Source organism: Gordonia oryzae, assembly GCF_003797185.1.
Taxonomy (GTDB): domain Bacteria; phylum Actinomycetota; class Actinomycetes; order Mycobacteriales; family Mycobacteriaceae; genus Gordonia; species Gordonia oryzae.
On sequence record NZ_RKMH01000011.1, the window covers coordinates 1 to 115,343 of the forward strand.

Below are 115,343 nucleotides of genomic sequence, written 5' to 3' on the forward strand. Positions count from 1 at the left end.
CCCGACGGACCCAGCAGGGCCGACACCTCGCCCTCCGGCAAAGTCAGCGACACATCACGCCAAATATTCTGCGAACCAAACGATTTGGTGAGGTTGGCGACGCTCACTTCGACACCCATTGGTGTGTCCTCTCACTGATCCCGCGGTTACTTGGGCGCGACCGCGCCGTCCAAACCACCGACATCGGTGATCAGCCAATTCTTCGAGCTGTCCATCGTGACGGTGTAACTCGCTGTGGACTGTACGCCGTGGGGAGCCTGCGCATTCTTCGTCATCACGCTCACGAACGCCGTGACGACGTAGGTGTTGCCGTCATGGGATTTCAGCTGGGCCGCAATGGGCGACGCTGTCGAATTCCACTGCAGCGGAACGATCACCTGCTGCATCGCCGTCGAGGCATTCGTCAGCTTCGAGGCCAGCTCGGGTGATGTACCCGCAGTGAGACGCTTGTTCCAGGCATCAAGGTCCTGATATCCCATTTGTGCAGCGCCAGTGGCGTAGTCGAGCGCGATCTTCTCGGCGTGTGCGGTGTCTGCCGCCGACGACTGCACGGCATCGAACTGGTTGCTCTTGTCGTGATACAGGTAGGCGAAGATGCCGGTTGCGATTGCCAGCGCCACGACGACCACCGCGACAGCCGACACAACGAGCGCCCGCCGACCCCGCAACACGCGCGTCCCTACCGGGGTCCAACCTTTCGTGCTCCGTTGCGCGGTTGATGTTCCTTCGTTGGTATCCGTCTCGGCAGTGTCGTCGTTGGACTCCTCCGGTGTCGCGGCGGAGGCGTCCTCGGTGGCGGAAGCGGTATCACGCGTATCGTCGGTCAATTCTCGGGTTTCGGGATGCGTATCGGTGTCGATGATCTTGGTGCTCATGTCGAGTCTCCTTGTCTCACAAATGTTATGCCGGTCCGGTCGTCGCGGGGATGGATGTCACCGACCACCGACCCGGACCACGAGGCCGTCTCCGGCTCCCGCAGTCGCCAGCGCCGTGCGCATGAGATTGCTCAGGTCGGCGGTCCGCAAGGTCGCCGACGCCGAACTCACTGCCGGGAAGGCCGCATCACCGAGCACTTTCAGGTCCGGACCGCTCCGGTCGAGGAATCGCTGCACGCTTTCCAGCAACGGCTTTGCTTGGTTGTTCAACGAGTCCGGCGAGTGCGTCGAGACGATGAAACCGTCTTTCCCGTCCGGACTTCCGCTGCCTGCCTTCTTGCCGCCCTCGGTGAGGAACAGCGCGAGACCATCGGCGAACCGTGCGACCGGATCACCCGAGGCCGCCATCGAATCGCTCACCTCCGACCCGCGTTGCAGGAGTGGCTGGAATCTGTTGAGCAGGTCGGTGAGTGAGCCGCGAGTGGTCAGGATCGTCGTCTCCAGCAGTGCACTGGCGTTCGCGATGTTGTTCAGTACCTGCTGATCTGCAACCAATCCGGTGTTGATCTCGCCGATGATGCCTCGCACCTTCTTGGCGTTCACCTGCTCGAGTAGACGGGTGAATCGTGCGGAGAGTTCATCGATGGTCGTCGGTACCTCGACCTTCGTCGCCGTGAGCGTCGCACCATCGCCGAGAGTCGGGCCGCTGCTGACGTTGGGAGTGATACCGAGGTACGTCTCTCCCAGGGCCGACAGGTTATCCACCCGATAGGTGGAATTGACCGGAATCTCGTACTGGTCCTTGTAATTCCAGTCGACTGTGACACCCGACACCGAGGGCTGTACGGAGGTGATCTTTCCGATCGCGACCCCCCGGAACAGCACTCTCGATCCCACGACGAGACCGTTCGTCTCCGGAACGGTCATCGACGCGGTACGGACGCCGCAATTGTCGGTCACGCTCAGACCCACCGAACCCAGGTAGATGAGTGAGGCAGCCACCAGTGCGAGCAGCGCCACTATCGACGCCATGGTTCGGGCGCCGGCTGCAGTGAATCGTCGGATCATCGGATCGCTCCCATCATGCGCAGCAGCCGCGTCATGTCGCCGATCATCTCCTCGCCCTGCGGCGAGGTGGCCGAGACGATGTTCAGACTGGGTTTCTGCAGAAATGGGAAGAGATGGTCGGACAGGAACGAACGGATTGCCTGATCATTCTGGCCGACAGCGTCGATCCCATCGCGAACGGTGTGGATCGATCCGTCCACCGACGTAAGCAAGGGCATCAGCCAGAACCCGCCGGCGAACACGCTACCGATACTGGGAAGCACGATGCCGATCCCGGAGAAGAGCGCCGAGAGTTGGCTCCAATAGTGCATCCCCGGCGCCGATAGCTCCTCGGTCAACAGCGGGAGGTGCGGGATCACGGCCTCGCTCGTGGTGTTGAGACCGTCCAGCATCGTGTCGATCCGCCCCGTGTCGGTGGCCAGGCTCCGGAAGTCTCGCGCAGCGATGTTGGCGACCCGCTGGGTTTGGGCGTGTTGAGGCAGTGCACTGTTGACCGAGCGGATGACGTCCTGCATGTTCTGGATGCTCCCGCCGTTCACGAAGTTCGAGAGCACGGCCAACGTGTCCTCGAGCGGCGGCGGTGATGTCGTGCGGGACAACGGGATCACGTCGCCGGCGGCGAGCGTTTGTCCGCTGTCGTGGGATTCGATCGCGAGATACGGATCGCCGAGGACCGTGTTCTGGCGGATCGACGCGGTGGCGTCGGCACTGACGTGCGAGTCGCTCTGCACCCGCGCCCCCACGTCGACGTGATCACCCGTGAGTGCAACGGTGGTCACCGATCCGACTCGCAAACCGTTCAGTGTGACGTCGGCTCCTTCTGGGAGGTTCAGTGCGTTGTCGAATTGGACGGTGATCGGCGTTCCCGATCCGGCCGACCGCACCGCCGACGCCATGTCACCCGGGTTCAACGAGCACCCGGCCACCACCATCATGAACACCACGAGCACCGCCGGTAACGTGATCCGACCAACAGTTCGCGCCGTGCGCGGATTCGCGATCATCGCGCCACCCCCATGAGGAGATCGAGTGCCCCGATGCGGGCGGTACGAGCCTGGCCGTCGTCGACCACGCAGCTGCCCTTCTGTTGAGCGTTGAGGTTGCGGCAGAGCAGGTTTGCGTCCGCGCTGCGGACTCGCACCCACGGCGCGGCCACCTGCACTCCGGCGCCCTGGTCACGTCGGGAGACGAGTGTCGCGGTTGAGGCGAGGACCGGCAGCGCGGTCAACGCCTTCTGGATGCTGCCGACACTGGTTGCCGCGATGTGGATCGGACCGGGCAGGAAGTCGAGAAGTGCGAAGAACTCCGGGCCGTACTTCGGGACGAAGTCATAGATGGCTTGCAGCACCGGCGTCATCCCGTAGATCATGTGGACCGCGCCGGGCCACAGCACTCGTGCACCGGTGTCGGTCGCCGCCGGCAACTTGTTGATGATGGAGGCGACGTCCGACCACCGCGCCAACGCATCACCGGTGAGTGGTGCGGTGGAGGTGATGATGGAGCCGATATCGGAGATCATCCGTTCCGGCGACTGCACGGCGGCCGCAGCCGTCGTCATCAACGATGCGACGTCGGGTCCGGTGCCGGCGACCGCAGTGGACATCTGATCGATCGATCCCTCGACGGCTCGAGTGTTTCCGTTCGGTGCGATCTGGTCGATCAGGTCGGCCGCCGAACCGCTGATCTGCGAGATACTCTTCGGCGTATAGGCATTCGAGATCGAAATGCATTGTCCCGGCGACAGAGCGGGTCCGTTGCCGTCCCCGATCAGTTCGAGGGATCGATCGGCGAGAATCGACTTCGACCGGGTGACCGCCTTGGCGTCCGCGGGGACCGAATGGGACCCGTCGAGGGAGAATTCCACGCGCACCCCACTGTCCGACGGTGTGATCGAGGTGATCTTGCCGATGGGATAGCCCATCGTCGTCACGAGATTCCCGGCATAGAGTCCGATTGTGTCGGGGAGGATCGCACAATAACCCGACTGAGCTGTGGAGCTCTTGGCGTCACCGCGGCCGATCGTCACGCCACCGACGACCACCAGAGCGACACATACCAGAACGATCAATGACCACAACACTTTTCGCTTCATCAGCATGCCCTTCCCGGAACCGGTAGACACATCGATGTGGCGTCGAGGACGAACCCGGCATTCTGGTCGGCCGCATTTGCAGGCCCGATCAGCCGCATCAACTGATCACGCAGCGGTACCAATTGATTGATGAACCCGGAAGTGGTGTCGTTGAGGCGTCTCAGCGTGTCACGGGCGGCCACGACCGCCGGATACACCTGATCGGTGTGATTGAGGTAGAACTGCGCCAGCACGCCGACACGTTCGAGTACGCCACCAAGCCCTTTGTACGCCTGGGAGAACCCGGCTCGATAGGTGTAGTACTGCGACAGAGCGATATTCACCTTCCGGACGAGCTCGAAGACGAAGTCGCGACTGTTGTCGAAGGTCGTCAGGTATTCGTTCGCCATGTCCAGGATGGACCTCACCTGGACCTTCTGATCGTCCATGACGGTCGACAAGGTCTGAAGTCCGTCGATCGCGTTGCGAATCGACGGGTTGGCCTGACTCAGACCGTCCGCCACCTGTTGCAGGGACTGATCGATCGGCTTTCCGTTCACGTTATCGGTGATGCGTGGCAGTTCCTGGAGGGTGTCGGCGATGGTGTACGGCACCGAGACCCGATCGGCCGCGATGGTGCTGGAGTCGTCGGTCACCTTTCCGCCGGGGACCAGACTGACGAAGTAGCCTCCGACTGCGGTCAGCAACTGCACCTTGACCCGCGTGGCGTCTCCGATGTGCACCTTGCTGTCGACGTCGAGGGTGACCTGGACGTTCGTGTCGCCGAGTGAGACTCGTTCGACCTTGCCCACCGACACGCCCGCGACGCGGACGTCTTCGCCGCCGGCGACCGACGACGCATCGCGGGTCGTGAAGCTGATCTCTTGTCGTCCGGGAGGCGACAGGTAGTAGTACGCCACACCGGCCACGACCGCTGCGATCACCAGCACCGCGATAAGGCCTGCCAGCAGGTCGTTCTCGGCCAGTCGTTCGCGGAACCTCCTCAGCTGCGACATACGATCACCCCACTTCCGTTGATCAGGACCTTGCCGAGGGCGGGCAGCGGCAACTCGCCGTGCGAACAGGTGTTGGTCGGGCTCGACGCGGGCACCTGAAGGCCCTCGAAGACCGTGGGCAGCATCTGCAGGGACTGCCACAAGCTGTCCACCGTCGGAAAGGCCTTGGACAGTTCACCGTCGATGTTGGTGGTCGGTTCTATTCCCAGCCCGGACAAGATCGAGTTCACAGTGCCGGTGAACGCCGGTCCGTACAGACTGGCCTTCCGGAACTCGTCGAGGACCGTCAAGGTGGAATCCACCGGCCGCTCGATGTCGTGGAGGAATTCGATGATCTGGGGCGCTTTTCCACCGAGCGTCTCCGAGATCCGCGACATATTGGTCACGAGCGAGGAGATGATCTTGCTGCGATCCGCCGTGTAGCGGCTCAAGGTGTTGATGCTCTCGAGCATCGGGCCCAACCCACTGCCATCACCCTGCATCAACGTGACCGCGTTGTTGGAGAATTCGTTGATCTCCTGGGGACTCAGGGTCTGCAATACCGGCTGCAACCCGTTGAACAACTCGGTGATGTCGAATGAGGGAATGGTGTTGTCCACCCGCAGGTCTCGCACCTGCGCGCCGGATTCATCGGCGCCGGAAACGTCGAGATAACGCACGCCGGAAAGGTTGGAGTACTTGACCGCGGCCTTGGACTTGTCGGTCAGGTGATGGTCAGCGGCCAGGGTGAAGCTCACCGTGGCCACCGCGACGTTGTCGCTGTTCTGTGACAAGTCGATCGCCGTCACCTTGCCCACCTTGACACCCCGGATGCGTACATCGGCGTTGGGGCGCAAGCCGGAGGCGTCGGTGAACTCGGCGGTGTACGCACTCGTCGGTGTCTCGACGGGACTCTTGATCCCGTTGATGATCACGACGAACAGGACCAGTGCCACCGCTGCCGCCGCAACCAATTTCCAGAGCGGCTTAATGATTCGGGAGGCGCTCATCAGTCGATGTCTCATCGCTCAACGCCCTCCTGTCGGCAGGCCGGCGATCGGGCCGGCCATGGCGGGCAGGCTCTGCAACGCGAGCTTGATCTTGAGTACCTGCTGCCCGTCTGCGCCCTGGGTGAAGGCACCGTCGAGCCGGGCGACCAGGTCACTGACCGTTACCGGAGTGACCACGCCCTCGCCCACTGCCGGAAGCAAACTCGCCGCCGAGGTGATCGTGTCGACCAGCGGGGTGAGGTTGCCCTGGTTGGACTTCAACAGCCGACCGACCATCGAGAAGAAGTTGTCGGAGATGGCCTTAAGCGTGATGGTGAAGTTGTTCTGTACCTCGTCGCCTGCGGGACGCAGCGCACTGTTGTAGAAGCTGTCGATCGCCGACAAGGCACCGTCGGCGAAAGGTGGTAGCGCAGTCACGATGTCGTTGTAGCGGTCGAGGAGATATGCCGGAGTCTGTTGCTGGGTACGGGCGACCACATCGGCGAACACGACCCCCGTGTGGATCAGCGGTTGGAACGCAGCGGTGTAGACCAATACCCTCTTGATCGCATTCATGGTGTCGGGCATCAGGGTTCCGTTGGCGACGTCGGATCCCTGCTCGATCATCGTCGACATCGTGTAGTCACCGATGTCGCGTCGGGTAACATGGGCGCCGTCGGTCAGTTCACCGGAGGCCGGGTAACCGGGATTCACCACACTGATACACGTGATGCCGAAGTAATTCTTCGGCCGGAAGTCAACGACGAAGTCCTGGCCCATACCCCGTGCAAGCGAGCGCTCGAGATCCACTGTGATCGAGGATGTTCCGTCGCTGTTCACGTGCAACCCAGTGACCTTGCCAATCGGGGCGCCCCGGAGCACGACCTCGGTGCCATCCTCGACGCCCGGGCCCACCGCAGGAGCATCGATGGTGACACTCATGAGGCTGTGGTCACGCGGGGTCAGGGCAGGCACGATATATCCGAAAATCACCCCGACAATCACCACGGCGATGACCACGAACAGACCCGTCTTGCGAAGCACGTGCTTCCGATGTTGCTCGGAGCCGATGAGAAATCCTGAGACCATCGATCATCACCCCTTGAACACCAGGTCGGGATGAAGACCCCACAGCACGATCGTCATTACCAGATTCATCACGATGATCAACACCAGGCTGGCTCGGATCGCACGCCCGGACGCACGCCCGACCCCTTCCGGTCCACCGGAGGCGAAGAATCCGTAGTAGCAGTGGATGATCGTCACCACCGCACAGAACGTCACGGCCTTGACCAGTGAGTAAAACACCTCGACCGGATCGAGGAACTGGCTGAAGTAGTGGTCGTAGGTTCCAGCCGGCGCGCCCTGGACCACCTTGACGAACGTTCCCGCGGTGAGGAATCCGATGGCAAGGCTGAGCAGGTATCCCGGGATCACGCAGAGCATGCCGCCGATCAGACGGGTGCCGACGACGAAGGGGATCGACCGGATGCCGAGTGTCTCGGTGGCGTCGATCTCCTCGGCAATACGCATCGACCCGATCTCGGCGGTCATGCGGCACCCCACCTGTGCGGCAAAACCGATACCGGTCATGATCGGGCCCATCTCGCGGATGTTGAGGAAGGCGCCGATCACGCCGGTCAACGGTCCGAAGCCGATGAGGTTCAGGGTGTTGTAGGCCTCGATGGCAACGGCGATCCCGATGGCCACACCCAGGACGACGAGCAGGGAGATGACCCCGCCGTCGACGATGATCGATCCGCGTCCCCAGGCCATGCTGTTCATCGTGCGGACGGTTTGCTTGCGATAGTGCTTGAGGGTGAATGGGATCGAGATGATCGTCTGTACGGTGAACAGGGTCCACCGACCGATTCCCTCACCGACGTTGAAGACGCTCGTGCTCAGCAGGCGTCCACCGCGGGCGAGCAGGCGCTGAGTCGAATACGAACTCGGAGCGGTCACCTCGCCTCACCCGACCTGACTCGGAAAGAACATGGACTGGATCTGGGTGGTCATCAGGTTGGTGATGAACACCGCGACGAACCCCAGGACCACCGAGGCGTTCACACCGTCGGCGACGCCGCGCGGCCCGCCTTTCGCCTCGAGCCCGCGGAGACTGGCAATGATGACGACCTCCATCCCGAAGAGCATCGTCTTGATGATCGCGAAGAAGAAGTCGGTCTGTGTCGCGAAGGCGCCGAACGATTGCCAGAAGCTGCCCGGGATCACCCCGTTGATCGTGATCGCCAGGGAGAAGCCCGCTGCCACAGCCGAGGCGACGATGATGACGCAGAGAATCGGGGAGATGATGAGAATTGCCAGGAAGCGCGGAAGAACAAGCCGCTGAACCGGATCGACGCCCATCACCCGCATCGCGTCGATCTCTTCCCGAATCGAACGCGCGCCGAGGTCGGCGGCGATTGCCGAGGCAGCAGCTCCGCCCATCAGGAGTCCGGCGGCGATGGGAGCACCCTGCGAGATCACGCCGATTCCGCTGGCCGCACCGGCCAGGGACTTGGCGCCCACCTGGTTCACCACCGCGCCGACCTGGATCGAGATCTCGGTCCCGAACGGCAGCGCGATGAGTACTGCGGGCAGGGCGGTCACGGTGAGGAGGAACCACGCCTGTTCGAGTGTTTCCACCATCGGGATGCGTGCACGGAACACGCCGGTGATCGCGTACCACACCACTTCGACCGCCAGCCGAGCCGCGCGGCCGATGGTCGCCAACGACTTGGCCGGTACGGTCTTGACATAGCGGACAATGCTTCTGCCGGCGCGTGCCACCACGTCACCGGCACCCGTCAGCACCGGTGGCGGGGCCACCGCTTCTGACGCGCCCAAGCTGAGGCCTTGCATCCTCACCTCTTCCCCTGAGCCGGCCATTCGTGGACGTCTGGCCGGTTAATTGACTTTCAATTAAATTTCGTAGATATCAATCCCCTGTGTGTCCCGGGTCACATGGGACCTTAGCATAAGTCCACATATGGTCAACCCGGTTCAACGACATCTCTTTCGCGACCATCACTCGGACCCGTTGGCGGACACACCAAGACGGCGGCGCCCACCTGGGGACACCACCGTCTCGGCACTTGCGTGTCTACCTACTGGCTTGCGACAGAAGCCTTTTCATAACGCGCAGCGAGCGTGTTCTCGCGGAGCGCGGCCGACCGCACGCGGTCACCGAGGCTTCCGTTGTCTTCGTTACGGAAGTCCTTGAGCATCGTGTGCGCGGCATTCTGGCCGGGCATACCGGAGATTCCCGCCACCGGGTGTGTGCCTGCGCCCGTGAGGTAGAGCCCCGGAATCGGCGTGCGATACCCCGCGAACTTGTCTGCCGGCTTGAGCGGCCCGAATCGCGAGATCACCGGATCGACGTGATACACACTGCCGTCGATCGCCCAGAACCTCTCCTCGATGTCGGGGAGCGCGAGATCTCGGCGCGCCACCTCCAGCGATTCGATTCCCTGATAGTAGTGGGACGCATCGTTGATGACGCGTTCGGTGATCTGCTTCTTCGCCTCATCCCAGCCGATCCGCGGGTCCGTAGGGGTCAGTCCGGTCCAGAACCAGAAGATGTCACAGCCATCCGGGGCGAAGCCCTTGTCGAAAGCCGTTGTCGCGTGACCGAGCCCGGGAATGTGGTCCGGTACGTCGCCCCGCACGCACGCCTTGGCCGCATCGAGGCTCTCCTGATAGGTGTTGAATGAGTTGCATCCGAGTCGGAGATCGATCCCGTCACCGCGCCACTTCTCGTGCTTCTCCATCGAGATCGTGCCGCTCAGAGCGACATTGAGCTTGTAGTCGGCGATACCGCGCCTGCGGGTCGGGATCTTCTCGGCCTTGTTCTTGAGCACCCGGGGCAGCACACCGTCGGGCAGCAACCGGGTCAGCGTCGTCTTCGGGCTGCACGCGGTGAGGACGGCACGTCGTGCCAGGAGTTCTTCACCACCCCGGAGTCGCACCCCGGTCACCTTTCCGTTGTGCACGAGTAGCTGCTCGACCGGCGCGTTGGTGCGGATGCGGCCTCCGTGGGACTTCACGCTCTTGGCCAGTGCCGCCGGGAATGCGCCGGTTCCGCCGTGGAACATCGAGACCCCGTACTTGCTGAGCACCCCGAGGTAGATAAGTGACCATCCCGAAAGATCGGCGTCGAACGGCATGAACGGTAGGGCGATGGTCAACGGCGCCCGGATGGCGTCACTTTCGAAGCTGTCCTCGATGGCCTCGACCTGCGAGGATGCCATCCACCGGCCGATCGCGGCGAGTTCCTTGCGGTTCTTCGCCATGCCCTTGGCCGCCTGCAACACCTTCTTGATGTCGGGCGTCACCGGGCTGGTCTGCATCAACGGCAGCCCGATCTCGACGGCCGCGTCGATCACGCGATAGAGGTCGATGAGCGCCTCAGCGTCCGACGGAGAAAAGTACCGCAACTCGTCGGCGGTACGGCGGGGATCACGCCACAACGCCAATGATGTTCCATCGTAATTGAGTTGGACGTGCGCGGGATCGATGACGGTCTGCCGCAGGCCGAACTTCGAAGAGAGACCCAGGTCCTTGTCGATGGTCGTCGTACGGAATAGCGACGCCTGCATCGACGCCTCGTTGATGGTGTATCCCGGAGCCTCCGGCTCGAAGGGGTTGGTCGAGGTCATGCCACCGATCGTCGGTGAGGCCTCCACCACGAGCACGTCGAGTCCCGCCTGAGCCAGGTATGCCGCGGACACCATGCCGTTGTGCCCGGCGCCGACGACGATGACGTCGGCCGTGTTCTTTACTGCTGTTGTCACTGATCTTCCTTCTCGATTGGCGGGCAAACCTCACCCGAGCGGATTGGTTCCCGGGACTGCTTCGGTCATGTCCGTAATCTCGTCCCACCTCGCGACGACCTCGTCGACGGTCGGGGGTTCGTCGAAGGTGACGCCCCTGTTCGCAAAGAGTTCCACTCGTTGAACCAGACCTCCCCCGACGACCAACACCTCTCCCGAGTCGGTGCACGCATCTCCGAGCAGGTGCACCACCACCGGTGCGACGTGCGCCGGCGGGAGCTTGTCGAGCACCTCGGCAGGTGCGATGTCGGCCGTCATGCGGGTCGCGGCCAGCGGTGCCACGGCATTCGCGGTGATGCCAGACTTGGCACCCTCGATCGAGAGGGTGTTGACGAGCCCGAACAGCCCGGCTTTGGCTGCTCCGTAATTGGCCTGCCCGAAATTCCCGTACAGCCCGCTCGTCGACGTCGCGACCACGATCCGGCCGTGCTTCTGACTCCGGAAGTGCGGCCACGCCGCACTGATCACGTGAAAGCCGCCGTACAGGTGCACCTTGAGTACCGCGTCCCAGTTCTCCTCCGTCATCTTCGCGAAGCTGCTGTCACGCAGAATGCCGGCGTTGTGGACGAGGCCGTCGATGCTGCCGAAGGAATCGAGAGCGGTACCGATCAAGGCGAGGCCACCTTCATGGGTGGCGATGTTGTCGTAGTTGGCAACCGCCGTCCCGCCGCGGGAGCGGATCTCCTCGACCACGGTATCCGCCATCGACGAGCCGGAGCCGGATCCGTCCCGCGCGCCACCGAGGTCGTTCACCACCACGCGAGCACCATGCGCTGCCGCGGTCAGCGCATATTCCCGGCCCAGGCCGCCGCCGGCCCCGGTAATTGCGACGACGCGCCCATCAAGACTCAGCATCTCTCAGTCCTTGTCAATCCGGAGGGCTTCGGTGGGGCAGCCGGCCACGGCTTCGTCGACTGCCTGTAGCTCGTCATCGGAGATCTCCTCCTTGAGTATCAACAGCGTTCCGTCATCACCGATTTCGAAGAATTCGGGTGCCAAAGACTCACAGATTCCTAGGCCCGTGCACTTGGTTCTGTCGAGATGTACTTTCATTGATTCCTCCTTGGACGCAGGCTGAGTGGACGGCGTCTGAGCGGCCGGCGCTGGGTTCAGAACAGCTTGCGCATGAGCTTGAGGTCACGCGCCGAGTAGGGCGGATAGACCAGGCGCGGATCGGGTTTGGCCGACTTCGAGAGCACCGCCTTGCGGTGGCTCAGTCGCTCGAATCCCCAACTGCCGTGATAGTCACCGATTCCCGAGGCACCGACCCCACCGAACGGCAACGCTGGCACCAGACAGTGCATGGCGATGTGATTGATGACCGCACCGCCGGAGGAGATCGACTCCGTCAGTTGTGACGCAGTCCGCTTCGACGACGTGAACGCGTACATCGCCAACGGTTTGGGCCTGGCGTTCACGAATTCAATTGCGGCATCCACGGAGTCGACGGTCAGAACGGGCAGGATCGGTCCGAAAATCTCGTCGGTCATCAGTGGTTCTTGCGGATCGGGATCGACGACCACCGTGGGTTGGAGTCGGCGTCGGGATTCGTCAGCGGCACCGCCGAGGATCCGACCGCTGGTCTGCGAGAGATAGCCAGCCAGACGCGCATACTGTCGCTCGTTGACGATAGGCAAAGTGTCATCCGATGCGTCCGAGCGGAATTCTGCGATCGTTGCGGTGATCTTCGCGATCAGTTGCTCGGCGATCGACCGATGCGCAAGAACGTAGTCCGGTGCGATACAGGTCTGCCCGGAGTTGAGCAGTTTCACCCATGCGATGCGTCGTGCCGCGACGTCCAGATCGGCGTCCTCGGCCACGATCACCGGACTCTTCCCTCCGAGTTCGAGGGTTACCGGTGTCAATGTGGGCGCTGCCGCGGCCATGATCTTCTTGCCGATATCGGTACCACCGGTGAAGACGGCGTGGTCGAAGCCGAGTAAGAGCAGATCCTGGGTGACCTCGGCGTCACCCTCGATGACACTCACCGCGGACGAGTCGAGATACTGGGGAACCAGCGCAGTCAGCAAAGCCGATGTCGCCGGAGCCAGCTCCGACGGCTTCAGCACCGCGCAGTTGCCTGCCGCGACTGCCGCGATCAAGGGACCTAGGGTGAGATACACCGGGTAGTTCCACGGGCCGATCACCAGAACGACGCCTAGTGGTTCGTACTGCACCCATCCGCGCCCCGGCAACTGGTTGAGCGGCAAGCGCACTCGCCGCTTCCTCATCCACTTCTTGAGGTGCTTGCGTGCGTAGGACGCCTCTCCGGCCGTGGAGGCGATGTCGCCGAGCCATGCCTCCTCGGCGCTGCGTCCGAGGTCGGCGGCCAGCGCTGCGGCGATGTCGGACTCACGTTCGGCGAGCAACCGCTCGATGCTTTCGAGCTGCCGGATACGCCAAGCATAAGGACGGGTGGTGCCGGACGCGAACGTCGAACGCAAGGCGTCGACCTGTTCGACAACCGGGGATGCGGTGGACTGTCGGGCGGTGAGAGGAGTGGCCATGTCGCGTCTCAGATCTCGGGCGCCGGAACCACGCCGGAGAGCACGGCACCTGTCACACCGCCGTCGACGGCGATCGCCTGTCCGTTGATCCATCGGGCATCGTCTGACGCCAGGAACACCAGTACGTCGGCGATGTCACCCGGTTCTGCGTGTCGTCCCAACAGGTTTCGCAAGCCGTCGAGGGTGTCCTTGCCCATCGACTCCTCGAAGTCGACGAGGATCGGTGTCTCCACGGGGCCGGGAAGCACGGCATTGATGCGGAATCCCATCTCCGCGAAGGCCAATCCCATCGACATGGTGTAGACGGTCGTGACCTCCTTCGAGAAGTTGTAGGTGTTGCCCTGCTGGGGGTGTTCCTTGAACCAGGCGACGCCGTCCTCGAAGGTGTCGGTGGCCAGCAGATCTCGGATCTGCTCGAGACGATCGGCCCAGCCGAAGCCGGCGGTGGAGCTCACGATGGTCACCGATCCACCGGGGTTGAGGCGTTCGAAGAAGGCCTCACTCAGGTGGCGAACAGCGAGCGAGTTCACGGCGAGAACCAGATCCGACGGGGCGGTTCCCGGGATACCGGCGATGTTCAACAGACCGTCGAAGGAGCCGTCCAGCTTTTCCAGAGCGGCATCGATGCTGTTGGGATTGGCGAGATCCACCTCGGTGTGGCTGGTGACCGCGACCGCCGGGGTGTTGCGATCGAGACTGTGCACTTCGGCGCCGGCACCCAGAAGTCGCTCGGCGGTGGCGGCACCGATTCCGGATGCCGCTCCGGTGACCACGATTCGTTTGTTGGAGAGATCGGTCATGAGAGGAACTCCTGTCAGAGGGTGTAGGGCATGGACTTGACCGCGCGGACGAAGTTGCCGGTGAGGTACTCCGGCTCGCCGACGCGCAAGGTGGGCGCACGGTGCAGCAGTTGATCGAAGAGCTCGGTCAACTGCATCTTCGCGACGAAGCTGCCCATGCAGAAATGTGGTCCTCCGCCACCGAACCCGACGTGCGGGTTGGGCCAGCGCGTGATGTCGAACCGGTTTGGGTTCTCGAATACCGCTTCGTCACGGTTGCCGGAGGAGTACACCATCGCCACCCACTCGCCCGCCTTGATCTCCTGACCGCCGAGCACCGTGTCTTCAGTGGCCGTGCGACGGAAGGTCATCACCGGCGAAGCCCACCGCACGAACTCCTCGACCGCCGGCTTGATGCGTCCTGCGAAATCGTCGAGCAAGTACGTACGTTGATCGGGGAAGTCCTGGAAGGCCTTGGTGGTGAGGCTGATCGTGTTGCGTGTGGTGTCGTTGCCTGCCACCGACAACAGCACGAAGAACGAGGCGATCTCCTCGTCGGTGAGTGCTTCGCCGTCGACCTCGGCCTGCACGAGCCCGGTCATGAGGTCGGCCTTCGGATGCGTGCGGCGCTCTTCGGCGAATTCGAACCCCATCGACAGCAGCCCGACCAGGGATTCGTTGAGAACCTCTCCCGGTTCCCGTCCGGCGGCGACGTCCTCGTCGGCCCACGACACCATGCCATCGGCATGATGAGCGGCCTCTTCACGCTTGTCGAGGTCTTCCAGACCCATCATTTCGTAGATGGTCCACATGGGTAGACGCTTGGACACGACGTCGACGAAGTCGCCCTCGCCCTTCTCGATCAACTGGTCCACGATGATTCGCGACTGGTTCTTGATCTGCTCGTGAATCTTCTTGACCTGTTTGGGCGTGAACGCCGAGCTGACCAGCTTGCGCAGAGCCGCATGCCGCGGGTCGTCCATACCCAGGAACGAACCCGCAGCCGACAGCACGTCGTCGGGTATCTCCTCGAACTGGAAACCCTGTCCAGAACAATACAATTCCGGATGCTTGCTCACCTCGGAGATGAGTTCGTGGGAAGTAACCACCCAGACGCCGTCGTTCTCCGGGGGCATGATGGCCCCCTCGAGCGGTGCATGCCAACTGATCGGGCGCTGCGCCCGCAAGAGGGCGAACGTCTTCTCTCGTTCCTCGGCGGTCTGCGCCCAGAAGTCGAGACCCGAGATACTCAGTTCGTCATAGGGCCGAGCCGGGCTGTGCAGAGTACTGGTCATGTCACGCACCACTTTCCACGAGGTAGTTCTTTTCGATATCCCGCTTGATCAATTTTCCGGTGGCGGTTCGCGGCAGCTCGTCGACGAAATCGACCGATCGGGGAGCCTTGAAATGTGCGATCCGTTCTCGCGTGTACTCGATGATCTCGGCGGCGAGATCGTCGGAAGGAACTTCACCGTCGCGCAGTGCGACCACCGCCTTGACCTGTTGGCCCATCTCGGCGTCGGGCACACCGATCACTGCGACGTCGAAGACCTTCGGGTGCAGGGTCAGGACATTCTCGATCTCCTGCGGGTAGATGTTCACGCCGCCGGAGATGATCATGAACGCCTTGCGATCGGTCAGGAACAGATATCCGTCCTCGTCGACATATCCGAGATCGCCGACGGTGGTCCAGTTCTCGTGTTCCGGATGCTGCGCATCTCTGGTCTTCTCGGGATCATTGTGATACGTGAACGGCCGCGTCTCCCGTTCGAAATACACCTGGCCGACTTCTCCGGTCGCCAGCTCGTTGCCGCCGTCGTCGCAGATGTGCACCGGGCCGAGCGCCGACTTGCCCACCGAACCCCGCTTGGTCAGCCACTCCTGAGTGGTGATGATCGTGGTGCCGTGTTGCTCTGTGGCGCTGTAGTACTCGACCAGGATGGGACCCCACCAGTCGATCATCGACTGCTTCACCTCGGGCGGACACGGTGCAGCGGCGTGGACGGCGACCCGCATACTCGAGATGTCATAGGCATCACGCGTTCTCGCCGGTAGTTGTAGCATCCGAACGAACATCGTCGGCACCATCTGGGTGATGGTGATCCGGTACTTCTCGATGGCCGCCAACGCCTTTTCCGCATCGAACTTCTCCATCACCACCACGGTTCCACCCAGCGCATGCACCGCTCCGCACCACTTCAGGGGGGCAGCGTGATACATCGGGGCCGGCGAGAGGTACACGTCGGCGTCGGTGACCTTGAAGACGTGTTGAACGAGGCCGGTGATCGGGTCGCCGGGTTGGTCAACCTGGATGGGAAGCAAGGTGGGCTTGATCCCCTTGGGTCGGCCGGTCGTTCCGGACGAATACAGCATCTCCGAGCCTCTGGGCTGATCGACCAACGGGTTCACGTCGGCGACGAGCAGGTCGTCGTACCGTCCGAAACCGTCGATCTGCCCACCGAAGGCGAACGTCGCCAGATCTGTCTCGCCGACCTCGGCCACAGCCTTGGTCGCCAGTTCACCCAGCCTCGCCGATGCGAACAGCACTTTCGCACCACTGTCGCTGATGATGTAGGCAACCTCGCCGGGTGCAAGGTGCCGATTCACCGCGGTGATATAGAGCCCTGACCTGATCGCTGCCCAGTAAAGCTCCAGTACCTCGGCGGTGTTCTCCGAGAGCACGGCGATGACGTCGCCCTTGGCAAGTCCATTGTCGCGCAGTGCTGCCGCGAGTGCCGCCGACCGTTGTTCCAGCTCGCCGTAGGTGACGGTGTGTCCACTACCCGCCATGATGATCGCCGGCTTGTCGGGATTCACCGCAGCATGAGTGCCGGGATACATTCAGATTCCTCCTTGTTGCAACTCGACCGTTTCGCCACCGATGACCTCGGGTGGGCGCTCTCAGACCAGAAGGTCTTTGCGGCCGTCGGTCGTGAGGTTGTCGATGTAGACCGGAAACAGCTTCTTGCCGAGCGGAGCCAGCTTGAGCAGACTCGCGACGTTGCCACTGACCGAGATCTTCTTCTTGGCCATGGCCAGCGGGAGATTCACCTTGCCCTGCCAGTAGGCGTTCCCCGTGTCAGCAGGCATCGCCATGGTGGCGTGTGGCTCAGGGCTTCCTTCGAAACCGTCATAGACCTTCTTGTTCACCGCGTCGACGACGACCACCGCCTCAGGTGCGGTGAAGTCGAAGGCGAAGACCAGCCCGCTGTCGACGAGCTTTGGCCCAATCTCCGCATCGTCGAATGCCGTCTCGAAGATCCCGCCGATGTACTTCCTGACCTCTGCCGCGTCTGCGAACGCCATGACTCTGTCCTCCTGATTAAAATATAACTTTGATTCAAAACAGTCCACAGACGGTCCCTGTGCTGCGAAAATCGTCAGGACTTGACTATGAGCTGAGTCACATAGACCTTAGCATAAGTTCACTTATGGACAAGCCCCGATCTCGGCCGGACACACGAGGAGCCACGGTGTCGACACATCACTCCCCCGACGCGTACTACGAAACTGGACTCGCGATCCTCTCCGACCGGGGCTTCGGCGGCCTGAAGCTCGCAGAAGTATGCCGGAGATCCGGCGTCACCTCCGGGTCGTTCTACCACCACTTTCCGAAGTGGTCGGCCTATACAACCGGCCTCATCGAGTATTGGCGGGAGGAGCGGACGGTGCGGTTGATCGCCAGCTTGGACAGCGAACCCGATCCGTGGGCGCGGCTGCGACACATCATCGAGATCGGGGTCTCACTTCCCCATGGCGCCGAGGCCGCCATTCGCACGTGGAGTCACCTCGATACCGCCGTCCGCGGAGTACAGGCAGACGTGGACCGACAACGGTTTGACGCGGTGGCATCCGCGGTCGCCGAGATCACCGGCGATCGCGACGCCGGTGATCTGTTCGCACACTGGGCCGTCTATCTGCTCGTAGGCTTCGAGCAGATAGACCTCGGATCCGACACCACGGCGCTGGAGCAGGCAATTAATCGGCTTGCTGGAGAGATTGAATCACTGATTCCGGCCGCCGAGTAGGGGACGGTGTGCAGTCTCTCAGAGCTGATGCCGCGCCAGGAACTCCTCGATCGCCCCGGCGAACACCTGATTGTCGTCACCGGCCACCATGTGTCCGGCCGCACTGACGTCGGCGATCTCAGCTTGTGGGACAAGGGCTTTCATCGAAGCGATTCCGGAATCACTGACCACGTCCGACTTTCCGCCGCGCACGATCAACGTAGGGATCGTGACCTGGCGTGCCGCCGCGGTCAGTCGAGCAGGATCGGTGTGCCGGCGCGGCTCATCGTCATCGGAGGCGATGAACGCCGGGTCCCAATGCCAGTACCAGCGGCCGTCCTCACGCAGCCGGACGTTCTTGCGCAGCCCGTCGAGATTCTTGGGGCGTCGACGTGTCGGGTTGTAGGCGGCGATAGCGTCGGCGACCTCCTCCAGCGACGCGAAGCCGTCGAAGTGGCCGGTCATGAACGTCTTGATCCGGTCGATCCCCTCGGGTTCGACATCGACGACCACATCCACCATCACCAGTGCCGAGGCGAGGTCGGGATGCTCGCCGGCGACGCACAGGCTGGTGATCCCGCCCAGCGACGCGCCGATCAGCACTGGCTTGGCCGGCAGAGTGGCGAGTATCGCGACAAGATCGTCGACAAAGCCGTCGAGCGCATAGTTGCCATCGGGCGCCCACGCACTGTCACCATGCCCCCGGGAATCGAAGGTGTACACCTCGCGCCCCTGCTCAGCCAGCGCTTTCGCGCTCCGATCCCACGAGTGTCTAGTCTGACCACCACCATGGAGCATGACGATCGGTGCCGACTCGCCCGGCACACCCCAGCGGTCACCGATGATCGTCACGGGACATGTATTGACGGAGATCTGTACTGCTTCTGCATCATGCGCGGGAGTCATAGCGAGTCCTTTCCTCTAGGTCATGTCGCATGCACATCCGCCATCGACATAACCAGACTCACGGCTGGAGATGCACCTCGGCCACCGAAACCCGACTCGAAAACGTCCGGTCCCCCGGTAGTCGAGGTGCGAGGCGCACGTGCCGAAACTTGAGATCGGTTGCACTGATGACATTTTCACGCCCGACGCTCCGTAATCCGATCAGCACCAGATTTTCGAACTTTCTCTCCCCCGGGCTCGTCGCAGCTCGACCATCGGGAGGTGGCCACTACCGTGCGGCGGTGAAGTACGGCCGGTACTTCCACTTGCTCACGACGATCTCGATCACCATCGGCAGAGCGACGCTCGCACTGTCGGTATCGATCGAGGCTGCGCGAGAGGGTAGGTCGCGGGCGGTGACGGCGATCGCGTCAACGTCGCAGAGTCGAGATCGCCGGCGGGTGATACCGATCTCGTCCGCGGTGCCGCGTTCATGCGGTGGATCGATGTCGGGGCCGAACACCTTGGTCCCGGCGCCTGCCAGCGTGCACGCGGCGGACCCGCTGCACTGCGACACCCATGCCACGGAATCGGGCGGTCGTGGGCACCACCAACACGTCCGGAAACCCGGCGTGTATCAGCATCATCGTGCTAGTGGCCGTCGCCGTGATCGCTACAGCGCTCCCACCGAACCCCTGGAGCAGATGGTCAACATCGGCACCCTATTCGCCTCCGTCCTGGTGTGCGCCGGCGTCCGCGTCCTGCGCAAGACCCGCGTCGATCTCAGGCCCGGATTCCGGGTGCCCGGCAGCCCGTTCGTGCCGATCGTCGCGATCGTCTTGGGGGTTGCGCACACGCGCGGCGCGTGATGCCGACGCCGGGCCATTGAAATTCGCCGTCGCGCAGACCGAGATCGTACAGACCGAGCCAGTGATCGATGAGGCGGCCGAGAACCGCGTTCCAGCCCGCGTCTGAGCTTCCGATACTGGGCGCTGTCGGCGACAAGGCGCGCGCTGTCGGCGTGATCAGCGGAACCCGATCAGAGAGCGCCCTTGTCCGGATCCCCCGCGAGCACCGCGGTGAAGGTCTTGACCTCGAGCGGGCCTGCCAGCAATCCGCCGATCGCGCCTGCGAGTTCGGTCAATGCGGGGGCGCCGCCGTGGACCTTGAGGGCATCGGCAGATTCCCACTTCTCGATCATCACGAACTCGTTACCGGTCGCCGACTTGTGCAGTGCATAGAGTTCGCAGCCCGGCTCCTTGTGCACCTTGTCGATGGCGGTCAGGATGGCCGCGCGGACCTCCTCTTCCGTACCGGGCTGCGGGGCAATCGTTGCCACCACGATCACTGCGGACATCGTCGTCACTCACCTTCTTCTCGTCGAACACCATCGAACGATGACGCTACGCCGGATCGCGGCGTTGCGGAGCAAACTAGTGTGAAAGAGACTGCTGCAAAACGTGCTCAGGCGAACAGTCGCCACAGCCCGACCAACCCGACCACGGCGATAAGAAGCCAAAGCGCAGTCGGCGGGAGCCGGCGCACGTATCGTGCGCCGAGCACGCCACCCCACCAGCGACCCGACCGCGATCAACCGGGCCGCACTCCAGTCGATGCGATCGACGACTACGATCGTGTAGATCACCGCCGCAACCGCATTCACGATCAGCGGGAGCAGATTCCCTGGCAGCGTTGATGAGCTGGAGGTCGTCGGCAGCGTTGAGGAGCGCGAGGTCGTCGGGGGCAATCATGCCGAGCGGCCCGATCAGCAAGATGCCCTGCGCGGCGGTGAAGTACCCGCTCAAGATGCCGGCAAAGACTGTCGCCGTGGTCATCGCTGCGATCCTGGTGGGGCTCAGCCAAAAAGCCTCAGGTCACGGCTCGAACATGGCTGAGGATCGCGCAGCCCGATTCACATTTCTCCACTACGCCAAGGGAAAGACCAGCGGGGTCGAGTTCAACTCCGACGACCCGCCGGCGTTTCGCGACGTCCTCTCCTTCAGCTACCACAACCTCGGTATGACCTATCAGGGGTCAAATACCTCGGTCTCCGATCGCGAGATCCGCTCAGTGGCCCTGCGACACTGCCTGCTGTTCTACGTCTTCGGAGCAATCTCTACCTACAGGCCCATATCCCGCCCGATGAGGTCCTTCATGATTTCGGTGGTGCCACCGAAGATCGTCTGGATGCGCGAGTCGGTGTAGGCGCGAGAGACCTTGTACTCGTTCATGTATCCGTACCCGCCGTGCAGCTGCACGCAGCGGTCAATGACCTTCTTGGCCAGTTCGGTGCACCACCACTTGTTCTTGGCGGCGTCGACGGCGGTCAGGTCACCGTCGAGGACGGCGCGCAGGCAGCGGTCGATGTACTGCTCGGCGATGTCGAGTTCGGTCGACATCTCGGCGAGGTAGAACCGATTCGCCTGGAACGCACCGATGGGTTGCCCGAAAGCCTTGCGGTCCTTGGTGTATTGCAGGGTCTCCTCGAAGACGGCGCGAGCGCCGGCGATGGCTCCGATACCGATCGACAGCCGCTCCGACGGCAGGTTCTGCATGAGGTGGTAGAAGCCCTTGTTCTCCTCGCCGAGGAGGTTTTCCCGGGGCACCCGGACGTCGGTGAAGTGCAGTTCGGCGGTGTCGGCCGCCTTGAGACCCATCTTGTCGAGCTTGCGACCCCGCTCGAAGCCCTCCATGTCGCGTTCGACGACGAGCAGCGAGAATGCCTTGTGCCCGGCGCCCGGGTCGGGATTGGTGCGGCACACGACCACCACCAGATCGGAGTTGATGCCGGCCGAGATGAAGGTCTTGGAGCCGTTGAGGATGTAGTGGTCGCCGTCGAGGCGGGCCGAGGTCTTGATCCCGGCGAGGTCGCTACCGGCGCCGGGCTCGGTCATGGCGACCGCGAGAATCGTTTCGCCCGTGGCCATCCCGGGCATCCAGCGAGCGCGCTGTTCCTCGTTCGCCAGATGCAGGAAGTAGGGGACGAGAACGTCGTTCTGCAGGCTCAAACCGGGTGCTGCGCTACCGAAGCGGGCGAATTCCTCGACGATGACCGCATTGAAGCGGAAGTCGTCGGTGACCCCGCCGCCGCCGTACTCCTCGGGAATGTTGAAGCCGAGAAGTCCGGCGTCGCCGGCCTTCTTGTAGACCTCGCGATCGACCTGCCCTGCAGCCTCCCATTTCTCGACGTTGGGTGCGCATTCACGGGCGAGGAATTCGCGGGCGGATGCACGCAACTGCTCGTGCTCGGCCTCGAAGACTGTACGTTTCATGGATTCAGATCCGTTCGATGATGGTGGCGTTGGCCATGCCGGCGCCTTCGCACATGGTCTGCAGACCATAGCGTCCGCCGGTGGCCTCGAGGTGATTGACGAGGGTCGAGAGCAGTCGGGTTCCCGAGGACCCGAGTGCGTGGCCGAGGGCGATCGCCCCGCCGCGCGGGTTGAGCTTGGCGGGGTCGGCACCGAATTCGTGCGCCCACGCCATCGGCACCGGCGCGAAAGCCTCGTTGACCTCGTAGGCGTCGATGTCGCCGATCGACAACCCCGAGCGCTTGAGCACCTTGTGGGTTGCCGGAATCGGCGCGGTCAGCATGAAGATCGGGTCGTCGCCGGCCAGCGAGAAGGCATGGAATCGGGCACGCGGAGTCAGGCCGAGCTTGGCGGCCATGGTGTCGCTCATGATCAGCGCGCCGGAGGCACCGTCGGTCAGCGGCGAGGAGTTGCCGGGGGTGATGTGCCAGTTGATCTCGGGGAAGCGCTCGGCGTATTCGGGACTGTAGAACGACGACTTCAGCCCGGACAGACCTTCCTGGGTGGTCTGTGCGCGTACCGTCTCGTCGACGGTGTGGGTGACCGGGTTGCCGTCGGTATCGGCGACCTCGATCGGCAGGATCTCGTTGGCGAAGAAGCCATCTGCGGCAGCCTGAGCGGCACGTCGATGAGACTCGGCGGCGAAGGCATCCACCGCATCCCTGTCGAACTTCCACTTCGCCGCGACAAGTTCCGCCGAGATACCCTGGCCGACAAGACCTTCGGGGTAACGAGCGGCAATGCTCGGCCCGTACGGACTCTGGCCGACGGTGGTGAAGCCCATCGGTACCCGGCTCATGGACTCGACGCCCGCGGCGATCACGATGTCGTACGCGCCCGCGATGACGCCCTGTGCGGCGAAGTGCGCCGCCTGCTGACTCGACCCGCACTGCCGATCGACGGTGGTCGCAGGCACCGACTCGGGGAATCCGGCCGACAACAGCGCGGTGCGCGAGATGTTGAGCGCCTGTTCCCCGGCCTGGCCGACGCAGCCACCGATGACGTCGTCGACGAGCGCCGGGTCGAGGTCGTTGCGCTCAACCAGGGCACGCAGCACGTGCGCGAGCAGTTCGACGGGTTTGGTCTGCGAGAGCGCGCCACCGGGCTTGCCCTTGCCGGAGGCAAGGCGGACGACATCGACGATGACGGCTTCGGGCATGGGGAGAACCTCCGGAGGATTCACGGCGCCCGGGTCGCGGCGGGACGAACGTCACCCACACAAGAACCCGAACTACCGACTGATCGTTCGCTAAGTTTGTAACACGGCCCTGTGATGCAGATCAACCAGATCGCAGGTCGGGAACCCCGCGAGTTGGCCGACGCCGACCGCCCATCACCGACGTCTCTACGTTCGTGCGGCGTAGATGATCGGCGCTACTAGGATCGGACCCTATGGCTCGCGAGAGGAGATCGACGCCGTCGCGATATGCGCGCGTGCGGTTCCTCGAGGCGGGTCTCACCGTCCTGGCCGAGGACGGATTCGGCGCGCTCAAACTCGCAGCGGTCTGCGCCCGCGCCGACGCCACCACCGGTAGCTTCTATCACGCCTTCGACAACTGGGCCGAGTTCACCTCGGCGCTGATCGCCTATTGGCGCGAGGAGAAGAGCCAGCGGCCGATCGCGCAAGCGCGCAAGGTCACCGATCCTGCCGAACGTCTTACGGCACTGATGGACGTCGGGCTGACCCTGCCCCACGATTCCGAACGGGCCATCCGTGTCTGGGCCGCCCAGGATCCGGAGGTCCGCAAGCATCAGGAGGAAGTCGACCTCGAACGGCGCGACTTCATCGCCGAGACCTACCGTGAGGCCCTCGGCGACGACTTTGCCGCCGAGGAGTACGCCACCATTTCGATGTATCTGCTCGTCGGATACGAAAGCGGGACACTGCGCTCCTACGAGGCCCTCGATCTGGGATTTCGAATGTTCCTCCAGAGCGCGATCGGCCCGATCGGCAAGCCCGGCAAGCTCGGCGACGTTGTCGCGAGCCCGCCCACGGCCCCTGACCACTGACGCCTGTCCGTCCGGTCGAATAGCCCAGACTGCGCCACACCTCAATGCGAGTGTGACTCCTTGCACAAAAGTATAAGTCGCCTTATAGTCGCACTCACGACGCAGAGGAGGCAGCCATGCTCAGGATCGACCGCAACCAGGGCCTCGACCCCGACGCCGACTTCGGCGAGATCTACCGCAACATCGTGACCTACGAGTTTCCCTGGGACATGAACCAGGCACTGAGCTTTGCCCTCTTCCGCACCTACGCCGTGCCGAGCATCGGCCGGCTGCTCGACGAAACCGGCGAATTCACCACCCGTGTGCAGAAGCGCTACGACGACACCGGACTGCTTTTGGAAGTCCCCCTCGTAGAAGGGATCTCCAGCCCGGAAGGTAAAGCGGCCATCCGTCGCATCAATCAGATGCACAGGATGTACGACATCAGCAATGACGACATGCGCTACGTCCTGGCGACATTCGTCGTCGTCCCCAAGCGCTGGCTTGACGATTACGGCTGGCGGCGGATGACCTATGAGGAAGTGCGCGCGTCGGTGCTCTACTACAGATCACTCGGGAAGCACATGGGGATCACCGGCATCCCGGAAACCTACGAGGATTTCGCGCGATTGCTCGACGACTACGAGGCAGCCCACTTCGCCTTCGATCCCGGCGCTCGTCGAGTCGCGGACTCGACCATGCAGCTGATGACAACGTTCTACCCCAAGCCGGCGGCCCCCCTGATCGACCTCTTCAGCCGATCGGTGATGGACGACCCACTGTTGCAGGCGTTCCACTACCGCAAGCCGAACAGATTGGCGCGCACCCTCTCCGCGGCCGGTCTGCGGATGCGAGCCCGTGTCGTTGCGCTGCTGCCCTCGCGGCGCAAGCCCCGCCTGGTACAGGACACGCCCCGGATCCGCAGCTATCCCAACGGCTTCGAGGTCGAGAAACTCGGAACCTTCACTCCCGGGTGTCCGGTCCATCGAACAGCCGACATCGCCGAGTCGGTGTCGACGGGCTGATCCAAACGGATCTCAGCCGTCCCGGGTAAGAACACTCGCGTCGTATCCGACCTCGTCGAACTCCATCGCGGTGCATTCGACTGCGGCAAGCGCAATACGCACGTATTCGGCCGCGACCTCCGCGGGCGTCTTCGGGCCGTCCACGCGATACCAGCTCGCTATCCCCTGGCACATGGACAAGATCGCGAGGCGTGCCGAATCGGGAACCGGCGTCGCAAAGACCCCGGCACTGCAACCGTCGTCGATGGCATCTCGCAGCTGGACGTCAATGGCGTCCCGATGCTCGCGATACCAGGCACCGTTCTCGGGTGTCAGTGACCGTCGTTCTGAGTCGAGGAAGGCGAGGTCGGGGTGATTGGCCATGTACAACGCGGTGGCCTCGACCACACCAGAGAGCCGACGGACCGGATCGTCACCGGCCTCGACGAGCGCGGCGTCGATGTGCGAGCTCACGGTCCTCATCGCATGATCGAGCAGCGCAACCAGGATCGACTGCTTGTTGTCGTAGTGGTAATAGAGGGCTGGCACCGTGACCCCGACTTCGCCGGCAATCGTGCGCACGCTGGTGGCGTCGTAGCCGTGCTCGACGATCTGAGAGAGGGCTGCGTCGAGGATCCTCGGCAGTTCCAGGGGCGGATAGTGCCGCCAATCTCCGACAGGTGCGCTAGCAGCAGCGCGAGCTCGCACCGGTGGGGACTCAACCATTGCGGCTCCATCTACGAGGTCGGCGATCGGTGTCAATGCTAGGCGGCCATGCGCACGTCACCATCACCGCGCTCGCCGAGTGGGCCACCTCGGATCCGGGCCAATGTGTCGGCTGCTACCGCGGCGCTACGCGCCCGCGTTCACCGCAATGGTGCGACACGACCGGTTACGCAGGCTCTCGCTGATGGCTGTCACCGGTAAACCTCAGTAGCAGTTCATGTGTCATACATTCATGTGCGAGCGCGGTCTGCCGCTTGTACGACAATGGGCTATTGACACGCGCCTGAAAGTCGCGTTCGCCGTGGATGCGCGAACCCGACACGCGTGGACAACATCGACGAGGTCGCCCCAGAGAAGACCAGCGAATTCACCAGTGATGTCGACACTGACAGTCAGGTCAGTCTCATACCCTCCGATTCGCCGAGGTGACTGCGCACGGCGTAACGGCGGCGCGCCACGCGCGCCGCGAGCGGAGACGACGGCCACAAGCGGCATGTCCGACAGATCGCCGAGTTCGGCGATCACACTCTCCGCCGGCGGACCTGCACGGTCGCACGGTAGGGGATCGCAGCGCGCAAGGTAATGCTGTGCAATCGCGGCGGCCTCGGCGCGACCTCGCCAGACGGTGTGCGAGGATCGATCGTGCGGTTGGCGGTGATTCTGTCGCTCGCCGCGACGACGATCCCGATGGCCACGCCGCAGTGACACCTCCGAAACGTCACCCGCCACGTACCCGCCGCAAGACCCCATGGAGAGAGTCCGTTACACAGACATCGTGGCGCTGGCATGAGGCCGGCGGGTGCGGGTTCGATCCCGTAGCCAGGCGAGCGCGCATTAGCCGCAGCGGAAGTCGATGCACGAGGGAGTTGCCGGTGCAACCCCTTGCGCCACCTCACGATCCGCCTTATTGTTTTCTGTACAAACATCAGGAGGCTCCGTGACCGCCACCCGCCGAGCCAGCCGCGAAGCCGGCAAAGCCACTCGCCGCACCCTGCTACGGGCGGCCGGTGAGGTGTTCACCGAGTTCGGTGAGACCGCGTCGGTGGCGCAGATCTGCGCCCGTGCCAATGCCTTTCCCAATCAGGTCACCTATTACTTCGGTTCCAAGGAGCAATTGTTCGTCGAGGTGGCGTGTGCGGCGGTGCTGCGAGCCGGTTGGCATGCCGAGCAAGCAGCCGCGTCGGCGACAACGGTCCGCGGCTACACCCGAACACTCGTCGAGACGCTCCTCGGTCCACAGTCGCGCAACGTCGAGCTGTTCACCACAGCCATGCTGTTGGTGTCACGACGCACCGATCTGCGCCCCCACATCACCGAGACGTTGTCCACCCTGCATGACCGCGGCGAGGCCGCGCTCCTCGACACCCTGGTCCGCACCGGATGGCAACTGCGCGCCGAGAACGGCGTCGAGGCCCGGGCCTTCTGGTCGGCGATTTTCGGTCTGACCGTCCAACATGCGGCCACCGGAGACGAATTGGGGACATCTGTCGCCGAGGCCGTCACCATTCTGTTCACCAACATGGGTATCCCCGACAGCGTGCTCGACCGGCCGCTGACCCCCACCGGAAGGGCATCGCCGTGACCCCAACCCACCCGACCACCACCGACCCGAGCACCACCACCACCGAAACCGCGCACCCCCGGCCGCATCTGACCCACACGGTCTTCAATCAGTCCACCCCGCGCGTCGACGTCAACGAGTACGAGCTGAATACCGTTCTGCAAGAGGCTGTTGTGCGTCACGACGCAGAATGGGCCGAGGCAGAGCTGCGTGCGGTCGGCGCGCTGGTCGGCAGCGCGGAATTCCAGCACGACGCTCACTTGGCCAACACCATCACCCCTGAACTGCGCACCTTCGACCGGTGGGGACACCGCATCGACGAGGTCGAATACCATCCGTCGTATCACCGCATCATCTCCGCATCGATTTCCCATGGCGCCCATACCCGTTGCTGGTCCGACCCGCAACCGGGCTCACACGTCGCCCGGGCGGCGGTGTTCATGCTGTTCGGACAGATCGAGCCCGGCCATGCGTGTCCGGTGTCGATGACCCACGCCGCGATCCCGTCCCTGCAACTACAACCCGACATCGCTGCCGCCTGGGTACCGAAAGCACTGTCACGCAACTACTCTCCCCAATTATCCGCCGACAAGGCATCGGCGATCTTCGGAATGTCGATGACCGAGAAGCAGGGCGGGTCTGATGTCCGCGCCAATACCACCGTCGCCCGCCCGGTCGGCGCGGGCGGCCCGGGCGCGGAATACCTGCTGACCGGACACAAGTGGTTCTGCTCGGCGCCGATGTCGGATGCGTTCCTGGTGCTCGCGCAAGCGCAGGGCCCCGGCGGGGAGGGACTGTCATGCTTCCTGCTCCCCCGCGTTCTGCCCGACGGAACCCGCAACGTCTTCCGCATCCAGCGGCTGAAGAACAAGCTGGGCAACAAGTCCAACGCGTCCAGTGAGATCGAACTCGACGGCACCGTTGCGCTGATGGTCGGCGAGCCGGGCCGCGGCGTGCGCACCATCATCGAGATGGTCGCCCAGACCCGACTGGACTGCGTGCTGGGCAGTGCCGCCGGGATGCGGCAATCCGTCGCCGAGGCGGTGTGGCATGCCCGCCATCGCTCGGCATTCGGTGCGACGCTGGCCGACCAGCCGGCCATGAAGGCTGTATTGGCCGATCTCGCACTGGAATCCGAGGCGGCCACCCTTACCGCGATGCGCCTGGCGCGCGCCCATGACGAGGACGCCTCGGATACCGAGCGCGCCTTCCGCCGCCTGGCGACCGCGGTGGCCAAGTACTGGATCTGTAAGCGGGGGCCGCATCACGCCTACGAGTCCCTGGAATGCCTGGGCGGCAACGGATACACCGAAGACTTCCCGCTCGCCATGCGCTATCGCGAACAACCGGTGATGGCCGTGTGGGAGGGTTCGGGCAATGTCATCGCTCTGGACGTGTTACGCGCCATGACCCGTGAACCGGAATCGGTCAGCGCCTTCGACGCCGAGGTCAATCGTGCGCGTGGTGCGCATGCCGGCCTCGACGCCCACCTCTACCGGTTACGCAGGCAGCTCGGCGAACTCGCCGAACTCGATGCAGCAGCCGCTCAGCGCAACGCGCGACGGGTCGTCGAATCCATGGCGCTGGCGCTGGAAGCATCTCTGCTCGTGCGGTTCTCACCGACCGAAGTCGCCGAGGCCTTCATCGCCGCGCGACTCGGCAACGAGCGCGGACTCGAGTACGGCGCCCTACCCACCGGCACCGACCTGGAGCTCATTCTGTCTCGTCACTGATCCCGACCGCGTCAAGAACGGCGTTACGGATCCTCGACGCTGTGTTCGGCAGCCACACGGCCATCACCGGGGTCATCGGCGGATCGTCGAACGACACGACGCGAATCTGGTTCTGGTACAACCATCCCGGCTGGTTGGTGACGAACGCACAGGCATCCGGATGGGTGATCACCGACATGTGCGGCGGGGTGCCGCGCAGATTCGACACGACGATCTCCGGCTCGAAACCCGCTCGGCGACAATACGACACGATCATGTTCTTGTAGTCGTCCTCGAGTTCGGACACCACGATCGGATGGTCGGCGAGATCGCGCATCGCACACGTCGGATTTTCCGACAGCGGATTGTCGGCGTTGACCGCCAGCCGCAACTCATGGCGAGTGGCAATGGCACCGGCGAGATCGGTCGGCGCGGTGTGCGAGCGGGCGAGCACCATGTCGACGTCGCCGGACATGATGGCGTCGCGGATGTCGCCCGGCCAGAGCGGCTTGACCGTGATCAGCAACGACGGATCGGCCAACACAGCACCCTCGATGACCTGGAACACCTCCGAAGGCGCCAACCCCGGCGTGTGCCCGATGGAGAACGGGTCGGGCTTGTCGTCGTCGATCATCTTGACCTCGGCCGCGAGATTCGCCCCGCCCGCCAGCAACGGGATCGCCCCTTCGTAAAGCGCAACCCCGGCCGGTGTGGGCGTCAGGGTTCGTCGCGATCTGGAGAACAACTCGACGTCGAGTTGCCGCTCGAGTTCGCGAATTGCAACAGACAGGGCCTGCTGTGAGATATAGAGCCGCTCGGCCGCCACACGCAACGACGGGGCATCGACCACCGCCATGAACATCCGCAGCCGCCGAAGATCGAGATCGCGCATTTCCGGCCTACCGCCCTTCCCGCTCCACCCTTAAGGTCGCCTTATCGGAAAACAACATATCCGATATCTATTTGCGCCGTTTGTCATTCTATTGTTGTCAATGTCTCGATGGTTGACCGCGTTGGGTGGACACTGAGACAGAGCACTCGGTTCTCGCGCGCGATCGACGTGGCATCGGGGTGTGTCATGTCGCCGGCCGGCAGCTCAAACAACAGCCGCACTCTGGCGTTTTACCGCGCGGCGATCCACATCGCGGCCCCACACACCGCGGCGCAGAGGGTCACCGTCGCCGACGGTCACGTTCGTTTCCGCACTCGTCGATCGCGCATTCTCACAGGCGCATCGGAAGCGCTGCCTGGTCACATGAAACGATGGTGAGCACCTGTCTCATGTTGTCGGGAGGACACCGTATGACCCACCACGCCCTGCGCGACGACCTCGATCCGCGCACCCCCGTCATCGTCGGCGTCGGACAGGCATCCGAACGCATCTCCGACCCCGACTACGAGGGTCTGGGTGAGGCCGATCTGGCTGCACGCGCGCTCCATGCGGCACTGACCGACACCGGCGTCGCATCCACCGACGTGGCACGGGCCGTCGACACCGTCGTGGCGGTGCGATCCTTCGAGGTGTCGAGTCCGCTCTCATCGTCGCCACTGGGCCGTCCGGACAATATGCCGCGCGCGGTCGCCGGCCGGATCGGGGTCACGCCGCGGCGCGCGGTCACCGAGGTGGTCGGCGGACAGAGCCCGCAGAAACTGGTCGACGAGTTCGCGCAGGTCATCTCCGACGGCGATGTAGACGCTGTGCTGATCTTCGGGTCGGAGGTGATGTCGACGGTTCGGCACGCGCTCAAGTCTCTCCCCGCCGAAGCGCGCCCTGACTTCTCCGAGACGGTGCCCGGCGATCACGAGGACCGCGGATTCGGCCTCAAGGGCCTCACCTCGGTGCAGGAGGCACGGCACGGACTCCTCAAGCCGATCACCCAGTACCCGCTGCTGGAGAACGCCCGGCGGCACCGTCAGGGACTGTCCCGCGCCGACTACGCGCGGGCGATGGCCGAACTGTTCGCCCCGATGTCGGCGATCGCGGCCGCCAATCCGCATGCGGCGTCGCCGGAAGCGCGATCAGTCGAGGCGATAGCGACGGCCTCGGACTCCAATCGCGCGCTGGCCGAACCGTATACGCGCCTGCTGGTCGCGCGAGACCAGGTGAATCAGGCCGCCGGAGTGGTCGTGATGTCGGTGGCCAAGGCCACCGAACTCGGAATCGATCCCGCGAAATGGGTATTCGTGCACGGACACAGTGATCTGCGGGAGCAGCCGTTGATGGAACGCGTCGACCTGTCGACGAGTCCCGCGTCGATCGCCGCGATGCACGCCGCCCTCGATATGGCCGGCCTGACCCTCGACGACATCGTCTTCCTCGACTTGTACAGCTGTTTCCCGATCGCGGTGTTCAACATCTGCGATGCCTTCGGTCTGCGCGCCGACGATCCGCGTGGGTTGACCGTCACCGGCGGACTGCCCTACTTCGGTGGGCCCGGCAACAACTATTCGATGCACGCCATCGCCGAGGTCGTCGATCGAGTGCGCGCGCGCCCTGGCACTTTCGGCCTCGTTGCCGCCAACGGCGGGCTGATGAGCAAGTATTCGGTCGGCATTTACGGCACCACACCGACTGCGTGGCAAGCCGGCAAAGATGACCTCATCCAGCGAGAGCTCGACAGCCGTCCGTCCGTCGCCGAACGACGCAATGCCGACGGCGCCGCGACCATCGAGAGTTTCACCGTATTGCCCGCCGACAAGAACGGGCGCGCTAAGTCCATCGTCATCGGCCGGCTCGGCGACGGCGCGCGCTTCGTTGCCAACGGCGCCGAAGGCGACGACGAACTCCTCGAATTGCTCGCCCGGAGCGATGATCCCATCGGCTCAGCGATCTACGTCCGGTCCTTCGCCCGCGGCAACCGCGTAACCGTTTCCGAGGAGCGTATGTCCGAGTTGTTCCCGGTCAGACCGCCCGGCTTTCGGGAGCTGTACGAGAACGTCGTCATTCGTCGGGAAGGCCATGTCCTCGAGGTGACGATCAACCGGCCCGCGGCGCGTAATGCGCTCGACCCGGCGGCCAACGCTGAACTCGACGAGATCTTCGACGCCTACCTCGCCGACCCCGACCTCTGGGTCGCAATCCTCACCGGTGCGGGCGACAAAGCCTTCTCCGCCGGAAACGACCTGGCTCACATGGCCGGTCACGCGATGCTCGCGGTCCCGAAGAACGGCTTCGGCGGACTCACCTCGCGCCGGGAACTAACCAAGCCGGTGATCGCCGCCGTCAACGGCGTGGCCCTCGGCGGTGGTCTCGAGATCGCCCTGGCGTGCCACATCATCGTCGCCGACGAAAAGGCGAGTTTCGGTCTGCCCGAGGTGAAGGTGGGCCTGGCCGCCGCCGCGGGCGGACTCGTGCGGTTGCCGCGAGCGATCGGCCCGGCGCTGGCCCGCGACATGATCCTCACCGGCCGCCGCATCGACACTGCCGAGGCCTACCGCATTGGCCTGGTCAGCCGCGTCGCCGCTCACGGCCAGGTACTCGTGGCCGCACGTCAAGTGGCACAGGAGATCCTGGCCGGTTCGCCGACATCAGTCCGGGCATCGTTACAGGCAATGACCGACGCTGAGGCCATCGACGATCCGGTCGAGGCGATCGAGGCGACCTCGTCGGTCCTCGACTCGCTGCTGATCAGCCAGGACACCATCGAAGGGATCGGCGCGTTCGTCAGCAAACGTCCGCCGCGGTGGACAGGGCGGTAGGGTCGCCGGTGTGCGGTTGCGGCGCGGAAGACATTGTTCCTCACCGGGTCTCGAGGCTCGTCGCTAACGCTCCGCACTCCTCGACCAGCGGGAGAAGCGGTCGCGACCGGGTCGGCGAGTCAGAGGATCACACCAGGATTGAGCAGGCCGTCGGGATCGAGGGTGGCCTTGATGGCGGCGGTCAGTTGCATGACGTCGGGGCCGACCTGATCGGGTAGCCATCCCTTCTTCAGTCGGCCGACGCCGTGCTCACCGGTGATGGTGCCGCCCAACGAGATCGCCAGGTCCATCACCTGGCCGAACGCTGTCTGGGCGCGGTCGTGCTCGTCGGCGTCATCGGGATCGAACACAATGAGCGGATGGGTGTTGCCGTCACCGGCATGGGCGATCACCGAGATCATCACCGCGTTGTCGTTCGCGATCTTGCCGACCCCGTCGATCAGTGCGGGCAGCGCCGGTAGCGGCACGCCGACGTCTTCGAGCAGAAGTGAACCGAGTTTCTCGACCGCGGGAATGGCGGCGCGCCGGGCGGCGGTGAACGCCTCCCCTTCGGCGGCGTCGGCGGTGTCGAAGACCTCGGACGCACCGCAGGACTCAAAGGCCGCGCGGATGATCTCGACCTCGGCCACTCCGGCCGGGCCCGGCGCGTCGGACTGCGCGACGAGCAGTGCTCCCGCATCCCGGTCGAGGCCCATCCGCAGCATGTCCTCGACGGCGTTGATCGAGACCTTGTCCATGAACTCGAGCATCGCCGGCCGGATCCTGGCAGTGATCGCGAGAACCGCCTCACTCGCCGAATGTACCGACGCGAAGGAACCGACCACGGTGCACGCGGCCGCCTGCGGGGGCAATAGCCGCAGGGTGACCTCGGTGATGATCCCGAGCATTCCCTCGCTGCCGACGAACAGTTTGGTCAGCGATAACCCGGCCGAATCCTTGAGTTGCTTGCCGCCGAGGCGAATCGCGCGGCCGTCGGCGAGCACCACCTGCATACCGAGCACGTAGTCGGTGGTGACGCCGTACTTCACGCAGCACAGTCCGCCGGCGTTGGTGGCCACGTTGCCGCCGATCGAGCAGATCTCGAATGATGACGGGTCCGGCGGATACCAGAGATCGTGTGCCGCGGCAGCGGCCTTCACCTCGGCGTTGAACAGCCCGGGCTGCACCACCGCGGTTCGGGTGGCGGTGTCGATGCTCATCGCACGCATCTTCTCCGTCGAGAGCATCACCGCGCCGTCGACGGCCGTCGAACCTCCCGAGAGGCTGGTACCCGCGCCTCGCGTGATGATCGGGACGCGATGAGCGGCACACCAGCGGACCACCGTCTGGACGTGCTCGGTGGTCGTTGGGCGGATGAGCGCGAGCGGTGTGCCGGCCGTCGGGTCAAACGCTCTGTCCTGCCGATACCCGGCAAGAATGTCGGGGTCGGTGACGATGATCTGGTCGGGGAGGTCGGCGCGCAGATCGGCGAGGTCCACGCCACCGATGTCGGTACTCGTGTGCACACTGCTCATGGGTTCAGCGTAGGCGTGACCGCCGGGTGCCTGTGTCCCTTCCTGAGACCCGCACCGGCACGCCCCTGCGGTGAACGTTTGGCCAACGTCCACACTCCACCGCCGACCTCACGCATTATGGGGTGATGACAGACTTCAACAAGACCATCATCGACGAGTTCCACGCCAACGACGGCACCGTCACCACTATGGGCTTCGGCCGTAACCTCGTAATCGTCCACAGCATCGGAGCCACATCGGGAGCCCAGCGGGTGACGCCGCTGATGTCGCTGCCCGATGGCGCCGGAGGCCGCTTCATCATCGGCAGCGCGGGCGGCTCTCCGAAGGATCCCGCGTGGGTGCACAATCTGCGCAAGAATCCGGAGATCACCATCGAATACGCTGGCGAGAAATCGGGGATCGAACAGCATCCGGCGACGGCCACCGAACTCGATCCGGCGCAGCGTGAGCAAGCGTGGCAGGGTTTCGTCTCGGCGTCCGAGCAATTCCTGAGATATACCGAAACCGCCGAGGGCCGTGTCTTCCCGATCTTCCGTCTGACGCCCAAGAAGTGATTTCGGCACAAGCCGATATCCTGACGAGATGTTCGGGGTTGGCGAGACGATCGCAGGCTTTGTGGTCGACGCCGTCGTGGGTCACGGCAGCAGCGCCGACGTCTACCGGGTGCACCGCAGCGGCGAATCGACGTCGCTCGCGCTGAAGGTTCTCCACGCCGACGACGGCGATACCGGCCGGGCACGAGAACGCTTGGAGCGAGAGTTCGCGATCGCGTCGCTCCTGGACCATCCGCGCATCGTGGGCATGGTCTCGCGTGGTGAGATTCTCGTCGATTCGCCGCCGCGGACGCAGCTCTGGCTGGCGATGCACTACGTCGCCGGGCCGTCGGCGATGTCGCTGATCCCGCGTGAGGATCAACAGCCGCGGGTGTCCGCGGTACTACGCGTGGCAGAGCAGATCGGCGACGCCCTGGACTACGCACACTCCCGCGAGATCCTGCATCGGGACGTCAAACCCGCGAACATCCTGCTGACGTCCACCTCCGACGACACCGATGCCGTGCTCAGCGACTTCGGTATCGCGCGACTCCTCGACGACACGCGACCCCTGGCCCGCAACGGACGGGTCCAGGGGTCCATCGCCTACGCCGCCCCCGAACTACTTCAAGCACAACAACTCTCCCCCGCCACCGACGTGTATTCGTTCGCGTGCTCGCTGGTGGAGTTGTTCACCGGGCTGCCGCCGTTCCCACGGTCCACGCCGTTCGCCATCACCTATGCCCACCTGCGTGACGAGCCGCCGAAGCTTACCCAGCGCCGCGGTTGGCTTCCGTCGGCGCTAAATTCGGTGTTCGCCAAGGCGCTCGCCAAAAAGCCCGAGGAGCGCTACCAGACGTGTACCGAGTTCGTCGAGATCATCACGCGCGCCCTGCGCGACGTACCGGTACCGGCGCACACTTCGCGACGGCGGCGCAGGGTGCGCGGATATCCGGGCTGATCGACGATCCTCGGTCCTGTGACGCCAACCACACCCAGCCGTACTGTTGAGTCGGACATCGCGCCCACATCCATTTCGGAGCAGTTCCTTTCCTACTCTGTTCCTCGCTGCCGCCGTGGTGTTGATGTGCTGGGACAACTACTGCAATCTCGTCGCCATCATCGTCGGCATCCCCTTGCTGCGGCATCACCGGGTACTCGCCGGTGTAGCCCTGGCATTGCCGGGAGATCGCCAACACCGTACCGCGGCAGGCGAACCAACCGACGGTCGCAACCGCCGATACCTTAGGGCCCCGACGAGACCACGGCGAAGGATCGGGACTGACCGCCGCGGGGTGAGACGTACCGGAGCAGCACACCTCACCCCGCGCGCGCGTGTTCCGGCGCGGTGATGCCGTACACGCGGCGCGCGGTGTTACGAAAAACATTGCCCAGCATGTTCTCTCCCCAGGGTTCGAGAATCTCGGCCAGGCTCGCGACGACGGTGTCGATCGATGTATTCGGTTTGTCGATCGGGAAGTTGGAGCCGAACATGACCCGGCTCGCACCGAAGTGACCGACGACGTGCTGGACCAGCGGACCGATCATCTGTGTCAGCGTCTCGCGGGCACCGATGTTGCCCCACGGCTCACGGCCATAGCCGAGGACCGGCATGGCCAGCCCGGAAAGTTTGACCACCACATTCTCTTCGGCGGCAATCGAGGTCATGCGCTCACGCCACAGGCGCAGGATGTCGGCGCGGGCTGCCGCGGTCGTCCCGGTGCGCAGTCCTACGGGCCCGAAAGCACCCACCGGACAACCGAAATGGTCGACGATGACGGTGGTGTCGGGGAACTCGCGGGCGAGGGTGATCACGTCGTAGAGCTGATGGGAGTAGACGAAGACCTCCACGGCGAGCCCGCGGGCGGCGACCTTCTCGACGCCGGAGAGGAACTCGGCCGATGCGAGCATACCGTCGACCGGCCCGGCCGATCGGACCTTCGGGTCTGGATGGCGGGTCGCTGTGACCTGAATGCCGCGCACCCGATCGCTGAGCGTGCGTTGCACATCTAGACGCGTCTCGAAGCCCTCGGCCCGCGGGTCGGCACGCATCATCACCGCACCGAGCGTCGGGGCCACACCGACTCCGAACGGCAGTCCCTGAAGGTAGTTGATCTCGCCGACGGCCAGCCGACTCGCGTCGGGCTCCTCGACATCGCCGAGGCGCCAGTAGGATTCGGACACCACCACCGACTCGATACCCACGCCGACCACTTGCGCCACCGGCGCGATGTCGGCGCCGTAGTGCCGCGGCTCGTAGGCACGGCCGATGATGTGCGGGGTCAACACATAATCGCGCTCGGCTTGGGGAACGGCAACAGAAAATAGCCGGTCCCCCACTTTGGGGACAAATCGGTAGCCACGCGCGACGGGATTGCGCGACCGCGGTATCCGGCGCGGATTCCATTGTTGGACGTGGGCGTCGACGATCCCCGATATCGTTCCGGCCAGCATTGTCACCATTCGAGATTGCCATAGTTGTTGACGCGTTTCATGCGTTCGACGGACGAAACGAATTGCCGGTCGTCGCCATCGGTGGGTCGGCTGCGCCACGGCGACGGCCGGCGGATGAACCGAACTGTCGGTGACGCAGGGCAGAATGGAGATGTTGTCGGTTGACCGGTGATCGGTGATCTGTGGGAGGTGTGCGCAATGGCGAGTCATTCCCGCCATGTGCTGCATCAACTCCGCGACCTGATCGCCCGCGATCCCGACCGCTTCGCCCGCGACCTCTACACGCGACTGTTCGCCATTGATCCCGACCTGCGCGAACTGTTCGGCGCGATGATGTCGCAGCAGCGCGAGGCGTTTTACCACGTCATCGACCACGTCCTCGACGTCATTCCGAACCCCGACGGCCAGGCCGAACTCGTGGAGTTCCTGGCGCAACTCGGGCGCGACCACCGCAAGTACGGGGTACAGCCCGAGCACTATCAGGCGATCTTCCGGGCGTTGATGGGTGAGTTCGCGGTCACGCTCGCCGATCAGTGGGACGACGAGGCCCAGCGAACCGTCGGGCAGGCGATGATGCTCGTCACCGGTGTGATGCGCGGAGCGGCGCAGACCGCGTCGGGGCCGGCCACCTGGACCGCCCGCGTGGTGGAGAAATTCCGCATCAGCCGCGGCCTGGCGGTGGTACGACTCGTCACCGACACACCACTGCGATTCAACACGGGGCAATATCTGGAGGCCCAGATCCCCCAATGGCCGAAGCTGTGGCGCAACCTCTCCCCGGCGATTCCGCCCAACCCGCACGGCGAGTTGGAGTTCCACGTGCGCGCGGTACCCGGTGGCACGGTCAGTCCGGCGATCGTCGGTCAGACCCAGCCCGGCGACGTGTGGACGTTCGGTCAGTCACACGGCACACTGCACATCGACGGCGACCGGGAGGTACTCATGGTCGCCGGCGGCACCGGCCTGGCGCCCCTGCGCGCCCTGCTCATTCAGATGTCGGCGCTGGCGACCTCCCCGCCGACTCACGTCTACTACGGGGCACGGTATCCCGGTGAGCTATACGACCTACCGGTATTGCGTCGGATCGCGGCGACCAATCCGTGGCTCACGATCACCGCGGTGTCGGAGGAACAGACCAATCCGTGGTGGCTCGACAACCCGGTCCGACCCGCCGAACTCGGCATCGAGCATCGCTTCGGTCGACTGGTCGACGTCGTCGGCGCCGCGGACGGCCGGGACGACCGGCAAACCCTCATCACCGGCTCACCGATGATGGTGGAGAACACCCGCCGCGGGCTGATCATCGCCGGGGTGCGGGCCAGCCTCATCCAGCACGACCCGATGTTCTAGGGCGTGCCTCGGCGCTGCCGCGGCAGTTATCCGCCCGCACCCGGGTTGCCGGGGCCCAGTTGTGGCGCGGACACGGTCGTCGTCACCACCGAGGTGACGGTCTCCTGCTCGGTTACCGTGGCCGTCGCTGTCGCCGTTGCCGTCGAGGTGACGGTTAGGGTGGCCGTACTGGTGACCGGTGGCTGGGTGACGGTACTGGTGACGGTCTGCTGGTCGACGACTGTCTGGGTGTCGTCGGGCTGACCACTGCGGGTGACGGTGGCCACGCTGTTCGGTCCGGGCACCGTGACGGTCGAGGTGACCGCGGCGGGCGTGTCCGCGCCATCCTTGCCGCTGAACAGCGCCACGAGCGCAACCACACACAGCAACGCGGCAAGCCCGGCGGCGCCGCCGATGATCCACCAGCGCAAGCCCACCCCGCCCGTCGCCGCCGTGGTCGGTGCCGCGGCGGCTGTCCCGACCGATGCCGTTGCAGCCGGTCCGACGGCGGCCGCGGCGACCGGGATGGCGCGAGTGTCGGCGGCGATCACCTCGGTGACGCTCTGGGCCACTGCGAACACGGGGGCGGCGGCCACGGCCACCGATGCGCCGGTCGCCGTCTCGATGACACGGACGGCGTCGGGCAGTTGTGCACCGGAACCGGCCGCGACCACGCGAGTCGCACCCGCCCCGCGCGTCAGAGAGTTCAGATGTGCCACGAGGCCGCCGGCGCCTTGCGGATCGGTCAGCGGCACCGACTGGGGCGCGGCGACGGCGGCGGAGGCGAGGACCGACGAATGCTCGGCGTTGACGAGGGCGATCGAGGCGCCGGAGGCCAGAGCACCGGATCTGTCGAGGACGACCGCGGCGACATCGCCGGTGGCGTCGCGGTGCGCAACCTGAGCCAGGGCGTGCGGGAGGTCGACGAAGCTCACCGCCGATGCCCACTCGGGTGCGCCGGGTGCGTTCATCGAGAACTCGAGGTGTGCTCGTACGTCGGGGCGTGCGCAGGTCAGCGCGATGTGGTCGATCGCGAACGGAGCGGAGTCCACGAGTTCACGCAGCGCGTCGAGCGCCGCATTCGGTGACTCGTCGGCGAGCTCGACGTAATTGCTGGCGACAATCTCACCGGTGGCGTCGCGAACGACGGTCGCGATGTCGTCGCCCACCACCGAGACCCCGAGCACTGCGGGTTCGGCAATCGAGATCTCGGGTGCCTCGCTCACCATTCGCCTCCCTTGTCAGTTCACCGAACTCGGATGACGCGCCGCGACAAACCGGAGCCCGATCGGTGCGCGGCCCGCAGGCCGCCTACCGATCGGTGTCGTCGGCGATCGGTAAATCGTTACTCGGTGGTCACTACCGCGGGTCACACTGCAGCGGGTCACACTGCAGCGGGATCACTCTTCGGTGCGTCGGCGCCGGGGCTGCCAAACGACAAGCGCACTTGTCCGCGGGACGGGGACCAGTTCGCCGCCGCGGCGGGCGCGATGTGCGTCGACCTCGCGTTGGAGCTCATGCACCCGCTGTTGGAGCGCGTCGACCTGGTTGGTGAGTTCGATGATGCGTTTGATGCCCGCGAGGTTCACGCCCTCGTCGTGCGACAGCCGCTGGATCTCACGCAGTACCTCGACGTCGTGCGAGGAGTAACGGCGCCCACCACCGCTGGTGCGTTGTGGGGTCACCAGCCCGAGGCGGTCGTAGGTACGCAAGGTCTGCGCGTGCATCCCGGCGAGTTCGGCGGCCACCGAGATCATGAAGGTAGCGGTTGCACTCACGTCGCCCTCGAACCCGCCACCAAGCCCGGTGCCCTCAGCGCCGGTCCGCCCACGATTCTTGCGTTCTGCCATGACTCATCGCCCCCAACCCGCCCGAGCATCGAACCCGCTGGACTTCTCGGCCTCGGCGTAGGCACGCATTGCCTCCACCGCGGCGTCGTCGAGTTTCCGGGGCACCTCGACCTTGACCGTGACGAGCAGGTCGCCGGCACCACCGGCGCGCTTGGGCACGCCGCGACCACGGACCCGCAGGGTACGGCCATCGCTGGTGTTCGGCGGGATCTTCACCCCGACCGAACCATCGAGGGTCGGCACCGACACCGTCGACCCGAGTACCAATTCGGAGATACTCACCGGAAGTTGGACGCGCAGGTCGTGGCCGCTGCGGGTGAACACCTTGTCGGGCGTCACATGGACCACCACGTACAGGTCACCCGACGGCGCGCCCCGACGTCCGGCCTCGCCTTGCCCCGCCAGCCGGATGCGCTGGCCGTCCTCGACGCCGGAGGGGATGCGGACATTAATGGTGCGCGAGCGCACCTTGACGCCGCTTCCGTCGCAGTCGGAGCATGGGTCGTCGATACGGGAACCGGTGCCCTGGCAGTCCTGGCAGGGCTCACTGAATCCGAACGCGCCCTGGTTGCGGCTGACGAAGCCGGAACCGTTGCAGTTCGGGCAGACTCGCGGACTGGTGCCCGGTTTGGCGCCACTGCCGTGGCAGGTGGTGCACGGCGCCGGGCTGGTTACCCGAAGTGGGACGGTCGTACCCAACGCCGCGTCCTTGAACGACAACGTGGTCTCGGTCTCGAGGTCGTTGCCACGACGCGGCCGGGTCGCGGTCGAGGTACGCGCACCGCCCGAACCGCCGCGGTTGAACAGGCCGTCGAAGAGGTCGCCGAAACCGCCGGCTCCCTCGCCCGCGCCGCCACCGCCGAACAAGTCGCCGATGGTGAAATCGGCACCGGTCTCCGTGGAGTAGCGAGTGCCGCCGGCGGCGCCGGGGAAGCCGCCGGGAAAACCGTTGCCGCCGCCACGGAATCGTCCGCCGGCGAACATCGCCCGCGTCTCGTCGTACTCTTTGCGCTTGTCCGGGTCGGCGAGCACGCTGTGGGCTTCGGACACCCGCTTGAAGCGTTCTTCGGCTTGCGTGTCACCCGGATTGGCATCGGGGTGCAGCTCACGGGCGAGCTTGCGGTAAGCCTTCTTGACCTCTTCAGACGAAGCATCAGAAGCAACGCCCAGATCCTTGTAGAAGTCACGCTCGAGCCATTCTCGTTGCGGAGCCACCAGACGTCACCTCCTTCTCAATGAACATGTCTGGATGAAGTATGTTCCGACATCCGGCGATGCGCGAAGCCGCGTGGCTGTCCGCGCATCGCCGGATGGTTGTGCAGGTGATTATTGTGCACCGGTAGGAGCGTCCTGCGGGCCGCTCTCCTGCGCTGCGGGCGCCGGATCGGTAACGATCACCATCGCGGTGCGGATCACCTTTTCGCCCAGGCGGTAACCGCTGCGGTACACCGCGCCGAGGACCGGCTCGGCACCACTGCCGTCGTTCTGGACGGCCTCGTGCAGTTCCGGGTCGAACACGTCGCCGGGTTCACCGAACTTGACGACACCCTCGCCGGTCAACGTGGCGGCAAGCTTATCGGCGACCGCACGCAGCGGACCGGACTCGAGATCGCCGTGCTCGCGGGCACGGTCGAGGTCGTCGAGGACCGGCAGCAGCTTCTCGATGAGAACCTGCTTGCCGTAGGCCACCCGGCCCTGCTTCTCCTCCTCGGTACGCCGCTTGTAGTTGGCGAACTGTGCGCGTTCTCGCTGCAGTGCCGCCGTGAGGTCGGCGACCTCGTCGGAGTGCGGGGTGCTCGGCTCGGGATCGGGGATGGCCGCGGCGGGCTCGGCCTCAGCCAGACCCGGCCCGGCGGCCGAATCCTCGCGCACCTCACCCGTTTCCGGGTCGATGCGACGACGATCGGTCACCGTCACCGGCTCCTCGGAACCAGCTCCGCTCCCGGCGCCCGGAGCATTTGGCCCGCTCGCTCCGCTCCCGGCGCCCGCGACATTTGGCCCGCTCGCTCCGCTCCCGGCGCCCGCGACATTTGGCCCGCTCGCTCCGCTCCCGGCGCCCGGAGCGGTCACTTCTTCTCCTCAGGCTCGTCCACGACCTCGGCATCGACGACATCGCTGTCGCCTGCGCTCGCGCTGCCACCGTCGGCGGCGTCAGCGGCCTGGCCCTCGGCGGCCGATGCCGCGTAGATGGCCTGACCCATCTCCTGCGACTCGGTCGAGAGCTTCTCGATCGCACTCTTGATCGAGGCGATGTCGTTGCCCTTGAGCGCCTCGTTGGCCTCGGCGATCGACGCGTTGACCTTGTCCTTGACGTCGGCGGGCACCTTGTCCTCGTTGTCCTTGAGGAACTTCTCGGTGTGGTTCACCAACGACTCGGCCTGGTTGCGCGTCTCGGCCTCTTCACGACGCTTGCGATCCTCGTCGGCGTGGGCCTCGGCGTCCTTGATCATCCGGTCGATCTCGTCCTTGCTCAGGCCCGAGCCCTCCTGGATGCGGATGGAGTTCTCCTTGCCGGTGCCCTTGTCCTTCGCGGTGACGTGCACGATGCCGTTGGCGTCGATGTCGAAGGTCACCTCGATCTGCGGAACACCTTGCGGCGCAGGAGCGATGCCACCGAGCTCGAAGGAGCCGAGCAGCTTGTTGTGCGAGGCGATCTCACGCTCACCCTGATACACCTGGATCTGCACCGACGGCTGGTTGTCCTCGGCGGTGGTGTAGGTCTCCGACCGCTTGGTCGGGATGGTGGTGTTGCGCTCGATCAGCTTGTGCATCACGCCGCCCTTGGTCTCGATGCCCAGGCTCAGCGGGGTCACGTCGAGCAGCAGCACGTCCTTGACCTCGCCGCGCAGCACACCGGCCTGCAGGGCAGCGCCGACCGCGACAACCTCGTCGGGGTTCACGCCCTTGTTGGGCTCACGGCCGCCGGTCAGTTCCTTCACCAGATCGGTGACGGCGGGCATACGGGTCGAACCACCAACGAGCACAACGTGATCGATGTCGCCGACGGAGATGCCCGCGTCGGCGATGACCGCCTGGAACGGAGCACGAGTGCGCTCGAGCAGGTCCGAGGTGATCTTCTGGAACTCGCTGCGCGAGAGCTGCTCGTCGAGGAACAACGGGTTCTTGTCGGCGTCGACGGTGATGTAGGGCAGGTTGATCGAGGTCGACTGCGACGCCGACAGTTCGATCTTGGCCTTCTCGGCAGCCTCACGCAGACGCTGCATGGCCATCTTGTCCTTGGTCAGGTCGATACCCGAGGAGCTCTTGAACTTCTCCACGAGCCAGTCGACGATGCGCTGATCCCAGTCGTCACCGCCGAGATTGTTGTCGCCGGAGGTCGCCCGGACCTCGACCACTCCGTCGCCGATCTCGAGCAGCGAGACGTCGAAGGTGCCACCACCGAGGTCGAAGACCAGGATGGTTTGTTCCTTCTCACCCTTGTCCAGGCCATAGGCCAGAGCCGCGGCGGTCGGCTCGTTGACGATGCGCAGCACGTTGAGGCCGGCGATCTGGCCGGCCTCCTTGGTGGCCTGCCGCTGAGAGTCGTTGAAGTAGGCGGGCACGGTGATGACCGCTTCAGTAACGTCCTCACCGAGGTAGGACTCCGCGTCGCGCTTGAGCTTCATCAGCGTGCGGGCGCTGATCTCTTGAGGGGTGTACTTTTTGTCGTCGATCGCGACATTCCAGTCACCCTCGCCCATGTGGCGCTTGACCGAGCGGATGGTGCGGTCGACGTTGGTGACCGCCTGGTTCTTGGCGGGCTGCCCGACGAGCACCTCGCCGTTGCGCGCGAACGCGACAACGGACGGTGTGGTGCGGGCGCCCTCGGCGTTGGCGATGACGGTCGGTTCGCCGCCTTCGAGTACCGACACCACGGAGTTGGTGGTGCCGAGGTCGATTCCGACAGCACGAGACATCTTTGCTAATCCTCCTGGTTTCTGGGTGTGCACCCAAGTCCTGCTCCCCCGCAGCGGGCTTGGCGCCCACCACGAGAGTGTGGTGTGTGGCAAACCTGCGCTAGGGGTCAGACTTCAGTGCCTTGGACTCATGTCTTACCGGGTTGAGCCGGTCCAGGTCAACTTAAGTTGAGCCAGCATCGCTCAGGTTTCTCGATCGGTCCAACGGGTGGGGTGCCACAGATGTTCCCGATTCGACCAAAAAAGTTGAGCGAAGTTCGCTCAGTTTTGGCGCACGTGACCGCAGATCACACGTTTCGTTCGTGAGATCCGCTCACGACCAGGCGTGATTGGGCCGATAATCCCCTCGGGGGTCGCGCTGCGTGGGTCCACCAAAAAGGTGGCCGCCGAGTTCGAGGAGTAGAGATCATGAATCGTCGTGTCCTGTCCTTCGTGGCCCTGGCCATCACGATGCTCTACGGCGTCGGCTTCGCGGTCATCGACACGAACACGCCATATACCGTCGTCGGTGGCGTGGTGGTGGCGCTGAGTTGGGTCGCGGTCGGGATGCTCGGGCGTGAGGAAAACGACGCCGAGTGAGCCGGGCCGGCCCCTCACGCCGGTCACCACCGCAAGGGCGCAGTCCCCAGGAGTGTCGGCGCGCGGTGTGTCGGGGTCGACAGACCCTCGAACACCATCGGCACCGAAGGTTCGACGAGGCGCCCGAGCGGACCGTCGCAGCCGTCGACGGACGCGACCGGCGGCCCGATCGGTAGTCCCGGGAGGGCGTCGACGATTCCCAATGAGCGAACCCAGGTGCACACCCGCGCCAATTCGACTCGCACGCGCCATGTCCCGCCCTCGGTGGACCGTCGGCGCAATGCCGCCACGGCCCCGGCGGCCCCCACATAGGCGGCGAGATAGTCGTTGAGCAGTTGCGTCGGCGGCAGGGCAGGCACCCCTCCACCCTCCTCGAGAGCAAAACCCGTTGCCGCGCAAGCGAGCTGATCGAAGCCGCCGCGGTCGCGCCAGGCCGACCCAGATCCCCAGCAGTGGTAGTCGACGACGACGGTGCCCGGATGTTCGAGCGCGAGATCGTCGGCCGCGAGGCCCCGGTTGCCCAGTCCCAGATAGGAGTTGACGAAGACGTCGCCGGCGTCGATCAGCGTGTGCAACGCCGCGGCCTGATCCGGCTGTCGCACATCGCAGTACGCGTTGCGCTTACCACCGCCGGTGAGGGCGACCATCGCCAGGGGATCGGGAAGGTCCGGGCGGCTGACGTGACACACATCGGCACCGAAGGTCGCGAGCAGCTTGGTCGACACCGGCCCGGCGATCACGTGGGTCATGTCGACCACCCGTATCCCGTGGAGCGGCGGCCACATCGACGTGTGGGGAAGGGGCCGGGGCGGGGCGTCACCGATGCGCTCGAGTCGGATCACCGGATGCGTGGCGCTCTCCCGGCCCACGGGGTGCTCGGCCCATTCGTCGGCCGTGCGCACCGCGGCCGCCACGCCCCCCGCGGCGTACACGGCGTCCTCGAGATCGACCGCGCCCCATTCTGCGGCCGCGGCCGCGATCTTCGACTTGACCGGCGGACAGTTCAGGACCACACACACCGCGTCGCGTTGATGAGGATAGGTGGTGATCAGAAAGATCCCCCGGCCGTCACTCGTACGGTAGAAGTCGTTGTTACCCAAAGCCGAGGGGTCCTCGACGACGGTGTGGACATGCCGACCGTTGAGGGTGGTGAGAAATGCCGCCCGGAGTTGATCGAGCGCCGTGGCGAGGTCGACGGTCACGCGCGGACCGCCGGCGAGTGCGGCGAGTTGGACCCCGAGGGCTCCGATCCCTGCGGCAGACGCCTCCGCGATCCGATGTGGCGACGAAGTCGTCGGCGCTTCTCCGCTGATCACGCATTCCCCGGTGTCGGTACCGAGCAGGGCGGTGAGGTCGGAGACCGTCGCGGGTACCGAGGTGAACGAGTCCGGGGTGGACGAGTCAGGGGACGAAGGTGTCGGGGCCATGTCCCTACTGTGGCCATCGCCGACAGCGCACCGACCAGGCTTTCGTATTTACGTAAGGTGGTGGACATGCGCCGACATCGCGCCATTCCGCGCGCGGACCACATCCTCGAGTGTGTCGCCCGCGCCGGAAAACCCTTGTCGCTGAGCGATATCGCGCGCGAGATCGAAGCGCCGGTCTCCTCGACCCACGACCTCGTCGACGACCTTCGGGCATGCGGTTATCTGACCCGCGTCGGCGCGGGCTATCGACTCGGCCAACGCCTACGCACGCTGCGGCTCATTGCCGGCCACGCCGATCAGCCACCTTTGACGCCAGACGAACTCACCGAGTTGAACGCCGTCATCGAGGCCCCGGTGGCGCTGGCGGTGTTGGTGGGATCCGACCTGGTGTACCTGCATGGGGTGGGCGAGGTTCCCGCGGAGATCGGCGCCGTGGTGCGCGATCACGTGCCTCGACCGTTGCTCGCCACGGCCGGTGGTCGGGCCATGCTGGCGTTCCTACCGGCGAACGAGCGCGCAGCGCTGCTCGCCGAGCACGCCTCGCCCGGGGATGCCGTCGCCTTCGGCCGCGAGATCGATGAGATTCACGCTTGCGGGTATGCCCTCAGCGATGGTTCGGTGCAGTCGGCGCTGCGGGTGGCCGGGGTACCGGTATTCGACGGCAGGCGATTACTGGCCGTGGTGGTCGTCGCCGCGCCGAGGATCTCGGATCGGCCCTCCCCGGCGCTCGAACACGCCGCGCGACGTACGGCTACCTGGTTGGCGTCCCGCGCCCGGCCATGAGTGGTGCTGCTGCGCGACGCCTCACCGCCACTGCTCAGAGGGACTCGATGATCCGCTCGAAGAAGAGTTCCTGGGCACCGAACCGCCGACCGGGAAAGTACCGGGACACGACCGCTTCCAGCGCCTCTTGTGTGCTGAGCGACAGGAGATGGCACAGCGCCACTGCGTCATCGATGTCCCCCTGCGACTTGCGCGTCACCATCGCCTTCATTGCGAGGACGTACTCCGGTGACGCGATACTGATGACCAGCGCCGGACCGATCTGCTCGCTTCGGGGATGGTCATCGGGTAGCGGGGGCATGAGCTGGGCGACTCCGTCGCTCAGCCAATTAGGGTCGAGATCACCCTCGCGCGCAGCGACCGATGCGGCCGCTTGAAGCACGACGTCGCGCGGCTCGAATGTTCCGTCCACATCCTCGGTCGCCCGATCGGCGTTGTACGCCAAGGCCATTGCCGCCCCGCCGACGATGAAGAGAATGCCGGCCTTTCCTCTCGCCTGCAACTCCGAGTCGAGAGCACGCAACAGCTCCCGGATCTCGGACGCCGTCAACGTTCGCGCCACGCTCAGACTCCCTCGAGATTGCCGACCGGCAACACCACGTTGCGCGTCTGCAGCTCCACCGGGGTCCGCAGGTAGTCAGTCCAGAAATACTTGGGCGGCACGCCAAACGGGTCGAACATCGCATCCGTGCAGAACCGGTCCGGTTCAAAGCACCATGCCAAGATCTCCGGATCGCTGACACGATCGCGCCCGGTGATATGCGCGACCCCGCCCAGTATGGCGTCCCATCCGCGCGTGCCGGTGGGTGGCGGACGCCGATGGACCTCATCGATGTCGACGACGTCGGTCAACCGCTGCGTCCGGAGAACCAGTTCACGGAGTAGCCGGACCGCCAGATGCCAGCCGTACTCGCCGGCGGCCAGGGATTCCGCGAGCTCCGCATAGGTGAACAACGTCCCGCGTCTGCGGGTGGGTCGACGGACGTCAGCGGTCACAGGGTCGATGGTATCGGCGCGCAACGAGTTCGCCGCGCCCCCGATGCCACCGTCAGTCCGGCTTGAGCGCCAACGCGTCGCCCGGGAATACGCGGACCGGGTGGACGTCGAACTCGAAGACGCCCGGCCTGTACACCTGGGTCGTCGTTCATCATCTTCGCGGTCGTCTCGACGTCCTTGTCGAAGATCCCGAAGCCGCGGATGTCGGAGTCGTCCTCGGTGAGACCGAGGATGACGGCGAGATCGCCCTTGGCGCGCAGCCAGAAGTTGCGTCGACTGTGCTCCCAGATCAAGTCCGTCGACTCGGGCTTGCCGAACTCGGGCCCGCGCGCAGCACCACCACCGAATACGGCTGAGTACTGGCTGATCGTCCGCATCTCTTGGTCGGTGATCTTGGGCAGGTCGGACATGGAAAGCTCCTTTGCTGACACATATACGAGACTTCGTCTTTCACCGTAGTCCTCGCGTTCGGCGCAGATGCGGACCGCTTGATTCAGGGTGATCGCAAGGCTTCCGGAGGCCCGGTACCCCGCTGTTAGCGTGGCGGCGTGCGCTTTCAAGTTCTCGACATCGTTCCGCACACACCCCATCCGGTCACCGGTGAACTCCTCTCCTCGCACACGCGCCTCACTCGCGTCGTCGAGAACGCGGTACTCGCCGAGCAGCTCGGGATCGACTCGTATGCCGTCGGTGAGCGTCATGCCGGGGAGTTCTTGTCGTCGTCGCCGACGGTGCTGCTCGGTGCGCTCGCCGCGGCCACCGACCGGATCCTGCTGTCGACCGGGGTGACCGTGCTCAGCCTGCTCGACCCCGTGCGCGTCGCCGAGGACTACGCCACGATCGACCAGCTCTCGGGCGGGCGCCTGGAGATCGTGATCGGCAAGGGCAACGAGGACAAGCACTTCCCGATGTTCGGCCGTCGGCTCGAGCATCAGTACGACTACCTCAGCGAGAACTACGCACTGCTCCGGCGGCTCCTGCGCGAGGAGAATGTCACCTGGCGGGGCGAGCATCATGCGCCGCTCGACGGGGTGAGCACCGTGCCGCGGCCGTTTTCCGGGCCGTTCCGGATCTGGCACGGGTCGGCGACTTCCACCGTCGCCGTCGACCTCGCCGCCCGATACGGCGACCCGATCGTCACCGCCAACGCCCTGCAACCGCGCGAGAACTATCAGGTGCTCATCGATCGGTATCGGGAGAAGTACGCCGAGTACGGCCACGATCCGGCCCGGGCATATGTGGGGTCCGGATCGGGCGGTCTGTTCCTGGCCGCCACCACCGACGACGCGATCTCCGAGTATCGACCGGTCTACGAGGGCTTCGCCGCCCGAAATCGCGAGAAGTTCGCGGGCGAGACCCGGATCGGCAAGGTCAACATGTTCGCCACCATCACCGACGCCGTCGAACGCGGGCCCGCGCTGGTCGGGTCGTCGCAGCGGGTCGCGGAGAAGATCATCGACTATCACCGTTCGTATCATCATGATCTGCAGTCGATTTCGATCAATCCGGTGCTGCCGTACGAGCGTCAGCGTGAGGTGCTCACCCAATTCGCCGAAGAGGTGATCCCAATGGTGCGCCGCGAGCTGTCGACGACGCTGTGGAGTACCGACGACCCCGGACGCGCCGGCGGGTTCACTGCCTGGCGACTTTGCTTGCGGCGGAACAAACTTCGGAATTCCGGCATATTCGTCCGATGGGGGCGCAACTGCACACCGATGAGTACTGTGGCGTTGTTGCGTCACCGGCGTCATGAGGAGTGCACATGGACGAGAACCAGGTCGATCAGGCCTATCAGCAGTTGCAGCAGCAAGGACAGCAGACGGCGACGGCGCTGTCGGCGCTGGCCCAAAAGCTGCAGGCGGCAGCCGCATCCGGCAATTCCGACGCCCGTGAGTGGGCGCTGGACCTCAAGGAGGTCGCGCTCGCGATCCGCGACGAGGAGGGTCAGATGACCAACCTGCTCCAGTCGATGCACGCGATGATCGATTCACACGTGCAGCAGGTGGCGCCGACGACCCCACAACCTCAGTATCAGCAGCCGCAGTATCAGCAACCCCAGTACCAGCAGCCGGCCCAGTATGCGCAGCCCGCTTACGGAGCCCCACAGGGCGGCGGAATGCTGCAGCGATTCCTCGGCAGCGGTTTCGGGCGGTCGATCGCCATGGGCGCCGGATTCGGCATCGGCGACGACATCGTCAACGACATCTTCCGCTGAGCGAACGCCCTCGTGGTTCGAGTACGGACCAACCACGCCCGGAATCCGAGCCACGTCATACCACCGGCGGTACCATACGTGGCATGGCGAAGACGACCCTGTACCTACCCGACGATCTGAAACGCGCCATTGAGCTCGAAGCCCGCCGTCGTTCGATTTCGGAGGCAGAGGTGGTGCGCGAAGCCCTCCGTGCTGCGCTCGACGGGCAGAAGCCCCGGCCGCGGGGCGGTCTGTTCGTAGGCGACGAGCCGATCGCCGAACGCGCTGAGGAACTACTCAACGGGTTCGGAGAGTGATCCTCGACACCAGCGCCCTTCTCGCTTACTTCGACTCCGCGGAACCGCAGCACAGTGCCGCTGCCGAGATCATCGAATCCCACCCCGGTCCACTGGTCATTTCGCCGTTCGTCATCGCCGAACTCGACTATCTCCTACTGACCAGACACGGCACTCGAGCCGAACAGGTGGTCCTATCGGAATTGACTTCCGGCGCATGGGAACTGGCATCAATGACGAGGAGTCGAATCGTCACGGCGACAGCCATCGTCGAGCGATATTCCGACATACCGATCGGCGTCACCGATGCCTCCAACATCGTCCTCGCGGACGCGTATCAGACTTCGTTGATTGCAACCCTCGATCATCGGCACTTCAGCATTCTTCGACTCATGGATGGATCGCCGCCGACCATCGTTCCCTGACTGCACCGGGATACCCACGTCACCACCGAGCCCGGGGAGACATACCTCCCCGGGCTCGATCCTGTCGTGAACCGTCGGCAGATCAGGCCGCGGCACTCACCTCGTCGGCGGCAGGCTCGAGAGCCCGCTTGACGATCTCGGCGACGTCGGCAAGCGGCGTCACCGTGACATCCTCGAGGATCTCCGCCGGCACGTCGTCCAGATCGGCCTCGTTGCGCGGCGAGATGAACACCTGGGTGAGTCCGTTGCGTTGCGCGGCAAGCAATTTCTGCTTCAGTCCGCCGATCGGGAGCACCCGGCCGTTGAGGGTGACCTCACCGGTCATGCCCACCTCGGCGCGAACCTTGCGTCCGGTGGCCATCGATACCAGCGCGGTGACCATCGTGATGCCGGCACTCGGTCCATCCTTGGGCACCGCACCCGCGGGCACGTGCACGTGGATGGTCCCGTCGAGCGCCTTCGGTTCGACACCGAGTTCGGATGCGTGCGCACGCACATAGGACAGCGCGATCTGCGCCGACTCCTTCATCACGTCGCCGAGCTGGCCCGTGAGTTGCAGACCGCCCTTTCCCTCACCGGCATCGGTACGGTTGGCTTCGATGAACAGCACGTCGCCGCCCATTCCGGTGACCGCGAGCCCGGTCGCGACGCCGGGTACCGCGGTACGCTCCTCCGATTCGGGGGTGAAGCGCGGACGGCCCAGCAGATCCTTGAGCTCCGGCTCGCCGACGGTGACCGGTACTGCCGCACTACCGTTTTCGATGTTGGTCGCCACCTTGCGCATCAGCTTGGCCAGTAGCCGCTCGAACTGCCGCACACCCGGTTCACGGGTGTAGTTCGCGGCAATCTCGCGCAGTGCGTCGTCGGTGACCGTGATCTCCTCGGCGGTCAGGGCCGCGCGCTCACGCTGCCGGGGCAGCAGATAGTCGCCGGCGATGGCCACCTTGTCGTCCTCGGTGTAGCCGTCGATCGTGACCAGTTCCATGCGGTCGAGCAGCGCCGATGGGATGTTCTCGATGACGTTGGCGGTCGCGAGGAACACGACGTCGGACAGGTCGAGATCCAGATCGAGGTAGTGGTCGCGGAAGGTGTGGTTCTGCGCGGGGTCGAGGACCTCGAGTAGCGCCGCCGCGGGGTCGCCACGGAAATCGGAGCCGACCTTGTCGATCTCGTCCAGCAGCACAACGGGATTCATCGATCCCGCTTCGCCGATGGCACGCACGATCCGACCGGGCAACGCACCGACGTAGGTGCGCCGGTGACCGCGGATCTCCGCCTCGTCACGCACACCGCCGAGGGCGACGCGCACGAACTTGCGGCCCAACGCTCGGGCCACGGACTCACCCAGCGACGTCTTGCCCACACCGGGCGGGCCGGCGAGAACCATCACCGCCCCGGAGCCGCGGCCGCCGACGACCTGGAGGCCACGCTCGGCCCGACGTGCCCGCACCGCAAGGTATTCGACGATGCGGTCCTTGACGTCATCGAGACCGTGGTGGTCGGCGTCGAGGATCTCGCGCGCGGCCTTGATGTCGGCCGAGTCGGTGGTAGTGACATTCCACGGCAGGTCGAGCACCGTGTCCAACCAGGTTCTGATCCAACCGCTTTCCGGAGACTGGTCGCTCGAACGCTCAAGCTTGCCGACTTCGCGCAGCGCGGCCTCACGGACCTTGTCGGGCAGGTCGGCGGCCTCGACGCGACCGCGGTAGTCGTCGGCGCCGTCGGGCTCATCCTCACCGAGTTCCTTGCGGATGGCATTGAGCTGCTGACGGAGCAGGAACTCCTTCTGCTGCTTCTCCATGCCGTTGCGGACGTCGTCGGCGATCTTGTCGGAGACCTCGGTCTCGGCGATGTGCTCGCTGGTCCAGTCGATCAGCAGTTGCAGCCGCGCGGCGACGTCGTCGGTCTCGAGGAGCTCACGCTTCTGGACGTCGGTCAGCCATGACGAGTAGCCAGAGGTGTCGGCGAGATCCGACGGGTCGCTCATCTTGTTGACCGCGTCGATGACCTGCCACGCCTCACGGCGCTGGAGCATTGCGAGGACGAGTTTCTTGTACTCGGCGCCGAGCGCCTTGGTCTCGGCGGTGGCCTCGGCCTCGTCGATTTCGGTCACCTCGACCCACAGCGCGGTGCCGTGGCCGGTGGTACCGGTGCCGATGTGCGCGCGCTTCTCCCCCTTGACGACGGCAGCGGTGATGTATCCATTCGGCCCGCTCGCTGCGCTCCCGGCGCCGGCACCCGGGATGCGGCCGACCTGCACGATCGACGAAACGACCCCGTGGGTCGGGTACCGGTCGTCCAGACGCGGCGCGACCAGCAGCTTTCCGGACTCGCTGGCCCGAGCCGCATCCACGGTCGCTTGGGCTGCGTCGTCGAGTGGAATCGGCACAACCATGCCGGGCAGGACGACGAGATCGGGAACGAACAGGACCGGCAGTGAATATGTCTGCTCAGACATCTAACCTCCAAAGTTCAGTCTGACGGACTCAACTCTGCTGGCAGGAAGTTTGTTCCCAAGGTGGTTTCCGCCGTGGGCGAACGGACGCGGTGATGTGCCGACCTGACGGATGCGTGTCCTACAGGACACCAAAACCCGAGGTCGGTCCAGATTTGGCACGCCCGGCCGGGATCTGACGACGATGATCGGCAACCAGCCTCCAGCCCCTCGGGCCGTGACTTCGCACCAACGAGCGATCGGCGGAGGGGAGACCAACAGGCCCACCCTCGCCATCTCCCAACCGATCCAGCAGTACATCACGCCGCAGACAAGGTCGAGTTCGGCGACCGTCGGCGCGTCCCGTCGCGACCCCGCGGATTAGGTAAAAGCCACCCCGACAAAAGGTTCCGCTGGCACGCTGCGCACGAACCGCCGGTGACCACTGCACGGCGCCGTGTTCGGTCGTTGTGCGGATGCGGCGGGTCACGTCGGGCACCCGGCAGATCGGCGGCGTGCATCCGGATGAGTGTCATGCCGTCTCGGGCGACGATGACCCGCTCGTGCCGTCGCAGATGAAAGCGGGAGCCGAACCGTTAGCCGGTGAACCGCTGCACGACGGCGCGGACCTGCTCGGCAGGCTGCGCATACCTGGGACCAGGTTGGATGCGCGTGAGGCTCAACGGCCTCGGCTCGCTGGCTGAACCGGCTCAGAATCGACGCGATATCGCCGTCACAATCTCGTCAGGCGCTTCCTCGGGGACGAAGTGGCCGGCGCGCGGCACCGCGACAACCTCGGTGTCGGCGAAGTCGCGCTTGATGCGGGGCAAACACCCCCTGGGGCGAAACACCACGTCGCGCATGCCCCACACCGCGATGACAGGTTTGCCTCCCAGCGCACCAGGGATCTCACGCTCAAGTCGGCACAACCATTCGCGTGCCGCACGAATCTCCCGGGGCATCACGCCAAGTGCCACGCGCGCATCGTGATTCGGTTGTACCTGCCGATAGTGATCTGCCTCGAGCGGACTGAGGACATCGCCGAGGCCGGCGATCAGGAACTTCTCAACCAGGAGATTGTTGTCGAGTATCCGCCTCTGACACGGTCGACTACTCATCACAGCGCTGAACGCGCGGTTGGGCATCGCGTCGATGGGCCACAAAGCGGTGTTACACAGTACAAGTCCCCGCACTCGCTCGGCACGCGGAATAGCTGCACCGACTCCGATCGGACCACCCCAGTCGTGGCCCACCACCACGAACCCGTCGAGATCGAGGTGATCGACCAACTCGCCGAGCACCTCGGTCAACTCGACAATGGTGAAACCGAAATCACTCGGACGCTCAGACAGGCCGAAGCCCATGTGGTCCAGAGCAATACACCGGTATCGGTCACGCAGTCCGGTGATCACGCGCCGATAGAGGAAGCTCCACGTAGGCGATCCATGGCAGAACAGCATCGGCGTCCCCTCGCCTTCATCGACGTAATGCACGCGTCCCGATGACGATGCGAACCATCTCGATCGAAATGGGTACACCTCACGGTCTGGTATGAAACCAATCCGCACCTCAACCGCCTTCCTCTACGATCGCACAGCAACTAGAGATATTCTCTAGAGAACTTCTCTAGTGTCTACTATGGCCGCATGCCCGCGCAAGCACTCGACATCTCCCGCCGCGACGCGATCCTCGCTGCAGCACTGGCGTTGTTCGACGCGGACGGTTACGCCGTCACCACGATGTCAGCGGTGCAGCGCGCAGCGAGGGCGAGCACCGGCAGCTTGTATCACCACTTCCCCAGCAAGGCTCACCTTGCTGCCGAGTTACAGGTGAGAGCGCTCGCCGACTATCGAGATGGACTGCTCACCGCTTTGGGCAATGGCGATGTCGATGATGCAGAGGGCGGCGTACGAGCGGTTGTGCACTTTCACCTCCGGTGGGTCACCGACAATCTGGATCGCGCACGACTGCTGTACACGCTGCATGATCCACAGGTGTCCGTACTGGCGGCGGAGCGGATAGCGGCCGTCACCTCTGTGCTCTTCACCGACGTCGGCTCGTGGTACGAGCGTCAGCGATCGGGCGGCCGGGTACGCGATGTGCCGATCCACGTCCTGTCGAGTGTGTGGATCGGCCCCGCCCAGGAGATCGGACGTACGCACCTGACCCGGCGATACGACCCCGGCGGCGTGCTCGAGTTCGCGGACGACCTCGCAACTGCGGCATGGCATGCTTTGCGCGCGTAGCCGATTGGCGTGAATTCGCCCAATCTCACCAAGGCGATCGTTTCGGAACTCGACGGTGGCGGAGCCACTCTCCTCGACCCATCGTGGGAAGAAGATCGTTCCGTGGAATCTACGCTCTCCCGGCGGGACGTTGACAACGACGCTCGTTCCGGTTGACTCATTCCAGGACACCTGGCACCCGTCGTCGTCGAGCTGCACAAGGGCCACGCGTTGATCCTTCACCCGCCAACCGACGCCACGAGTTTGTAGACGATCTGCTTCTGGTTTTGCTGTACGCGGATTTCCACTGTGAGAGGTAGATCGACGACGCGGTCACTGACGCCCTGACAGGTGTGGTCGTCGAGCCGACCGAGGGCGTCGTCACCCGACGCAGTACCCGCGCCGATCAGCATTCCCGCCGCAGCCGCGGCCGCGAGCGCTCCGGCTAGCAGCCGGCTTCTCACGCATGGCGGACGGGCAACGCTGGACACGTATCGGCCCGAACCTCGCAGATGTGCGTGAACCCAACGGCCACCAGATCATCGAATAGTGGGCACCCCCGTCACATTGGACGATGACCCGCTTCCTCCCGCCTCCCCACGTCGAATCGGCGAGGGCGCCACACGGCGATTGCCAGCCATGCCACGATCACCGCCAGCACCAACGGCATCGCGTGAGCGGACTCCCCTTGATCTCGCCACACGACAGGTGGAATCCGCCGGCCAGCTGTTGCAGCACCGCGAGTGCAATCGCCGCGATCAGCGACAGCACGGGCACGATCCCGGCCATCTCGGGAAGGACGAGACCGATCGCACCGGCCACCTCCGCCGCGCCGATCGCCCGACATCGGGATCGTGGCGCCCGCCCAGGCCATCATGGGCGCCAACTGCTCTTGACTGTGTCAACTTCGTCCCGCCGACATACAGGTAGAACACTGCCAGCTACGCCGCGATGATCCAGTACGCGATCTCCATGTCGCCTCCAGTGGTTACGATCGGATGTCACCATCCTGGTCGCGAGTGCGCGACCACACCAACCGACGTCGCGGAGAACAGGATGCCGAGATCACCAGAATCGGTCACCCCTGTCTCCACCGGGCTCGACCACATCTTCCCACCATGGCTACGCCTCGACGACCTCGATCCCGTAGGCCCGCTATGGCGGGCCGCGCAGATCTTCCGGCTCGCATCCTTCGGCTACGCACTGGGCTTTCAGATCGTGGTGAACCACGACCTGGATCGGCCGGGTCTGACGTGGGCGTTGTTCGGCTTGTTGACCGTCGCCAACATCTGGTGGGCGGCGGGCTATCTCGTGGGATTCGGCCGGCGCTGGTGGTTCGTGGCGTCGGAAGTCGCGGTTTCGGCGGTGATGATGCTGTCGACCTCCTACGTCGCCGACATGGCGTGGGTGGCGAACAACCAGACCTGGCCGACGACACTCTGGATGACCAATTGCGTTCTCTCCAGCGCACTTCTGGGCGGGCCCTGGTGGGGACTGCTGGGCGGGGCCGCGGTGGGGTTGACCAACTTTTATGTCAAGGGCGAGATCGTGCTCAACTTCGGCCGCAACGCCACCGCGTTGCTGCTGTTGATGACCGGCATGGCGATCGGACTCGCCGCGTCGCGGGCGCGCGTCACCCACGAACGGCTGACCACCGCGATCCGCGCGGCCGCGCAGGCCGCCGAACGCGAACGCCTTGCCCGCGAGGTCCACGACGGCGTGCTGCAGGTGCTGGCACTGGTCTCCCGACGAGGCACCGAGATCGGTGGTGAGACAGCACAACTCGCAGGTCTGGCGGCCCAGCAGGAGCAACGCCTGCGCCGGCTGATCGCAGCACGGCCGGCCGACGGCGGCTCCGACACGCAGACCGATCTCGGTGCAGCACTGCAAGCGTTGGCCGCCGACGGGGTGTCGGTCAGCGCACCGCCCGATCCGGTTCCACTGCCGGCAACGGTTCTTGCCGAAGTGATGTCGGCCATCGACAACATCCTCACCAATTCCGCACTACACGCCGGACCCGAGGCGCACAGTTATGTACTTCTCGAGGACCTCGACGAGGAGGTGATCATCAGCGTCCGCGACACCGGGTTGGGGATCGCACCGGGTCGGCTAGCGCAAGCGAGAAGTGAAGGCCGGATGGGTATCGATCGTTCGATCGTCGGACGCATCGAGCACCTCGGCGGCAGGGCACAACTACATTCGGCGCCGGGCATGGGAACCGAATGGGAGCTGACGATCCCGGTGGAGAAAGGCAGACGGCGATGACAGTACGTGTGATGGTGGTCGACGATCACCCGATGTGGCGCGACGGGGTCGCCCGCGACCTGACCGACGAAGGATTCGAGGTAGTCGCCACAGCCGACGGCGTCCGCGCGGCCACTGCCCGCGCCGCGGCGGTCCAGCCAGACGTGGTGCTGATGGACATGCAGATGCCCGACGGCAGTGGCGCGCAAGCGACCAGCGAACTCCTCGCCGTCTGCCCGGGCGCCCGCGTGCTGGTGCTCTCGGCATCCGACGAGCGCGACGACGTCCTCGACGCCGTCAAGGCAGGTGCCACCGGTTATCTCGTGAAGAGCGCGCACCGCGACGAACTGGTGGCCGCGGTCCGCGCCACTGCCGAGGGACAGGCTGTGTTCACTCCCGGTCTGGCCGGATTGGTCCTCGGCGAGTATCGGCGGATCGCTCGCGACCCGGGCCCCGACACCCCCGTGCTGACCGACCGGGAGACCCAGGTGCTGCGTGAGGTCGCCAAGGGTCTGTCGTCCAAGCAGATCGCCGCCAGGCTGTCGATCAGCCCACGTACCGTCGAGAACCACGTCGGGGCGACCCTGCGGAAACTACAGCTGGCCAACCGGGTCGAACTGGCACGGTACGCCATCGAACACGGCCTCGACGACGACTGACACCATCCGCCCGAACGACGCCGGCCAGAGTTCTCAGCAGGTCATCGGGCTTCACTCACGGCATCCGGGTAGATCTACTCAAGATCGGCGGCCTCCGAGCCAGCACAGTGGTCCCCATGAACCACGCACCTACCCCAGGCGGGCCCACGCCCGCCCCGAGTGACACGACGGTCACGGTCCTCGAGCGGATCAGCGGCCAGTTCGCCGACATCGCCCGCTCCATGACCTCCATCTCCGACGACATGACGACGTTGCAGAGCATCCTCGGTGCCGCGCCCGTTACGGCGCAGCCCTCGCCACAGCCGGTTGCGCCACAACCGGTTGCACCTCAGGCCGTCCCGTCCCCGCCTCATCACCACCAGTCGCCTGCACCCTATGCGATCCCCACCTATCAGCCGGTGCGGCCCGCACCGTACGCGATGCCGGTTGGGCCGATGCCGTTCAACCCCATGCCGGTCGGGTCGATGCCACCCCGTCCGCCCTATCCTCCGGCCGGCCACCGTCCGCCGATGACACCAAGAAGGACTATGTCCGAGCGGATCTCGCAGGCCGCCGAGCGTGGACTCGTCGGCAAGCTCCTCGCCGCGGCCGGCGTCGGGATCACCTTGATCGGCGTGGTGCTGTTACTGGTTCTGGCCGCGCAGGCCGGTCTGCTCCGGCCGGAGCTACGGGTGGCCGGCGGCGCACTATTGGCTGTCGCACTCGTCGGCGTCGGCACCGTTCTCGGCCGAGATGCCAGAAGGCGTTCGGGTGCTGCGGCCCTCGTCGCCACCGGCGTGGCCGCCGCGCTGTTCGACGTCCTGGCGATCACCGCGATCTATCACTGGGTGCCCGACTACGTCGCGCTGATTGTGGCGGCGGTCATTGCCGCAGGTGGCCTCGGGGTCGCGCACTGGTGGAACAGTCAGGCACTGGCGTTGATGGTCGGCATCCCACTCGTGGCGTTAGCGCCGTTCATCACTGGCGAGATCGATGACCTACTCGTCGGCTTCTTGCTCGTTTACACCACCGCCACCCTGTGGATTCAACTGGGCCGCAACTGGATTGCGATGTTTGCGACCAATACAACCGTCGCCACGCTCCCCCTGTGCTACGCAGTGGTCGAGGGTATGCTCACCTACCAGGATGACGTGGAGTGGTTCGTCATCGTCGCCCTGAGCCTCAACATGCTCCTTGCGACAAGCTCGGCGCTTGTCCTGCTTCGCAGTTCGACGCAGCCACTGATCCTGACGCTGGTCGCGTGCGCCACTCTGGTCCCGATGCTCGGGGCAGCTGCAGTCGCAGGCCCGGCGGTCTCCTCGATCATGCTGGCGCTGACAGCCGTTGCCTTGGCGACTCTGGCGTTGGGCGCCGGTCGGCTGCGCGGTGTCACATCCGCGGTGCAGACGGTGTGGCTGTCGGCGAGTGCCGTTGCCACCTGTGGTGCGCTGATAGCCGGTCTCGGCGGCCCCGGTCTCGTCATCGGGCTTGCCGGTGTCGGTCTCGTCGTCGCTGTTGGCGCCTGCGTCACAAACCAATTGGCGTTACAGTTGCGGATCGTCGGCACCGTCTTCACCGGCCTCTCGCTTTTCGGGTCGCTAACCCTCGGAGCCATCGATCGCATGGTGCTCAGGAACTCGTTGTCGGCAACCACGCAGGCTCAGCTGGTGATCGTCGCGGCTGTATCGCTTGCCGCGGTCGCCACTCTCACCTGGTCGTGGGCCCGCGTTCGTCGCAGCGACGTGCCCGCCATCGGAACCATCGGCAGCCTGATCTCTCTGGGACTGGTCACCGAGGTCTGCGTCGGTCTCGGAGGCGCTATCAGCGGAGGCGCTGACAGCGGGTTCCGCGCGGGTCATACCGTCGCGACCATCGCATGGGTGCTGACCGCCGCAGCCGGACTGATCTGGGCTCGTCGACTCCACGGCTCGTCCCGCACCCTCACGGTAACGGTGAGCTTGGTGATCGTCGCCGCCGCGGTCGCCAAGTTGTTCCTCTTCGACCTCGCCGCCCTCGACGGGCTGTTCCGGGTCATCGCCTTCATCGTCGTCGGATTGCTCCTGTTGACACTCGGTGTGGTCTACGCACAGTCGTTGAACTCCGATGGCGGCCGGACACACCCGAGGACGCCATGACCGTCGTGGCCGCGCGCCCAGTTGTCAGCGGCAACGATCTGCGCTGCCAGACCATCGAATGGGTTGTCCAGCCGAGGGATAGTCATGGATACGACCCGACGGCGGCAACGACGCATTCAGGGCAGTGGGCCGCCGACGCCGACATCATCCGCAGCGCCTACGTCGATCATCCCGAGGACGACGACCGGGGTCAGGCCGGCATGATGGTGCACGAGGTCCTCGACGCCGCCCACGGGACGCTTGGTGGACAGGCGTTGTCGCGAGACCTGATCGACAGCGTAGCGAGCCCACGCTGGAGAAGGCCTTCGAGTACCGGTTCCGGGTCGACTCCGATCTGCCACGCCACGATCTACAAGGGCGGCACCGACAAGGCCATCGAACCCACCCCGAAAAAAGGGGGGACGAGCGGGGGCAATCCGGCGCGCTCGGCGATGCAGCAGAAGGTCTGGCTCGGCAGCCGGATACAGATGCCGCGTTGGTGGTGGGAGGATCGAGGCATGGAATTCGACGACGTCATCCGCACGACCTTCGCTGCACGCGAGTTCACCGACGACCCGATATCCGACGAGGTGCTGTGGGAAATCCTCGATACCGCGCGCTTTGCGCCCAGCGGCGGCAACCGGCAGGGTGCGCATGTGACCGTGGTGCGCGACCCGGACACCAAGCAGGCGATTGCCGAATTGAGCAAGACCGGTGCGCGCCGCTATCTGGCCCAGCGTGCGGCGCGTGAAATGCCGTGGAATGTCGTGCATCCCAGCGCGGTCACCGACGCCGACCTCGCCGCTACCGAAGGCGTCGACGAGTTCGTCGCCCCGCTCGCCGCCGCGCCGGTGCTGCTGGTGGTGACGGTGAATCTGGAGGTCGTGGCGTCGATGGACAAGGAGCTCGACCGCATCGGCGTGGTGCCGGGTGGTTCGATCTATCCGCTGGTATGGAACATCCTCACCACCGCACGTTCTCGGGGATACGGCGGCACGATCACCACGATGGCCGTCACCGAGGAACCCGGCGTCCGCGAACTCCTGGCGATCCCCGACACCCACGCGTTGGCGGCGGTGCTACCGCTGGGCAAGCCGGTCAGACAACTCACCCGGCTGCGGCGGGAACCGGTCGAGGACTTTGTGACGCGAGAACGCTTCGACGGCAACGCGTTCACGCGATAGCCCGGCACCCCATGCTAGTTCACCGATTCCGTCAGTCGACAGATTCGGCATGGCGGTCGTCGAACACCCGCCCGCGGGACGCGCGAGTATGTCAAACACCCTCGGCCCGGCCGTGATTGGACGATAATGTCTCGACCGGCACCGATCATTCCGGCACCAATCATTCCGGCCTCGATCAGTCCCGCACCGATCAGTCCAGTAGCGACTCGAAGGGCGAGTGGCAACGCCAGTTGAGAATCTCGAAGGCATGTACGCGCTGATGCGGTAGGCGAACATGATCATGCACTTCTTCTCCTCGAGGACATCCCGACTCTCGCGAAAACAGTTGGTGTGGTGATCGATCTGGTCCTTGTCGACGTCCGTCTCCCACCCCCGTCCATGTGCAGGCCGGCATCGTCATTGCCGATGGCTCTCCCCCGACGCGCGTCGAGGAGCGGGTGCCCGAACACGTCGAGGTGATGGAGAACGCCACGGGTGTCGATGATGCGGTGCCGGCGGCAGAACGGGCCATGTTTGGAGAGCATCGCTGCACCAGGCGCTCAAAGTCCTCGCGAGCGTCGGGATGTTGGTGACCGACCATCAGTTCGTTCGTCGGCTCGACCTCGCCGGAGGTTGTGCCGCAGTAATGATCACCGCCCGCGGCAGTCCGGTTGGGCGTTCAGTTGACGGCATCCGCCAAGGCGTCGGCGGCGCGCACAAAGGCCAGATGCGACAAGGCCTGAGGGACGTTGCCCACCTGCCGCAGGTTGCGCGGGTCGTATTCCTCGGAGAACAACCCGAGGTCGCTGGCGGTGCCGCAGGCCCGGGTCATCAATGTCTCGGCGTCCTCGACCCGCCCACTGCGAGCGTACTGTTCGACGAGCCAGAACGTGCATGCCAAGAATGGGTGTTCGGTGCCCGCGACGCCGTCGACACCCGATTCGCAGCGGTAGCGGGCAACCAGTCCGTCGGGCATGAGGTCGCGTTCGATGCGCTCGACGCAGGCCAGCATCCGCGGATCGTCCGGCGCGCAGAAACCCACCTGCGGCAGTTGCAGTAACGCCGCGTCGACCTCATCGGTTCCCTCGTACTGGACGAAGTACCCGCCGTCAGGATCGACCATCCGTCTGTCGATCTCCGCGCGGAGTTCGTCACGGTGACGTTTCCACTTTTCGAGCGGGCCGGACAGTCCGAAGTCCTCGATCGCCTTGACCCCGCGGTCGAATGCGGCCCACCCCATCACCCGGGAATGGGTGAAGAATCTCGGCTGCCCACGCATTTCCCAGATGCCCTGGTCGGGCTGGTCGAGGTAGGCCTCGACGCGTTTGAGCAGTTGCCGTTGCAGCGGCCACGAGTAGTCGGTCTCCGGGAGACCCGCGTCGCGCGCGGCATGCAGAGCGCACATCACCTCGCCGAGCGTGTCGGCCTGAAACTGATCGACTGCGGCATTGCCGATCCGGACCGGGGCGGAGTCCTCATAACCGGGCAGCGAGAGTTCACGCTCGGGGAGATCACGCTCTCCGGCAATGCCGTAGAGGATCTGGACCCGCGCGGGGTCGCCGGCGATCGCGCGCATCAACCAGGTGCGCCAATGGTCGGCGACGTGGACGAAGCCGTGGCGGATCAGTACGTCGAGAGTCAGTGCGGCATCTCGCAGCCAGACATAGCGGTAGTCCCAGTTACGCTCTCCGCCAACCATTTCTGGTAGTGAGGTGGTCGCGGCTGCGACGATGCCCCCGGTATCGAGATTCGACAGGGCCCGCAGGGTGATCAACGATCGGACGACCCGATCATGATGTGGACCATTATGCTCGATGTGTCCGGCCCACTGTGTCCACCATTGTCTGGTCTCCAACAGAGCCGCGTCGACGTCGAGAGCGTCGGGCTGGGGTGTGTAGGAGTGGAACCAGGTCAACACAAGGTCGCGGTGATCGCAGGCCGCGACAGCGAAGTCCGCGCGGTGAACCTGATCGGTGGCATGCAAGGCGACGCCGCGGATAAGGACGGCGTCGGGGCCGGCGATTGCGAGCAGTCCCGGCTGTTCACCGTCGCTGACCTGGCGGACCCATGGAACCGCCCGCGCATAGTCAAAGCGCATGCGCAGGGAGGTGGTGAACTCCACGGTGCCGGTGATCCCGACCACCCGGCGGACCAGATCGACGCGACCGCCGTTGATCGGCATGAATTCGTGCACCTCGGCGATACCGGATTCGGTTTCCCACCGCGTGACGAGGATCATCGTGTCCCCGTCGTAATGGCGGTCGGCCACGGTCGCCTCACCCGTCGGCTTCAGCGACCAGCTGCCGTGTTCGTGCGAGCCAAGCAGGGCGGCGAAGATCGACGGTGAATCCAAACGTGGCACGCACAGCCAGTCCACGCGTCCGAACCGGGAGATCAGGGCCCCAGTCCGGCAGTCACCAACAAATCCGTAGTCCTCGATGCGGGTGGTCATCAGACGATTCTTCCCTGCGTCGGTCCGCTCAGGGGAGTACTCAGCTCGAGTCGGTCCAACGCCTACTCGCATCCGCACCTGCGCCGATGCGGGTGCGAGTAGGCGTCGGACGAGGTATGCCGCGTCCACCGGTTCGGTGTTCACCGGACATGGTCACCGGGAGAGGCCATGCCGAAGACCGCCCTGATCCTCCTCGGAGCCACCGGTGATGTGACCAACGACGAGGATCTCGGGGTGGGGGCGCGCAGAGTTCAATCGCGGGCGCTGGCGCAGTGCGGGACATGATGCGGAGCCACCTGATGTACCCGCTCGTCGTGGTGGCGATGGATTGGCCGGCGACACTCGGAGAACATGACCTGCGTGATGTGACGGGCGCGGCGCCGCGGGCGACGTAGATCTGGGACGGCGACGCGCTCGCCATCGCCGTCGGGGGCGCTACACCGCGGGAGAAGTCGACGGCAAACGGGCTGCCGTCCTGCGTCGATGAGAAGGGCGTCGGCCCCGCGCGGAACACCGAGATGCCGGCCGAGGCCACGTCCGGCGCGCGCACCCCGCTGGGATGGGGTGCCGTTCCCGTTGCGCTCCGGCAAGGCCCTGGCTCCGCCGGTCACGGCGATAGCGCTGACGTTCCGCCCAGTGCGACATCTACCCGAGCAGTTCGGCGCCGAGGTGGCACCGAATGTGTTGCGGCTCAGGCTGGGTCCAAATGTGATGAACGCGCAACTGAAAATCCACGACGGCACCAACCCGTTCGCCGTCAAGACCATCGACTTCAACGCAGACCTCGGCCATATGTCGCTCCGGGCCTACGCCGAGGTGCTCTCGGGTATCCTTGACGACGACGCCACCCTCGCGGTCCGCGGCGACGCGGCCGAACAATGCTGGCGCATCGTGCAACCGGTGATCGACGCGTGGGAGGCAAACAAGGTGCCGCTGGAAAATTACTCCGCGGGCAGTTCGAGCCCGCAGTCCTGGCGCGGACTCTGAGGGCATCGGCATGAAGTCGACAGCCCGCCTGCAGATCGCCGATGTGACAGTCCACTTCGATGTCGCCTCGGAGGTTGCATTCGACTATCTCAGCGACCCCGGACGCCGCGCCGAATGGCAGGCCAGCCTGCTCCGAGTAACCGACGAGGCCGATGTGGGCGAACCGGGTGCTACCGGCTCGAGTTGGATCGACATCACCGCGGTCCCCTTCGTCCGGCCGGCGATGGAGGTCGTGGAGAGCCGCCGCGCACAGCGCTGGCGCGAGATCGGACGGTGGGGGCCGGTCGACGCGGCACTGACTCTCGACTTCGAGGCGCAGGGTAAGTATTCGACGCTCGTGCGGGCACGTGCCCATCTGACCGTGCCGATGCTCGCCGCACCCGGTTTGCTCGGTGTCCGCGTCCTCGCTCCCGCCGCGCTTGCCGCGGATCTCCGCACTGCGGCAAGGCTTCTCCGAGACAGTCAGATAACCGACCATCGCCAGGATGCATGATGAGCGACCGACCACGACTCACCCCGGACGCCACCCATCCGATCACCGTCGAACCGACACCCGGTCGGGTACGGGTATGGCTGGGCGAGCAACTCATTGCCGACACCACGCACGCGATGACGGTGCGGGAGGCCACTTATCCACCGGTGCAGTATATTCCGCGTGATGACGTCGTCGCCGACGTGCTTACCGCGAGTGGACACGGCACATACTGCCCGTACAAGGGTGACGCCGGCTACCACGGTCTGCGCGGCGCTGATGGTACCGAGGCCCCGAACAAGGCATGGTTCTATGCCGACCCCTATCGGGCGGTCGCTGAGATTGCCGATCATCTCGCCTTCTATCCCGATGCGGTACGCGTAGAGGTCGAGTGAAGTCCGAAATGATTGTCCACAACTATTGCGAAATGACCGCGAGCAGATAGATCACGGCGGCGGCCAGATCAGGATGCGGGGAACGCTGCGGAAGGGCCGTCGGGACTCGGCCGAGAGGGTGGTCGTGGATGCGAATCCGACGAAGGCGCGGACCGCGACAACGATGTTGAGACCCATCGAGCCGGGGTCGATGTGCGAGGTGAAGGCCGCCGAGTATCCGGCCCCGCGGCGACTGATCACCAACCACAACAGCATCCACGCCCGGGCGCTGTTCGCGCTGTCGCGCGCCGGGTATCTGCCGAAGTCGTTCGTCTCGGTCACCAACTCCGGCAAGGCGCCAACGCTGGCGCTGATCGTGCCCGGCGTCATCGGACTCGGCCTGTCGCTGACCGGTGAGGGCGCGATGCTGCTGACCACGGCGGTCTTCGAGGGTCGCGCTCAGCTACATGCTGATGGTGACCAGCCAAATCGTCCTGCGCGTCCGCGAGCCACAACCGCCGCGCCCCTACCGCACTCCCGGCGGCATCGTCACCACCTCGTTCACCCTCGTCGTCGCCGTCCTGGCGGTCGTCGCGACCTTCCTCATCGACATCACCGCCACCGGCGCTCTGATCGTGTTCGCCGTGATCATGGGCTATTTTGGCTTCTACAGCCGCAAGCGGCTCGTCTTCGCCACCGCCGACGAAGAGTTCCAGGCCATTCCCGACGCCGAAGAAGGACTCTCGTGACCTACCGTCAGACACTGCGCGGACAGACCTACACCTTCGCCGACCTCGTCGAGGTGCTGGCCAAGGCCACGCCCGCACGATCCGGCGACGAGCTGGCCGGGTGCGCCGCGGAGTCCGACGCCGAGCGGGCAGCCGCCGCCTGGGTGCTCGCCGACCTCCCCCTGAAGGTGTTCCTCGAACAGATGGTGGTGCCGTACGAGTCCGACGAGGTCACCCGGCTGATCGTCGACACCCACGACCGCGAGGCCTTCGCGCCGGTATCGCACCTGACCGTCGGCGGGATGCGGGACTGGTTGCTCGAGCAGGTCGGCGATCCGGACGGCCCGCGTCGGCTGCGCGCCGTCTCACCCGGGCTGACCCCAGAAATGGTTGCGGCAGTGAGCAAACTGATGCGCAACCAGGACCTGATCGCCGTCGCCCGTCGCATCGAGGTGATCTCGGCGTTCCGCACGACCATCGGATTGCCGGGCCGGCTGGCGACACGGCTACAGCCCAACCATCCGACCGACGATCCGCGCGGCATCGCCGCCGGGCTGCTCGACGGATTGCTGCTCGGTTGTGGTGACGCGGTGGTCGGGATCAACCCGGCGACCGACTCACCGCTCGCCACCGCCACCCTGCTGAAATTGCTCGACGAGGTCCGTACCCGCTTCGACATTCCGATGCAGTCGTGTGTGCTCTCGCACGTGACCACCACCATCGGGCTCATCGAGGAGGGCGCGCCGGTCGACCTGGTCTTCCAGTCCGTCGCCGGAACCGAACGTGCCAACCGCGGATTCGGCGTCGACCTCGCCGTGCTGCGCGAAGCCAACGAAGCCGGACGATCATTGAGGCGTGGCACGGTCGGCGACAATGTCATGTACCTGGAAACCGGTCAGGGGTCCGCACTGTCAGCGGGCGCGCACCTGGGCACCGGGGGTCGGCCGGTTGATCAGCAGACCCTGGAGACCCGCTCGTATGCGGTGGCCCGGGCACTGGACCCACTCCTGGTCAACACCGTCGTTGGATTCATCGGGCCGGAATACCTGTTCGACGGCAAGCAGATCATCCGCGCCGGCCTCGAGGATCACTTCTGCGGCACGCTCCTCGGCCTGCCGATGGGTGTCGATGTCTGCTACACCAACCATGCCGAGGCCGATCAGAACGACATGGACACCCTGCTGAGCCTGCTCGGCCTGGCGGGCTGCCCGTTCGTCATCACCGTGCCCGGCGCCGACGACATCATGCTGGGCTATCAGAGCCTGTCCTTTCACGACGTGCTCTACCTGCGCGAGGTGATGGGACTGCGCGCCGCACCGGAATTCGAGGCATGGATGCAGACCATCGGCATGGCCGACGAGGGCGGACGGGTCACCCCCCTCGATCCACACACCTCACCGCTGCGCGGACTGGCCGCCTCATGAGCACCGGCAACACCCCCGCCCACGACCCGTGGGATCCGATGCGGCGCACCACACAGGCACGAATCGGATTGCAGCGCAGCGGATATACCCTTTCGACGCGCGATGTACTCAGCTTCCAGGCCGATCACGCCGCCGCCCGCGACGCCGTCCACACCCGGATGGATATCAACACCGTTGGCAAGGGACTGCGGGAGTTGGGTTTCGATGAGCCGATCGCGGTGACCAGCCGCGCCTCCTCCCGCGCCGAATACTTGCGTCGACCCGACCTCGGCCGGATGCCCGCGGATCTGTCATCGATCGAGTCGTCGGGGGCCGACATCGGCATCGTCATTGCCGACGGACTGTCGGCGACCGCCGTCGACACCCACGCCGTTGCCCTCGTCGACGCCCTGACATCTGTTCTACTGCCGCAATTCACCGTCGCACCACCGGTTCTCGCCTCGCAGGCCCGAGTGGCTCTCGGCGACCACATCGGCGAAGCACTCGGTGTGGAGACGCTGATCGTCATCATCGGCGAACGGCCGGGCCTATCGGTGGCCGACAGTCTCGGGATCTACCTCACGTATGCGCCCGAGCCGGGTCGGCGTGACTCCGAACGCAATTGCATCTCCAACATCCACCCGCCCGACGGTCTCGGGTACGCCGACGCCGCCCGGATCGTCGCGGCGCTGGTGACCGGCGCCCGGCAACTCGGCGCGTCCGGTGTAGCCCTCAAGGACACCTCCGCGGGCGAGGCCGCGGAGGTTTCGGCGGAGCACTCGGGGCTCACCTGAGCGCACGCCGGGTGGGTCGAACCAGCACCCGTCAGACGACCACGCGAAATGCCTCGTCGGCGATCTCCAGTGTTCGCGCGATGTCGTCGCGAGTGAGGGCGGCATTGATGAAGTGGTTGTGGTGAGAGGTCAGAAATACTCCGCGCCGGACGCATTCGGCGATCCAGCGCTGATGCAACACCAGTGACGGGTCATCGGCGATGCGGAGATAGAACAGCGCAGGCTCACCGGAGGCCACCAACGTCAGGCCGTGTCCGGCGGCGACGTCGACGAGACCTTCCGTCAACAAGGAGCCCAGTTCGCGGAACAACGCAGGCGCATCGAGTTCTTTGAGCTTGGCCATCGTCGCCATACCAGCGGCGAACGGAATGGCGCTCATCCAATAGCTACCCGTGTAGGTGATACCGCTGACCGCCGACCGCAAGCTATCCCGGCCGCACAGCGCGGAGACGTTGTAGCCGTTGGCGATCGCCTTGCAGAAGCAAATGAGAACAGCGGAGAATCCATAGTGGTGGTCGCTGCCGGCAAGGTCGAGCCGAAAGCTGGACGCGGTTAGCTCATCATGAAAATCTGGACATGCGTACAGGTCTTTCGATCGCGTAACCCACACACTGTGTGGAGAGGACGGAGAGATGCGATGCACTTCCCTGGTGACTCACCGCGGCTGCGGCGGACATCAGTTCTCGCCTGCTACGCAGCTCAGGGGTTGGGCTACGCGGCGGTAATGACCGCCTTACCAACTTTCCAGCGTCAATGGGACATCAGCGATCAGGGCGTCTCGATCATCCTGCTGGGAACTTGTGTCATGGCCGGACTCGGCTCCCTCTTCGCTGATCTCATCGCAGTTCGGCGAGGCAGTCGAACTGCGGTGTGCGTGGCCCTGATGGTCCAGGTCGCGGCGATTTGCACGGTGACCTTCGCGCCCTCCTTTACCGTATTCATCACCGCCGTAGTCATTTACGGCGTCGGACTGGGAACGATGGACGCATCAGAGAACATGCAGGGAACGCTGCTCGAGGCGGAGTCCGGGCGGCCACTCCTGGGCTTGCTCTACGCCGGCTACACCGCGGCATCAGGATTCGGGGCATTGGCGATGAGCGGATTCCTCAGCGCCAGCGGGGCAGCATCCGGAGCACTCATGGTCGCGGCGATGGTGCAGGCGGCGGTGGCAGTATTGGCCGCTTATGGCCTCGACCCTACGCGCGAAGCGCGCACACCCGAGGCCTCGCCGGGCGATCGCAACGGCGCGGCGGCGATGCCTCGGCTACCTCGCGGATCCATTTGGGCGGTCGGTCTGGTATTGCTTGCGGCCTACATGCTCGATTCGGCGGTGTCCACGTGGAGCACCGTGTACCTCACCGACTCCTTCGACGGTGCAGCCGGACTCGCACCGCTGGGCTACGCCTTGTATCAGAGCACGACCCTGATCTCTCGACTGGCAAGCGACGCCATCAAGAGACGTACCTCATCGGCGCGCCTGGGTGTGTCCGCTACGGCAGTGGGAGTCTTGGGGTGCGTCTTGGTAGCGTCGGTCCCCAGCTTCGGTGGCGCCATCGCGGGCTTCGCGATTGCAGGGATAGCCGGAGGCATCCTCATCCCGCTCACCTTCAGCGCCGCCGGACACATACTTCCAGATCGACGCGACGAGATCATCGCGCGCGTGAACCTGTTCAACTATGCCGGGGTGGTTCTGGGAGCAGTGGCGATCGGGGCCGTGGCAGCAGGATCAACGATCGGCGTTGCCTTTCTCATCCCCGGTGTCGGAATGCTCGCCGTATTGCCCCTGGCCAAACGACTGGGACACAGACGGCCTGCAACACCGGCCGCAGTCGGTGCGTGATTTTGTACCGATCGACCGGTGCTCGGCAGACCGCGAGACCCGGGTTCACCTCCACATCGGCAACCACGAATGCGCAACAGAGGGACCTCGTATGTCGTCCCTACAGAATCGCAGGATCCTGTCCGCTGCCGATATCACCTCATACATGCGCTCCAATTGCGATGTCGGCGTGAACTATCTGGTTCTACTCACCGCTCATATGGCCGAACGTGGACAAGGAACAATCGTGCATCCCCACTCCCTCGCCGGCTGGTACGGAATCCCACTACAGTGCCCTACTCCGCGCCCGAGGCCGCCCTGCGCGTACCGATGAACACCTACCACATCCGAGTATGCCGACAGTCGTATCCGATTCGTCTCGATCTCTCCGGGATTGGTCAGCACCGAATCAGCCAGGGGCGACGGTATGCCAGACCCTGCAGAGATCGACGACGACGACGCTGCCGTACACCTGCTGCGCGCCCTCTCGTCATAAGCCACCTCGTACACTTCTCCTCGCAGTATGGGGTGTTGGTAAGTCTCGGCTGAGTACTTCCGATGCCCGTACGGCACGACGTCCTTCGACCTACCGGTTACTGACCTTCAGACCCAGACCGCAGCGACTTCCGCTGCCACCGACAACGGTGCACACGATGAGGAGCGCATGACCAACAGCCAAACCGGCGAGCGTGGCATTCGTGAGACGAGCCGCCGCCGCCGCCAAGTACTCCTTGACGCAACGATTCGCATCATGGCACGCCAGGGACTGGCTGCGGTCACGCATCGAGCGGTCGCCGCCGAAGCAGGACTACCACCGTCGTCCACGAGCTACTTTTTCGAGTCGATCGACGAGTTGATGGCCGAGGCGGTCGGGGAGGCAATGAACCGAGAAGTCGCCCGGCTCAGCGATCTCGAGAAGGCTGTGTCACAGTCGGGTTCGTCTGGTGGCGCTCTCATCGAGCAGTTCATCGAATTCTTGCGTAGCGACCAGGATCTTCATACGATCGCTCAATTCGAGGTGTACCTCTACGCGTCGCGCAAACCAGAGTTGCGCGAGCGTGTCATCGAGATCATCGACGCAACCCGTCAGGTTGCTCGGCAAGCACTCAATGCCAGCGGGGTACGAGACCCTCTGGCTGCCAACAGCATGCTTGCTCTCATCGACGGATTCTCACTGCATCGCATTGCCAACCCCACCACCGACGACATGGCAAGTCTGCTCCTCGGCCTGCGCGCACTATTGATCGGACTGACCTCACTGGAAGTCGTCGGTGAGACCACTCTGAGCGATCATCGATTCACCAAGTAGGCGCGGATCATGGCCTCGAGTTCGTTCAAGAGGTCCGTATCCGGCCCGTCCGCACTCTCTCCAACGTCACCAAATGCCTCATGCATCACAGCGTCGGCAGCAGCAAACACTGTGCGCGCCACAGTCATACCGCAGTCAGACAATCCGCACACCTGCATCAACTGACACACCTTGACAGCCATTCGGGCCTTGTGGGCACGTCCGAGTCCACCGGGCAGCGCTGCGACGGAGCGCACGATCCGCGCGCTGCGCTCATCGGTGTAGATCGCAGCGATGTGTCCAACAACTTCGGCGACCGGATCGGCGATCTCATCGACTTCGACACGGTCGATGATGTCGTCCATGAACATTTCGATACGCTCGTGATACCGGACCACCAACGCTGCCGAGATCGCATCTCGATCGGGCAGATACTGATGCAAGGCGCCGACAGACAGCCCGGCCTCCTCGGCAACCCTGGTCAACGTGAGTGCCTCGACGCCCTCGCGTCCGGCAATGCGATCTGCAGCTGCGAGTGCCCGACTGACCTTGTCGCGTGATCGCATCTGGATCGGGATGCGCCGGAGCGGCACCGCGGACAGGTCATCGGACCGTGAACACTGCGCGGCGCCCGATAGCGAGTCATCGGGGGCATGATGCACCGGATCACCATAACTGCAGTCGACCGCCCCAATCCATACAATACCAAACTTGACTTTGCTTTCTTATCAGTCGATCCTCATGGCCATGACGACCGAGTGCGAAGAACTGCGTGAAGAAGTCGCCTCGACCTCACGCCACCTGGGAGAACGAGGGCTATTCGTCGGCACGGCGGGGAACATCAGCGCCCGATTGGGCCAGATGGTGGGTATCACCGCGTCAGGTATCGATCTCGTCACCGCAATCGCCGACGATGTCACCGTCGTCGACCTCGCCACCGGCGCAGTGATCAGCGGCGCGCTAGCCCCGAGTTCGGAGATGGAACTGCATCTCGGCGTGTACCGACAGGCGCAATTCGAAGGAATGACCGCTGTGGTGCACGCCCATTCACGATTCGCCACAGCCATGTCGGTGGTATGCGACGAATTGCCCGTCATCCATTACCAGCAATTGTCACTCGGCGGTGCACTGAAGGTGGCGCCATTCGAGACGTTCGGCACAACAGAATTGGCCAGTGCCGTTCATTCGGCGTTGACCGACCGCCTCGCCGCACTCATGGCCAACCACGGTGCTGTGACTCTCGGCAGTGACCTACCCCCGCCGCCGAGAATGCGTTGCTTCTTGAGTGGCTGTCCGAGATGCATTGGCGCGCGAGGGCTGTTGGCGAGCCTCGTACTCTTGACGAGAGTCAGCAGTATCGAGTCATCGAGCACGCCCTGCGCATCGGATACGGCGACACCAAGGAAGTCGGATGACGACCGTTCCGGGGCCGCCGATCGCCACCGGAAGGACCGCCGTCATCTACGAGTGGATTCCCGGACAGGTCCTGAAGGTATTCACCGATGTCCTCGGCACCGAGGCCGCGTCTCTCGAAGTTCGCAACTCCGAGCAGGCTTTCGAGTTGGGCATCACCCCCATTCGTTGTCACGGAGTAGTGGCCCTCGAGGACGGGCGCATCGGCGTCGCGTTCGACCGATTGCATGGTGCCGCCCTGACCACTGTCGCCGAGCGACGCCCGTACCTCATACCCTCGGTTGCCCGCCGGCTTGCACATGTTCACGCCTTCATACACTCCACAACGGGCCAGGCGTTCCGAGATATTTGTGACATCGCCGTCAACTTGCTCGATACCGAGGCGTTCGCGCCGCTTACCGTCGTCGAGCGAGATGACCTGCGCACGCACATTCACGCGATGCCATCCGGAAACGCCGTGTTGCACCTTGACTTCCACCCCCTCAATGTCTTCGAACACGGCGAAGGCCTTGCCACCATCGATTGGCAGTCGACCGCTTCGGGAGATCCGGCGGCCGATGTGGCCGCCACCATCGTCCTGTTCACCGAAGCTGAACCGTTCCCCGGTATCTCCACATTGCAACGCATTGTCTACCAATCGGTTCAACGGTTGATGCTACGAAGCTATCTCGCCGAGTACCAACGGCTCACCGGAATCGGTCCCGACCGAATCACTCCGTGGATGACCACCGCGCGCGTTCTGCGCCTGGGGTGGCTCGATGTGGAGAGCGAGCGAGATGCCCTCCTGAAGAGGATATGTGCCGACACGCTGAGGAGTGCCCGATGACCCGCGCACCGCACCTACGCCGCCATGATTTCAGCGGTCGCACAACGACGGTCGACGTCCTGGTCATCGGTGGCGGCATCACCGGTGCGGCAGTCGCCTATGAGGCGGCGAGCCGCGGACTCGACTTCGCGCTCGTCGAGCGGTCCGACTTCGGCGGTGCGACCTCGGCGGCGACCGGCAAACTGATCCACGGCGGACTGCGATACCTCAAGCAATTCGATGTTCGACTGGTGCGCGAGTCCCTGGCGGAGCGGCGGACCCTGATGTCGATCGCCCCTAACCCGGTCTCACCGATTCCGATGGTGCTGCCCGATCCCGGCATCGTCGAACGCGTGGGACTGAACTGTCTACGAACTCCTTTCGGTCGACCGCAACCGAATCAGTGAACCCACCAAACACATTCCACGGCATGGAATCCTCGATCACAATGAACTCACCGCACGTGGCCTGACTGACCTGCATTCCGGCGCACTGTTCCACGACGCAATGATGGCCTTCCCCGAACGTCTCACCCTGGCCTTCCTGCGCAGTGCCGTCGAGCACGGCGCACTCATCGCCAATGGTGTTGCAGTGCAGACAATCATCGGCGGCGGCGGACGGGTGTTCGGGGCACATGTCTGCGATCAGCTGACCGGTCAGGTCGGTGAGGTACGCGCCCGCGTCACCGTCAATGCCACCGGACCATGGGCACGTGATGTGTTGGCGGGCAGCCCGCTGACCGAAAGTATCGCGGGGCCGCCGCCGACGGTCCGGTCCGAAGGCATCTACCTCGTCACCCGCGAACTGTCGACGACAATGGTGCTCACCGTTTCCGGGCACGGACATTTCAGTTTCGCGCCGTGGCGTGGACTCTCACTGATCGGGCCTACAGAGACCCCCTATCGGGACGCGGTCGAGGACTGGCGGCTGACCCATGCGTCGATCGAGGCGTTCCTCGAGGAGATCAACTCCGCATCGATGGTTCCGGTCCGACTCGGTCTCGACGATGTGGTCGCGGCCTATGGCGGCTTGCGACCGCTGACCGAGCAGAACGGGGAGGACACCTACAACGCCAGTCGCGCTTCAGAACTCGTCGACCACCGCAGGGACGGACTCGCCGGCATCGTCACCGCGACGGGCGGCAAGTACATCAGTTCGAGGGCCTTTGTGCAGAAGGCGGTCACCGCCCTGGCCAAGCGAGAGGGTCTGACGATACGTCGGAGTTCCAGCGCAACAACACTTCTCGCCGGCTGCCTGCCCACCGGCGAGCACACTCGCCACGCCGGCGGGATCGACGAACGGACGGTCGCGATCGTCGAGCAGATCTACGGCGCCGACGCCGACGACGTGCTGGCGGCGGCCATCGAACGCCCGATTCTGGCGCGCACGGTCACCCACGACGGCATCCCCCTGGCGGCCGTGGCCCACTCCGCGCGACACGAATCGCCACGCACCCTTCTCGATCTGTTGCTGCGACGCACCGGCATCGGAACCGTCGGCCGGCCCGCCGACGACGACCTCGCCGAGATGGCACAGATCGCAGGCGCCGAGCTCGGATGGGACGCGGCGCGGATCACCCGAGAGATCGCCGATGCGCGCGCCGGCCTGGGCGTCCCGGTGGATTGACCGAGAGACGGGAATAGGTCCTGGCGGGTCGGCCTTGACAGGGAAATGAGTACACACGAGATCACTCTCGAGAACTTCGGAGCCACTGTCGAACAGGAAGGAATCGTGCTTCTCGATTTCTGGGCCGGCTGGTGCGGGCCCTGCCGCCAGTTCGCGCCGGTCTTCGACAAGGCCGCCCAAGCCCACCCCGACATCACCTTCGGCAAGATCGACACCGAGGCGCAGCAGCAGCTCGCCGGGAGCCTGGGCATCCGGTCGATCCCCACGCTGATGGCCTTCCGCGACGGCGTCCTCGTCTTCAATCAGCCGGGCGCTCTGCCCGCAGCGCAGTTCGAGCAGCTCATCGACGCCGTCGAGGGTCTCGACATGGATGAGGTCCGCGCAGAGATCGCCAAGTCGGAATCGGATCAGGCGTCGTCCTGAACCATCACGCGGTCGGGGACCCGCCCTGCTCGAAGAAACTACACCCACCGATCACTCATGGGACATCACTGGCTGGTAAGCGATTCAGATCCAGGTGCGGCGAACCCCGTGTCAGCAACGAGCACATGATCTGCCCGCGGAACCGGCGTTGATCTCTGCTATCAGCGAAATTTCGCGTCGATCGGGATGACGGGGCACCGCAATGCCCGCGCTGCACGCGATTCGCGCGGTCGGCGCCACGCCGCCCGATATCACCAGCGCCGACTTGTCCCTGCGGGCGTTCACCGGACGATTCGCCTGTCCAGACCCGCGCGCGCAGGCACCGTCGGACAAGCAACGTGCCCCGATCCTCACCGAGGATCGGGGCACGTCGGGTGATGTTCTACTTGACGCCGCTGACGATGTACTGCAGCACAGCGAGCACAGTGTCGTTGGATTGAATCGCGCTCCACAAGATGTTGTCGATCATGATGGCTCCCCCTTTCGCGTGAGACAGGACCATAGAATACCGAACAAACCTGACGGTTGAACCCGAGGTTGTAACGGTCGAGCAACTATCGAGTCGACACCGATCGGGGTCTTACCGTTTTGGACGTACGCCGTGATAGCTCCCACGCCGCGCGATAACCGGCCAGAGCACTCTCGACGACCGCCCTCGCGAGGAACCAGAACGTCCGCCCGTGGGCACGAACGTCTGGAGACCGTCGGTCTGCGAATCGAGTACCAACCCACCGTCGGGGTGGCGGGTGGTACGCCCGCGTCCGGGCGCTCGGTAGATGGGCGCGGGCGTTGTGGGCGACCGGCGGTCGGGGCGTTTACGCGCCGAGGACCTCAGCGAATCGGTGGCGACGTCGCCCATAGCGAAGATGTTCGGATACAACGGGTTCTGCAGGGTCGGCGTCTCCTGCACGACGCCCTCGTCGTCGAGCAGCGCAGTGGGCAGCCCGTCGGTTTTGGCAGCGGCCCGCCCGACCGCCCACAGCACGAGGTCGCCTGTGCCGGGGGCTGGCCGGTGGACCAGTCCACCGTGCCCCCGTCGAGTCCGGCTTTGTCGTCGTCGGGGGACGACTCGATGGTCGGGGTGCAGTCGAACCGCTGCGTGTTCAAGCCGGCCATCGACGTAAGTGTCAGGTGCGCCGATGATACGTCCGCAGCGGTGTTGGGCCGGGAAAATACCAGCCCACCTTGGTATCCGGACTGTGTGCGGCACTGTTGGCGGCCACACTCACCGCCGACGCCTCGCCGCCGACGCCTCGCCGCCGACGACGACGATCACCGCACGCGCCGGGCGGACCTGCCGATGATGGTCGGCCAATCCCGCGGACACCTAGTCCTCATCGCCGAATCGGGTCCGCAGGCGGTCTGATCACAGAGCACCGGATAGAGCCAGTCCTCATGATGGAGCCCGGGAAAACCCTTGGTCCAGTTGACCGTCGCTCCGGATCGGCCATTCGAAGACCAGCGCGGTGAGCAACCGGCAGTGCACCGCTGCGACTTCCGCGCCGCGATCGACCCACCACCACGCCACCCACGGCGGCGCGATCCCGCTCCACTATGCGTCGTAGAGGTTCTCATTGTGTTGTGCCCGCATGGAGATGCAAGATCGCCAGCGTCACGAGCACGTCGTCGCACAGCGCTTCAGCCATGGCATCACTACGCCCCCGATCGATCTACAGATCGACATGCACCCCGGTGAGCTTCTCCGCGCACTCCCACAGCTGCCTGCCCAGTGCGGGGTCGGTGGCCTTCTCGGCCAACGGGATCTGGACCGGTGGACCGCTGAACCCGATGGCGCCACGCGGGCCGTAGTACTGACCACCGAGAACCGCCGGATCGGTGGCGGCACGCACGGTGACGAGCGACCCGCCGGAGGCTTCCATGATGAAGGTGCGCCGCAGCCAGCGCAGTGACGGTGTGGTGAACAGCCACTGCAGGACTGCGTTCTGATCGCGCATGACACCGGACTGTGTGGCGCCGGGATGCGCGGCCACCGACAGGGCACGCTGCCCGGCGCGGGTAAGTCGCCGCTGCAGTTCGACCGCATACACCAGCTGGGCGAACTTGGCGCGGGAGTAGGCACGCGCGGCGGTGAACCCGCGGTCCATGCTCAGGTCATCAAAGTCGATGAGACCCGCGCGATACACCTTGGAACCGACCGTCACCACGCGCCCGGCCTCGGCCGCGGTCACCGCCCCGAGCAACAAGGCGTTGAACGCGTAGTGGCCGAGAAAGTTGGTGCCGAAGTCCATCTCGAAGCCGTCCACGGTGAGTTCGCGACGCTGGCGCATCAGGCCCGCATTGTCGACGACGATGTCAATGACCGGGTACTCGGCGCAGAGCTTCTCCGCGCATTCCCTTACCGACGCAAGATCACTGAGGTCCAGGCGGGCGATGTCGAGGTCGGCGTATGGCGTGCTTGCCGCGATGCTGTCACGAGCCTCGGCTGCGGAGCGAGGGTTGCGGCAGGCCAGTACCACCCGCGCACCCAATCCGGCGAGCTGACGTGCGGTCTCCAACCCGATCCCGGAGTTGGCGCCGGTCACCACCGCCACCCGCCCGTGCTGCGAGGGTGCGTCCGCCAGACCCCAACCCTTACCGCGCATCGTTGCCCCCTGACCTGTGGTGTGCCCTTTGGGTATCACACAGCGTAATTGTCGGTACCGGGATGGGCGGTTCCGACGCGATGGCGACACAATGTGGAGGTGCCGCCCGAGTGTGTACCCCCGTCGCCGTCGCGTGTCACGCGAGTGCGGTCGGCACTCGCGTACGCAGTCATGGGTCTGTGCGTCGTGCTCGGGCTCGCGGCCTGCGCGGGCACCCACGACGCGGCGCAACCCCCAGTGCCCGTGGCACCCGCCGGACTCCGGATTCAGCGCTTCGCCTACCCGGTGCCCCACCCCGATCCAACTCAGAACTGGATGGATCTGTATCTCCCCGACCATCAACGCCCGAGCCGGATACCGGTGGTGATCCTGATCCACGGTGGTGGATGGAGCAAGACCGTCGGTGCAGGCAGCTTCAACGTCTTCGCCGCCACCCTCGCCGACCGCGGCGTGGCGGTATTCAACGTCGAGTACCGACGTGTGGGCAGCGGCGGTGGCTGGCCGAGCACGTTCTCCGACGTCGCCGCCGCTGTCAATGACATCCCAGCCGTGGCCCGGAACTACCCGATCATCGATACACGACGATCCGTGGTGGTCGGCCACTCGGCAGGCGCCCAGCTCGCGGTATGGACGGCCACCCGCGATTACCGCAACGTCGGTGAACTCGGCGTACCGGTGAGATATCGTCCCGCGGCGGCGATATCGATCGCCGGGCCGCTCGATATGCGTCGTGCCGCAGCGCTCGGCGACCGCAATGTGATTCGGGTACTCGGCGGCCCGCCGCAGCGGGTTCCACGTCGGTACTCCGCTGTCGATCCGATCCAGAATCTCGACCCGCAAATCCCCGTACTCGGGATCGTCGGCGGCCTCGACACCACCGTGCCGGCGAGTCTCACCCAGGATTACCTCACCGCGGACACCGCGGGCGGCGGCAAATCCCGACTCATAATCTTTGCCGGACAAACACATTCGTCGATTGTTTCGCCGTCGTCGAGAACCTTCGATCGCCTCGTGGACGAGATCGTCGCCGCGGTCGGCCTGGCGGCGCCGACCCACGACGGCCGCTGATCGAATGCCCGCACACGAATACAGATTCCACGTGAGCAGACCTCGACCCGAGTGCCGGGTTTTTCGGGCAACGTGGTGCAGTCTGTCTTCGTATGGCACAGCCGCAGTGGTCGAGAGACCACCGGCGATGCCGCTCAGGCGAGGACAGTCTCCTTCTGCTCGGGAGCGGCGCTGAACTCCCCAGCCGGCGCGAACCGGGCCAGCACATCGTCGGCGGGCTCGCCGGCCACGGCGGAGATAAAGCCCAACACGTCGTCGCGAGACTTCAACGACAGCAACGGATTCGGGTCGGACAGCAGGCCGAACAAAGCGGAGGCAATGTCGGTGTTCACCGCCGCCGCCGGGAACGCGAGCTCGAGGTGGGTGGCGAAGTCCGGATCGCCGAGGTACAGACGGGTGACCTCGGTGGCCGCGTGACCGCGTCGCTCCCAGTGCTTTTCGAACTCGTTGATCAGCCAGCGTTCGTCGAGGGCGGCGTTCGGGTCGTCGGCCAACCGGGCGCGAGCCGCCTTCACCAGTTCGGCGACCTGGATCAGGGCGTTCGCCGCACCCTGACCCGCAACCGGGTCGACGGCGATCGCGGTGTCACCGATGGCGGCGACCACATGACCACTCGCGGTGTGTCCGACGGCCTTACGAACCGTCGGGGTCACCGCGCCGGTCAGCCAGGAGTACGGGTCGGACTCGATTACCTGCAGTTGCGAGACCACCGGGGCGTCCTTCGGGAAGAACTTCTCGAAGATGTCGAGGACGGTCTGGCGTGCCGATCGTGCGTCGACGACGTTGTCGATGAGCGGAGCCCACTGCCCGTCGGGCTTGGCGAACACGATCAACGACCACGTCGATCCGGCATCCTTGTGCAGGAATGGGCCGACGAAGATCTCACCGTTGTCGCTGTCGAGATTGAACAGAGAGTGCTGCCCGCCCTCGCGCGAGCGGTAGGCGAATGTGCGTGGGCCGTGGTCGACACCCTCGAGGGTCACCTGCAGAAGCCGGCGCTGCGGCTCGTGATACCGCGTGCGCGATTCGTCGACCTCGAACAGTGCCGACAGGCCACCCTTGCCGGTGGCCACGAGGGTGACGTCGTGGGCACCGGCGATCTCGTCGAGGCGAGCGGCGTCGATATGCCCCACCTCGAGGCGCCCGCCACGGTCCAGGACACGGCCGAGCCGGTCGTCGGCCCGCAAGCGCAGATCCACCGCCTGCGCGACATAGCCGTAGTCGGGATTGAATGCGAGCACATCGGCGCGCTCCTCGCCGCTACCCGCGTGCAGGCGAACACTGATGCCGGTGGTGTTACCGACCTCGTAAAGATCCTCGATGATCTCCTCGTCCCACTCCCGCGGCGCGCCGAACAGCACGCCTACCCCTGTGGCCGGCACCTTGTCACGGAGTTCTTCGCGGTTGCGGTCGCTGTAGAGGGTGACGTCGAAACCGGCGTCGGCGAACCCGAGTGCTGCGCTGGTCCCGGCCAGTCCGGCGCCCACGATGGCCACCGATCTCCTCGATGCTCCCCCGGTGTGCTGATCTGTCATGTGTTGTCCTCTCCTTGTCGAACTCGTGGTCCGCCCGGATTCGATGTCGCAGATCACGCGCCGCGCGTGGCCCGAGCGGGCAGGCGCCAGCCAGACTGCCGCGTCCGCAGGAAGGGCAACAGGATTTTGTTCAGTGCAATCCCATCGGGCCGCCGGCAGGGAAAGATGACGTCAGGGCGACATCCATCACAAGAGCACATGTCGGATTTGTGAAATTCATGTGATGTTCTTCACTCGAAACGTATGTCCAGAATCATCCCAGCGACCCGCAAGGGTAGCGCTGATACTGTGACGCTTGATCACGGATAGATCACGACGGTCGACGGATGCGACGACGCATCCGCACGTCGTCGGCCGTGTCGTGGGAGACCGCCCCCCACGCAGCGTGGCGATCATCCAGCCCGAGCAGCCGTTCGAGAGTTGAGGAATGACGACAGCACTCACGCGCGCGACCACCACCGGCGTGCAGACGCAGGCACCTTCGGCCACCGCCCCGTCCGTCGGGCAGCGCTCCAAGCGGGCCTACCTGCACCACGTCGATCTCATCCGCGCGACGACGTTCTCGCTCGTCATCTTTGTCCACTGCCTCACCCAGACCACTGACGAGTTCACCAGCCTGCCGGTCAACTCCACCTCAATTCTGTTGCACTTCACACGCAACACCTTCTTCGCGCTCACCGGCTTCGTGCTGATGTACCAGAACTTCGACAAGCGTGACTTCTCGACACTGTCGTTCTGGCGTCGCCGCATCAAGCTCGTGATCTTCCCCTACGTGATCTGGTCGTTCATCTACTGGGTCGTCGAGGACATGTGGGTACACGGACGACTGCGCGAGGTCCCGACGAGCCTCAACGAGTTCGGTGCACTCGCGATGTGGGGCCTCTCGGGCTTCCAGATGTACTTCTTGTTCGTGATGTTGCAGGTCTATCTGCTCTTCCCGTTGGTTCTGTGGCTGGTGCGGGCCACCGTGGGCAAGCACAAGTGGGTGCTGCTGGCCAGCCTCGCCGCACAACTCGCGATCACTGTCACCATCACCTACTGGGAGCCGCCGGCCTCGATCGCCACGTACTGGTGGCATAACTACGCGACCTTCGTCCCGTACCAGTTCTTCATTTTCTACGGGGCCATTGCCGCGGTGCATCGCGACGAGATCGGACACTGGCTGTCCGGTAAGGGCTGGTGGCTGTTCGGCGCATTGTTGGCCACGGCCGCCCTCGCCCTGGGCACCTACCTCTACGGGGTGTGGTACGAGGGAAAGCCGGTGCACGACTACAATTCCGCGTTCCACCCCGCGCTCGTGCCGTTTCTCGTCGTGGCAATGACGTGCCTGTATGCGGTGGCCGCACAGTGGGGTGGGCACTGGCGCGAGATGACGCCGCGATTCGCCCGTGCGGTGTCGTTCGCCTCCAACCGGTCCTTCAGCGTGTTCCTCTGCCACGTACTGGTGTTGTTCTTCATCCTGTACCCGCAGATGAACGGCAGGCCCGCGATGCTGGTTCTCGTCGGCGAGCCCTGGAGCACCTTCGTGGTGTACCTGCTGACCCTGGCCGCCTCGCTGCTCCTCGTCGAGTTACTGCGCCGCCTTCCGGGATCGCTCTACGTGACCGGACGCCCACGCCTGCCGATCCCGATGCCGTGGCGTCGGGATCGATAAATCGCAGAGCTGACCGGGCGCACCAGCGACCACTGGCCGAAAGCGGGACCGGGCGAGGCGCCTGGTGGATCGTCCTCGGACACATGGCGGTCACGATCGGCGCTACCGACAAAGACCAAGTGGCGCCGCGAAGTTCGTAGACGGCTCGTAACGATGGGCGGCTATGACTGTCCTCCGCTCGCGAATTCGCCCATCTCACCGACGATCTGGTCTATACGCTGCGTGCGATCCATCAGCGCGGGCAGCGACGGTGTCGACGGCCGGGCCGGCCCACGCGGTGCGCTCGCCGGACCCGCGGCTCTTCGGATGCCAGCGGCCCGCCCCGCTACCACCAACGCCCTGCCGGTGATCCCGCGATCGTAGCCGAATCAGCCCGAAGCATAACCTGATCGGCGCTCTCACTGTCCGGTCACCGCAGTCACCAATGCCTTCGGGCGGGCGAGCAGCGCCTCACGGATCACGTTGCGCGCCTGTGTGATCACCGAGCACTCGCAGCGCGCATCCACACCGGACGCATCGACACCCAGACTGCGGCACAACGCAATCGCACGCGGGACGTGGAAGTCCTGAGTGATGAGCACCGGACGATCGACGCCGTACACCGTGCGCAGGCGTCGACAGGTGTCGGCGGTATCGAACCCTGCGGGATCGTCAACGATCACCCCCGAGGGCACACCATGCCGCTCGAGATAGGCGCGCATCGCCGCGGGCTCGTCTCCTACGTCGGCAGAACCATTGCCGGAGTTGATGATACGAACTGCCACACCGGATCGGAACAGATCCAGCGCGGTGTCGAGACGGCCCCGCACGTAGTCACCGGGCTCGTCGTCGGAGACCAGCGACCCGAACACGACGAGCGTGGAGCCGCGAGGCACCCGCTCTGGCGCCAGAACACGACCGTGGGCAGCGAAGAACACCCACGTCGCCGCGACGGTGACGACGAGCTCGACGACGATCAGCGCCACCGGGATCGCACGTCGGACCATGCTCCGCAGATCCACCCGCCCACCGTAACCCGGGCCGCTGATGCGGCACCCGGAACCTCCTGCCCCGCATCGAGAGATCTCGTGTGGGCGCCTGCCGCAAGAGGCGGTAGTGTGATGCGAGCCACAGCTCGAGTCAGCAGGAGGGGGTGGCCGCATGCCCTACATGCCAATCACGGAATCGATGTTCCTCATCGCCGAGACCCGCGAGCAGCCGATGCACGTCGGAGGGCTGCAGCTGTTCGTCCCGCGCGCAGGCCAGTCGTCGAATCAGCTGGCCGAGGAGATGACCGAGCGGTTCTGCGCCTGTACCGAGCTGCATTCACTGTTCCGCAAACGCCCGGCGAGTCCGGCCAGCATCATGGGATATACGGCGTGGTCGTTCGACGAGGAGATCGACTTCGACTACCACGTCCGTCGCGCCGTCCTCCCCCGGCCCGGCCGCGTCCGGGAACTGCTGCGTTACGTGTCGCTGCACCACAGCGCGCTGCTCGATCGCAATCGTCCGATGTGGGAGGTGCACGTCGTCGAGGGTCTCGACGACGGCCGCGTCGCGCTCTACACGAAGATCCATCACTCGCTCATCGACGGCGTCTCGGCTCTGCGGATGCTGCAACGGGGCCTGTCCACCGATCCCGACGACCGCAACGGGTCGGCGCCGTGGGATCCGGCGCTCCATCGGCGATCGGGTAAACCCAAGGCGCCGAGCCCTTCCCGCATCCCCGGCCTGTCCGGCGCGGTGGGATTGGCGAGTGCGGCTCTCGGGGTCGGCGGACAGCTCGTCGGCATGGTCCCCGCCACCACCAAGATCGCGTGGACGGCGATGACCAACAAGGACTTCGCCGCACCGTTCCGTCCGGCGCCCAAGACGATCCTCGACGTCCCGATCGGCAGTGCACGCCGGTTCGCCGCCCAGCAGTGGCCCACCGAGCGCCTGCGGGCGGTCGCCCAGCAGATGGACATCACGCTCAACGACGTGGTCATCGCCATGTGCTCGGGTGCGCTGCGGTCCTATCTGATCGACCGCGACGCCCTGCCGTCGGCCCCGCTGATCGCGGCGGTCCCGGTGTCTATGCACCTCGGCGGGGCCGACGGCAAGGACGGCAACTCGATCACCGCGATCCTGGCGAACATGGCCACCGATCAGCCCGACCCCGAGCGGCGGCTGCACACCCTGGTGAGTTCGATGCGCGAATCGAAGAAGGTGATCCGCGGACTCGCCCCGCTCCAGGCGCTCGCGTACGGCGCCGCGACGATCGCCTCGCTGGCGTTCGCCACCATCCCCGGCTTCGTCCGGTACACGCCGCCGCAGTTCAACATCATCATCAGCAACGTGCCGGGCCCGAGTGAGCATATGTACTGGAACGGCGCTCGCCTCGACGGCGTCTACCCGGTATCGGTCGCCATGGAGGGTCTCGCGCTCAACATCACCGTCACCACGACCGCCGAGCACGTGAACTTCGGCCTGATCGGCGCCCGTAAGGAATTGCCGAGCCTGCAGCGGCTGCTGACCCATCTCGACACCGCCCTCGAGGAACTCGAGAAGGTCGCCAATGTCACAACATCCGCTACTGACTAGACAGTAAGTTACTAGCGGGTATTCTTTCCTGGACAACTCTGCAGACCGACCGCACGCTACTTAGGTCAGCCTTGGCAGCGCTTGCACGTCCTCGGCAATTACGGTTAACCCCTAGTAGACGTCGGACCCCGCGCACGTCAGCCCGCGCCGGAAGGTCTCTAGACAACCAGAGAGGGGCCGTGACGCCGTGAATGCCACGACGATCACCATCGGCACGATTGCCGCGGTCATCAGCCTGTTCTGCTGGGCGTTGTTCCTACGCGGCGTGTGGACAATGGTCCGCGCCATCGCACAGGGCCAACGCGTGGACAGTTCACGCTACTTCCCGATCCTCCCGCGACTGTGGACGATGCTCAAGGAGTTCGTCGGCCACACCCGGATGGTGAAGTTCCGAACGGTCGGCTGGGCACACTGGCTGGTGATGTTCGGCTTCCTCATCGGCGCGATTTTCTGGTTCGAGGCCTACGGGCAGATCTTCGACCCGCACTTCCACTGGCCGGTCATCGGTGCCTGGAACATCTACATCTTCGCCGACGAGGTCCTCGGACTCGGCACGGTCATCGGAATCACCGTGTTGATGGTCATCCGCCAGCTCAATCACCCGCGAGTGCCCGAGCGTCTCTCCCGCTTCTCCGGCTCCCGGTTCGGCGCCGCGTACTTCGTCGAGTGGGTGGTGCTGCTCGAGGGTCTGGGCATGGTCTTCGTCAAGACCTTCAAGATCTCGGCAGGCCTCGAGGATCCGCCTATTTGGACCTCCTTCTTCACCCATTACTTCGCGCAGCTCTTTGAAGGGTCGTCGGAGTACTGGGTCACCGGTGCTGCTGTCATCAAGCTGATGAGCGGCATGGTCTGGCTGGCCGTGGTGGGCTCCAACATCAACTGGGGTGTGGCCTGGCACCGCTTTGCCGCGTTCTTCAACATCTATCTCAAGCGCGAGGCCGACGGCGGCGTCGCGCTCGGTGCAGCCAAGCCGATGATGTCGGCCGGCAAGGTCCTCGACATGGAGACCGCCGACCCCGACGTCGACGCCTTCGGCGCCGGCAAGGCCGAGGACTTCTCCTGGAAGGCATGGCTGGACTTCACCACGTGTACCGAGTGCGGCCGTTGCCAGAGTCAGTGCCCGGCATGGAACACCGGAAAACCGTTGAGCCCCAAGCTGCTCATCATGTCGCTGCGTGATCACGCACAGGCCAAGGCGCCCTACCTGATCGCCGGTGGACGCACCGACATGGGCGGCGACGAGGTGGGTCTCGTCGACGCCGACGGCAATCCCGACGAGGCCAAGCTCGCCAAGATCCCCGAGGCCGCGCGTGCCGAGGCCGCCCGCAAGCTGGTCGGTGAGTCGGCGGGCACCGGGGTGATCGACGGTGAACTCGGTGCGGTCATCGACACCGAAACCCTGTGGAGCTGCACCACGTGCGGAGCGTGTGTGGAGCAGTGCCCGGTCGATATCGAGCACGTCGACCACATCATCGACATGCGCCGCTACCAGGTGCTCATCGAGTCGGACTTTCCGACCGAGCTCGCGGGCATGTTCAAGAACCTGGAGAACAAGGGCAACCCGTGGGGCCAGAATGCCTCGGCGCGCACCAACTGGATCGACGAGATGGACATCAAGATCCCGGTGTTCGGCCAGGACGTCGAATCGTTCGAAGGCTTCGAGTACCTGTTCTGGGTGGGTTGTGCCGGCGCCTACGAGGACCGCGCGAAGAAGACCACCAAGGCCGTCGCCGAACTGCTCGACATCGCCGCGGTGAACTTCCTTGTCCTTGGCGAGGGCGAGACCTGTACGGGCGACTCCGCTCGCCGCGCGGGCAACGAGTTCCTGTTCCAGATGTTGGCGCAGCAGAACATCGAGATGATGAACGAGGTCTTCTCGACCGCTCCGCAGCAGCGCAAGAAGATCGTCGTCACCTGCGCGCACTGCTTCAACGCGCTGGGCAACGAATACCCCCAGCTGGGCGCCAAGTACGAGGTCGTACACCACACGCAGCTGCTGAACCGCCTGGTTCGGGAGAAGCGTCTGGTCCCCGTCGCACCGCTGGGTGAGGGCGTGACCTATCACGACCCCTGCTACCTCGGTCGTCACAACAAGGTCTACGACGCCCCGCGCGAGCTGATGGCGGCCTCCGGGTCGAATCTGCGGGAGATGCCGCGACACGGCGAACGATCCATGTGCTGCGGCGCAGGTGGCGCCCGCATGTGGATGGAAGAGCAGATCGGCAAGCGCATCAACATCGACCGGGTCGACGAGGCGCTCGGCACCCTCGGCGACCAGATCGGCGGCGAGGTTCCGCAGAAGGTCGCCACCGGTTGCCCGTTCTGCCGCGTGATGCTCACCGATGGGGTGACCGCGCGGACCTCGGGCACCGAAAACGAGGGCAAGGTCGAGGTCGTCGACGTCGCACAGTTGCTGCTCGAGTCGGTCACGCGGGGGGCCCCCGAGGTCAAGCGTGGTGGACGTTTCCTCGGTCCGATTCCCCAGCCGGCACCGGAGCCGGAGCGCGAGCCCCAGGAGGAGAAGGCCCCCGCCGCGGCCACCGCTTCGGCCGGTACCACGACCGAGGCCACGCCGAAGCCGAAGGTCGGCCTGGGTATGAAGGGCGGCAAGAAGCCCGGAGCTGCCAAGGCCGCCCCCGTGGATTCGGCTGAGGCAAGCTCGGGTGACGCCGCTGCGGCCGAGAAGAAGCCGGCAGCCAAGGGATTCGGAATGAAGGGTGGCAAGAAGCCCGGTGTCGCCGCGAACTCCGCTGCGCCCACACCCGCCGAGCAGGAGTCGTCGGCCGCGGTCGCACCAGCCGAAAAGAAGCCCGCCGCCAAGGGATTCGGAATGAAAGGCGGCAAGAAGCCCGGTGCCGCCGCGAACTCCGCTGCGCCCACACCCGCCGAGCAGGAGTCGTCGGCCGCGGTCGCCGCCACCGCCACCCAATCCGGTGATACGAGCAGCGCTCCGAAGAAGGCCGCAGCCAAGGGCTTTGCGATGAGTGGCGGCAAGAAGCCCATGAAGAAGCCAGGGGGCGCCGCCAAGACTCCGGCGCAGCCGAATGCGTCCGCCGCCGACGCCGCGGTGACCACACCGGCGGAAAACCAGGTGAACGAAGCCGATTCCGCGCCCGACGCCGCGCCGGCCGCCGATACCGAGGCAGCCGGCCCGGTGAGCGCGGTGACCGAGGCGAGTACCGCCAAGGCCAAGGGCTTCGGAATGGCCGCAGGCAAGAAGCGCCCCGGCGCCAAGGCCACAGCCGCACCCTCGGCACCCGCGACAGCGCCCGCTGAGTCGTCGACAGCGCCCGAGGAGACCGCGACAGCGCCTGCCGAGTCGTCGACAGCGCCTGCCGAGTCGTCGACAGCGCCCGCTGAGTCGTCGACAGCGCCTGCCGAGTCGTCGGCAGCGCCCGCTGAGTGGTCGACAGCGCCTGCCGAGGACGAGATATCCGCGGCGTCGTCCAACGGATCATCATCGGACGATCGGACGATTGGCGAGGTCGGTGCCTCGAAGGCCAAGGGCTTCGGATTGGCCGCCGGCAAGAAGCGGCCCGGTCACCGGTCGTGACGATCGACGTCTGAAAGCTCCGCTCGCGACGAGCCCGCCCGGTGAATTCCGGGCGGGCTCGCTGCTTTCGGCTCGTCGAAGGGCGCCGTCAGCGAGACGAAGGGCGCCGTCACGGGTCTACCGGGCGCCGTCGGCGAGACGAAGGGCGCCGTCACGGGTCCACCGGGCGCCGTCGGCGAAATGGGGGCGCCGTGAGCCCGCTCCCCAACCCCGAGAAATCGATTTGCCTGCGGCTGCGACAATTGAACCCGTGAGTAGGCCTTACGTATCCCACCTGAACCAGAATCTCAAGCCGCTCGAGCAGTCCCTGAAGCTGCAGAACGTGTGCTACGAGATCAGGGGACCGGTGCATGCACACGCGGCCCGGTTGGAGGCCGAGGGCCACCGGATCATGAAGCTCAACATCGGCAACCCGGCGCTGTTCGGCTTCGAGGCTCCCGACGTCATCATGCGCGACATGATCCACGCCCTGCCCTATTCCCAGGGCTACTCCGAGTCCGCGGGCGTGCTCTCGGCTCGGAGGGCCGTCGTGACGCGCTACGAGCTCATCTCCGACTTCCCCTACTTCGACGTCGACGACGTGATCCTCGGCAACGGTGTCTCCGAGCTGATCACGATGACAATGCAGGCGCTGCTCAACGACGGCGATGAGGTCCTCATCCCGGCACCGGACTATCCGCTGTGGACCGCGATGACCGCACTGTCCGGCGGCCAGCCGGTGCATTATCGGTGCGACGAGAGCAACGGCTGGAACCCCGACATCGAGGACGTCGAGGCCAAGATCACCGACCGCACCAAGGCACTGGTGATCATCAATCCGAACAACCCGACGGGCGCGGTCTACTCCCGCGAGGTGCTCGAGAAGCTCGCCGACATCGCGCGCAGGCATTCGCTGCTGATCCTCGCCGACGAGATCTACGACAAGATCCTCTACGACGACGCCGTCCACACCAACATCGCCTCACTGGCACCGGATCTGTTGTGCCTCACCTTCAATGGACTCTCCAAGGCCTACCGCGTGTGCGGTTATCGGGCCGGCTGGGTGGTCCTCACCGGCCCGAAGGAGCACGCGCAGGGCTTCATCGAGGGCCTCGGCATCCTCGCCTCGACGCGCTTGTGTTCCAACGTGCCCGGCCAGCACGCGATTCAGGTGGCCCTCGGCGGGTATCAGAGCATCGACGCCCTCGTCGAGCCCGGCGGGCGCCTATTCGAGCAGCGCAACGTCACCTGGGAGAAGCTCAATCAGATCCCCGGCGTCAGCTGCGTCAAACCCAGCGGCGCGCTGTATGCCTTCCCGCATCTCGACCCCGAGGTCCACGAGATCCACAACGACGAGCTGTTCGTCCAGGATCTACTGCTGCAGGAGAAGATCCTCGTGGTGCAGGGCACCGGCTTCAACCTCGACGACCACAACCACTTCAGGATCGTCACCCTGCCGTGGGCGCGTGAGCTCGGCGAGGCGATCGAGCGGATCGGCAACTTCCTCTCCTCGTACCGCCAGTAGCCAACCCGCAGTCACAGGTACCCACGCACCGACGTCCGAGCCCCGGACGTCGGTGTTCTCGTATGCGGAGCCTGCCCATTGGCTATTCCTGTAACCGTTGGTAACGTGTACTCCCATCCAGGGGATCGAGGAGTCGATGGTGAGTTGGAAGCGGCGCAGAAACGTCAACAGCGCAGGGGTGCACCTCGCACTGTTCGAGGCGGTCGCCGACGACGGCACGGCCACCGCCGACGATGCGCCGACGATCCTTCTCGTGCACGGCTGGCCGGATACCCACGTGGTGTGGGACGGCGTCGCCGCCCATCTGGCCCGTCACGCACGGGTCTTCGCCTATGACACCCGCGGCATGGGTGACAGCGATCGCCCGCTGCCGGTGTCGGCGTATCGGATCGAGAATCTCGCCGACGATCTGTTCGCCGTGGCTGCCGCGGTCAACCCGGGCGGCAAGGTCCACGTCGTCGCGCACGACTGGGGGTCCATCCAGAGTTGGGAGGCGGTCTCCCGCAGCGGCGCCGCAACGCAGATCGCGTCGTTCACCTCCATCTCCGGACCGAGCCTCGACCATGTCGGAGCGTTGTTGCGCCACAACATCACTCACCCGACGCCACGCAATCTGGGCACCTCCATCTCGCAGATGGTCAGTTCCACCTACATCGGCCTGTTCCATCTGCCGCTGCTGCCTCGACTGTTCCTCGGAGTTCTCGGCTCCCGCCGGGTGTGGCGTGAGTTCCTGCACCTGATGGACGGCACACCGCGCGACGCGATCACCACCGCCGCGACGCTGCGCCGCGACATGAACTCCGGGGTCCGGTATTACCGTGCCAACATCGGTCGGCGCCTGCTGTTCCCGTCACCGCGCACGGTCGCGGTACCGGTTCTCGAACTGCTCAACACCCGCGACTTCGCGATCCGTCCGGCGACATTCTCGACCACCCACCGCTACGTCACCCGGCTGTGGCGCCGCGACGGCGCGACCGGGCATTGGCTGCCCTCGACGCACCCCGCCTACATCGCCGAGAATGTGCGCAACCTCCTCGCCACCCTCGACGGTGATCGTCTCGTCCCCGAGAGCTTCACGCGAACACGACGTTTCGGTCCCGGCCAGGCGTTCACGGGCCGGCTCGCGGTGATCACCGGAGCGGGCCGCGGTATCGGTCGCGAAACGGCACGGGCCCTCGCCGAACTCGGATGTGACGTCGTCCTCGCCGATGTCGACACCGCAGGCGCCGAGGAGACCGCCCGCCTGTGCAAGGAAAGCGGTTCGGCCACAGCGGTGTATCACCTCGACGTCGCCGACACCGACGCCTTCATCGAGTTCGCGAAAGACGTCGCGCGTGAGCACGGGGTCCCCGACATCGTGGTGAACAACGCCGCGACCAGCCTGTCCGGATCGTCGCTCGATGCCACCGACGAACAGGTCGATCGGTTGCTGGAGATCGACCTGCGCGGTGTGCTCACCGGGTGCCGCGAGTTCGGCCGGCAGATGGTGACACGCGGAACCGGCGGCCACATCGTCAATCTCGCGTCCGCGGCGGCCTTCACCCCGCAACGGGGGCTGGGCATCTTCGCCGCAGCCAAGGCCGGGGTGTTGCTCTACGGCGAATCGTTGCGCGCAGAGCTCGCCGAGCATCACATCGGCGTCAGCACCATCTGCCCCGCCGTCAGCGGCGCACCGGCCCCCGACGAGGTCGCCGCACAGATCGTCGCGGCGATCCGCGCCGACAAGGCCGTGGTACCGGTGGCCCCCGAAGCCCGGATCGGTTATCGCATCTACCGTTTCACCCCGTGGATCTCGCGTGTCATCGCCCGACGTCAGGGCGTCGGCGCGACGCGCCCGTGAAAGGAACGACCATGCCTGCCCACGCCCATTCCATCAACGACTCCCGCGAGCCCGCCGACGCCGACGGGTCCGACCCGGGCCCCGTCGAACTGCACGCCCGCAACGTTGCTTTCGACTGGACGCAGACACCACTGCACTGGATTCCCGGACACCCGGTCGCGTCGAACTTCATCAGCGTGCTCAATCTCCTTCTCCCAGAGGGAGAACGATGGTTCGTCCAGACCTACAACGAGGCACTGCCACTGGTGCGCGACGACGAACTCGCGGCGACGATGCGCGGATTCATCGGCCAGGAGGCCATGCATGCCGAGGCCCACGACCACGTGCTGTGGGAGTTCCTCGACCACCACGGCATCGATCCGCGCCCGTTCTGTCGGCAGATGGAGTGGATCTTCCGGAAGTTGTTGGGGCCACTGGAGAAAGCCACTCCGGCGGCACGCCAGAAGCACCTCATCGAACGTTTGTGGCTGATCGCCGCGCTTGAGCACTACACCGCCATCCTCGGTGACTTCGCGCTCAACAACACCTGGGTCGAGCACGGCGCCGACCCGGCGATGACGGATCTGTTCACCTGGCATGGCGCGGAAGAGGTCGAACATCGGGCAGTCGCTCACGAGGTCGCGGTGTATTTCGGCGACAGCTACCTGCGTCGCGGGCGGGCCATGTTGGTGGCACTGCCGGTCTTGCTTCTACTCGTCAATCGCGGGTTCCGGTTCATCATGAAGTCCGACCCGACGATCGACTACAACTTCTTCCAGCGCGAGTACCACTACTTCCGCGGCGTCCGGGCCGGGGTCCTGCCGAAGATGTGGAAGATCGTCTTCTCGACCTTCAGCTACTTCCGTCCGGGGTTCCACCCCAACGAAATCGGTTCCACCGCACAGGCCGTCGCCTATCTGGCGGCCTCACCGGCGGCCCGGAACGCGAGCTGAGGAGCCGCAACGAAATGAACCAGCGCGCACATCCCCACACGACGACGTTGACCTCTCCGCCACCGCATCTCTACGGGCGCTGGCGCCACGACCCGTTGCTGACCGTCGGCACGGCCATCTCGAAGATCTGGTGGCCACTGTGGCGGCCGTTGTCGCCGCTGCACGACACCGTCGCCGACAACGGCATCACCGTGGTGCGCATCGTCGGCCGTGAGGTGGTCGCCGAGGACGAGAACGTCGTCGCACTGACCTTTGCCGACCCCGACGGTGGACTGCTGCAGCGCTGGCACGCCGGAGCACACCTGGATCTGCTGTTGCCCTCGGGCCGGATGCGTGAGTATTCGCTGTGCGGCGATCCCGCCGATCAGTACACCTATCGCATCGCCGTGCGCCGTATCCCCGACGGCGGCGGCGGATCGATCGAAGTGCACGACACGCTGAAGGTCGGCGATCTCCTCTCGATCAAGGGCCCGCGCAACGCGTTTCCCATCTCCCTTCCGGGTCACGGATCCGCGGCGACAAAGCTGCGATTCATCGCCGCGGGCATCGGCATCACACCGATCCTGCCAATGCTCGCCGCCGCCGAACGCTTCGGTCTGGACTGGTCGATGATCTACACCGGCCGCTCGCCCGAGTCGATCCCGTTCCGTGACGAGCTCGCGCGCTTCGGCGACAAGGTGACCATCCGCACCGACGACGCCGACGGAAGGCCGTCGATGGAAGCACTGCTCGGTGACAGCGACCCCGAGACCGGTCGCGCCCCATCGGGTCTCGCAGTGTACTGCTGTGGTCCGATGCCAATGCTGGAGAGTCTGCGCCGGCACCTTGCCGACCGCCCCGACATCGAGTTGCACTACGAGCGATTCACCCCGCCACCGGTGGAGAACGGCCGCGAGTTCACCGCGACCATTGCCTCCACCGGCACCGAGATCACAGTTGGTGCAAACGAATCGCTGCTCACTGCTGTGCAGCGCGAGATCCCGTCGGTGCCGTACTCGTGTCGACAGGGCTTCTGCGGAACCTGCAAACTCGGGATCCTCGCCGGGGCGATCGACCATCGCGACAACATCCTCACCGAGCCCGAGCGCGCCGCAGGCCAGATCCTGACCTGCGTCTCACGCGCCCAGGGCGATCACCTCACGCTCGATCTCTGACCAACACGTCGTCGGCGGTATCACTCTCGGCAGCAATGGAATCCGCGGAGCGCATCACACCACGCGGCGCTCCCCGTAACAGCGCTGCTGCGGCCACTGCCACGGTCGCGGTGATGGCCACCGCGACCCACACCGCCGAGTGCAGCCCGTCGACGAAGACATCTTGCACGGCCGCGCGCATGGCGTCGGCCGCGGCGCCCGGCGCCCGCCCGGCGACCTCGACACCGGCCATCACCGACTGTTCGGCGATGGCGCCCGCCGCGTGGGGAACTCCGAGTGCGGCAAGCTTGTCCCCGACCCCCGAGGTGTACACCGAGGTGAGCACCGACCCGAGCACCGCAACCCCCAGCGTGCCGCCGACTTCCCGCGTGGTGTCGTTGACGGCACTGCCCGCACCGGCCTGTTCGGGCTTGAGCGCATCCATGATCAGTTGGGTACACGGGCCGGAGATGAACGCCAATCCCATGGCCATCAGCGACATCGACCAGATGATCAGTTCCCAATAACCCGAAGTGCGCGTGGAGAATTCGACCAGCGCGAAGCCTCCGGCCATCAGCAGCGCTCCGGCCACCACCACCGGCCGCGGCGAGAAGCGATGCGCCAGCGTCATCGCGACCGGCGAGAAGACCGCCATCACCACCGCGAACGGCAGTGTGCGCACGCCGGCGTCGAGCGGGCCGTATCCCTTGACCGCCTGGAAGAACTGGGTGATGAGGAAGATGAATCCGAACAGCGCGAAGAATGCGACGCTGACCATGCCCGCGGCGGTGGCGAAGTGGCGATTGGCGAAGAGCCGGACGTCGAGAATCGGGTGTTCGATGACGAGTTGGCGCCAGATGAACAGACCGATCACCACCACGGCAGCGGCGAGACCGCCGACGGTGCGCGGATCGCCCCATCCGAAGTGCGGGCCCTCGATCAGCGAGTAGACCAGCAGGCCGAGGCCGACGATCGAGAGCAGCAGACCGCCGATGTCGAAGCGGGACACCGTCGTCGGACGTGTTCCGGGTACGACGGCGAGGATGGCGACCGCCGCGATCACACCCATCGGCAGGTTCACCCAGAACACCGACGACCAACTGAAGTGCTCGAGCAGCCATCCACCGAGTACCGGGCCGATCGCAACTGCCACGCCCGACGTCGCCGCCCAGACCCCCACGGCCGCAGCACGTTCGCGCCCCTCTGCGAAGATCGTGGTGATGAGGGCAAGAGTCGCGGGAAAGACCAGTGCGGCAAAGAGTCCCAGCCCGCCACGCGCGGTGATCAGCTGTCCAAGGGTCTGCGACTCAGCCGCGAGCGCCGAGACGGCGATGAATCCGGCAATGCCAAAGAGCAGCATCCGGCGATGCCCGTAGCGGTCACCGAAGTATCCGCCGGTGACAAGGAGACCGGCGAACACGAGCGTATAGGCGTCGACGATCCATTGCAGTCCGGATATGCCGGCGTCGAGATCGCGCGACATGGTCGGCAGCGCGACATTGACGATCGTGTTGTCGATCATCACGAGCAGTTCGGCGAAGCACAGGGCGCCCAGCGCCCACCAGCGAGCCCGCATCACACGTCCTTGAGTAGGGAGACGGCCAGAAGGGTCCTATAACAGCGATCCATTATTATAGGACGCTGTTCTACCCAAGAAGAACACTGTTCTAGTAAGTTGTCAACATGTCCAGTCCATCGACGCCCGGTTCCATGACGCGCGCTTCGTCACCCCAGCGCCGCACCCCTGCCACCGAGGTCCGGGCCAATCTGATCCGCGCCGGGCGTCGCATTCTCGAGACCGACGGGGTCGTCGGCCTCACCGTCCGGGCGGTCGCGAAGGCCGCGGGGGTCGCGCCGATGGGTGTCTACAACCACTTCGATGGCAAGGAAGGGCTGCTCGATGCCCTGGTCAGCGATGCGTTCGTCGAGTTGGGACGGGTGGTCGCGACCACCGAGGCCGACGCAACCGAGCGACTGGTCCACAGCGGGCGGGCCTATCGGCAGTTCGCCCTGGATTACCCGATGCTCTACGCGCTGATGTTCTCCGCGGACTGCGATCCGGCGACCGAGGCCGCCACGTCGGCGTTCGACGCACTTGCCGACGTGATTCGCTACGGCCAGGTAGCCGGTGTGATCCGGGTGGGCGACCCGCAGGAATTGGCGATGCAGGTGTGGTCGTGTGTCCACGGCACGGTCAGCCTCGAGCTGGCGGACGCGGGCCCACCCGTCATTGACCCCGCACAGAACTACAGCGCGGTGATCGCTTTGATCGCGCGAGGACTTCGCCCCTGACCGCAGTTCGCCGACCTGGCCGAACGTCGAGGCCCATCTGAGAGAATGTGCAATCGTGACCGAATACCGGATTGACGACCTGGCGCGGGCGGCCGGGACGACCACCCGGAATGTGCGCGGCTATCAGGACCGGGGCCTGCTACCGCGACCGCTCCGACGCGGACGCATCGCCATCTACACCGATGCCCACCTCAAGCGCCTGAAGGTGATCAACGACCTGCTCAAACGTGGTTTCACGATTCGCCACATCGGCGAGTTCCTCACCGGGGTGCAGCGCGGCGACGACCTCGCCGACGTCCTCGGGTTGCGCGAGGTGGTCTCCGAACGGTGGTCGACGACGCAATCGGCGACGGTGAGCGCCGACGAACTCGCCGAGATGCTGCACACCACCGACCCCGACAACATCGCGCGGCTCACCGAGTTCGGCCTCATCCGGCCCGACTCCGACGATCCCGACCCACAGGGTTACGTGATCCTCGACCCCGAAACCGTCGCCGGCTACGGCCGTCTCGTCGCCCTCGGTCTCACCCTGAGTCACATCCTCGACGTCCACGCCGAACTCGATCGCGCGATGGATGCCGCCGCGAACACCCTCATCTCAGCGGGCCGGCGCCAGCTGACGCTGGGGCATGCCAACGGGTGGATCCCGCAGACTGCCGAGGAGTCAGAGAAGACCACCCGGCTCCTCACCGAGCTCCGACGCTCCGGCCAGGTGTCGGCGCACAACGCACTCGACCGAGCACTCGACCGGGACATGGCACGCCAGCTCGCCGACTACCTCGATGCCGCACGCGCATCCGGTCACGACCCCGAGCTCGCCGATTGACCTGAGAGTGCAGAACTCAAGAGTTCGAGCGCCTCACGGGATGACGATGGGCGGACGACCGGGGATCGGGATGCTCAGCCGGGGCGCGGGGCGCGGCCGAGCCCGACGCGGCCGGTTGTTGGGGGTGCGCGAGTTGGTCTGTACCGGCGGAGGCGGCGGTGTCGTGTAGACGACCGCGGGCTGGCGCGCCTGCACCAGATCGGACGGGTCCGCGAACTGCGGTGGCGAGGTCGACGACGTCGCGGCGGCCTGATCGGTGATCGTCGAGACCGCGACCGCGGGCGGTGCGGGCGCGGTGCTGCCGACGGACGACACGGCCATTGCGGCCCCGAAGACGAGCAGCACCCCGGCCACCGCTCCGCCGAGCAACCAGCGCGGCCGCGAATACCATCGGCGATCCGTCGCGCGGAGCTCCGATCCGACAAGAACACCGTGGTCGTAGCGGGAATCCTCGTGACGAGGATCGTCGCGGAGGGGATGATCGTCGTGGTGGGGATGATCGTCGCGGAGGGGATGATCGTCGCCGTGCAGTACCGGAAGCTTGTCGGTCACCGTGAGAATCTCCTCGGTGACGGCGTCGGCGACTTCCGGCCTGGACTGCTCGACGGGCGATCTCGGGGCAGGCATCTCAGCGGCAGGCGGTGCGGTGGCAGGCGGTGCGGTGGCAGGCGGTGCGGGCTCCACGACGCTGACAACGTCACCGCTGATCCGGCCTGGGGTCGGGAAATCACCGGACGGCGTCGGTGTCACGCCATGTGCCGGCGTGTGCAGACTGGCCTCGTCGTCGACGACGATGACCGGCGTGCGGCGAGCATCAGCAAGCATGGTGGGCAGTCCCGGCCACTGCGTATGCGTGGTGGTGAGCACGACGGGCACCGTGGTGGACCCCGTTTGCGCGAGCACCGCATCGAGGTGTGCCGCGAGGTCGGCGACCAGCGCGGCGGTGGCCACCTCGAGGTCGCGTCGAGTCACGCGGAACAGCCGGACCTGCCGCTCGCCCATGATGAACGCGCCGCCCGACGACGCGAGCCGGGTACGGGCCCGGCCGGCCAGTGTGCGGAGTTCGTCGCGCCACTCGTCATCGGTGGGGCGATTGACCCGCCCCACCGCGACGAGATAGTCGGCGAGCGCGCGATCGAGCGCGCGCGGCGTGATGTCGTGCAGCGGTGGTGCAGCCAGAAGTATCTGGTCATCGACGGTCTGGGCGACCACGATCACCGCTCCGGCGGCGTCGAGGTCCACAACCGCGGCGACATGCGCGCCGAGGGTGGAGACCCTCTGTCGGACCGGCTCGGTGAGAGCCGCGTCGATCACGCGGAGTGCGGTGTGTGACTGTTCGATCATCGTGGGTGATATTCCTGCGGTCGTCGGGGGCGCTGCACTCGTCGACCGATTACCCGGTCGACCCGGGATGAATCCCGGTCGCCCGGACGCCCCCCTTGCGCCCATCGAGTGTCAACTTAGCATGTGACCGCTGCGTGACCGGACCGATGAGAGAGCAGCGATACGGTCGGCGGAACCGGCAACCATCGCCGATGCGGCCACCGGCGATCCTCGGCGGACCTCGCCGCCGAGGGCTCGATACTCCCAGCCAGCCGCCCGCCACTGAGCCGCCGCGAGGCATCGGCGGCCGTCGACGATCACGCGGTGCGCGACCACGCCGTCGAACTCATCGGGGCTCATATGGACGAATTCGGCCCATTCGGTGGCCAGTGCGAGGACGTCGGCGTCGGCGGCCGCGGCGCGCGCGGTGTCGGCGAAGTGGAGCATCGGGTACATACGACGCGCGTTGTCGGAGGCCTTCGGATCGAAGACCGTCACAGACGCACCCCGCAACGCGAGCTGGCCGGCCACTGAAAGAGCAGGCGAATCACGGACGTCGTCGCTCTCGGGTTTGAACGCGGCGCCAAGGATCGCGATGTTCGCACCGATGAGATCACCGGGGCAGGCGTCCTCGATCAGATCGACCATCGCAGTACGTCTGCGCATGTTGATCGCGTCGACCTCGTGCAGGAAGCGCAAGGTGCGCCCGGCGCCGAGCTCCTCGGCGCGTGCCATGAACGCGCGGATGTCCTTGGGGAGGCACCCGCCGCCGAAACCCAAGCCGGCGTTGAGGAATCGTCGACCGATCCGGTTGTCGTAGCCAATGGCGTCGGCCAGGGCCGAGACATCGGCGCCGACGACCTCACATAATTCGCTGACCGCGTTGATGAACGAGATCTTGGTAGCCAGAAAGGCATTCGCGGAAGTCTTCACCAATTCCGCGGTGGCCCAATCGGTAGTGACCATCGGGACACCGGTGTCGAGGATCTCACGGTACACCTCGCCGATCACCGCGACCGCGGCACTCGACGACGGATCGTGCGCCGGGTCGGTGCCGACGACGATGCGATCGGGACGCAAGGTGTCCTCAACGGCGAATCCCTCACGCAGGAACTCCGGACTCCAGGCCAGTTCGACGTCGGCGAAGTCGCCGGTGATCGCCGCGATCCGATCGGCGAGCTCGGCTGATGTACCGACCGGAACAGTCGATTTCCCGATGATTAGGTGCTCGCCGCGCACGAGCCCGGCGAGCGTTTCCACGGCCGAGAAGACGTGTGAGGTATCGGCGCCATATCCGCGCGCCTGTTGCGGAGTACCCACTCCGACGAAGTGCACCTCGCCGTGGTCGGCGGCCGCCTGCATCGACGTCGAGAATTCGAGGCGGCCGGCGGCGATGTTGCGGCGCAAGATGTCGGAGAGCCCAGGCTCGAAGAACGGCACCTCACCGGCGCGCAGGCGGGCGACCTTCTCGGCATCGACGTCGACCCCAAGGACGTCGTGCCCGAGTTCGGCCATGCAGGCCGCGTGCGTCGCGCCGAGATAACCACATCCGATCACGGTGAGCTTCATAGAAGTAGACGTACGCGCAACGTCGGGCGCACAACCCACCAAGGCGTGGCGACGCAGCGACGCGTCGGTGAACTCCCGTCGACGACCCCTCAGTCCGTGTCACGCACGAAGTTCAGATACGCCTTCGACGGCGTGGGTCCCCGCTGCCCCTGATACTTCGAGCCGACCGCGGCACTTCCGTACGGGTTCAGCGCGGCACTGGTCAGCCGCAGCAGACAGAGTTGCCCGATCTTCATTCCCGGCCACAAGGTGATCGGCAGGTTCGCGACGTTCGACAGTTCGAGGGTGATGTGACCGGAGAAGCCCGGGTCGATAAACCCTGCAGTCGAGTGGGTCAACAGCCCGAGTCGTCCCAATGACGACTTGCCTTCGAGTCGGCCGGCGAGGTCGTCGGGCAGGGTGCACACCTCTAGTGTCGACCCGAGCACGAACTCACCCGGATGCAGCACGAACGGCTCCCCCGGAGCTGGCTCGACCAGCGTCGTCAGCTCGTCCTGGCGCTGCGCGGGGTCGATGTGGGTGTAGCGGGTGTTGTTGAACACCCGGAACAGTCCGTCGAGGCGCACGTCGATACTCGACGGCTGGACGAGGGCGGCGTCGAACGGGTCCAGCGCGAGGCGCCCGCTGTCGATGGCGGCATGGATGTCGCGGTCGGAGAGCAGCACACTGCGAGGCTATCGGACCAGCGCGGGCAGACGTAGTAGAAGGTTCGCCCAGGGAGTGACCTTCTAATACGTCTACGACGCCAGGAAGACGTAGTGTCACAACCCATGGACGACGAGCAGATCTTCGCCGAGATCGCCGACGAGCGTCGGCGTCTGGCCGACCAACTGAGCAGCCTCACCGACGACCAGTGGGCCACTCCATCGTTGTGCGAGGGCTGGACCTGTCGGGACGTCGTGGCGCATCTGGTGATGCAGCTGGTGGTATCGACGCCTACGATCGTCCTCGCGATGATCCGTACGTTCGGCGATTTCGACAAGGCCAACATCGCGGTGACGGCCAAGGTCGCGCAACAATACGACAACCTGACCGCAGTGCTGCGCGACAAGGCCGACAAGCGATTTACCCCGCCCGGCAACGGGCCGCGTGCGCCCCTGAGTGACCTTGTGATTCACGGAGCCGACATCCGCCGACCACTCGGTCTGCCATCGACCACCGATCCCGACCGCCGCCGGACCGTCCTGGACTTCCTTGTCACCCCCAAGGCGTCGCGCGGCTTCACCGACGGTGTTGCCCCAGTGCGCTGGGTGGCGACGGACCTCGATTGGACCTTCGGCGACGGGCCCGAAGTCCGGGGTCCCGCAGAGTCGTTGATGCTGGTCATGACGGGCCGTGACATCGCCCTGGCCGATCTCACCGGCGACGGGGTCGCGACGCTGAGCTAAACGCGCCGCATGTCACGACCTGCTGTGACGCGCTCGAGGCATCCTTTGCTAAAGTTGCCGTCGCGGGTTCTGAGATCCGCACGCCGATGTAGTTCAATGGCAGAACATCAGCTTCCCAAGCTGAATACGCGGGTTCGATTCCCGTCATCGGCTCCACCATCGCCGCAGGTAGCGCGGTTTTTTTAGCCGCTGGACGGTTGATCCACGACACCATATACACTCCCCGCACACTCCACGCGGTGGTACTGGGGCGTGTCGCTCCGATTGCGACAAGCAGCGTCGGTAAAGTCAGGTAGCTGATCACGCGCTGAGGGGAACGAGTCGTGGAACCACAAGAAGTCCTAGAGAAGGCCCTTGCGGCAGTCACGGTTGCCCAGATCCCCGACGACTTGCGTGAGATCGCGTTTTCGCGGGCGATCGATCTGTATGCCTCCGGTAGCGTTCCATCGGCCCAGCCCGCGGCCACGAGTCCTGCTTCTTCCGCTACCCCCGAGAGCGATCAGCCTAAGGCGAGCACTCCAAACGGGAACACGGGCTTTTATATCGCCGCGTCCAAGGCCACCGGGGTGAGCGAATCCCGCCTTGAGGAGCTCATTGACATCCATGAGAGGACGCCACTCGTTGCGCTTCGATCGTCCGACCTGCCCTCCAATGCAGCGAAAGCACAGAAAATCGTAGGATTGCTAATCCTTGTGGCCCGACACTTCTATTTTGACGAAACCGAGACAGCACTCTCCGAAGTGCTGGAAGAGTGCAAGCGACTCAAATGCGAAGACAGTAACTTTAAGCGAAACATAAGCAGGATTGACAACCTTGTAATCTTAGGATCTGGCAAGGCCGCAACCGCGAAAGTTCGAAAACCGTTTATTGACGGATTCGCCGACTCGTTGAAAAATCTGGGAATCCCGATCGAGTGACCGGGCCAATTGAACAAGGGTTCGTAGACGTTGGTATCCCCAGAGAACTGATCGACGAACTAGTCGAGGCATACAGTGAGGCCAAACGCCGCTATCGCCTGGGCGATCTCAGACCGAGTGCGGTTGAAGGAGGCCGATTTTCGGAGGCCGCTTTCCGTATTCTCGAGTGGGAGTCAAAGGGTAGCTACACACCCCTCGGCACAACACTGAGCAAGGTTCCAACGCTGGTCAATCAACTTGAATCATGCACGTCCTCGTCTGACAGCATCAGGTTCCACATTCCTCGCACGCTTCGCGCGATCTATGACATCCGAAATAAGCGAAATATCGCACATCTCGCCGACGGGATCGATCCGAATACACAAGATGGTACTTTCGTCATCGGCGTGTTGGACTGGGTGATGGCTGAGCTTGTCCGCTTATTTCACTCTGTTGAGGCTGCCGAAGCACAACGTTTGATCGAGGCTTTGGTGTCCAAGGAGGTCCCCGCGCTCCAGATTATCGAAGAGCGGCCCGTGTTCCTAACGAAGTTGACAGCAGGGCAGAGAGTCCTAGTGGTTCTCTATTGGCAATCACCGAGCTTTGTGACTCGGCATCAACTCCGTGATTGGCTTCCGGAGTCCGACAGGCGGAATCTTGGTACGAATCTTGGGCGACTAGAGGGAAGTCGATTCATACATCGCATTGACGACCGCATATATCTCACTGAACTCGGAATCAAAGAAGTTGAGGCGAAAGATTTGTTGGCTCCGGCGGACTAGCCCCGCAACCTCACCACGTTCTCCGTTGTCGGTGCTGACATCGCCGCCAAGGCCGACATGGCGTCGGCGTGGTCGTTCTCGAACAGGTGGGCGTAGACGCTGAGGGTGGTGACGACCTTGGCGTGGCCCATGAATCGGGCGATCTCCAAGGGAGGAATACCCGCCGCGACGCAGAGGCTCGCGTAGGTGTGGAGCAGCGCGTGGAACTTGAGCGCGGGCGGTAGCGCTCCGCCTTGGCCTTCGATGTTGGCGCGGAGCGCCGCCGGACGGAAGACCGCCTTGTAGAAGTTCTGGTGTCGGACCGGGCTGGCCCAGTCCAGTTCCAAGCGCGCTTCTGCTTCCTCCACGGTGAGGGAGGCCAGGGCGGTTGCCTGACGCTCGTTCGGCGTCCCGACGGCCGTGTTCTTCACTCCGGTTGGCTTCTCGGCGATCAGGCGCATAGCCGGGAACAGCGGTGCGGTGGGCTCATCTCGGCGAGGGTGGCGCGCAAGGTACTCGCGGAGAACCTGTGCCGTCTCCGACGTAAGTGGCACCGTGCGACGGCTTCCACGAGTCTTCGGGGTGTCATAGAAGTCGCCGTCTGCGGTCACTCGCAACGTCCGTTTCACCTGGAGCGGCCGGGACTCGGTTGAAGCGTTGAGAAACGGCTACCCACCCATTGGCACCCGGCGCACCCCGCAGAGCGGCCCACCGAGAGCTCAGACACCCCAGACAGGCCGCGCTGCGGCCACCAAGCAGGCGGGTTGAACGCCCAACCCGCCGAAGACTAGCGGGAGCCTCGGCTCTCCCGTTAGAAAGGGGAACGTTGACTTGTCCGTTCTCTGGTACTGACGAGGCTCAAGAAAGTTCCCCAGGTGTGCTCACTGAAATTCCCCACCTGTGGGCGGTTTCTACTGTAGCGACCTTCGGGTGGGTGCGGTGGCGGTGCGCTGGTTGTGGGTGCGGGCGTGGTGGTCGCGTAGCCGGTAGGAGTCGCCGTCGAGTTTGAGCACGACCGAGCGGTGTAGCAGCCGGTCGAGCATGGCTGCGGCGACGGTGGTGTCACCGAGCACTTCGCCCCATTCGGCGACGGACCTGTTGGTGGTGATGACGATGCTGGTTTTCAGATAGCGTTGTGCCACAACCTGAAACAAGGCTGAAGCAGCTTCGGCCGGCAATGGTAGGTAGCCGAGCTCGTCGATGACGAGCAAGGTGGGTCCGGCGAAGAATCGCATGCAGGTGGCCCAGCGGCCTTCGATGGCGGCTTTGTGGCAGCGTGCGGCGAGGTCGGCGGCGGTGGTCACGTAGGTGCGGTAGCCGGCGTGGACCGCGGCGTTCGCAAGCCCGACCGCCAGATGCGTCTTGCCCGTACCCGGCGGGCCGATGAGCAGCACGTTCGTCGCCGACTCGAGGAAGGCACACGTCCCGAGTTCGCGGATCAGCGCCCGGTCCACCCCGGGCGCGGCGTCATAGTCGAACCCGTCCAACGTGGCCGGGGTGGGCAGGCACGCGAATCGCAACCGCCCGGCAAGCCGACGGGCTTCGGTGGCATCGACCTCGATGCCCAGCAGGTGCTCGAGAGTCTGGGTCATCGACCACTCGTGCTCGCTGGCGGCCGCCAAGACTTGCGGGAGGGCTTCGGCTGCGGCGTCGAGTTTGAGGACGGCGAGATGTCCGCGTAGTTGCTGGTAGACCGAGATCGCTGATTGTGACTGTGGTGCGACACTATTCGAAGAGCCCCGCCCAGCATTGTTGGTGTTGGTGTCGGTGTCGGTGTCGGTGTTGGTGGTCATGGGAGGTGGGTCCTGTTCTGTGCGGCGCGTTCGTACACGCTCATGTCGATGATCGATGCCTGCGGGCCGGTATCGTCGGTATTGGTTGTGTTGTGGCGCAGTGTGTTTGCGGCGTCTCGGGCGGCTTGGCCGGGTGGGATACGTTCTTTGCGGCGATGCGGCCGACGGCTGCTGGAGGCGCTGGCTTTGGCCAGGGTCTCCAGCGCGACGACATGCCCGTGATCACGCACCTGGGCGCCCGACCCGGGCGCGGCGAGGCGGTGCCGCGCGATCACGATGCCCGAATCGGTCGCGATGTCGATGTGTCCGTCCCCGAGCCGCTCACTGACGCTGACCTCGCTCATCGCCACCTCCGGCGGCACCGAGTACTGGTTGCCTCGCCACGCCACCAGCGCCTGGCGCGATACCGTGCGCACCTCGGTGAGCGTGGCCGGATACGGAGCCGCTGGTGGGGCGCTGAGCGGTTCGCGAGCGGCCACCGTGATCACACTCGCCCGACCATCAGAGGTCGGGCGCATCCGTGCATCCGAGCGGGTGCGGCAGAAGGTGTCGCAGCTGGTTTGCGCTTGTTCGGGTGTCGTCTCGTCGGGAAGGGTGCGCCACCAGCGTTGTGCAGCAGTGTGATTGGACTTCTCCACCACACCCTTGCGATTGCCTCTGCGAGGTGGGCACACATCGACCGAGACCCCGTAATACTTGGCCACGCCTGCGAACTCGGCGGTCAACGCGCCGGTCGACGGTGGCAAACCGTCGCCATCCGGTCAAATCGCCACGACTTGGTGACCCCGCCGAGCCGGCGGGTGATGCGGTCAATCCCGGCGATCACCTGCGGGCGAGTCATATCCGGGGCCAGGTAGCCCCGCCATTTGCCGGAATGTGCCAACGACCCGACAAGCAGGAATGCTGTTGAACCCCAACCCCATTCGTCTGGCGGGTTCGGTAACTCCACCCAATCCCATTGCGTCTCGGCACCCGGCGGATGCTCGATGACCGCGTTGGCCCGCTCGGTCACCAGGGCGCACGCCTCACATGTCGGTCGCAAGCCACGTTGCCGGATCTGGCGGGTCAATGTCGGATAGGACTGGGTGTAGCCGAGGTCCTCGAGTTCGTCGCACAACGTCCGTGACCACAGATGTGGGTCCTCGACCAGACGCGCGGTGACGTAGGCCAGGAACGGCTCGAACGGATCCGCCGCCGACTTCTTACGCTCGCCCGGGCTGCGCTCACCGTTGAGGTAGGCGCGAATGGTTTTCCTGTCGTGCCCAGTGTGGCGGGCGATCGCCGAGATCGTCCACCCCCGTTTGTGCAGTGCATGTACTTCCACATCGTTCTCCCGTGTCAACATGAAAGCGGGCCTCCCGAGATAGCTGGTGAGTGGTCAGAGACCATCAGCATCACGGGAGGCCCGCCTACTCTGGCGGTGCCACACGGGTGGGGAATTCAGATGAGCATCACTGGGGAATTTCGATGAGCGCCGTCAGTACCGCGGTTGACTTGTCCCGCCGTGCCGAGGTCGTCCTCGAACCCCCAAGCCGGGGCGTCCTCGCCGAGACCCCGTCTCACCGACCTGTCCTGGACCGGTGAGGCGGGGTTCTCGCAATCATCCGAACTTTCCAGTGAACCATCGCTTCTTGAGCATACGTTGCGTATCTCGTGAAATATCGCTACTCTCGTGAAAGAATTTGCGACTCATGGAGGAACGACGATGGCAACCACACCCCGGCGCCTGCGCCTGACATTCGAGTTTTGCGTGGCGGACGACATATCGAAGAACATCCAAGATCGGCACCTAGAACGCGCTGTCGACAAACTCGAGACAGCCGTCAGGACGATGGCCGCAGACGCTTTCCCCTGGGCAGATCGCCTCGTGATCGATCGCGAATGGAACTACGCGTGGTGGTCAGACTCCGACTACGCCCGCGAGCAGATTCAGCTGCCTCCGAATGAGTACAACACCAAGTAGACCGCCCCTTGAGCCCGGAGCCGCTACGACGGTTCCGGGCTCTCTCGTACACTCCCCAGACACTCCACCTGGTGTAACTACGAGGTGTTTATGGACCGCGTACGGCCTACCCCGCACCGCGTGCAAGCTGCGTCAAAGTGCCCGTTACGCAGCGCATATGGACCGAACGCGAACCGTGGAGGTGCAGATAGATCGAACGCCCGTTTGACCGCCGAAACACGTTCCCAAGCTGAATACGCGGGTTCGATTCCCGTCATCGGCTCCACAATCCAAAGGGCATTGTCACTCTCTGGCATTTTCGTGAGATCGGCGCTGCAACCGTGTAGCACGATTAGGTCCGGTGTGCACCAAAACAACCCCGACCAGCGCGGACACGCTGAGCCGGTGTCTCGGACACATACAGAGAACACCGCATGAGCCGTTCCAGAGTGGCACTCAGCGCCGCCGCTTTCCTTGTGGCCCTCTACTTCATCCCGCTCGGCATCCTCGCCGCCGCATCCACCTGGGATGGCACGCATGAACACCACCGACGTCCTCCGCCAACTCGACCAAGACGCCACCGAAGCCCTACGCCGAGCCGAGAACGCACGCAGCTCCGCGCTACACGAAATGACACTGGCCCCCTAGCCGACGCCGCCTCGGACCAGCCAGACGGCTACCGCGCCGCCCTAAACGACATCGACCGGATACCCGGCACGGTGGTGCAGGTCTCCGTCGCCAAGTTGCTTGCCGTCACCCCGGACGCCGACGACAACCGCGCCTACGACGCGGGGTACCCTGCCGCCCTCACTCGCGCGACGCGAGGGCAGTCCGAAGTGGTTGACATCAGCGTGCGCCCCAACGAGGGCTACGTGGCACAGATGCCGCGCCATAGCTGGTAGGCAGAATAATAGGCATCCTCAACACCGGCCTGATTTCCGAGCTCAATACGCGGTTTCGATTCCCATCATCGGCTCCCATATCTGACCTGCGCACCAACGATTGGATCATGCAAATTCCGGAAATCGGCTTTGCGTCCCCGGAGGCGATGTCACTTGCGCCGGCCGTCGGGTAGCCATATCGCCCACGGCGCCGTACCAGGTGCACACCACCCCGATGCCACAGGCGGGTATCGCAAGATTCCGATCTGGGTCGGCCGGATCGACACGGGCCTCGTTCTACCGCGAGCGATCGGTCGACAGCGCTCTGGCTCAAGGGCCGCATGACCGATTCGGACACTACCTCATTCGGCTGGAACCCAATGGCCGCGACATCCGACTACTCCGACGAAACCCGCCTTCTTCGCCTCGACGTAGGCGGGTCCGCCCCTCACTCATGACCATCGGGAGACCTGGATGAACTCGACGGATACGCCATCGCGGGACACCTCACCGCGCGAACCGTCTTCGCGCGCCAACCGGCGCGCCAGCACCGCAGTTCTGCGCCGGATCTGGCGCCTACACTTTTGGGTCGGCCTCTTCGCCGCTCCGGTACTGGTGACGCTTGCTCTCTCGGGCCTGGTCATCCTGTACAGCCAGCCCCTCGACAACTTTTTGAACCGCGACCTGTTTGTGGTCCAGCAGGGCGCGTCCACGGTGCCGCTCGATCGACAGGTAGCCGTGGCGATAGCGCACATCGGCGACGCCGGGACATTGGAAGCGGTGACTCCGCCTGACAAACCCGATCATTCGACGAGGATCGACTTCACTGCCACGGACGCCCAGTCGTACCCGAACGCCGGGGCCGACGTGATCCAGGTGTTCATCGATCCGTACACCGGCGCGTTTCTCGGCCAGCGCGACCAGTTGTCAGGGTTGGTCGGATTCGCCAATCAGGTACACCGCATGTTCGGAAACGACGGGCCGACCATTCAGTTGCCCTCCCTTGGCCACATCATCAATCCCGACTCGTACCCCGATGCCACGATTCCGGTGGGTATCGGCAACTTGTGGTTTGAACTCACGGCGACGTGGATCCTCGTTTTGCTGTTGAGCGGCATCTATCTCTGGTGGCCGCGGGCGATCGAGGCGTCGAAACCACTGCTGAAAGTGCGCTGGGGCCGGGGCGGACGGATCCGGTGGAGGGACGTGCACGCCCTTGTCGGCGTGGTGATCTCGATCGTTCTCATCTGCTACATCGTGTCCGGCATGACCTGGTCGCGGTACTGGGGCGAGAACTGGCGGGCGGTCGCCGCGACGTTCACACCGGACACCTCCGTCGACGCACCGTCGACCCCGGCGAAAGTCGGCGACTACGACCGACTCGGACGCCGGATCGCCTGGGCCGCCACCACCGATCCCGTGTACGCGTCCACACCCGGTGTCAAACCGGGCTCACTGCCGGCCCGGATCTCCTACGCCGATATCCATGCAATTGCCCAGAAGGAGGGAATGATTCCGGGCTACTCGATCATTCCCCCGACGGACTCGACCACGGACGGGAAGCCGACTTTCGGCAGCTACATGGTGATCAACCGATGGCCTCAGCGTCTATCCGAGCAACGCACACTTTATCTGGATCAGTTCACCGGGGCGACCATAGCGAATTCGACTGCCGATCAGAGTGGCGCGCTATCGCGACTGACGAGTTTCGGCATCGCGATGCACATGGGGAATCAACTCGGCGTTGTCACGCGAATCACCGCGACCGGCGCCTGCCTCGGGCTGCTCGTCATGGTATTCACCGGAATCATGATGTGGTGGAGGCGACGTCGCCCTGGTAGTACCGGTTTGCCTGCACCCGCCAACGAGCAGACGCGAGCCGATACCCCGAAGGGGGCCGTCTACGCAATCACCGCAATCGCAGTGGTCCTCGGAGTGCTCTATCCGGTCTTCGGAGTGTCTGTTCTCGTCGTGCTCGTCGTCGAACTGATCCTGGCGAGACGACGACGCGAGCGCGCGACATCGGTTTCGGATCCCGACGCCAACGACGCCGCACCACCTACGTCGGTGTATCCGCCTCTTGCCGACGTGGTGTTCAACAACGGAAACCGCGTCGTTACAACGGTTCCGGCTGATCCAGACGGCGGTGAACGGAGTCCAGCAGAGCCGGAGTGATGCTGTCCTCGAGTTCGTCGGATCGCCGGGCTGTGGGGTCGTCAAGGTAGAGGTGGCGTATGCCGAGAGATCCTTCGGCTGTGCAGAAGGGATACTCGGTGGGCAAGATGAAGTCTTTGTACTTGCCGCCGCCGGCCATGAGGATGCGAATCCTCATCGGCCGGCGGACCGGCCCCGACATCAAGCCCGACAGGACGTGATCACTTTGGAATACCGCAACCTCACCACCCTCATCACCGGCGCCAGCGCCGGCATCGGCGAGGAGTTCGCCAGAACGCTTGCGGCCAAGGGCACCAACGTGATCCTGGTGGCTCGCAGTGTCGACAAGCTCAGCGCACTCGCCGAAGAGCTACGCTCCACACACGGAATCCGTGCCGAGGTGATCGGCTCGGATCTCTCCGTGCCGGGCGCCGCAGCGTCTCTGGTTGCCGACGTCGACGCACTCGGTATCGAAATAGACCTCCTGATCAACAACGCGGGATTCGGCACCTATGGCGACCTCGCCGATGCCGATCCCGCCCGAATCCGCGACGAGGTGAGTCTCAATGTCGCGGCGCTGACGGACCTCACCACCATCTATGTCCAGCGGATGACGGCCCGCAAGTCCGGATCGATCATCAATGTCGCCAGCACCGCGGCCTTCCAGCCGGTGCCGCACATGGCCGTCTATGCGGCCACCAAGGCCTACGTCCTCTCACTCAGTGAGGCGTTGTGGTGGGAGGCCAAGCGCCACGGCGTCCGAGTTCTCGCGCTCTGCCCCGGCGCCACCGACACCGCGTTCTTCGACGTCGCCGGCTCCGATGACGCGGCCGTCGGCACGCGGCGCAGCACCCGGCAGGTCGTCGACACCGCACTCTCGGCACTCGAGGCGGGCAAGCCCAGCGTCGTCGACGGTCTGGCGAACCAGCTAAGTGCCTCCTCGAGCCGGCTAGCACCACGCCGAGCGGTCCTCGCCGTCGCCGAGCGCGCCGTGCGACCGCGCTAGCGCGATGGGCGGGGTCTTCCCCAATCCCGGCTCAACCAACCGGGCACGCAGGTCAGGTGCCTCTCGGCGTCAGCCGATCACATCGCCTCGATCTTCGGCAGGATGTCGTTCTTGAGGCGCTTCATGTCGTCGGTCGTCTTCGCCGTGGGCACATCGGCGAAGGGTGGCCACAGCAGCAGCGTCGTCAGCCCGGCTTCCCGATAGCGCTTGAGGATATCGGTGACCTGCTTCTCCGAGCCGACCAGCAGATTGGTCGCCTTGCCCGCTGGGGTCTGGTCCATGTCGACGTCGGTGATGACTGTCCAGATCATCGAGCAGATATCGAGGTCGTCAATCGTGCGTTCGGTATCGAGGGAATCGAGCTCGGAGGAGATCTCCGAGCGCCAGGCGGAGATCTCCTCCGGCGTGTCCTGAATACCAATCCACCCGTCCAACCCATACTTGGCCACGCGTTTGGCCGCCCGCTTCGCGTCCTTCAACCCGCTGAAGTACATCGGCGGACGCGGTGCCTGTAGTGGCTTGGCGCCGAAGCCGCTGGGGCCGAAGTCGGCGAACTCTCCGTGATATTCGAAGACCTCGTTGGCCCAGATGCCCTGCAGGATCTCGATCGTCTCGCGCAGATGCTGATGGCGACGCGGGAAAATGTGGCCCGCACTGGCTGCCGCGAACTCCTCGGGCATCCATCCCGAACCGACGGCCACGTTCAGCCGTCCGTTGCTCAGATGATCAATGGTGGCGAGTTCGGCGGCGAGCACCCCGGGTGCCCGGTAGGGGGTGTCGATGATGCTCATGCCGATGCGCACCTTGCTGGTCTTCGCCGCGAGCCACGGAAGTAGCGGAAAGCCTTGCAGGAACTCGCCTCTCGAGGACACCGGCAGTTGCTTGGGTAGCTCATTCATCATCCCGAACGCGTACTCCATCTCTGCGCGGTCCGACGACTCCGGCACGATGATGCGATCCAAGGTCCACACCGAGGCGAAGTCGAGTTCCTCGGCGAGCGCTGTGAGCTCGGCGAGTTCGGCGACGGTGACTTTCTCGCGAAAGTTGGGCAGGTAGAGCGCCAGATCCATGATGAGTCCTTCACTGTGTCTCGAGAAATAGATGAGCCGGGAAAAGTCAGGCGGTGGTCAGGGTGCTGCGGATGTCGGGTTTGAGGATCTTTCCGACGGTGGATCGTGGCAAGTCTTTCCAGACCTCGATTTGTTTGGGAGCCTTGACACTTCCGACACGCTTCTTGACGAATGCGGTCAACTCGTCGAGGTCGAGGTCGGCATTCTCGGCGAGGGTGATGACCGCGGTGACCCGCTCACCCCACTTCTCGTCCGGCAGTCCGATGACCGCGCAATCGCGCACCGCGTCGTGCGCCATCAGCGCCTGCTCGACCTCTACGGAGTAGACGTTGAAGCCGCCGGTGATGATCATGTCCTTGGCCCGGTCGACGATGTGCAGGAGACCCTGCGCGTCGAGAAAGCCGATGTCTCCGGTGTGGTGCCAACCGAATTCGGAGGCTTTGGCCGTCGCCTCGGGGTCGCGGTAATAGCCCTTCATCACCAATGGCCCACGCACGCAGACCTCGCCACGCACACCGTTCTCGACGGGGACGCCCTGCTCATCGAGAATGGCGACGATGACCGCGGGCGAAGGTCGTCCGGCGCTCGTCAGCCGCTCGACTGCGATGCTGCCGTCGTCGTTGCGGTGCTCCGCGGGCGAGAGGGTGGAGATCATCATGGGGGCCTCTGATTGCCCGAACAACTGACCCATCGGCCCGATTCGATCCAATGCCTCCGCAAGCCGATCGGCTGAGATCGGCGCCGCCCCATACCAAAAGCACTGCAATGACGAAAGGTCGGTGGAGTCGAGCGCGCCGTGCGCGAGGACCATGTAGATCAGCGTCGGCGGCAGGAAGGTATGGGTGATCCGGTGGCGCTCGATCAGCGTCAGGAACTCCCCGACATCAGGGTGATCCATCACCACGATCTCGCCACCCAACGCCATGATCGGGAAGCAGAGCACCCCGGCGGCGTGTGTCAGTGGCGCAAGCGCCAAGTAGCGGGGGCGACCCTCGAACGGGTAACGCATGAGCACGACGTCCGACATCGTCTGCACGTTGCGATCGGTCAACATCACGCCCTTGGGAAGGCCGGTGGTGCCGCCGGTGCCCACCAGGGCAACCACACCGTCGACGGGATCGGCATCTCCGGAGTCGGCAGCCTCGGAGGTACCCGCGGAACCCAGGTTGCCGGCGGCCCGCCACTCGTCGAACCCGAGCGCCGTGTCAGTGCTCTCGCCCAAGCGGATGAGAGTGCTCAGCGCCGGGAGCCCGGGGGCGATCTCTGCTACCAGATCGTCGAAAGACGGCTGGAAAATCAGTGTGGTGCAATCGAACCGGGCGAGAAGCTCCGCGTTCTCCCGTGCCGCGTTGCGCGGATTGATCGGACACCAGATCGCGCCGGCACGGGCGATTCCGAAGACGGTCGCGAACGACACCGGATGGTTGGCCGACAAAATGCCGACCGTGTCACCCGGGCCGATACCGGAGCGGCGCAGCGCCGCGCACACCGACCGGGAGAGCGCGACCACCTCGCCATAGCTCATGCTGTGTCCGTGGTAGGTCAGACACGGGGCATCCGGGTCGAGTGAGGCACCCTTGTCCAGGTAGAAGGCCAGACTCACCGGATCACATTCCCATTCCACCGTCGACCGGCAAGCCGGCGCCGGTGATGAACTTCGCTGCGTCGGAAGACAAGAACACCACCGCGTCGGCCATATCGTCGATCTGGCCCAGTCGCCCGAGGGGCGTCAGTTCGGCGACCGCCCCCGCAGCGGCCTCCGGCGAATCGAACAGTCCAAGGCTTGCGGTCTCCACCGCCAGTTTGTTGCCCATTGCCGTCGGCGTCAGTCCCGGATAGATGCTGTTGACCCGCACCCCGTAGCCCAACTTCCCCGACTCCGCGGCGGCCACCCGGGTCAGTCGGTCGATACCGGACTTTGACGCCGAGTATATCGAGATACCCGGAAATGCGATCGTGGCAGCAACCGAAGCAATGTTGACAATCGATCCGCCCGAGCCCGCAGCCCCTCCGGGACGCATCGCGCGAAACGCATGCTTGATACCGAGCGCCGTGCCAAGGACGTTGATCGACAGTAGTTCGGTGGCAGCAGCGGGATCGAGATCGACGAGAAGCTCGGTAACCTCGATCCCCGCGTTGTTCACCACGATGTCGAGTCCACCCAGGGTTTCCACGACCGCGGAGACTGCATCTGCCCACTGTCCGTCCTCGCGGACGTCGAGGTGGACGAACTCTGCCCGGGCCCCGGACGCGCGGAGGTCCTCGACGACCTGCTTTCCGAGCTCATCGTTGATGTCGGCGACGGCGACCGCCGCTCCCGCGGACGCCAGCGCCGAGGCCATTCCGGCGCCG

104 protein-coding genes, 1 tRNA gene and 9 pseudogenes (1 of these 114 running past the window's edge) are annotated in these 115,343 nt (G+C 64.9%); 54 read left to right on the forward strand and 60 right to left on the reverse strand.

All coding sequences use genetic code 11. The features are described 5' to 3' along the window. The 18 genes and pseudogenes from EF294_RS22160 to EF294_RS14720 form a co-directional block, all read right to left on the reverse strand. Nucleotides 1-119, reverse strand: a pseudogene (locus EF294_RS22160) (ABC transporter ATP-binding protein); the annotation flags it as partial. 27 nt (nt 120-146) lie between these two features. After that, a complete protein-coding gene (locus EF294_RS14640) occupies nt 147-875 on the reverse strand; it encodes a hypothetical protein (protein WP_246007877.1) in 729 nt (242 codons plus the stop codon). A 57-nt stretch (nt 876-932) separates the two neighbouring features. Continuing rightward, nucleotides 933-1,943 carry an MlaD family protein gene (locus EF294_RS14645; protein WP_123931392.1) on the reverse strand — a complete coding sequence of 337 codons (1,011 nt, stop codon included), beginning with the start codon at nt 1,941-1,943 and terminating at the stop codon, nt 933-935. Further along, nucleotides 1,940-2,947, reverse strand: a complete 1,008-nt coding sequence (locus EF294_RS14650; RefSeq protein ID WP_123931394.1) for an MlaD family protein — start codon at nt 2,945-2,947, stop codon at nt 1,940-1,942. The genes EF294_RS14645 and EF294_RS14650 overlap by 4 nt, the downstream gene beginning before the upstream one ends. Continuing rightward, nucleotides 2,944-4,035 carry an MlaD family protein gene (locus tag EF294_RS14655; RefSeq protein WP_185091100.1) on the reverse strand — a complete coding sequence of 364 codons (1,092 nt, stop codon included), beginning with the start codon at nt 4,033-4,035 and terminating at the stop codon, nt 2,944-2,946. The genes EF294_RS14650 and EF294_RS14655 overlap by 4 nt, the downstream gene beginning before the upstream one ends. Further along, entirely contained in the window at nt 4,035-5,030 is a 996-nt protein-coding gene (locus EF294_RS14660; protein WP_123931398.1) for an MlaD family protein, read from the reverse strand. The genes EF294_RS14655 and EF294_RS14660 overlap by 1 nt, the downstream gene beginning before the upstream one ends. Beyond that, nucleotides 5,018-6,019 carry an MlaD family protein gene (locus EF294_RS14665; protein ID WP_185091101.1) on the reverse strand — a complete coding sequence of 334 codons (1,002 nt, stop codon included), beginning with the start codon at nt 6,017-6,019 and terminating at the stop codon, nt 5,018-5,020. Before EF294_RS14665 ends, EF294_RS14660 begins: the two co-directional genes overlap by 13 nt. Nucleotides 6,020-6,037: 18 nt before the next feature. Further along, the gene (locus EF294_RS14670) at nt 6,038-7,087 is read right to left on the reverse strand and encodes an MlaD family protein (protein WP_123931402.1); all 1,050 of its coding nucleotides are present in this window, start codon (nt 7,085-7,087) and stop codon (nt 6,038-6,040) included. Between the two features lie 6 nt (nt 7,088-7,093). Further along, on the reverse strand, nt 7,094-7,960 hold the full coding sequence (locus EF294_RS14675; protein WP_425459438.1) for an MlaE family ABC transporter permease: 867 nt from the start codon (nt 7,958-7,960) through the stop codon (nt 7,094-7,096). 6 nt (nt 7,961-7,966) lie between these two features. Further along, nucleotides 7,967-8,857 (reverse strand): MlaE family ABC transporter permease, encoded by an 891-nt coding sequence (locus EF294_RS14680; protein WP_123931404.1) that lies wholly within the window; start codon nt 8,855-8,857, stop codon nt 7,967-7,969. Between the two features lie 245 nt (nt 8,858-9,102). Then, on the reverse strand, nt 9,103-10,788 hold the full coding sequence (locus EF294_RS14685; protein WP_281276010.1) for a phytoene desaturase family protein: 1,686 nt from the start codon (nt 10,786-10,788) through the stop codon (nt 9,103-9,105). A 30-nt stretch (nt 10,789-10,818) separates the two neighbouring features. Continuing rightward, the gene (locus EF294_RS14690; RefSeq protein WP_123931406.1) at nt 10,819-11,682 is read right to left on the reverse strand and encodes an SDR family oxidoreductase; all 864 of its coding nucleotides are present in this window, start codon (nt 11,680-11,682) and stop codon (nt 10,819-10,821) included. Between the two features lie 3 nt (nt 11,683-11,685). Continuing rightward, nucleotides 11,686-11,880, reverse strand: a complete 195-nt coding sequence (locus tag EF294_RS14695; RefSeq protein WP_123931408.1) for a ferredoxin — start codon at nt 11,878-11,880, stop codon at nt 11,686-11,688. A gap of 56 nt (nt 11,881-11,936) precedes the next feature. Further along, the gene (locus EF294_RS14700) at nt 11,937-13,334 is read right to left on the reverse strand and encodes an aldehyde dehydrogenase family protein (protein ID WP_123931410.1); all 1,398 of its coding nucleotides are present in this window, start codon (nt 13,332-13,334) and stop codon (nt 11,937-11,939) included. Nucleotides 13,335-13,342: 8 nt separating this feature from the next. After that, nucleotides 13,343-14,134 (reverse strand): coniferyl-alcohol dehydrogenase, encoded by a 792-nt coding sequence (locus EF294_RS14705; RefSeq protein ID WP_123931412.1) that lies wholly within the window; start codon nt 14,132-14,134, stop codon nt 13,343-13,345. Between the two features lie 14 nt (nt 14,135-14,148). Further along, nucleotides 14,149-15,408 carry a cytochrome P450 gene (locus EF294_RS14710; protein ID WP_123931414.1) on the reverse strand — a complete coding sequence of 420 codons (1,260 nt, stop codon included), beginning with the start codon at nt 15,406-15,408 and terminating at the stop codon, nt 14,149-14,151. Between the two features lies 1 nt (nt 15,409). Continuing rightward, nucleotides 15,410-16,954: an acyl-CoA synthetase gene (locus tag EF294_RS14715; RefSeq protein WP_123931416.1), complete on the reverse strand. Its 1,545-nt coding sequence runs from the start codon at nt 16,952-16,954 to the stop codon at nt 15,410-15,412. Between the two features lie 60 nt (nt 16,955-17,014). Further along, nucleotides 17,015-17,419 carry an SCP2 sterol-binding domain-containing protein gene (locus EF294_RS14720; protein ID WP_094601224.1) on the reverse strand — a complete coding sequence of 135 codons (405 nt, stop codon included), beginning with the start codon at nt 17,417-17,419 and terminating at the stop codon, nt 17,015-17,017. Nucleotides 17,420-17,586: 167 nt separating this feature from the next. Here EF294_RS14720 and EF294_RS14725 point away from each other — a divergent pair, with 167 nt between their 5' ends. Next, nucleotides 17,587-18,141, forward strand: a complete 555-nt coding sequence (locus EF294_RS14725) for a TetR/AcrR family transcriptional regulator (protein WP_246007878.1) — start codon at nt 17,587-17,589, stop codon at nt 18,139-18,141. Between the two features lie 18 nt (nt 18,142-18,159). On the opposite strand, the gene EF294_RS14730 is transcribed toward EF294_RS14725, so the two are convergent. Both EF294_RS14730 and EF294_RS14735 read right to left on the reverse strand, forming a co-directional pair. After that, a complete protein-coding gene (locus EF294_RS14730) occupies nt 18,160-19,026 on the reverse strand; it encodes an alpha/beta fold hydrolase (protein WP_123931420.1) in 867 nt (288 codons plus the stop codon). A 268-nt stretch (nt 19,027-19,294) separates the two neighbouring features. Further along, a complete protein-coding gene (locus tag EF294_RS14735; protein WP_185091102.1) occupies nt 19,295-19,582 on the reverse strand; it encodes a hypothetical protein in 288 nt (95 codons plus the stop codon). Between the two features lie 127 nt (nt 19,583-19,709). Here EF294_RS14735 and EF294_RS22165 point away from each other — a divergent pair, with 127 nt between their 5' ends. Continuing rightward, nucleotides 19,710-19,874: a hypothetical protein gene (locus EF294_RS22165; RefSeq protein ID WP_425459439.1), complete on the forward strand. Its 165-nt coding sequence runs from the start codon at nt 19,710-19,712 to the stop codon at nt 19,872-19,874. A 170-nt stretch (nt 19,875-20,044) separates the two neighbouring features. Here the strand turns inward: EF294_RS22165 and EF294_RS14745 are convergent, their stop codons facing one another. Both EF294_RS14745 and EF294_RS22170 read right to left on the reverse strand, forming a co-directional pair. Continuing rightward, nucleotides 20,045-20,362, reverse strand: a complete 318-nt coding sequence (locus EF294_RS14745; RefSeq protein WP_123931422.1) for a putative quinol monooxygenase — start codon at nt 20,360-20,362, stop codon at nt 20,045-20,047. A gap of 107 nt (nt 20,363-20,469) precedes the next feature. Beyond that, nucleotides 20,470-20,864 (reverse strand): annotated as a pseudogene (locus EF294_RS22170) (TSUP family transporter); the annotation flags it as partial. A gap of 43 nt (nt 20,865-20,907) precedes the next feature. Between EF294_RS22170 and EF294_RS22175 the strand changes: the two are divergent. Further along, a pseudogene (locus tag EF294_RS22175) lies at nt 20,908-21,210 on the forward strand (DUF1345 domain-containing protein); the annotation flags it as partial. Here the strand turns inward: EF294_RS22175 and EF294_RS14755 are convergent. Next, nucleotides 21,126-22,277, reverse strand: a complete 1,152-nt coding sequence (locus tag EF294_RS14755; RefSeq protein WP_123931426.1) for an acyl-CoA dehydrogenase family protein — start codon at nt 22,275-22,277, stop codon at nt 21,126-21,128. The pseudogene EF294_RS22175 and the gene EF294_RS14755 overlap by 85 nt on opposite strands. Before the next feature lie 4 nt (nt 22,278-22,281). Then, nucleotides 22,282-23,475, reverse strand: a complete 1,194-nt coding sequence (locus EF294_RS14760; protein ID WP_123931428.1) for a thiolase family protein — start codon at nt 23,473-23,475, stop codon at nt 22,282-22,284. A gap of 233 nt (nt 23,476-23,708) precedes the next feature. Here EF294_RS14760 and EF294_RS14765 point away from each other — a divergent pair, with 233 nt between their 5' ends. Next, on the forward strand, nt 23,709-24,326 hold the full coding sequence (locus EF294_RS14765) for a TetR/AcrR family transcriptional regulator (protein WP_123931430.1): 618 nt from the start codon (nt 23,709-23,711) through the stop codon (nt 24,324-24,326). A 116-nt stretch (nt 24,327-24,442) separates the two neighbouring features. After that, nucleotides 24,443-25,330 carry an oxygenase MpaB family protein gene (locus tag EF294_RS14770; RefSeq protein ID WP_123931432.1) on the forward strand — a complete coding sequence of 296 codons (888 nt, stop codon included), beginning with the start codon at nt 24,443-24,445 and terminating at the stop codon, nt 25,328-25,330. A 12-nt stretch (nt 25,331-25,342) separates the two neighbouring features. Here EF294_RS14770 and EF294_RS14775 read toward each other — a convergent pair whose 3' ends face one another. Then, nucleotides 25,343-26,035, reverse strand: coding sequence for a TetR/AcrR family transcriptional regulator (locus EF294_RS14775; protein WP_123931434.1), 693 nt, complete (start codon nt 26,033-26,035; stop codon nt 25,343-25,345). A 937-nt stretch (nt 26,036-26,972) separates the two neighbouring features. On the opposite strand from EF294_RS14775, the gene EF294_RS14780 reads away from it, so the two are divergent. Together EF294_RS14780 and EF294_RS14785 are read left to right on the forward strand one after the other, a co-directional pair. Then, nucleotides 26,973-27,617 carry a TetR/AcrR family transcriptional regulator C-terminal domain-containing protein gene (locus EF294_RS14780; RefSeq protein WP_123931436.1) on the forward strand — a complete coding sequence of 215 codons (645 nt, stop codon included), beginning with the start codon at nt 26,973-26,975 and terminating at the stop codon, nt 27,615-27,617. Then, nucleotides 27,614-29,329 (forward strand): acyl-CoA dehydrogenase family protein, encoded by a 1,716-nt coding sequence (locus EF294_RS14785; protein ID WP_123931438.1) that lies wholly within the window; start codon nt 27,614-27,616, stop codon nt 29,327-29,329. The genes EF294_RS14780 and EF294_RS14785 overlap by 4 nt, the downstream gene beginning before the upstream one ends. On the opposite strand, the gene EF294_RS14790 is transcribed toward EF294_RS14785, so the two are convergent. Further along, entirely contained in the window at nt 29,310-30,200 is an 891-nt protein-coding gene (locus EF294_RS14790) for a LysR family transcriptional regulator (RefSeq protein WP_123931440.1), read from the reverse strand. The genes EF294_RS14785 and EF294_RS14790 overlap by 20 nt on opposite strands. Before the next feature lie 410 nt (nt 30,201-30,610). Between EF294_RS14790 and EF294_RS14795 the strand changes: the two genes are divergently transcribed. Next, nucleotides 30,611-33,007 (forward strand): acetyl-CoA acetyltransferase, encoded by a 2,397-nt coding sequence (locus tag EF294_RS14795; RefSeq protein WP_123931442.1) that lies wholly within the window; start codon nt 30,611-30,613, stop codon nt 33,005-33,007. Between the two features lie 119 nt (nt 33,008-33,126). Here the strand turns inward: EF294_RS14795 and EF294_RS14800 are convergent, their stop codons facing one another. Beyond that, nucleotides 33,127-34,521 (reverse strand): FAD-binding oxidoreductase, encoded by a 1,395-nt coding sequence (locus EF294_RS14800; protein WP_123931444.1) that lies wholly within the window; start codon nt 34,519-34,521, stop codon nt 33,127-33,129. Nucleotides 34,522-34,646: 125 nt separating this feature from the next. Between EF294_RS14800 and EF294_RS14805 the strand changes: the two genes are divergently transcribed. Beyond that, nucleotides 34,647-35,075, forward strand: coding sequence for a nitroreductase family deazaflavin-dependent oxidoreductase (locus tag EF294_RS14805; RefSeq protein ID WP_123931446.1), 429 nt, complete (start codon nt 34,647-34,649; stop codon nt 35,073-35,075). A gap of 28 nt (nt 35,076-35,103) precedes the next feature. Continuing rightward, nucleotides 35,104-36,015 (forward strand): serine/threonine-protein kinase, encoded by a 912-nt coding sequence (locus tag EF294_RS14810; protein ID WP_123931448.1) that lies wholly within the window; start codon nt 35,104-35,106, stop codon nt 36,013-36,015. Between the two features lie 359 nt (nt 36,016-36,374). Here the strand turns inward: EF294_RS14810 and EF294_RS14820 are convergent, their stop codons facing one another. Next, nucleotides 36,375-37,508 carry an amidohydrolase family protein gene (locus EF294_RS14820; RefSeq protein ID WP_123931451.1) on the reverse strand — a complete coding sequence of 378 codons (1,134 nt, stop codon included), beginning with the start codon at nt 37,506-37,508 and terminating at the stop codon, nt 36,375-36,377. Between the two features lie 198 nt (nt 37,509-37,706). Here EF294_RS14820 and EF294_RS14825 point away from each other — a divergent pair, with 198 nt between their 5' ends. Next, entirely contained in the window at nt 37,707-38,858 is a 1,152-nt protein-coding gene (locus EF294_RS14825; RefSeq protein ID WP_123931453.1) for an FAD-binding oxidoreductase, read from the forward strand. A 26-nt stretch (nt 38,859-38,884) separates the two neighbouring features. Here EF294_RS14825 and EF294_RS14830 read toward each other — a convergent pair whose 3' ends face one another. The 5 genes from EF294_RS14830 to dnaK form a co-directional block, all read right to left on the reverse strand. Beyond that, entirely contained in the window at nt 38,885-40,066 is a 1,182-nt protein-coding gene (locus tag EF294_RS14830; protein WP_123931455.1) for a hypothetical protein, read from the reverse strand. A gap of 171 nt (nt 40,067-40,237) precedes the next feature. Then, nucleotides 40,238-40,594 carry a heat shock protein transcriptional repressor HspR gene (locus tag EF294_RS14835; RefSeq protein ID WP_185091112.1) on the reverse strand — a complete coding sequence of 119 codons (357 nt, stop codon included), beginning with the start codon at nt 40,592-40,594 and terminating at the stop codon, nt 40,238-40,240. Nucleotides 40,595-40,690: 96 nt separating this feature from the next. Beyond that, nucleotides 40,691-41,902: a molecular chaperone DnaJ gene (dnaJ, locus tag EF294_RS14840; RefSeq protein ID WP_123931459.1), complete on the reverse strand. Its 1,212-nt coding sequence runs from the start codon at nt 41,900-41,902 to the stop codon at nt 40,691-40,693. A gap of 111 nt (nt 41,903-42,013) precedes the next feature. Further along, on the reverse strand, nt 42,014-42,598 hold the full coding sequence (gene grpE / locus EF294_RS14845) for a nucleotide exchange factor GrpE (protein ID WP_425459440.1): 585 nt from the start codon (nt 42,596-42,598) through the stop codon (nt 42,014-42,016). Nucleotides 42,599-42,753: 155 nt separating this feature from the next. Then, a complete protein-coding gene (gene dnaK / locus EF294_RS14850) occupies nt 42,754-44,604 on the reverse strand; it encodes a molecular chaperone DnaK (RefSeq protein WP_123931463.1) in 1,851 nt (616 codons plus the stop codon). A 408-nt stretch (nt 44,605-45,012) separates the two neighbouring features. Here dnaK and EF294_RS21490 point away from each other — a divergent pair, with 408 nt between their 5' ends. After that, on the forward strand, nt 45,013-45,183 hold the full coding sequence (locus tag EF294_RS21490) for a hypothetical protein (RefSeq protein ID WP_185091103.1): 171 nt from the start codon (nt 45,013-45,015) through the stop codon (nt 45,181-45,183). 23 nt (nt 45,184-45,206) lie between these two features. Here the strand turns inward: EF294_RS21490 and EF294_RS14855 are convergent, their stop codons facing one another. Continuing rightward, nucleotides 45,207-46,610, reverse strand: coding sequence for a CoA transferase (locus EF294_RS14855; protein ID WP_123931465.1), 1,404 nt, complete (start codon nt 46,608-46,610; stop codon nt 45,207-45,209). A 66-nt stretch (nt 46,611-46,676) separates the two neighbouring features. On the opposite strand from EF294_RS14855, the gene EF294_RS14860 reads away from it, so the two are divergent. Continuing rightward, nucleotides 46,677-47,393, forward strand: a complete 717-nt coding sequence (locus EF294_RS14860; RefSeq protein WP_123931467.1) for an IclR family transcriptional regulator — start codon at nt 46,677-46,679, stop codon at nt 47,391-47,393. A 34-nt stretch (nt 47,394-47,427) separates the two neighbouring features. Here the strand turns inward: EF294_RS14860 and EF294_RS14865 are convergent, their stop codons facing one another. The 3 genes from EF294_RS14865 to EF294_RS14875 are packed head-to-tail and all read right to left on the reverse strand — an operon-like array spanning nt 47,428 to nt 48,799. Next, nucleotides 47,428-47,955 carry a hypothetical protein gene (locus EF294_RS14865; RefSeq protein WP_123931469.1) on the reverse strand — a complete coding sequence of 176 codons (528 nt, stop codon included), beginning with the start codon at nt 47,953-47,955 and terminating at the stop codon, nt 47,428-47,430. A 2-nt stretch (nt 47,956-47,957) separates the two neighbouring features. Next, nucleotides 47,958-48,389 (reverse strand): hypothetical protein, encoded by a 432-nt coding sequence (locus EF294_RS14870; RefSeq protein WP_246007879.1) that lies wholly within the window; start codon nt 48,387-48,389, stop codon nt 47,958-47,960. Continuing rightward, complete coding sequence (locus EF294_RS14875; RefSeq protein ID WP_246007880.1) at nt 48,386-48,799, reverse strand: hypothetical protein; 414 nt, start codon at nt 48,797-48,799, stop codon at nt 48,386-48,388. Before EF294_RS14875 ends, EF294_RS14870 begins: the two co-directional genes overlap by 4 nt. 138 nt (nt 48,800-48,937) lie before the next feature. On the opposite strand from EF294_RS14875, the pseudogene EF294_RS14880 reads away from it, so the two are divergent. The 4 genes and pseudogenes from EF294_RS14880 to EF294_RS14895 all read left to right on the forward strand — a co-directional run bounded on the left by EF294_RS14880 (nt 48,938) and on the right by EF294_RS14895 (nt 51,304). After that, nucleotides 48,938-50,108, forward strand: a pseudogene (locus EF294_RS14880) (LLM class flavin-dependent oxidoreductase). 43 nt (nt 50,109-50,151) lie between these two features. Beyond that, nucleotides 50,152-50,604: a hypothetical protein gene (locus tag EF294_RS22560; RefSeq protein ID WP_123931473.1), complete on the forward strand. Its 453-nt coding sequence runs from the start codon at nt 50,152-50,154 to the stop codon at nt 50,602-50,604. Nucleotides 50,605-50,687: 83 nt separating this feature from the next. Continuing rightward, nucleotides 50,688-50,900 (forward strand): ribbon-helix-helix domain-containing protein, encoded by a 213-nt coding sequence (locus EF294_RS14890; RefSeq protein WP_123931475.1) that lies wholly within the window; start codon nt 50,688-50,690, stop codon nt 50,898-50,900. Continuing rightward, complete coding sequence (locus tag EF294_RS14895; protein ID WP_123931477.1) at nt 50,897-51,304, forward strand: PIN domain-containing protein; 408 nt, start codon at nt 50,897-50,899, stop codon at nt 51,302-51,304. The genes EF294_RS14890 and EF294_RS14895 overlap by 4 nt, the downstream gene beginning before the upstream one ends. A gap of 82 nt (nt 51,305-51,386) precedes the next feature. On the opposite strand, the gene lon is transcribed toward EF294_RS14895, so the two are convergent. Then, nucleotides 51,387-53,762: an endopeptidase La gene (gene lon, locus EF294_RS14900; protein WP_123931479.1), complete on the reverse strand. Its 2,376-nt coding sequence runs from the start codon at nt 53,760-53,762 to the stop codon at nt 51,387-51,389. 686 nt (nt 53,763-54,448) lie between these two features. Beyond that, nucleotides 54,449-55,306, reverse strand: a complete 858-nt coding sequence (locus EF294_RS14910; protein WP_123931481.1) for an alpha/beta fold hydrolase — start codon at nt 55,304-55,306, stop codon at nt 54,449-54,451. A gap of 78 nt (nt 55,307-55,384) precedes the next feature. On the opposite strand from EF294_RS14910, the gene EF294_RS14915 reads away from it, so the two are divergent. Beyond that, nucleotides 55,385-55,984 carry a TetR/AcrR family transcriptional regulator gene (locus EF294_RS14915; protein ID WP_123931483.1) on the forward strand — a complete coding sequence of 200 codons (600 nt, stop codon included), beginning with the start codon at nt 55,385-55,387 and terminating at the stop codon, nt 55,982-55,984. Nucleotides 55,985-56,041: 57 nt separating this feature from the next. Here the strand turns inward: EF294_RS14915 and EF294_RS22565 are convergent. From EF294_RS22565 to EF294_RS21690, 3 genes and pseudogenes are all read right to left on the reverse strand, one after another. Next, a pseudogene (locus tag EF294_RS22565) lies at nt 56,042-56,206 on the reverse strand (phenolic acid decarboxylase); the annotation flags it as partial. Then, nucleotides 56,203-56,454 carry a hypothetical protein gene (locus EF294_RS14925; RefSeq protein WP_246007882.1) on the reverse strand — a complete coding sequence of 84 codons (252 nt, stop codon included), beginning with the start codon at nt 56,452-56,454 and terminating at the stop codon, nt 56,203-56,205. The pseudogene EF294_RS22565 and the gene EF294_RS14925, both read right to left, overlap by 4 nt. Nucleotides 56,455-56,611: 157 nt before the next feature. Beyond that, nucleotides 56,612-56,809, reverse strand: a pseudogene (locus tag EF294_RS21690) (DoxX family protein); the annotation flags it as partial. 210 nt (nt 56,810-57,019) lie between these two features. Between EF294_RS21690 and macS the strand changes: the two are divergent. From macS to EF294_RS14950, 4 genes are all read left to right on the forward strand, one after another. Further along, the gene (gene macS, locus EF294_RS14935; protein ID WP_123931485.1) at nt 57,020-58,228 is read left to right on the forward strand and encodes a MacS family sensor histidine kinase; all 1,209 of its coding nucleotides are present in this window, start codon (nt 57,020-57,022) and stop codon (nt 58,226-58,228) included. After that, nucleotides 58,225-58,866, forward strand: a complete 642-nt coding sequence (locus tag EF294_RS14940; RefSeq protein WP_123931487.1) for a response regulator — start codon at nt 58,225-58,227, stop codon at nt 58,864-58,866. The genes macS and EF294_RS14940 overlap by 4 nt, the downstream gene beginning before the upstream one ends. Before the next feature lie 527 nt (nt 58,867-59,393). Further along, entirely contained in the window at nt 59,394-60,980 is a 1,587-nt protein-coding gene (locus EF294_RS14945) for a DUF2339 domain-containing protein (RefSeq protein ID WP_246007883.1), read from the forward strand. A gap of 497 nt (nt 60,981-61,477) precedes the next feature. Beyond that, nucleotides 61,478-62,143 carry a nitroreductase family protein gene (locus EF294_RS14950; protein WP_123931722.1) on the forward strand — a complete coding sequence of 222 codons (666 nt, stop codon included), beginning with the start codon at nt 61,478-61,480 and terminating at the stop codon, nt 62,141-62,143. A 658-nt stretch (nt 62,144-62,801) separates the two neighbouring features. Here the strand turns inward: EF294_RS14950 and EF294_RS14960 are convergent. Then, complete coding sequence (locus tag EF294_RS14960) at nt 62,802-64,574, reverse strand: glycoside hydrolase family 15 protein (RefSeq protein ID WP_123931491.1); 1,773 nt, start codon at nt 64,572-64,574, stop codon at nt 62,802-62,804. Nucleotides 64,575-64,873: 299 nt separating this feature from the next. On the opposite strand from EF294_RS14960, the gene EF294_RS22190 reads away from it, so the two are divergent. From EF294_RS22190 to EF294_RS14975, 4 genes are all read left to right on the forward strand, one after another. Beyond that, entirely contained in the window at nt 64,874-64,969 is a 96-nt protein-coding gene (locus tag EF294_RS22190; protein WP_246007897.1) for a hypothetical protein, read from the forward strand. A gap of 169 nt (nt 64,970-65,138) precedes the next feature. Then, the gene (locus tag EF294_RS22195) at nt 65,139-65,561 is read left to right on the forward strand and encodes a hypothetical protein (RefSeq protein WP_246007884.1); all 423 of its coding nucleotides are present in this window, start codon (nt 65,139-65,141) and stop codon (nt 65,559-65,561) included. A gap of 10 nt (nt 65,562-65,571) precedes the next feature. Continuing rightward, entirely contained in the window at nt 65,572-66,054 is a 483-nt protein-coding gene (locus EF294_RS14970) for an SRPBCC family protein (protein WP_123931493.1), read from the forward strand. After that, nucleotides 66,054-66,428, forward strand: coding sequence for a DUF427 domain-containing protein (locus EF294_RS14975; RefSeq protein WP_123931495.1), 375 nt, complete (start codon nt 66,054-66,056; stop codon nt 66,426-66,428). The genes EF294_RS14970 and EF294_RS14975 overlap by 1 nt, the downstream gene beginning before the upstream one ends. Before the next feature lie 51 nt (nt 66,429-66,479). Here EF294_RS14975 and EF294_RS14980 read toward each other — a convergent pair whose 3' ends face one another. Further along, nucleotides 66,480-66,749, reverse strand: a complete 270-nt coding sequence (locus tag EF294_RS14980) for a hypothetical protein (RefSeq protein ID WP_246007900.1) — start codon at nt 66,747-66,749, stop codon at nt 66,480-66,482. Here EF294_RS14980 and EF294_RS14985 point away from each other — a divergent pair. The 3 genes and pseudogenes from EF294_RS14985 to eutC form a co-directional block, all read left to right on the forward strand. Beyond that, nucleotides 66,685-67,156: pseudogene (locus EF294_RS14985) on the forward strand (amino acid permease); the annotation flags it as partial. The gene EF294_RS14980 and the pseudogene EF294_RS14985 overlap by 65 nt on opposite strands. Further along, nucleotides 67,153-68,559 (forward strand): ethanolamine ammonia-lyase subunit EutB, encoded by a 1,407-nt coding sequence (locus EF294_RS14990; RefSeq protein WP_123931497.1) that lies wholly within the window; start codon nt 67,153-67,155, stop codon nt 68,557-68,559. The pseudogene EF294_RS14985 and the gene EF294_RS14990, both read left to right, overlap by 4 nt. Next, on the forward strand, nt 68,556-69,332 hold the full coding sequence (gene eutC, locus EF294_RS14995; RefSeq protein WP_123931499.1) for an ethanolamine ammonia-lyase subunit EutC: 777 nt from the start codon (nt 68,556-68,558) through the stop codon (nt 69,330-69,332). The genes EF294_RS14990 and eutC overlap by 4 nt, the downstream gene beginning before the upstream one ends. Nucleotides 69,333-69,363: 31 nt before the next feature. On the opposite strand, the gene EF294_RS15000 is transcribed toward eutC, so the two are convergent. Next, nucleotides 69,364-69,942, reverse strand: a complete 579-nt coding sequence (locus EF294_RS15000) for a PLP-dependent aminotransferase family protein (RefSeq protein WP_246007885.1) — start codon at nt 69,940-69,942, stop codon at nt 69,364-69,366. Between the two features lie 27 nt (nt 69,943-69,969). On the opposite strand from EF294_RS15000, the gene EF294_RS15005 reads away from it, so the two are divergent. Together EF294_RS15005 and EF294_RS15010 are read left to right on the forward strand one after the other, a co-directional pair. Next, a complete protein-coding gene (locus EF294_RS15005; protein ID WP_123931501.1) occupies nt 69,970-71,172 on the forward strand; it encodes an MFS transporter in 1,203 nt (400 codons plus the stop codon). Between the two features lie 643 nt (nt 71,173-71,815). Beyond that, nucleotides 71,816-72,460 carry a TetR/AcrR family transcriptional regulator gene (locus tag EF294_RS15010; protein WP_123931503.1) on the forward strand — a complete coding sequence of 215 codons (645 nt, stop codon included), beginning with the start codon at nt 71,816-71,818 and terminating at the stop codon, nt 72,458-72,460. Here the strand turns inward: EF294_RS15010 and EF294_RS15015 are convergent. Next, nucleotides 72,442-73,101 carry a TetR family transcriptional regulator gene (locus EF294_RS15015; RefSeq protein ID WP_246007887.1) on the reverse strand — a complete coding sequence of 220 codons (660 nt, stop codon included), beginning with the start codon at nt 73,099-73,101 and terminating at the stop codon, nt 72,442-72,444. The genes EF294_RS15010 and EF294_RS15015 overlap by 19 nt on opposite strands. An 85-nt stretch (nt 73,102-73,186) precedes the next feature. On the opposite strand from EF294_RS15015, the pseudogene EF294_RS15020 reads away from it, so the two are divergent. The 5 genes and pseudogenes from EF294_RS15020 to trxA all read left to right on the forward strand — a co-directional run. Continuing rightward, a pseudogene (locus EF294_RS15020) lies at nt 73,187-73,633 on the forward strand (class II aldolase/adducin family protein); the annotation flags it as partial. 217 nt (nt 73,634-73,850) lie between these two features. Then, nucleotides 73,851-74,678 carry a phosphotransferase gene (locus tag EF294_RS15025; RefSeq protein WP_123931505.1) on the forward strand — a complete coding sequence of 276 codons (828 nt, stop codon included), beginning with the start codon at nt 73,851-73,853 and terminating at the stop codon, nt 74,676-74,678. Further along, nucleotides 74,675-75,064, forward strand: coding sequence for an FAD-dependent oxidoreductase (locus EF294_RS22470; protein ID WP_281276011.1), 390 nt, complete (start codon nt 74,675-74,677; stop codon nt 75,062-75,064). Before EF294_RS15025 ends, EF294_RS22470 begins: the two co-directional genes overlap by 4 nt. An 85-nt stretch (nt 75,065-75,149) precedes the next feature. After that, entirely contained in the window at nt 75,150-76,283 is a 1,134-nt protein-coding gene (locus EF294_RS22475) for an FAD-dependent oxidoreductase (protein ID WP_281276013.1), read from the forward strand. Nucleotides 76,284-76,328: 45 nt separating this feature from the next. Beyond that, nucleotides 76,329-76,706, forward strand: a complete 378-nt coding sequence (gene trxA / locus EF294_RS15035; protein ID WP_123931507.1) for a thioredoxin — start codon at nt 76,329-76,331, stop codon at nt 76,704-76,706. Between the two features lie 580 nt (nt 76,707-77,286). Here trxA and EF294_RS22205 read toward each other — a convergent pair. Then, a complete protein-coding gene (locus EF294_RS22205; protein WP_246007888.1) occupies nt 77,287-77,691 on the reverse strand; it encodes a hypothetical protein in 405 nt (134 codons plus the stop codon). A gap of 685 nt (nt 77,692-78,376) precedes the next feature. Next, entirely contained in the window at nt 78,377-79,309 is a 933-nt protein-coding gene (locus EF294_RS15045) for an oxidoreductase (RefSeq protein ID WP_123931509.1), read from the reverse strand. 171 nt (nt 79,310-79,480) lie between these two features. On the opposite strand from EF294_RS15045, the gene EF294_RS15050 reads away from it, so the two are divergent. Next, the gene (locus EF294_RS15050; protein ID WP_246007889.1) at nt 79,481-80,377 is read left to right on the forward strand and encodes an alpha/beta hydrolase family protein; all 897 of its coding nucleotides are present in this window, start codon (nt 79,481-79,483) and stop codon (nt 80,375-80,377) included. Between the two features lie 134 nt (nt 80,378-80,511). Here EF294_RS15050 and EF294_RS15055 read toward each other — a convergent pair whose 3' ends face one another. Further along, nucleotides 80,512-81,912 carry a styrene monooxygenase/indole monooxygenase family protein gene (locus EF294_RS15055; RefSeq protein ID WP_123931513.1) on the reverse strand — a complete coding sequence of 467 codons (1,401 nt, stop codon included), beginning with the start codon at nt 81,910-81,912 and terminating at the stop codon, nt 80,512-80,514. Between the two features lie 427 nt (nt 81,913-82,339). Here EF294_RS15055 and EF294_RS15060 point away from each other — a divergent pair, with 427 nt between their 5' ends. Continuing rightward, nucleotides 82,340-83,566 carry an acyltransferase gene (locus EF294_RS15060; protein WP_123931515.1) on the forward strand — a complete coding sequence of 409 codons (1,227 nt, stop codon included), beginning with the start codon at nt 82,340-82,342 and terminating at the stop codon, nt 83,564-83,566. A 398-nt stretch (nt 83,567-83,964) separates the two neighbouring features. Here EF294_RS15060 and EF294_RS15065 read toward each other — a convergent pair whose 3' ends face one another. Continuing rightward, entirely contained in the window at nt 83,965-84,552 is a 588-nt protein-coding gene (locus tag EF294_RS15065) for a SanA/YdcF family protein (protein WP_123931726.1), read from the reverse strand. Nucleotides 84,553-84,706: 154 nt separating this feature from the next. Between EF294_RS15065 and EF294_RS15070 the strand changes: the two genes are divergently transcribed. The 6 genes from EF294_RS15070 to EF294_RS15100 all read left to right on the forward strand — a co-directional run bounded on the left by EF294_RS15070 (nt 84,707) and on the right by EF294_RS15100 (nt 95,111). After that, a complete protein-coding gene (locus tag EF294_RS15070; RefSeq protein WP_123931517.1) occupies nt 84,707-86,128 on the forward strand; it encodes a WS/DGAT/MGAT family O-acyltransferase in 1,422 nt (473 codons plus the stop codon). 187 nt (nt 86,129-86,315) lie between these two features. After that, nucleotides 86,316-89,681, forward strand: a complete 3,366-nt coding sequence (locus EF294_RS15075; protein ID WP_123931518.1) for a heterodisulfide reductase-related iron-sulfur binding cluster — start codon at nt 86,316-86,318, stop codon at nt 89,679-89,681. Between the two features lie 250 nt (nt 89,682-89,931). After that, a complete protein-coding gene (locus EF294_RS15085) occupies nt 89,932-91,185 on the forward strand; it encodes a pyridoxal phosphate-dependent aminotransferase (protein WP_123931522.1) in 1,254 nt (417 codons plus the stop codon). A gap of 136 nt (nt 91,186-91,321) precedes the next feature. Next, a complete protein-coding gene (locus EF294_RS15090; protein WP_123931524.1) occupies nt 91,322-93,025 on the forward strand; it encodes an SDR family oxidoreductase in 1,704 nt (567 codons plus the stop codon). An 11-nt stretch (nt 93,026-93,036) separates the two neighbouring features. Beyond that, entirely contained in the window at nt 93,037-93,957 is a 921-nt protein-coding gene (locus EF294_RS15095; protein ID WP_123931526.1) for a metal-dependent hydrolase, read from the forward strand. Between the two features lie 14 nt (nt 93,958-93,971). Next, nucleotides 93,972-95,111 (forward strand): PDR/VanB family oxidoreductase, encoded by a 1,140-nt coding sequence (locus EF294_RS15100; RefSeq protein WP_123931528.1) that lies wholly within the window; start codon nt 93,972-93,974, stop codon nt 95,109-95,111. Here the strand turns inward: EF294_RS15100 and EF294_RS15105 are convergent. Further along, entirely contained in the window at nt 95,095-96,666 is a 1,572-nt protein-coding gene (locus tag EF294_RS15105; protein WP_123931530.1) for an MFS transporter, read from the reverse strand. The two genes, EF294_RS15100 and EF294_RS15105, sit on opposite strands and share 17 nt — an antisense overlap. A 107-nt stretch (nt 96,667-96,773) precedes the next feature. Here EF294_RS15105 and EF294_RS15110 point away from each other — a divergent pair, with 107 nt between their 5' ends. Continuing rightward, on the forward strand, nt 96,774-97,382 hold the full coding sequence (locus EF294_RS15110; protein WP_123931532.1) for a TetR/AcrR family transcriptional regulator: 609 nt from the start codon (nt 96,774-96,776) through the stop codon (nt 97,380-97,382). Nucleotides 97,383-97,437: 55 nt separating this feature from the next. Next, nucleotides 97,438-98,208 carry a MerR family transcriptional regulator gene (locus EF294_RS15115; RefSeq protein WP_123931534.1) on the forward strand — a complete coding sequence of 257 codons (771 nt, stop codon included), beginning with the start codon at nt 97,438-97,440 and terminating at the stop codon, nt 98,206-98,208. Nucleotides 98,209-98,241: 33 nt separating this feature from the next. On the opposite strand, the gene EF294_RS15120 is transcribed toward EF294_RS15115, so the two are convergent. The 3 genes from EF294_RS15120 to dcd form a co-directional block, all read right to left on the reverse strand. Continuing rightward, nucleotides 98,242-99,552 (reverse strand): hypothetical protein, encoded by a 1,311-nt coding sequence (locus EF294_RS15120; protein WP_123931536.1) that lies wholly within the window; start codon nt 99,550-99,552, stop codon nt 98,242-98,244. A gap of 111 nt (nt 99,553-99,663) precedes the next feature. Then, nucleotides 99,664-101,100 (reverse strand): UDP-glucose dehydrogenase family protein, encoded by a 1,437-nt coding sequence (locus tag EF294_RS15125; protein ID WP_123931538.1) that lies wholly within the window; start codon nt 101,098-101,100, stop codon nt 99,664-99,666. A gap of 89 nt (nt 101,101-101,189) precedes the next feature. Beyond that, complete coding sequence (gene dcd / locus EF294_RS15130; RefSeq protein WP_123931540.1) at nt 101,190-101,765, reverse strand: dCTP deaminase; 576 nt, start codon at nt 101,763-101,765, stop codon at nt 101,190-101,192. Nucleotides 101,766-101,870: 105 nt separating this feature from the next. On the opposite strand from dcd, the gene EF294_RS15135 reads away from it, so the two are divergent. The 4 genes from EF294_RS15135 (at nt 101,871) to EF294_RS15150 (ending at nt 104,166) form a co-directional block, all read left to right on the forward strand. Continuing rightward, nucleotides 101,871-102,488 carry a maleylpyruvate isomerase family mycothiol-dependent enzyme gene (locus EF294_RS15135; RefSeq protein WP_123931542.1) on the forward strand — a complete coding sequence of 206 codons (618 nt, stop codon included), beginning with the start codon at nt 101,871-101,873 and terminating at the stop codon, nt 102,486-102,488. An 82-nt stretch (nt 102,489-102,570) separates the two neighbouring features. Continuing rightward, nucleotides 102,571-102,644, forward strand: a tRNA-Gly gene (locus EF294_RS15140). 167 nt (nt 102,645-102,811) lie between these two features. Continuing rightward, nucleotides 102,812-103,405, forward strand: a complete 594-nt coding sequence (locus tag EF294_RS15145; RefSeq protein WP_123931544.1) for a hypothetical protein — start codon at nt 102,812-102,814, stop codon at nt 103,403-103,405. Further along, nucleotides 103,402-104,166, forward strand: a complete 765-nt coding sequence (locus EF294_RS15150) for a hypothetical protein (RefSeq protein ID WP_123931546.1) — start codon at nt 103,402-103,404, stop codon at nt 104,164-104,166. Before EF294_RS15145 ends, EF294_RS15150 begins: the two co-directional genes overlap by 4 nt. Here the strand turns inward: EF294_RS15150 and EF294_RS15155 are convergent. From EF294_RS15155 to EF294_RS15165, 3 genes and pseudogenes are all read right to left on the reverse strand, one after another. Further along, the gene (locus EF294_RS15155; RefSeq protein ID WP_246007890.1) at nt 104,163-104,756 is read right to left on the reverse strand and encodes a tyrosine-type recombinase/integrase; all 594 of its coding nucleotides are present in this window, start codon (nt 104,754-104,756) and stop codon (nt 104,163-104,165) included. The two genes, EF294_RS15150 and EF294_RS15155, sit on opposite strands and share 4 nt — an antisense overlap. Nucleotides 104,757-105,056: 300 nt before the next feature. Continuing rightward, nucleotides 105,057-105,938 (reverse strand): IS21-like element helper ATPase IstB, encoded by an 882-nt coding sequence (istB, locus tag EF294_RS15160; RefSeq protein WP_185091104.1) that lies wholly within the window; start codon nt 105,936-105,938, stop codon nt 105,057-105,059. Continuing rightward, nucleotides 105,935-107,283, reverse strand: a pseudogene (locus tag EF294_RS15165) (IS21/IS408/IS1162 family transposase). Before EF294_RS15165 ends, istB begins: the two are co-directional and overlap by 4 nt. A 360-nt stretch (nt 107,284-107,643) precedes the next feature. Here EF294_RS15165 and EF294_RS15170 point away from each other — a divergent pair. From EF294_RS15170 to EF294_RS15185, 4 genes are all read left to right on the forward strand, one after another. Beyond that, nucleotides 107,644-107,901 (forward strand): hypothetical protein, encoded by a 258-nt coding sequence (locus tag EF294_RS15170; RefSeq protein WP_123931550.1) that lies wholly within the window; start codon nt 107,644-107,646, stop codon nt 107,899-107,901. Nucleotides 107,902-108,602: 701 nt separating this feature from the next. Beyond that, nucleotides 108,603-108,782, forward strand: a complete 180-nt coding sequence (locus EF294_RS21495; RefSeq protein WP_185091105.1) for a hypothetical protein — start codon at nt 108,603-108,605, stop codon at nt 108,780-108,782. A gap of 453 nt (nt 108,783-109,235) precedes the next feature. After that, nucleotides 109,236-110,936 carry a PepSY-associated TM helix domain-containing protein gene (locus tag EF294_RS15180; RefSeq protein WP_123931554.1) on the forward strand — a complete coding sequence of 567 codons (1,701 nt, stop codon included), beginning with the start codon at nt 109,236-109,238 and terminating at the stop codon, nt 110,934-110,936. A 205-nt stretch (nt 110,937-111,141) separates the two neighbouring features. Continuing rightward, the gene (locus EF294_RS15185) at nt 111,142-111,921 is read left to right on the forward strand and encodes an SDR family NAD(P)-dependent oxidoreductase (protein WP_123931730.1); all 780 of its coding nucleotides are present in this window, start codon (nt 111,142-111,144) and stop codon (nt 111,919-111,921) included. Between the two features lie 77 nt (nt 111,922-111,998). On the opposite strand, the gene EF294_RS15190 is transcribed toward EF294_RS15185, so the two are convergent. The 3 genes in view from EF294_RS15190 to EF294_RS15200 are tightly spaced (at most 46 nt apart) and all read right to left on the reverse strand, a layout consistent with a single transcriptional unit that may run on beyond the window. Next, nucleotides 111,999-112,991 (reverse strand): LLM class flavin-dependent oxidoreductase, encoded by a 993-nt coding sequence (locus tag EF294_RS15190; protein WP_123931556.1) that lies wholly within the window; start codon nt 112,989-112,991, stop codon nt 111,999-112,001. A gap of 46 nt (nt 112,992-113,037) precedes the next feature. Continuing rightward, nucleotides 113,038-114,594 carry an AMP-binding protein gene (locus tag EF294_RS15195; RefSeq protein ID WP_123931558.1) on the reverse strand — a complete coding sequence of 519 codons (1,557 nt, stop codon included), beginning with the start codon at nt 114,592-114,594 and terminating at the stop codon, nt 113,038-113,040. Between the two features lie 4 nt (nt 114,595-114,598). Then, nucleotides 114,599-115,343: the 3' portion of an SDR family NAD(P)-dependent oxidoreductase gene (locus EF294_RS15200; protein ID WP_123931560.1), read on the reverse strand. 59 nt of this gene lie beyond the right edge of the window; the window shows 745 of its 804 coding nt (coding positions 60-804); its start codon lies beyond the right edge, outside the window; its stop codon occupies nt 114,599-114,601.

What these genes read in the sequence shown, in the direction of transcription:
- EF294_RS14640 (WP_246007877.1), bottom strand. Translation starts at nt 875, where the DNA reads ATGAGCACCAAGATCATCGACACCGATACGCATCCCGAAACCCGAGAA.
- EF294_RS14645 (WP_123931392.1), bottom strand. Translation starts at nt 1,943, where the DNA reads ATGATCCGACGATTCACTGCAGCCGGCGCCCGAACCATGGCGTCGATA.
- EF294_RS14650 (WP_123931394.1), bottom strand. Translation starts at nt 2,947, where the DNA reads ATGATCGCGAATCCGCGCACGGCGCGAACTGTTGGTCGGATCACGTTA.
- EF294_RS14655 (WP_185091100.1), bottom strand. Translation starts at nt 4,035, where the DNA reads ATGAAGCGAAAAGTGTTGTGGTCATTGATCGTTCTGGTATGTGTCGCT.
- EF294_RS14660 (WP_123931398.1), bottom strand. Translation starts at nt 5,030, where the DNA reads ATGTCGCAGCTGAGGAGGTTCCGCGAACGACTGGCCGAGAACGACCTG.
- EF294_RS14665 (WP_185091101.1), bottom strand. Translation starts at nt 6,019, where the DNA reads ATGAGCGCCTCCCGAATCATTAAGCCGCTCTGGAAATTGGTTGCGGCG.
- EF294_RS14670 (WP_123931402.1), bottom strand. Translation starts at nt 7,087, where the DNA reads ATGGTCTCAGGATTTCTCATCGGCTCCGAGCAACATCGGAAGCACGTG.
- EF294_RS14680 (WP_123931404.1), bottom strand. Translation starts at nt 8,857, where the DNA reads ATGCAAGGCCTCAGCTTGGGCGCGTCAGAAGCGGTGGCCCCGCCACCG.
- EF294_RS14690 (WP_123931406.1), bottom strand. Translation starts at nt 11,682, where the DNA reads ATGCTGAGTCTTGATGGGCGCGTCGTCGCAATTACCGGGGCCGGCGGC.
- EF294_RS14695 (WP_123931408.1), bottom strand. Translation starts at nt 11,880, where the DNA reads ATGAAAGTACATCTCGACAGAACCAAGTGCACGGGCCTAGGAATCTGT.
- EF294_RS14700 (WP_123931410.1), bottom strand. Translation starts at nt 13,334, where the DNA reads ATGGCCACTCCTCTCACCGCCCGACAGTCCACCGCATCCCCGGTTGTC.
- EF294_RS14705 (WP_123931412.1), bottom strand. Translation starts at nt 14,134, where the DNA reads ATGACCGATCTCTCCAACAAACGAATCGTGGTCACCGGAGCGGCATCC.
- EF294_RS14710 (WP_123931414.1), bottom strand. Translation starts at nt 15,408, where the DNA reads ATGACCAGTACTCTGCACAGCCCGGCTCGGCCCTATGACGAACTGAGT.
- EF294_RS14715 (WP_123931416.1), bottom strand. Translation starts at nt 16,954, where the DNA reads ATGTATCCCGGCACTCATGCTGCGGTGAATCCCGACAAGCCGGCGATC.
- EF294_RS14720 (WP_094601224.1), bottom strand. Translation starts at nt 17,419, where the DNA reads ATGGCGTTCGCAGACGCGGCAGAGGTCAGGAAGTACATCGGCGGGATC.
- EF294_RS14730 (WP_123931420.1), bottom strand. Translation starts at nt 19,026, where the DNA reads ATGACTCCCGCGCATGATGCAGAAGCAGTACAGATCTCCGTCAATACA.
- EF294_RS22165 (WP_425459439.1), top strand. Translation starts at nt 19,710, where the DNA reads ATGGTCAACATCGGCACCCTATTCGCCTCCGTCCTGGTGTGCGCCGGC.
- EF294_RS14745 (WP_123931422.1), bottom strand. Translation starts at nt 20,362, where the DNA reads ATGTCCGCAGTGATCGTGGTGGCAACGATTGCCCCGCAGCCCGGTACG.
- EF294_RS14755 (WP_123931426.1), bottom strand. Translation starts at nt 22,277, where the DNA reads ATGAAACGTACAGTCTTCGAGGCCGAGCACGAGCAGTTGCGTGCATCC.
- EF294_RS14760 (WP_123931428.1), bottom strand. Translation starts at nt 23,475, where the DNA reads ATGCCCGAAGCCGTCATCGTCGATGTCGTCCGCCTTGCCTCCGGCAAG.
- EF294_RS14765 (WP_123931430.1), top strand. Translation starts at nt 23,709, where the DNA reads ATGGCTCGCGAGAGGAGATCGACGCCGTCGCGATATGCGCGCGTGCGG.
- EF294_RS14770 (WP_123931432.1), top strand. Translation starts at nt 24,443, where the DNA reads ATGCTCAGGATCGACCGCAACCAGGGCCTCGACCCCGACGCCGACTTC.
- EF294_RS14775 (WP_123931434.1), bottom strand. Translation starts at nt 26,035, where the DNA reads ATGGTTGAGTCCCCACCGGTGCGAGCTCGCGCTGCTGCTAGCGCACCT.
- EF294_RS14790 (WP_123931440.1), bottom strand. Translation starts at nt 30,200, where the DNA reads ATGCGCGATCTCGATCTTCGGCGGCTGCGGATGTTCATGGCGGTGGTC.
- EF294_RS14795 (WP_123931442.1), top strand. Translation starts at nt 30,611, where the DNA reads ATGACCCACCACGCCCTGCGCGACGACCTCGATCCGCGCACCCCCGTC.
- EF294_RS14800 (WP_123931444.1), bottom strand. Translation starts at nt 34,521, where the DNA reads ATGAGCAGTGTGCACACGAGTACCGACATCGGTGGCGTGGACCTCGCC.
- EF294_RS14805 (WP_123931446.1), top strand. Translation starts at nt 34,647, where the DNA reads ATGACAGACTTCAACAAGACCATCATCGACGAGTTCCACGCCAACGAC.
- EF294_RS14810 (WP_123931448.1), top strand. Translation starts at nt 35,104, where the DNA reads ATGTTCGGGGTTGGCGAGACGATCGCAGGCTTTGTGGTCGACGCCGTC.
- EF294_RS14820 (WP_123931451.1), bottom strand. Translation starts at nt 37,508, where the DNA reads ATGCTGGCCGGAACGATATCGGGGATCGTCGACGCCCACGTCCAACAA.
- EF294_RS14825 (WP_123931453.1), top strand. Translation starts at nt 37,707, where the DNA reads ATGGCGAGTCATTCCCGCCATGTGCTGCATCAACTCCGCGACCTGATC.
- EF294_RS14830 (WP_123931455.1), bottom strand. Translation starts at nt 40,066, where the DNA reads ATGGTGAGCGAGGCACCCGAGATCTCGATTGCCGAACCCGCAGTGCTC.
- EF294_RS14835 (WP_185091112.1), bottom strand. Translation starts at nt 40,594, where the DNA reads ATGATCTCGGTGGCCGCCGAACTCGCCGGGATGCACGCGCAGACCTTG.
- dnaK (WP_123931463.1), bottom strand. Translation starts at nt 44,604, where the DNA reads ATGTCTCGTGCTGTCGGAATCGACCTCGGCACCACCAACTCCGTGGTG.
- EF294_RS21490 (WP_185091103.1), top strand. Translation starts at nt 45,013, where the DNA reads ATGAATCGTCGTGTCCTGTCCTTCGTGGCCCTGGCCATCACGATGCTC.
- EF294_RS14855 (WP_123931465.1), bottom strand. Translation starts at nt 46,610, where the DNA reads ATGGCCCCGACACCTTCGTCCCCTGACTCGTCCACCCCGGACTCGTTC.
- EF294_RS14860 (WP_123931467.1), top strand. Translation starts at nt 46,677, where the DNA reads ATGCGCCGACATCGCGCCATTCCGCGCGCGGACCACATCCTCGAGTGT.
- EF294_RS14875 (WP_246007880.1), bottom strand. Translation starts at nt 48,799, where the DNA reads ATGTCCGACCTGCCCAAGATCACCGACCAAGAGATGCGGACGATCAGC.
- EF294_RS22560 (WP_123931473.1), top strand. Translation starts at nt 50,152, where the DNA reads ATGGACGAGAACCAGGTCGATCAGGCCTATCAGCAGTTGCAGCAGCAA.
- EF294_RS14890 (WP_123931475.1), top strand. Translation starts at nt 50,688, where the DNA reads ATGGCGAAGACGACCCTGTACCTACCCGACGATCTGAAACGCGCCATT.
- lon (WP_123931479.1), bottom strand. Translation starts at nt 53,762, where the DNA reads ATGTCTGAGCAGACATATTCACTGCCGGTCCTGTTCGTTCCCGATCTC.
- EF294_RS14915 (WP_123931483.1), top strand. Translation starts at nt 55,385, where the DNA reads ATGCCCGCGCAAGCACTCGACATCTCCCGCCGCGACGCGATCCTCGCT.
- macS (WP_123931485.1), top strand. Translation starts at nt 57,020, where the DNA reads ATGCCGAGATCACCAGAATCGGTCACCCCTGTCTCCACCGGGCTCGAC.
- EF294_RS14940 (WP_123931487.1), top strand. Translation starts at nt 58,225, where the DNA reads ATGACAGTACGTGTGATGGTGGTCGACGATCACCCGATGTGGCGCGAC.
- EF294_RS14945 (WP_246007883.1), top strand. Translation starts at nt 59,394, where the DNA reads ATGTCCGAGCGGATCTCGCAGGCCGCCGAGCGTGGACTCGTCGGCAAG.
- EF294_RS14950 (WP_123931722.1), top strand. Translation starts at nt 61,478, where the DNA reads ATGGAATTCGACGACGTCATCCGCACGACCTTCGCTGCACGCGAGTTC.
- EF294_RS14960 (WP_123931491.1), bottom strand. Translation starts at nt 64,574, where the DNA reads ATGACCACCCGCATCGAGGACTACGGATTTGTTGGTGACTGCCGGACT.
- EF294_RS22190 (WP_246007897.1), top strand. Translation starts at nt 64,874, where the DNA reads ATGTACCCGCTCGTCGTGGTGGCGATGGATTGGCCGGCGACACTCGGA.
- EF294_RS14970 (WP_123931493.1), top strand. Translation starts at nt 65,572, where the DNA reads ATGAAGTCGACAGCCCGCCTGCAGATCGCCGATGTGACAGTCCACTTC.
- EF294_RS14975 (WP_123931495.1), top strand. Translation starts at nt 66,054, where the DNA reads ATGAGCGACCGACCACGACTCACCCCGGACGCCACCCATCCGATCACC.
- eutC (WP_123931499.1), top strand. Translation starts at nt 68,556, where the DNA reads ATGAGCACCGGCAACACCCCCGCCCACGACCCGTGGGATCCGATGCGG.
- EF294_RS15005 (WP_123931501.1), top strand. Translation starts at nt 69,970, where the DNA reads ATGCACTTCCCTGGTGACTCACCGCGGCTGCGGCGGACATCAGTTCTC.
- EF294_RS15010 (WP_123931503.1), top strand. Translation starts at nt 71,816, where the DNA reads ATGACCAACAGCCAAACCGGCGAGCGTGGCATTCGTGAGACGAGCCGC.
- EF294_RS15025 (WP_123931505.1), top strand. Translation starts at nt 73,851, where the DNA reads ATGACGACCGTTCCGGGGCCGCCGATCGCCACCGGAAGGACCGCCGTC.
- EF294_RS22470 (WP_281276011.1), top strand. Translation starts at nt 74,675, where the DNA reads ATGACCCGCGCACCGCACCTACGCCGCCATGATTTCAGCGGTCGCACA.
- trxA (WP_123931507.1), top strand. Translation starts at nt 76,329, where the DNA reads ATGAGTACACACGAGATCACTCTCGAGAACTTCGGAGCCACTGTCGAA.
- EF294_RS15045 (WP_123931509.1), bottom strand. Translation starts at nt 79,309, where the DNA reads ATGCGCGGTAAGGGTTGGGGTCTGGCGGACGCACCCTCGCAGCACGGG.
- EF294_RS15050 (WP_246007889.1), top strand. Translation starts at nt 79,481, where the DNA reads ATGGGTCTGTGCGTCGTGCTCGGGCTCGCGGCCTGCGCGGGCACCCAC.
- EF294_RS15055 (WP_123931513.1), bottom strand. Translation starts at nt 81,912, where the DNA reads ATGACAGATCAGCACACCGGGGGAGCATCGAGGAGATCGGTGGCCATC.
- EF294_RS15060 (WP_123931515.1), top strand. Translation starts at nt 82,340, where the DNA reads ATGACGACAGCACTCACGCGCGCGACCACCACCGGCGTGCAGACGCAG.
- EF294_RS15065 (WP_123931726.1), bottom strand. Translation starts at nt 84,552, where the DNA reads ATGGTCCGACGTGCGATCCCGGTGGCGCTGATCGTCGTCGAGCTCGTC.
- EF294_RS15070 (WP_123931517.1), top strand. Translation starts at nt 84,707, where the DNA reads ATGCCCTACATGCCAATCACGGAATCGATGTTCCTCATCGCCGAGACC.
- EF294_RS15090 (WP_123931524.1), top strand. Translation starts at nt 91,322, where the DNA reads ATGGTGAGTTGGAAGCGGCGCAGAAACGTCAACAGCGCAGGGGTGCAC.
- EF294_RS15095 (WP_123931526.1), top strand. Translation starts at nt 93,037, where the DNA reads ATGCCTGCCCACGCCCATTCCATCAACGACTCCCGCGAGCCCGCCGAC.
- EF294_RS15100 (WP_123931528.1), top strand. Translation starts at nt 93,972, where the DNA reads ATGAACCAGCGCGCACATCCCCACACGACGACGTTGACCTCTCCGCCA.
- EF294_RS15105 (WP_123931530.1), bottom strand. Translation starts at nt 96,666, where the DNA reads ATGCGGGCTCGCTGGTGGGCGCTGGGCGCCCTGTGCTTCGCCGAACTG.
- EF294_RS15110 (WP_123931532.1), top strand. Translation starts at nt 96,774, where the DNA reads ATGTCCAGTCCATCGACGCCCGGTTCCATGACGCGCGCTTCGTCACCC.
- EF294_RS15120 (WP_123931536.1), bottom strand. Translation starts at nt 99,552, where the DNA reads ATGATCGAACAGTCACACACCGCACTCCGCGTGATCGACGCGGCTCTC.
- EF294_RS15125 (WP_123931538.1), bottom strand. Translation starts at nt 101,100, where the DNA reads ATGAAGCTCACCGTGATCGGATGTGGTTATCTCGGCGCGACGCACGCG.
- EF294_RS15135 (WP_123931542.1), top strand. Translation starts at nt 101,871, where the DNA reads ATGGACGACGAGCAGATCTTCGCCGAGATCGCCGACGAGCGTCGGCGT.
- istB (WP_185091104.1), bottom strand. Translation starts at nt 105,938, where the DNA reads ATGACCACCAACACCGACACCGACACCGACACCAACACCAACAATGCT.
- EF294_RS15170 (WP_123931550.1), top strand. Translation starts at nt 107,644, where the DNA reads ATGGCAACCACACCCCGGCGCCTGCGCCTGACATTCGAGTTTTGCGTG.
- EF294_RS15180 (WP_123931554.1), top strand. Translation starts at nt 109,236, where the DNA reads ATGAACTCGACGGATACGCCATCGCGGGACACCTCACCGCGCGAACCG.
- EF294_RS15190 (WP_123931556.1), bottom strand. Translation starts at nt 112,991, where the DNA reads ATGGATCTGGCGCTCTACCTGCCCAACTTTCGCGAGAAAGTCACCGTC.